The sequence below is a fragment of the Mesorhizobium sp. B4-1-3 genome, from assembly GCF_006439355.1.
GTDB lineage: Bacteria > Pseudomonadota > Alphaproteobacteria > Rhizobiales > Rhizobiaceae > Mesorhizobium.
The window spans coordinates 57503-170612 of sequence record NZ_VFTG01000005.1; the positions used below are offsets into that span (position 1 = coordinate 57503).

The 113110-nt window shown below is 64.7% G+C and carries 104 protein-coding genes, 1 tRNA gene and 2 pseudogenes (1 of these 107 only partly in view); 40 read left to right on the plus strand and 67 right to left on the minus strand.

The window, feature by feature from the left end; all coding sequences use genetic code 11:
• Nucleotides 1-61: 61 nt before the first annotated feature.
• The 3 genes from FJW06_RS09095 to FJW06_RS09105 all read right to left on the minus strand — a co-directional run bounded on the left by FJW06_RS09095 (nt 62) and on the right by FJW06_RS09105 (nt 3475).
• Nucleotides 62-1180 (minus strand): porin, encoded by a 1119-nt coding sequence (locus FJW06_RS09095; protein ID WP_140750757.1) that lies wholly within the window; start codon nt 1178-1180, stop codon nt 62-64.
• A gap of 373 nt (nt 1181-1553) precedes the next feature.
• Nucleotides 1554-2252, minus strand: coding sequence for an antitoxin Xre/MbcA/ParS toxin-binding domain-containing protein (locus tag FJW06_RS09100; protein WP_140750759.1), 699 nt, complete (start codon nt 2250-2252; stop codon nt 1554-1556).
• Nucleotides 2253-2482: 230 nt separating this feature from the next.
• Nucleotides 2483-3475 (minus strand): adenosine kinase, encoded by a 993-nt coding sequence (locus FJW06_RS09105; RefSeq protein WP_140750761.1) that lies wholly within the window; start codon nt 3473-3475, stop codon nt 2483-2485.
• Between the two features lie 264 nt (nt 3476-3739).
• On the opposite strand from FJW06_RS09105, the gene FJW06_RS09110 reads away from it, so the two are divergent.
• The gene (locus FJW06_RS09110; protein WP_140750763.1) at nt 3740-4642 is read left to right on the plus strand and encodes an EamA family transporter; all 903 of its coding nucleotides are present in this window, start codon (nt 3740-3742) and stop codon (nt 4640-4642) included.
• A 153-nt stretch (nt 4643-4795) separates the two neighbouring features.
• Nucleotides 4796-5491 carry a sulfate transporter family protein gene (locus FJW06_RS09115; protein ID WP_140750765.1) on the plus strand — a complete coding sequence of 232 codons (696 nt, stop codon included), beginning with the start codon at nt 4796-4798 and terminating at the stop codon, nt 5489-5491.
• On the opposite strand, the gene FJW06_RS09120 is transcribed toward FJW06_RS09115, so the two are convergent.
• The 5 genes from FJW06_RS09120 to FJW06_RS09140 form a co-directional block, all read right to left on the minus strand.
• Nucleotides 5488-6297 (minus strand): oxaloacetate decarboxylase, encoded by an 810-nt coding sequence (locus FJW06_RS09120; protein ID WP_140750767.1) that lies wholly within the window; start codon nt 6295-6297, stop codon nt 5488-5490. The genes FJW06_RS09115 and FJW06_RS09120 overlap by 4 nt on opposite strands.
• Before the next feature lie 80 nt (nt 6298-6377).
• Nucleotides 6378-7232 (minus strand): hypothetical protein, encoded by an 855-nt coding sequence (locus tag FJW06_RS09125; protein ID WP_140750769.1) that lies wholly within the window; start codon nt 7230-7232, stop codon nt 6378-6380.
• Between the two features lie 62 nt (nt 7233-7294).
• On the minus strand, nt 7295-7954 hold the full coding sequence (locus tag FJW06_RS09130; RefSeq protein WP_140750771.1) for an HAD family phosphatase: 660 nt from the start codon (nt 7952-7954) through the stop codon (nt 7295-7297).
• On the minus strand, nt 7954-8439 hold the full coding sequence (gene dut / locus FJW06_RS09135; protein WP_140750773.1) for a dUTP diphosphatase: 486 nt from the start codon (nt 8437-8439) through the stop codon (nt 7954-7956). The genes FJW06_RS09130 and dut overlap by 1 nt, the downstream gene beginning before the upstream one ends.
• A gap of 137 nt (nt 8440-8576) precedes the next feature.
• Nucleotides 8577-9047 carry an Lrp/AsnC family transcriptional regulator gene (locus tag FJW06_RS09140; protein ID WP_140750775.1) on the minus strand — a complete coding sequence of 157 codons (471 nt, stop codon included), beginning with the start codon at nt 9045-9047 and terminating at the stop codon, nt 8577-8579.
• A gap of 114 nt (nt 9048-9161) precedes the next feature.
• Here FJW06_RS09140 and FJW06_RS09145 point away from each other — a divergent pair, with 114 nt between their 5' ends.
• Both FJW06_RS09145 and FJW06_RS09150 read left to right on the plus strand, forming a co-directional pair.
• A complete protein-coding gene (locus tag FJW06_RS09145) occupies nt 9162-9416 on the plus strand; it encodes a DUF6356 family protein (RefSeq protein ID WP_140750777.1) in 255 nt (84 codons plus the stop codon).
• A 16-nt stretch (nt 9417-9432) separates the two neighbouring features.
• A pseudogene (locus FJW06_RS09150) lies at nt 9433-10230 on the plus strand (class II glutamine amidotransferase).
• A gap of 121 nt (nt 10231-10351) precedes the next feature.
• On the opposite strand, the gene FJW06_RS09155 reads toward FJW06_RS09150, so the two are convergent.
• The gene (locus FJW06_RS09155; RefSeq protein ID WP_140750779.1) at nt 10352-11419 is read right to left on the minus strand and encodes an FAD-binding oxidoreductase; all 1068 of its coding nucleotides are present in this window, start codon (nt 11417-11419) and stop codon (nt 10352-10354) included.
• 113 nt (nt 11420-11532) lie between these two features.
• On the opposite strand from FJW06_RS09155, the gene FJW06_RS09160 reads away from it, so the two are divergent.
• The 3 genes from FJW06_RS09160 (at nt 11533) to FJW06_RS09170 (ending at nt 14736) form a co-directional block, all read left to right on the plus strand.
• A complete protein-coding gene (locus FJW06_RS09160) occupies nt 11533-12126 on the plus strand; it encodes a TetR/AcrR family transcriptional regulator (protein ID WP_140750781.1) in 594 nt (197 codons plus the stop codon).
• Nucleotides 12126-13046 (plus strand): haloalkane dehalogenase, encoded by a 921-nt coding sequence (locus FJW06_RS09165; protein ID WP_140750783.1) that lies wholly within the window; start codon nt 12126-12128, stop codon nt 13044-13046. Before FJW06_RS09160 ends, FJW06_RS09165 begins: the two co-directional genes overlap by 1 nt.
• 97 nt (nt 13047-13143) lie before the next feature.
• On the plus strand, nt 13144-14736 hold the full coding sequence (locus FJW06_RS09170) for a peptide chain release factor 3 (protein WP_140750785.1): 1593 nt from the start codon (nt 13144-13146) through the stop codon (nt 14734-14736).
• Between the two features lie 69 nt (nt 14737-14805).
• On the opposite strand, the gene FJW06_RS09175 is transcribed toward FJW06_RS09170, so the two are convergent.
• Complete coding sequence (locus tag FJW06_RS09175) at nt 14806-15273, minus strand: VOC family protein (RefSeq protein WP_140750787.1); 468 nt, start codon at nt 15271-15273, stop codon at nt 14806-14808.
• A gap of 272 nt (nt 15274-15545) precedes the next feature.
• Between FJW06_RS09175 and ilvD the strand changes: the two genes are divergently transcribed.
• The gene (gene ilvD, locus FJW06_RS09180) at nt 15546-17390 is read left to right on the plus strand and encodes a dihydroxy-acid dehydratase (RefSeq protein ID WP_140750789.1); all 1845 of its coding nucleotides are present in this window, start codon (nt 15546-15548) and stop codon (nt 17388-17390) included.
• 42 nt (nt 17391-17432) lie between these two features.
• Here ilvD and FJW06_RS09185 read toward each other — a convergent pair whose 3' ends face one another.
• Nucleotides 17433-19187 carry an ABC transporter ATP-binding protein gene (locus FJW06_RS09185; protein ID WP_140750791.1) on the minus strand — a complete coding sequence of 585 codons (1755 nt, stop codon included), beginning with the start codon at nt 19185-19187 and terminating at the stop codon, nt 17433-17435.
• Nucleotides 19188-19368: 181 nt separating this feature from the next.
• Between FJW06_RS09185 and FJW06_RS09190 the strand changes: the two genes are divergently transcribed.
• Complete coding sequence (locus tag FJW06_RS09190; protein ID WP_140750793.1) at nt 19369-20649, plus strand: amidohydrolase family protein; 1281 nt, start codon at nt 19369-19371, stop codon at nt 20647-20649.
• A gap of 81 nt (nt 20650-20730) precedes the next feature.
• On the plus strand, nt 20731-21651 hold the full coding sequence (locus FJW06_RS09195; RefSeq protein WP_140750795.1) for a DMT family transporter: 921 nt from the start codon (nt 20731-20733) through the stop codon (nt 21649-21651).
• 15 nt (nt 21652-21666) lie between these two features.
• Here the strand turns inward: FJW06_RS09195 and FJW06_RS09200 are convergent, their stop codons facing one another.
• On the minus strand, nt 21667-22569 hold the full coding sequence (locus FJW06_RS09200; RefSeq protein ID WP_140750797.1) for a phosphotransferase family protein: 903 nt from the start codon (nt 22567-22569) through the stop codon (nt 21667-21669).
• Nucleotides 22570-22665: 96 nt separating this feature from the next.
• On the opposite strand from FJW06_RS09200, the gene FJW06_RS09205 reads away from it, so the two are divergent.
• Complete coding sequence (locus FJW06_RS09205; protein WP_140750799.1) at nt 22666-23298, plus strand: class I SAM-dependent methyltransferase; 633 nt, start codon at nt 22666-22668, stop codon at nt 23296-23298.
• A 15-nt stretch (nt 23299-23313) separates the two neighbouring features.
• Here FJW06_RS09205 and FJW06_RS09210 read toward each other — a convergent pair whose 3' ends face one another.
• Nucleotides 23314-25767: an FAD-dependent oxidoreductase gene (locus tag FJW06_RS09210; RefSeq protein ID WP_140750801.1), complete on the minus strand. Its 2454-nt coding sequence runs from the start codon at nt 25765-25767 to the stop codon at nt 23314-23316.
• Nucleotides 25764-26648 carry a phosphotransferase family protein gene (locus FJW06_RS09215; RefSeq protein WP_140750803.1) on the minus strand — a complete coding sequence of 295 codons (885 nt, stop codon included), beginning with the start codon at nt 26646-26648 and terminating at the stop codon, nt 25764-25766. Before FJW06_RS09215 ends, FJW06_RS09210 begins: the two co-directional genes overlap by 4 nt.
• Before the next feature lie 386 nt (nt 26649-27034).
• Here FJW06_RS09215 and FJW06_RS09220 point away from each other — a divergent pair, with 386 nt between their 5' ends.
• Nucleotides 27035-27799, plus strand: coding sequence for a DeoR/GlpR family DNA-binding transcription regulator (locus tag FJW06_RS09220; protein ID WP_140750805.1), 765 nt, complete (start codon nt 27035-27037; stop codon nt 27797-27799).
• A 96-nt stretch (nt 27800-27895) separates the two neighbouring features.
• On the opposite strand, the gene FJW06_RS09225 is transcribed toward FJW06_RS09220, so the two are convergent.
• Nucleotides 27896-29248, minus strand: a complete 1353-nt coding sequence (locus tag FJW06_RS09225; RefSeq protein WP_140750807.1) for a HAMP domain-containing sensor histidine kinase — start codon at nt 29246-29248, stop codon at nt 27896-27898.
• Nucleotides 29245-29919 (minus strand): response regulator transcription factor, encoded by a 675-nt coding sequence (locus tag FJW06_RS09230; protein ID WP_140750809.1) that lies wholly within the window; start codon nt 29917-29919, stop codon nt 29245-29247. The genes FJW06_RS09225 and FJW06_RS09230 overlap by 4 nt, the downstream gene beginning before the upstream one ends.
• A 213-nt stretch (nt 29920-30132) precedes the next feature.
• Here FJW06_RS09230 and FJW06_RS09235 point away from each other — a divergent pair, with 213 nt between their 5' ends.
• From FJW06_RS09235 to FJW06_RS09275, 8 genes are all read left to right on the plus strand, one after another.
• Nucleotides 30133-30732, plus strand: coding sequence for a methyltransferase domain-containing protein (locus FJW06_RS09235; RefSeq protein WP_140750811.1), 600 nt, complete (start codon nt 30133-30135; stop codon nt 30730-30732).
• Entirely contained in the window at nt 30729-31352 is a 624-nt protein-coding gene (locus tag FJW06_RS09240; RefSeq protein ID WP_140750813.1) for a DedA family protein, read from the plus strand. Before FJW06_RS09235 ends, FJW06_RS09240 begins: the two co-directional genes overlap by 4 nt.
• Nucleotides 31353-31406: 54 nt before the next feature.
• Complete coding sequence (locus FJW06_RS09245; RefSeq protein WP_140750815.1) at nt 31407-32318, plus strand: LysR substrate-binding domain-containing protein; 912 nt, start codon at nt 31407-31409, stop codon at nt 32316-32318.
• A 261-nt stretch (nt 32319-32579) separates the two neighbouring features.
• Nucleotides 32580-33734, plus strand: a complete 1155-nt coding sequence (locus FJW06_RS09250; protein ID WP_140750817.1) for an ABC transporter substrate-binding protein — start codon at nt 32580-32582, stop codon at nt 33732-33734.
• A 178-nt stretch (nt 33735-33912) separates the two neighbouring features.
• Nucleotides 33913-34911, plus strand: a complete 999-nt coding sequence (locus FJW06_RS09255; protein ID WP_140750819.1) for an ABC transporter ATP-binding protein — start codon at nt 33913-33915, stop codon at nt 34909-34911.
• Nucleotides 34912-35224: 313 nt separating this feature from the next.
• Entirely contained in the window at nt 35225-36130 is a 906-nt protein-coding gene (locus FJW06_RS09265; RefSeq protein WP_181178201.1) for an ABC transporter permease, read from the plus strand.
• Nucleotides 36120-36935 carry an ABC transporter permease gene (locus FJW06_RS09270; RefSeq protein WP_140750823.1) on the plus strand — a complete coding sequence of 272 codons (816 nt, stop codon included), beginning with the start codon at nt 36120-36122 and terminating at the stop codon, nt 36933-36935. Before FJW06_RS09265 ends, FJW06_RS09270 begins: the two co-directional genes overlap by 11 nt.
• Before the next feature lie 145 nt (nt 36936-37080).
• Entirely contained in the window at nt 37081-38508 is a 1428-nt protein-coding gene (locus FJW06_RS09275) for a gamma-aminobutyraldehyde dehydrogenase (RefSeq protein WP_140750825.1), read from the plus strand.
• 198 nt (nt 38509-38706) lie between these two features.
• Here FJW06_RS09275 and FJW06_RS09280 read toward each other — a convergent pair whose 3' ends face one another.
• The 11 genes from FJW06_RS09280 to FJW06_RS09330 all read right to left on the minus strand — a co-directional run bounded on the left by FJW06_RS09280 (nt 38707) and on the right by FJW06_RS09330 (nt 50678).
• Nucleotides 38707-40116: an FAD-binding oxidoreductase gene (locus FJW06_RS09280; protein WP_140750827.1), complete on the minus strand. Its 1410-nt coding sequence runs from the start codon at nt 40114-40116 to the stop codon at nt 38707-38709.
• A 330-nt stretch (nt 40117-40446) separates the two neighbouring features.
• Entirely contained in the window at nt 40447-40761 is a 315-nt protein-coding gene (locus FJW06_RS09285; protein WP_140750828.1) for a hypothetical protein, read from the minus strand.
• Between the two features lie 29 nt (nt 40762-40790).
• Nucleotides 40791-41153 (minus strand): nuclear transport factor 2 family protein, encoded by a 363-nt coding sequence (locus FJW06_RS09290; protein WP_140750830.1) that lies wholly within the window; start codon nt 41151-41153, stop codon nt 40791-40793.
• 80 nt (nt 41154-41233) lie between these two features.
• Nucleotides 41234-41707, minus strand: a complete 474-nt coding sequence (locus FJW06_RS09295; RefSeq protein WP_140750832.1) for a carboxymuconolactone decarboxylase family protein — start codon at nt 41705-41707, stop codon at nt 41234-41236.
• Between the two features lie 108 nt (nt 41708-41815).
• Nucleotides 41816-43369 carry an alpha/beta fold hydrolase gene (locus tag FJW06_RS09300; protein WP_140750834.1) on the minus strand — a complete coding sequence of 518 codons (1554 nt, stop codon included), beginning with the start codon at nt 43367-43369 and terminating at the stop codon, nt 41816-41818.
• A 151-nt stretch (nt 43370-43520) separates the two neighbouring features.
• Nucleotides 43521-43808, minus strand: a complete 288-nt coding sequence (locus FJW06_RS09305; protein WP_140750836.1) for a formate dehydrogenase subunit delta — start codon at nt 43806-43808, stop codon at nt 43521-43523.
• Entirely contained in the window at nt 43798-44628 is an 831-nt protein-coding gene (fdhD, locus tag FJW06_RS09310; RefSeq protein ID WP_140750838.1) for a formate dehydrogenase accessory sulfurtransferase FdhD, read from the minus strand. Before fdhD ends, FJW06_RS09305 begins: the two co-directional genes overlap by 11 nt.
• A gap of 3 nt (nt 44629-44631) precedes the next feature.
• Complete coding sequence (gene fdhF, locus FJW06_RS09315) at nt 44632-47544, minus strand: formate dehydrogenase subunit alpha (protein WP_140750840.1); 2913 nt, start codon at nt 47542-47544, stop codon at nt 44632-44634.
• 10 nt (nt 47545-47554) lie between these two features.
• The gene (locus tag FJW06_RS09320; protein ID WP_140750841.1) at nt 47555-49111 is read right to left on the minus strand and encodes an NADH-quinone oxidoreductase subunit NuoF; all 1557 of its coding nucleotides are present in this window, start codon (nt 49109-49111) and stop codon (nt 47555-47557) included.
• Nucleotides 49108-49587, minus strand: coding sequence for a formate dehydrogenase subunit gamma (locus FJW06_RS09325; protein WP_140543094.1), 480 nt, complete (start codon nt 49585-49587; stop codon nt 49108-49110). Before FJW06_RS09325 ends, FJW06_RS09320 begins: the two co-directional genes overlap by 4 nt.
• Before the next feature lie 191 nt (nt 49588-49778).
• Nucleotides 49779-50678 (minus strand): LysR family transcriptional regulator, encoded by a 900-nt coding sequence (locus FJW06_RS09330; protein ID WP_140750843.1) that lies wholly within the window; start codon nt 50676-50678, stop codon nt 49779-49781.
• Nucleotides 50679-50838: 160 nt separating this feature from the next.
• Here FJW06_RS09330 and FJW06_RS09335 point away from each other — a divergent pair, with 160 nt between their 5' ends.
• Nucleotides 50839-51480: a DUF47 domain-containing protein gene (locus tag FJW06_RS09335; protein ID WP_140750845.1), complete on the plus strand. Its 642-nt coding sequence runs from the start codon at nt 50839-50841 to the stop codon at nt 51478-51480.
• Between the two features lie 3 nt (nt 51481-51483).
• Nucleotides 51484-52488 (plus strand): inorganic phosphate transporter, encoded by a 1005-nt coding sequence (locus FJW06_RS09340; protein WP_140750847.1) that lies wholly within the window; start codon nt 51484-51486, stop codon nt 52486-52488.
• A gap of 25 nt (nt 52489-52513) precedes the next feature.
• On the opposite strand, the gene FJW06_RS09345 is transcribed toward FJW06_RS09340, so the two are convergent.
• A complete protein-coding gene (locus FJW06_RS09345; protein ID WP_140750849.1) occupies nt 52514-52891 on the minus strand; it encodes a VOC family protein in 378 nt (125 codons plus the stop codon).
• A 253-nt stretch (nt 52892-53144) separates the two neighbouring features.
• On the opposite strand from FJW06_RS09345, the gene FJW06_RS09350 reads away from it, so the two are divergent.
• On the plus strand, nt 53145-54317 hold the full coding sequence (locus FJW06_RS09350) for an Mrp/NBP35 family ATP-binding protein (protein WP_140750851.1): 1173 nt from the start codon (nt 53145-53147) through the stop codon (nt 54315-54317).
• 18 nt (nt 54318-54335) lie between these two features.
• Here the strand turns inward: FJW06_RS09350 and FJW06_RS09355 are convergent, their stop codons facing one another.
• A complete protein-coding gene (locus tag FJW06_RS09355; RefSeq protein ID WP_140750853.1) occupies nt 54336-54785 on the minus strand; it encodes a carbon monoxide dehydrogenase subunit G in 450 nt (149 codons plus the stop codon).
• Nucleotides 54786-54936: 151 nt separating this feature from the next.
• Between FJW06_RS09355 and FJW06_RS09360 the strand changes: the two genes are divergently transcribed.
• Both FJW06_RS09360 and FJW06_RS09365 read left to right on the plus strand, forming a co-directional pair.
• Nucleotides 54937-56742: an IlvD/Edd family dehydratase gene (locus FJW06_RS09360; protein ID WP_140750855.1), complete on the plus strand. Its 1806-nt coding sequence runs from the start codon at nt 54937-54939 to the stop codon at nt 56740-56742.
• A 128-nt stretch (nt 56743-56870) separates the two neighbouring features.
• Nucleotides 56871-57269, plus strand: coding sequence for a hypothetical protein (locus tag FJW06_RS09365; protein WP_140750857.1), 399 nt, complete (start codon nt 56871-56873; stop codon nt 57267-57269).
• Between the two features lie 78 nt (nt 57270-57347).
• Here FJW06_RS09365 and FJW06_RS09370 read toward each other — a convergent pair whose 3' ends face one another.
• Together FJW06_RS09370 and FJW06_RS09375 are read right to left on the minus strand one after the other, a co-directional pair.
• Nucleotides 57348-58937, minus strand: coding sequence for a trimethylamine methyltransferase family protein (locus tag FJW06_RS09370; RefSeq protein ID WP_140750859.1), 1590 nt, complete (start codon nt 58935-58937; stop codon nt 57348-57350).
• 221 nt (nt 58938-59158) lie between these two features.
• Nucleotides 59159-60652, minus strand: a complete 1494-nt coding sequence (locus tag FJW06_RS09375; RefSeq protein ID WP_140750862.1) for a PLP-dependent aminotransferase family protein — start codon at nt 60650-60652, stop codon at nt 59159-59161.
• Between the two features lie 413 nt (nt 60653-61065).
• Here FJW06_RS09375 and pgi point away from each other — a divergent pair, with 413 nt between their 5' ends.
• Entirely contained in the window at nt 61066-62709 is a 1644-nt protein-coding gene (gene pgi, locus FJW06_RS09380) for a glucose-6-phosphate isomerase (protein ID WP_140750864.1), read from the plus strand.
• A 5-nt stretch (nt 62710-62714) separates the two neighbouring features.
• Nucleotides 62715-63440, plus strand: a complete 726-nt coding sequence (locus tag FJW06_RS09385) for an HAD family hydrolase (RefSeq protein ID WP_140750866.1) — start codon at nt 62715-62717, stop codon at nt 63438-63440.
• Nucleotides 63441-63466: 26 nt separating this feature from the next.
• Here FJW06_RS09385 and FJW06_RS09390 read toward each other — a convergent pair whose 3' ends face one another.
• The 6 genes and pseudogenes from FJW06_RS09390 to FJW06_RS09415 all read right to left on the minus strand — a co-directional run bounded on the left by FJW06_RS09390 (nt 63467) and on the right by FJW06_RS09415 (nt 69001).
• Nucleotides 63467-64021: an ABATE domain-containing protein gene (locus FJW06_RS09390; RefSeq protein WP_140750868.1), complete on the minus strand. Its 555-nt coding sequence runs from the start codon at nt 64019-64021 to the stop codon at nt 63467-63469.
• 12 nt (nt 64022-64033) lie between these two features.
• Nucleotides 64034-64930: an EamA family transporter gene (locus tag FJW06_RS09395; RefSeq protein ID WP_140750870.1), complete on the minus strand. Its 897-nt coding sequence runs from the start codon at nt 64928-64930 to the stop codon at nt 64034-64036.
• 10 nt (nt 64931-64940) lie between these two features.
• Nucleotides 64941-65267, minus strand: coding sequence for a hypothetical protein (locus FJW06_RS09400; protein WP_040993861.1), 327 nt, complete (start codon nt 65265-65267; stop codon nt 64941-64943).
• Between the two features lie 39 nt (nt 65268-65306).
• Nucleotides 65307-66184: pseudogene (locus FJW06_RS09405) on the minus strand (alpha/beta hydrolase).
• 148 nt (nt 66185-66332) lie between these two features.
• On the minus strand, nt 66333-66971 hold the full coding sequence (locus FJW06_RS09410) for a 50S ribosomal protein L11 methyltransferase (protein WP_140751150.1): 639 nt from the start codon (nt 66969-66971) through the stop codon (nt 66333-66335).
• Nucleotides 66972-67042: 71 nt separating this feature from the next.
• Nucleotides 67043-69001 carry a long-chain fatty acid--CoA ligase gene (locus tag FJW06_RS09415; protein WP_140750871.1) on the minus strand — a complete coding sequence of 653 codons (1959 nt, stop codon included), beginning with the start codon at nt 68999-69001 and terminating at the stop codon, nt 67043-67045.
• 457 nt (nt 69002-69458) lie between these two features.
• Here FJW06_RS09415 and FJW06_RS09420 point away from each other — a divergent pair, with 457 nt between their 5' ends.
• Genes FJW06_RS09420 through FJW06_RS09440 form a run of 5 tightly spaced genes read left to right on the plus strand, consistent with a single transcriptional unit; the run spans nt 69459 to nt 74697 of the window.
• Nucleotides 69459-71057: an ABC transporter substrate-binding protein gene (locus tag FJW06_RS09420; protein WP_140750873.1), complete on the plus strand. Its 1599-nt coding sequence runs from the start codon at nt 69459-69461 to the stop codon at nt 71055-71057.
• Between the two features lie 51 nt (nt 71058-71108).
• Nucleotides 71109-72116 carry an ABC transporter permease subunit gene (locus FJW06_RS09425; protein WP_040986058.1) on the plus strand — a complete coding sequence of 336 codons (1008 nt, stop codon included), beginning with the start codon at nt 71109-71111 and terminating at the stop codon, nt 72114-72116.
• 24 nt (nt 72117-72140) lie between these two features.
• Nucleotides 72141-73025 carry an ABC transporter permease subunit gene (locus tag FJW06_RS09430; RefSeq protein WP_246674572.1) on the plus strand — a complete coding sequence of 295 codons (885 nt, stop codon included), beginning with the start codon at nt 72141-72143 and terminating at the stop codon, nt 73023-73025.
• The gene (locus FJW06_RS09435; RefSeq protein ID WP_140750876.1) at nt 73025-73876 is read left to right on the plus strand and encodes an ABC transporter ATP-binding protein; all 852 of its coding nucleotides are present in this window, start codon (nt 73025-73027) and stop codon (nt 73874-73876) included. Before FJW06_RS09430 ends, FJW06_RS09435 begins: the two co-directional genes overlap by 1 nt.
• Nucleotides 73873-74697: a dipeptide ABC transporter ATP-binding protein gene (locus tag FJW06_RS09440; protein WP_140750878.1), complete on the plus strand. Its 825-nt coding sequence runs from the start codon at nt 73873-73875 to the stop codon at nt 74695-74697. Before FJW06_RS09435 ends, FJW06_RS09440 begins: the two co-directional genes overlap by 4 nt.
• A gap of 208 nt (nt 74698-74905) precedes the next feature.
• Here the strand turns inward: FJW06_RS09440 and FJW06_RS09445 are convergent, their stop codons facing one another.
• The 18 genes from FJW06_RS09445 to FJW06_RS09535 form a co-directional block, all read right to left on the minus strand.
• Nucleotides 74906-76201, minus strand: a complete 1296-nt coding sequence (locus tag FJW06_RS09445) for a cysteine desulfurase-like protein (RefSeq protein WP_140750880.1) — start codon at nt 76199-76201, stop codon at nt 74906-74908.
• 38 nt (nt 76202-76239) lie between these two features.
• Nucleotides 76240-76914, minus strand: coding sequence for an amino acid ABC transporter permease (locus tag FJW06_RS09450; protein WP_140750882.1), 675 nt, complete (start codon nt 76912-76914; stop codon nt 76240-76242).
• Between the two features lie 105 nt (nt 76915-77019).
• A complete protein-coding gene (locus FJW06_RS09455; protein WP_140750884.1) occupies nt 77020-77805 on the minus strand; it encodes an ABC transporter substrate-binding protein in 786 nt (261 codons plus the stop codon).
• A gap of 81 nt (nt 77806-77886) precedes the next feature.
• Nucleotides 77887-79026: an aminotransferase class V-fold PLP-dependent enzyme gene (locus FJW06_RS09460; protein WP_140750886.1), complete on the minus strand. Its 1140-nt coding sequence runs from the start codon at nt 79024-79026 to the stop codon at nt 77887-77889.
• Nucleotides 79027-79177: 151 nt separating this feature from the next.
• Nucleotides 79178-79906, minus strand: a complete 729-nt coding sequence (locus tag FJW06_RS09465; protein ID WP_140750888.1) for a GntR family transcriptional regulator — start codon at nt 79904-79906, stop codon at nt 79178-79180.
• A 212-nt stretch (nt 79907-80118) separates the two neighbouring features.
• Nucleotides 80119-80514, minus strand: a complete 396-nt coding sequence (locus FJW06_RS09470) for a RidA family protein (RefSeq protein ID WP_140750890.1) — start codon at nt 80512-80514, stop codon at nt 80119-80121.
• Between the two features lie 35 nt (nt 80515-80549).
• Nucleotides 80550-81698: an acyl-CoA dehydrogenase family protein gene (locus FJW06_RS09475; RefSeq protein ID WP_140750892.1), complete on the minus strand. Its 1149-nt coding sequence runs from the start codon at nt 81696-81698 to the stop codon at nt 80550-80552.
• 231 nt (nt 81699-81929) lie between these two features.
• Nucleotides 81930-82742 (minus strand): enoyl-CoA hydratase family protein, encoded by an 813-nt coding sequence (locus FJW06_RS09485; protein WP_140750894.1) that lies wholly within the window; start codon nt 82740-82742, stop codon nt 81930-81932.
• Nucleotides 82739-83203: a MarR family transcriptional regulator gene (locus tag FJW06_RS09490; protein WP_140750896.1), complete on the minus strand. Its 465-nt coding sequence runs from the start codon at nt 83201-83203 to the stop codon at nt 82739-82741. The genes FJW06_RS09485 and FJW06_RS09490 overlap by 4 nt, the downstream gene beginning before the upstream one ends.
• The gene (locus FJW06_RS09495; protein ID WP_140750898.1) at nt 83197-83970 is read right to left on the minus strand and encodes an SDR family NAD(P)-dependent oxidoreductase; all 774 of its coding nucleotides are present in this window, start codon (nt 83968-83970) and stop codon (nt 83197-83199) included. Before FJW06_RS09495 ends, FJW06_RS09490 begins: the two co-directional genes overlap by 7 nt.
• Complete coding sequence (locus tag FJW06_RS09500) at nt 83967-86261, minus strand: bifunctional salicylyl-CoA 5-hydroxylase/oxidoreductase (RefSeq protein WP_140750900.1); 2295 nt, start codon at nt 86259-86261, stop codon at nt 83967-83969. The genes FJW06_RS09495 and FJW06_RS09500 overlap by 4 nt, the downstream gene beginning before the upstream one ends.
• 134 nt (nt 86262-86395) lie before the next feature.
• A complete protein-coding gene (locus FJW06_RS09505; RefSeq protein ID WP_140750902.1) occupies nt 86396-86995 on the minus strand; it encodes a VOC family protein in 600 nt (199 codons plus the stop codon).
• A gap of 80 nt (nt 86996-87075) precedes the next feature.
• Complete coding sequence (locus FJW06_RS09510) at nt 87076-87900, minus strand: ATP-binding cassette domain-containing protein (protein ID WP_140750904.1); 825 nt, start codon at nt 87898-87900, stop codon at nt 87076-87078.
• Nucleotides 87893-88783, minus strand: coding sequence for an ABC transporter ATP-binding protein (locus FJW06_RS09515; RefSeq protein WP_140750906.1), 891 nt, complete (start codon nt 88781-88783; stop codon nt 87893-87895). Before FJW06_RS09515 ends, FJW06_RS09510 begins: the two co-directional genes overlap by 8 nt.
• Nucleotides 88780-89628: an ABC transporter permease gene (locus FJW06_RS09520; protein ID WP_140750908.1), complete on the minus strand. Its 849-nt coding sequence runs from the start codon at nt 89626-89628 to the stop codon at nt 88780-88782. Before FJW06_RS09520 ends, FJW06_RS09515 begins: the two co-directional genes overlap by 4 nt.
• Nucleotides 89621-90628 (minus strand): ABC transporter permease, encoded by a 1008-nt coding sequence (locus FJW06_RS09525; protein ID WP_140750910.1) that lies wholly within the window; start codon nt 90626-90628, stop codon nt 89621-89623. The genes FJW06_RS09520 and FJW06_RS09525 overlap by 8 nt, the downstream gene beginning before the upstream one ends.
• A gap of 190 nt (nt 90629-90818) precedes the next feature.
• Nucleotides 90819-92348: an ABC transporter substrate-binding protein gene (locus FJW06_RS09530; protein ID WP_140750912.1), complete on the minus strand. Its 1530-nt coding sequence runs from the start codon at nt 92346-92348 to the stop codon at nt 90819-90821.
• A 92-nt stretch (nt 92349-92440) separates the two neighbouring features.
• Nucleotides 92441-94015, minus strand: coding sequence for an NAD(P)/FAD-dependent oxidoreductase (locus tag FJW06_RS09535; RefSeq protein ID WP_140750914.1), 1575 nt, complete (start codon nt 94013-94015; stop codon nt 92441-92443).
• Nucleotides 94016-94134: 119 nt separating this feature from the next.
• Here FJW06_RS09535 and FJW06_RS09540 point away from each other — a divergent pair, with 119 nt between their 5' ends.
• The 6 genes from FJW06_RS09540 (at nt 94135) to FJW06_RS09570 (ending at nt 101434) form a co-directional block, all read left to right on the plus strand.
• Nucleotides 94135-94926, plus strand: coding sequence for a cyclase family protein (locus tag FJW06_RS09540; RefSeq protein WP_140750916.1), 792 nt, complete (start codon nt 94135-94137; stop codon nt 94924-94926).
• Nucleotides 94927-95235: 309 nt separating this feature from the next.
• A complete protein-coding gene (locus FJW06_RS09550; protein ID WP_140750918.1) occupies nt 95236-96807 on the plus strand; it encodes an NAD(P)/FAD-dependent oxidoreductase in 1572 nt (523 codons plus the stop codon).
• Complete coding sequence (locus FJW06_RS09555; protein WP_140750920.1) at nt 96807-97289, plus strand: MarR family transcriptional regulator; 483 nt, start codon at nt 96807-96809, stop codon at nt 97287-97289. Before FJW06_RS09550 ends, FJW06_RS09555 begins: the two co-directional genes overlap by 1 nt.
• Nucleotides 97290-97350: 61 nt before the next feature.
• A complete protein-coding gene (locus tag FJW06_RS09560; protein ID WP_140750922.1) occupies nt 97351-99504 on the plus strand; it encodes an indolepyruvate ferredoxin oxidoreductase subunit alpha in 2154 nt (717 codons plus the stop codon).
• A complete protein-coding gene (locus FJW06_RS09565) occupies nt 99497-101077 on the plus strand; it encodes an indolepyruvate oxidoreductase subunit beta family protein (protein ID WP_140750924.1) in 1581 nt (526 codons plus the stop codon). Before FJW06_RS09560 ends, FJW06_RS09565 begins: the two co-directional genes overlap by 8 nt.
• A gap of 87 nt (nt 101078-101164) precedes the next feature.
• Nucleotides 101165-101434, plus strand: a complete 270-nt coding sequence (locus FJW06_RS09570; protein ID WP_140750926.1) for a hypothetical protein — start codon at nt 101165-101167, stop codon at nt 101432-101434.
• A 509-nt stretch (nt 101435-101943) separates the two neighbouring features.
• Here FJW06_RS09570 and FJW06_RS09575 read toward each other — a convergent pair.
• The 10 genes from FJW06_RS09575 to FJW06_RS09615 form a co-directional block, all read right to left on the minus strand.
• Nucleotides 101944-103182, minus strand: coding sequence for a DUF1501 domain-containing protein (locus tag FJW06_RS09575; protein WP_140750928.1), 1239 nt, complete (start codon nt 103180-103182; stop codon nt 101944-101946).
• Between the two features lie 16 nt (nt 103183-103198).
• Nucleotides 103199-104656, minus strand: coding sequence for a DUF1800 family protein (locus tag FJW06_RS09580; RefSeq protein ID WP_140750930.1), 1458 nt, complete (start codon nt 104654-104656; stop codon nt 103199-103201).
• A gap of 106 nt (nt 104657-104762) precedes the next feature.
• Nucleotides 104763-105050 (minus strand): hypothetical protein, encoded by a 288-nt coding sequence (locus FJW06_RS09585; protein WP_140750932.1) that lies wholly within the window; start codon nt 105048-105050, stop codon nt 104763-104765.
• A gap of 111 nt (nt 105051-105161) precedes the next feature.
• Nucleotides 105162-105605 (minus strand): periplasmic heavy metal sensor, encoded by a 444-nt coding sequence (locus FJW06_RS09590; RefSeq protein WP_140750935.1) that lies wholly within the window; start codon nt 105603-105605, stop codon nt 105162-105164.
• The gene (locus FJW06_RS09595; RefSeq protein WP_140750937.1) at nt 105602-106051 is read right to left on the minus strand and encodes a hypothetical protein; all 450 of its coding nucleotides are present in this window, start codon (nt 106049-106051) and stop codon (nt 105602-105604) included. The genes FJW06_RS09590 and FJW06_RS09595 overlap by 4 nt, the downstream gene beginning before the upstream one ends.
• A gap of 68 nt (nt 106052-106119) precedes the next feature.
• On the minus strand, nt 106120-106665 hold the full coding sequence (locus FJW06_RS09600) for an RNA polymerase sigma factor (RefSeq protein ID WP_140750939.1): 546 nt from the start codon (nt 106663-106665) through the stop codon (nt 106120-106122).
• Nucleotides 106666-106707: 42 nt separating this feature from the next.
• Complete coding sequence (locus FJW06_RS09605) at nt 106708-107142, minus strand: acid-shock protein (protein WP_140750941.1); 435 nt, start codon at nt 107140-107142, stop codon at nt 106708-106710.
• Nucleotides 107143-107297: 155 nt separating this feature from the next.
• Nucleotides 107298-107486: a DUF2158 domain-containing protein gene (locus FJW06_RS09610; protein WP_040986255.1), complete on the minus strand. Its 189-nt coding sequence runs from the start codon at nt 107484-107486 to the stop codon at nt 107298-107300.
• Nucleotides 107487-107604: 118 nt separating this feature from the next.
• A complete protein-coding gene (locus tag FJW06_RS30055) occupies nt 107605-107763 on the minus strand; it encodes a hypothetical protein (RefSeq protein ID WP_181178194.1) in 159 nt (52 codons plus the stop codon).
• Nucleotides 107764-108175: 412 nt separating this feature from the next.
• Nucleotides 108176-108251, minus strand: a tRNA-Thr gene (locus FJW06_RS09615).
• A gap of 337 nt (nt 108252-108588) precedes the next feature.
• Here FJW06_RS09615 and FJW06_RS09620 point away from each other — a divergent pair.
• Entirely contained in the window at nt 108589-109785 is a 1197-nt protein-coding gene (locus FJW06_RS09620) for a hypothetical protein (RefSeq protein WP_181178195.1), read from the plus strand.
• Nucleotides 109786-109854: 69 nt separating this feature from the next.
• Here FJW06_RS09620 and FJW06_RS09625 read toward each other — a convergent pair whose 3' ends face one another.
• Both FJW06_RS09625 and FJW06_RS09635 read right to left on the minus strand, forming a co-directional pair.
• Nucleotides 109855-111453 (minus strand): cisplatin damage response ATP-dependent DNA ligase, encoded by a 1599-nt coding sequence (locus FJW06_RS09625; RefSeq protein WP_140750945.1) that lies wholly within the window; start codon nt 111451-111453, stop codon nt 109855-109857.
• Nucleotides 111454-111694: 241 nt separating this feature from the next.
• Nucleotides 111695-112705 (minus strand): ligase-associated DNA damage response exonuclease, encoded by a 1011-nt coding sequence (locus tag FJW06_RS09635; protein WP_140750949.1) that lies wholly within the window; start codon nt 112703-112705, stop codon nt 111695-111697.
• 105 nt (nt 112706-112810) lie between these two features.
• Between FJW06_RS09635 and FJW06_RS09640 the strand changes: the two genes are divergently transcribed.
• Nucleotides 112811-113110, plus strand: partial view of a methyltransferase domain-containing protein gene (locus FJW06_RS09640; protein WP_140750951.1) — the beginning only. Its footprint extends 645 nt past the window's final position; 300 of the gene's 945 nt are visible here — the first part of the coding sequence; it begins with the start codon at nt 112811-112813; its stop codon lies off the right edge, out of view.

Genomic DNA, 113110 nt, shown 5'->3' on the forward strand with positions numbered 1-113110 from the left:
GAATTGCCAAACAAAAGGCCCGCGGCATCGCCGCGGGCCTCCCGTCGAGATCGTTAGGCGATCAGAAGTTACGCTGGAAGCGGACGATGCCACCCCAGCTGTTCTTCTTGTCGGCCTTGGTGAAGTTGAAGTCGTCGGCCTGGCCGAATTTGCCGTCATGATAGTAGTCGACTTCGGTCGTGACCGTGAAGCCGGGAACGGGCGTGTAGGCCACGTTAGCCGCGACGGCGAAGTTCTTGGCGTCGTCGGCCGAAACCTGGAGGTTGAAGGCGGTCTTCGGATCGAACTTGTACGTGCCGCCGCCCCAGACGGCCCAATTGCCGCCCCACGGCTTGTAGAAGCCGCGACCCCTGGCGTGGTCGACGAAATTGTCGTCGGTGCCATAGCCGCCCATGAGGAACAGCGACAGGTCCTTGGTGATGTTGACGTCCAGGCGAACCTTGCCGGCCACTTCCTCGTAGTTGCTGTCATAGGCGACGACGCCTGTGATCGCGCCCCAGTCGCCCTTATACTTCAGGCCGCCGACGACATGCGGAACGTAGCTGTCGATCGTGCCGGCGATGAGGACGGTGCTGCCGCTGGTGACGTCCGCGCCCTGCTCAAGCGAAACCACGCCCGAAAAGCCGCTGCCGGCGTCGAAATAGTAGCTGACAACGTTGGTGACCTTGATGCCGTACGGGATGATCGTATCCTGCACGACGTTGCCGGCATAGCCGATGAACTGGTCGTAAGGCGTCTCGTCCACACCGACGCGCAGGCCGCCGAGCTGGACCCAGCCGAATTCCAGGTTCACCGCCGACGCGCCGTTCTTGAAGTTGAAGCGGGTCTCGGTATAGGTCTTCAACGTGCCGAGCTCGGTCTCCTGGCCAGTCCAGGTCCTCAGCGCGAAACGGGCGTTCTTGTTCCAGCTGTTCTGCGAATCGCCGTCCATGACGTCGGTCGTCTTGCGGCCGTCCAAAGTGCCGGGATCGCCGAAGCCGGCGTCATAGCGGATGTAGCCGCCGACGCGTAGGCAAGTCTCGGTGCCGGGGATGTAGAAGTAGCCGGCGCCATAGACGTCGCAGATCTTGACGTATTCGGCCGGTTCCGGCTCGGCGACGGTCACCGCGTCGGCGGCGCGCGCGCCCGAAACTGCGATCAGAGCCGCAGCGGAGCCGAGAAGAAGGCTCTTGATGTTCATTTTCTTGAATCTCCAGTCAAAGGTTCAAGACAGGCCTGACATGCCGTTCGGCTTTTGCCACCCCCGTCCCCATCGTTGAAAAAGTCGCGCACCGGCGCCGCTTCTTCGCCTTGGACATGGCTTAATCGGCCGTCACGTACAACAGAGATTGTGTCTGAAAGGCGGCTTTTTGACTCTTAGGAAGGTCTTGTTGCCCAAATATCACGTCATATATTTGTAAAAATGGCACATACTGCACAATATATACAATCGGAACGCGAAGAAATGCATAAGAGTGTGCCAAATGTGCCAAATATTACAGATTCATGACAATAAATTATTCGGCTAAGATTTTGGGCCCGGGTTACGCGAAAAGACGACTCCGGCAGAAAGGTCAAGAGAGGGCGCGGGCGGCGTGGGTCACGTCCTCGACCATGTCTTCCCTCAGCATCTCGATGGGGATACGGCCGCCGAGCTCGGGCGAGGGTCGGCTCAGCCAGAACCAGGCAAGCCTCGGGTTGGCGATCGCCGAAAGCACGTCGCCGATCCCCGCAACCGGCCTGCCATCGACGAACTGAGCCAAGGGGAAGACATGCTTGCGGCCGCCCTTGCGCAGGGCGACGACCTCGCCCCGCCTTTGCCAGCGATGCAGCGTGGAACGCGGGATGCGCAGCTTCTCCTCCAGATGGGTCGAACCTGCGACCTCGCCGGCCCAATCCTCGATCAGCATCGATTGGAGCTCCGCGGCCCGCTCGGCGATAGGCCTTCCCGATTCCGGCTTGGAAAACATGCCCGCAAAGGCAGGGACGGACATGGCCGAACCGTCGCTCGCAAGTCTCTCTGCGATTATTCGGAAAAAATCGGATGCAAGGCCGCCCCAGTCGCCCTTGAAGGAACCGACCGCGAGGCGCTGTCCTTGTGGTAGGAAGGGAAGGGCCGCAGCTACGTGGCCGGCAACGTTGCTGGCCGACGCCAGCGCCTCGGTGTCGAGCAGGACACCGTGCTTGGTCAGGGCCTGTTGCACTGCTTCGGCCACCAGGCCTGCCAAGGCCTCTCGTGAAATCCCTTCAGACGGGCTCTGGAATCTGGTCATGCATTTATCTTGTGGCCGCGCTCCTCCCCAAGCGCTGGCGGTTGCTGAAATCTATAGCGGAAAGCAAAAATCGCGACGACGACAGGCATCGCGGCCTGGCAGCTTGCTGGCTTGCATCTTCACACCCCTGGTTTGGCGTGCCGAAATGTCAGTCGCGGAACGCCCACAATGCCTCTATGAGCGCTCTGTGACAGGCGTGCGACAAGCAAGCCGCGGGGTCGAAGCCGTCGCTAAAGCAGCCCTGCCTGCTCGGCCTCGCGGCGCAGATTCTGGCGTGGACGCGGGCCGATCTGCTGGATCACCAGCCCGGCGGCCAGCGAGCCGAGGTCGCCGCAATCCTTGAGGCTGCGGCCGGTCGTGTAGCCGTAAAGGAAGCCGGCGGCGTAGAGGTCGCCGGCGCCGGTCGTGTCGACCAGTTCCTTTATCTTCGTCGCCTGGATAGTGACGGTCTCGTCGCCGCGCACGATCACCGAGCCTTTTTCAGAACGGGTAACGGCGGCAATTCTGCAATCCTTGCGGATGGCGGCGAGCGCCTCCTCGAAGGAAGCGGTCTGGTAGAGCGATTTGATCTCATGGCTGTTGGCAAAGACGATGTCAACGGTGCCCGACCGCATCAGCTCGAGGAATTCGTCGCGGTAGCGGTCGACGCAGAAGGAATCCGACAGCGTCATCGACACTTCGCGCCCCGCCGCATGCGCCAGCTTTGCGGTCTGGCGGATAGCCTCCTTGGCGCGCGGCGGATCCCAAAGATAACCCTCGAAATAGGTCACCTTGGCGCCGGCGGCCTTATCGGCCTCGACATCTTCCGGGCCAAGCTCGACGCAGGCGCCGAGGTAGGTGTTCATCGAACGCTCGCCGTCGGGGGTGACGAAGATCATCGAGCGCGCCGTCGGGGGGGCGCCCTCGAGCGGCCTAGTGTCGAAGGCAACGCCTTGGGCGTGGATGTCATGGGTGTAGATGTCGCCAAGCGCGTCGTTCGACACCTTGCCGAAGAAGGCGGCGCGCCCGCCGAGACTGGCGACCCCGGCGGCCGTGTTGCCGGCGCTGCCGCCGGAAGCTTCGATCGCCGGTCCCATGCGGCTGTAAAGCAATTCGGCGCGCCGGGCGTCGATGAGGTTCATCGCCCCCTTTATGATGCCGTTGGTCTCGAGAAAGGCTTCGTCGCACTGCGCGATGATGTCGACAATGGCATTGCCGATGCAAAGCACGTCATATTCCGGCATCAAAATCTCCGCCAAGGACTGCCGGCGATCTGGCATGCCGGCCGGGCGCGGGTCTAGCGAGTTGGCGCTGCTTTGCCTACCCCGAAAATCGCCTTCGTCTTCCGTGACGCCGACCTCGGCGTCGATTGTTCGCCGGCTGCGGCAGCGTTCGCGTCGAACTGGCTCATATCAGCGGCGGCGCCAGCGACTATGGTTCCGCCGCGATCGAAACGTCTTTGCGGCGTGGTGAGCTACAACCGGATCGTTCCGCAACGGAAGGCAGAAATGTCCGAAAAGACCGAAACGTCCACCGACCTCGCGCTGCTCGGCGTGCTGGCGGTGCTGTGGGGCGCTTCCTACACCTTCATCAAGATCGGCGTCGAGACGATCCCGCCCGTCACCTTCATCGCCGCCCGGACGCTGATCGCCGGGGCTATTCTCCTCACCGTCATCCGCTGGCGCGGCCTTGCCATGCCCGCCGACGCGGCGACATGGCGCCGCTTCGCCTTCCAGGCCTGTCTCAACAGCGTCGTTCCGTTCACGCTGATCGCCGCCGCCGAGCGCTCGGTCGATGCCGGCCTTGCCACCATCCTCAACTCGACATCGCCGATCTTCACCTTCCTGCTGACGGCGTTGATCACGCGCCATGAGCCGGTCACGGCGCGCAAGCTCGTCGGTGTCGGCGCCGGCATCGTCGGCATCTGTCTCATCATCGGCACGCAGGCGCTCGGCGGGCTTGGCCATCAATTGTGGGCGCAGCTTGCGATCGTCATCGCGACGGTCTCCTATGCCGGGGCGGCGATCTTCGGCCGCGGCTTCAAGGGCCTCGATCCGATGATACCCGCCGCGGGTTCGATGCTTTGCGGCGCCGTCATCCTTGTGCCGCTGAGTCTTGTCGTGGATCAGCCATGGACGCTTGCGCCGTCGGCTGCATCGATCCTGGCCCTGGTCGGCCTGTCGGTCTTCTCGACGGCGCTGGCCTTCGTCATCTATTTCCGCCTGATCCACACGCTGGGCTCGGTCGGCACCACCTCGCAGGCCTATCTGCGCGTGCCGATCGGAGTCGGTATCGGCGCCGTTTTCCTCGGCGAGAGCCTCGGGGCCACGGCCTGGCTCGGCATGGCCTTCGTCGTCGCCGGCGTCGCCGCGATGACCATTCCGGCACGGCAGGTCAAGCTTGCGCGATAATGCATGTCGCCCAAAAGTGCGAATCGGTTTTGGGATGACCGACATCCCGCGAGACAAAAGCCAAGGCGCTCGACGCGACGCGCTTTGGTTGCGTCCGGCAAAGAGCCCGCCTATCTCGGGGGCGTCATTTCTCGATGAGGGCCTGGACCTGCCGTGATCCTAGACGCCGCCCGCGCCGCCGCCAACCGGCTGTTCTCGCCTGAATTCCGCTCCGTCTTCCTGAAGACGCTGGGGCTGACGCTGCTCGCTCTGCTGGCGCTTTGGCTCGGCCTCGAGAGCCTGCTCGAATGGCTGGCCTGGCCATGGCTGCAAACGCTGCTCCCCGGTCTGCCATCCTGGGCCGGGTGGCTGGGCGGCATCATCGCCGGCATCGTTCTGGCTGTGGGACTGGCCTTGCTCGTCGCGCCGGTGACGGCGATCGTCGCCGGTCTCTTCCTCGACGATATTGCCGAAGTGGTCGAGCGCACCGACCATCCCAACGATCCGCCCGGCCGGCCCGTGCCCGCGCTGCATTCGCTGGTGCTGGCGATCAAATTCTTCGGCGTGGTGGTTCTCGGCAACATAGTCGCGCTGCTCTTGCTTCTGGTCCCGGGCATCAACATTGCCGCTTTTTTCATCGTCAACGGCTATCTGCTCGGCCGCGAATTCTTCGAGTTCGCCGCCATGCGTTTCCGCCCCGAGGCCGAGGCCAAGGCGCTGCGCCGCAAATATGCGGGTATGGTGTTCCTGGCCGGGCTGGTCATCGCCATGTTCCTGGCCGTGCCGCTGCTCAACCTTCTGACGCCGCTTTTCGCCGCCGCCATGATGGTGCATCTGCACAAGGCGGTCTCGGCGCGGGAGTCGGTCTAGTCCTGCGGCTTGCCCTCCCGGAACAGCGCCTGCAGCTTGCCGAACGGCATCGCCGCCCGGGTAAAGCCGAAAGTGCCGTCCTGCTGGATTTCGCGCGCCGCCGTCTCCAGCATGCCATAGGCGAAATTGGTCAGCCACGGTCCGAGTGAAATGCGCTTGACGCCGGCCATGGCAAGGTCGGCGATGGTGAAACCGGGTCGGGCCATCACGTTGACCGGCCGGCTCACCGACGAGCAGATCGTGCGCACCATTTCGACATCGCCGATGCCAGGCGCATAAAGCACGTCGGCGCCGGCCTTCTCGAAGGCCTGCAGCCGCTTGATCGTGTCGTCGAGGTCGGTTTTGCCCCACAGGAAATTCTCGGCCCGCGCGGTGAAGACGAAATCGTGCTTGAGCGCCCGGGCCGCCTCGACGGCGGCTGCGACGCGTTCCACGGCGTGCGAGAAGTCGTAGATCGGGTTGGCGGGGTCCCCGGTGTGGTCCTCGATCGAGCAGCCGGCGAGACCGGCGGCTTCCGCCGCGAAGATGGTCTCGGCGGCCTGTTCGGGGCTGTCGCCTTTGCCGCGCTCCAGATCGGCCGAAACCGGCAGGTCGGTCGCCGCAGTCACTTCGCGGCAATGGTGGATCATGGCCTCGAAGGTCACGGCGCCGTCCGGCAGGCCGCGCGAGAAAGCGAAGCCGGCGCTGGTCGTAGCCAGCGCCTTGAAGCCGAAGGAAGCGAGAAGTTTGGTCGTGCCCACGTCCCAGGGGTTGGGCATGACGAAGGTGGAGGCATGCAGGTCGCGAAAAATCTTGCCCTTGTCCATGGCGGATCCTCAATCATGATCGCGGTTGTGCGCAGAAATCTATCGCGGTCGCTCGACTCGGGCAAACGAATGCGTCCGGCTCAGAAGCGTTTCTCGTTCTCTGCTGACAAACGCTTGATGGCGTCCGAATCCGCCACGTAGCGCGACGTTTGTCTGTTCCAACGGTAGGTGACGGATATGTCTTTTGACGATGCCTCGGGTGGCGCGTCGTCGCAGCTTTCCTCGCTCGGCACCGTTGCGTCGGTAACCGTCATCTTGATGGCCGCATGGGCCTGGCCATCCCCGATGACATGGAACGCGATATCCTGTTTGCGGCTGTAAGCGCATAGCCTTTCATCGAACGTGTAGATCATGTCCATCAGCTCGAACTTGTCGTTGCGCACCATGATCAGCGGCGTGATCACATAACCCTGGCTCGAATTGAAATGCGTGCTCATCGTGATGAGCACGTCGTCACCAGGACCGACGGAGAGTTTGTTCGGCTCGCGGAAGTAGGTGCTGCGATCGACGGCGACGTTGACGGCATCGAGCAGCGCCGGCTTGCCGGTCAGATCGTAGAGCGCAAGCACAGCATAGCCCTCGGCGCTGTCGGGAGAATCGCCGAGATCGAACAGCATGGCGACTCGGTCCTTGCCGCCGGCCTTGATGGCAAGCACGGCGGCGCTGGGCAGGCTCGATGCCTCCGGCGGTGAGCCGCCGCTGTCCGGGCCCGCAATATGCCGCATTTCGATAGGCAAGGTGCCGTGATAGAAGCCGTCGGCGTTCGACGCCATGTCGGGGATGACCATCCTGCCGAGATCGAGATAGGTGACGTCGCTGTGGCCTGGGACAGCGCTGCCAAGGTCCGGAAACGTGACCTCTTCCGCCCCCGCCGGCATCCAATGCCAGGACAGAAGCACAAGAGCGAGGGCGAGGCGAAGCAGAACGGGTTTCATGCGGCACGCTTCCGGTTGTCTGACGAACGAAGGCTGGCACGGAAGATTGGCCGTACAGCCGATCAGCGGATGGGCACCAGGCCGGCAAGTTCGCGCATGTCGTCGAACAAGATGCCCCCGGCCGCCGTCAGGCCTTCGCGGTCCGAGAACGGATCGGCGAAATAGGAAAACACCCGCATGCCGGCGGCAATGCCGGCTTGCGTTCCCGCGACGCTGTCCTCGATGACGATGCAGTCGGCCGGCGCGAAGCCCATCGTTACTGCCGCATGCAGGAAGAGGTCCGGGAAGGGCTTACCCCGCGAAACCATGGTGGACGAGAACATCGCGTGCTCGAACAGCGGCAGAAGCCCGGTCTGGCCGAGCGTGATATGCATCTTCGACACCCGCGCCGAGGTAGCGACGCAATAGGGGATGCCGGCGGTGCGGACCGTCTCGATGAAGTCGCGCACATACGGAACCGCCTCGACGCCATGCGAAAAGAGGTCTGGCAGGCCGGCATTCCAGCGCTCGACGAAGTCGGCGCCGAGCCTGACCTCGGTCGTCTCTTCGATCTCCTTCTGCACCGAGACCATGCTGCGGCCGGAAAAATGCTTGCGGCAATATTCGAAACTGGTCGCAAAACCGGCGGCGGTCAGCCATTCGGCGAGGCGCCGATTGGCAAGGTTCTCGGTATCGACCAGAACCCCGTCGCAGTCGAAGATGACCAGCTTTGGAACTTGCATTAGGCCGTGCCGGTCGACCCGAACCCACCGGCTCCGCGCGCCGTGCCGCCGGCAAGAGCGCGTTCCTCAACCGTGATCTGCGTCACCGCGGCGAAGACGATCTGGGCGATGCGCATGCCGCGCGTCACCGCGAAATCCTCGTCGCCGAGATTGACAAGCAGGATTTTCACCTCGCCGCGATAGTCGCTGTCGACGGTGCCGGGCGAGTTGAGGATGGTGAGCCCATGCTTGAAAGCAAGGCCCGAGCGCGGCCGCACCTGGCCTTCCATGCCTTCCGGGATTTCCAGGACGAGCCCGGTCGGCACCAGCGCGCGTTTCCCCGGCAGGATAAGTAGCGGCCGGTCTTCCGGCACCGCGGCGCGCAAATCGATGCCGGCGGCGCCTGCGCTCTCATAGGCCGGCAGAGGCAGGCCTTCGCCATGCGGAAGCCTGACGAAACCGACGGTGGGGCCGATGACGGAGGAAGAATGGACAGCCGTGCGCATGAGCCCACTCCTATCGGAGCGAATGCCGATTCGGTCAACGCGACCGTGACGCTATCCAAGGCTTTCTTTGAGGCGTTATGATGACCTGAGGTGTGTTGAGATTCAGGGCAAGCCGGCATCACCTGAACATCAGCACCTCAGCGCAGTTCCACCGGCACCACGGTCGTCTCCTTGATCTCCTCCATGACGAAGGAGGCCGAGACGTCCGACAGCGCCACCTTGGCGATCAGCCGCTGGTAGAGCCGGTCATAGGCCTTCACGTCGGCGACGCGGGCTCTCAGCACATAATCGAGGTCGCCCGACATGCGGTAGACGCCGGTGATCTCGGCAAAGCCGGTCACCGCCGCGCGGAACTTCCGCAGCCAGTCCGGGTCATGGTTGGAAGTGCGGATCAGGATGAAGACGGAGAGGCCGAGGCCGAGCTTGTCGGCATCGACCAGCGCCACGCGGCCGGTGATGACGCCATCCTCTTCCAGCCGCTTGACGCGTCGCCAGCAGGCATTGCGCGACAGCGCCACCCGTTCCGACAGCTGGTCGACCGAAAGCGTGCCGTCGCGCTGCAGCTCGGCCAGCAATCTTCGATCGATCTCATCAATATCGGCAGCCATATTGGGACAGATGTTCCACCAAGGAGCCAAAAGCAAGGACAAATTGGGACCGATGAACCAAAGCCGTATGGCACGATACTCACTATCGGGCTTATCCCGGCAGGAGGGATCACCATGACGACCAGGCTTACGGCACTCTTCACCGCGCACCCGGAGAAGGTCGGCGAGACTTATTTCGGCCACATGGCCTTCGCCGCCTGGTTCTGCTCGCGCCTGTCGATGGCGGCGGGCGCCGCGCTCGTTCACGCTTTTTTGCCGTTTCTGTTCGAAACTACGGCCAGCCGAATCGTTCGCGAGCTCTATGAGCGCACGCAAAACAGAGGCTCACATGCGGTCAAGCAGCCTCAGGCTGTGATGGACCGCGCCTGACAAATGGTGGAAAGCGATGTGCCGGTGGGCGGCCTATCTTGGTGAAGCGGTCTTCCTTGAAGACATCATCACCGCGCCCTGCCACTCGCTGATCGCCCAAAGCCACTGCGCCCAGGAAGCCAAGTCGCCGACCAATGGCGACGGTTTTGGCCTCGCCTGGTATGGCGACCGGCCCGAGCCCGGTCTTTATCGCGATATCCTGCCGGCATGGTCCGACCCTAACTGAAGAGCCTGTGCCGGCAGATCAAATCGGGCCTGTTCCTCGCCCATGTGCGCGCTTCGACCGGCGGCGCCACCAGCCGCATGAACTGCCATCCTTTCGTTTCCGGCCGCTGGTCGTTCATGCATAATGGCCAGATCGGCGGCTTCGAGAAGATCCGCCGCGCGCTGGAAAATTCGCTCTCCGACGCGGTCTTCGACCAACGCGAGGGCACAACCGATTCCGAGCTCTTTTTTCTGGTGATGCTCGACGAAGGATTGTCCGGCGACCCGCAGGGCGCGGTCTCGCGGGCGACCAGCCGCGTGCTCGAGACGTCGCGCCGGGCCGGTGTCGAGCCCTCTTTGAAACTGACCGCCGCTTTCTCTTGATGGCGAGGCGTTATACGCCGTGCGCTACGCCACCGACGATCATGCGCCGACGCTCTACACATCCGTTTTCCGCAACGGCGGCCGCTGCATCGTGTCCGAGCCGTTCGATCGCGACGGCGGCGAGTGGCAGGCGATACCGCCATCGAGTTTCGTCACCATGACCAGGGACGGCACCGGCATCCGGCCATTCGCACCGGCGGCAGCGAAATTGGCGCTGGCCGTATAGCGGTTTTGCGAGGTTGCAAACTGTCGCTGCATTGCAAGACCGAGTAGAGGCGCCGTAGAGCGCCAGCTTCTACGCCCTGTCGCAATTTCCATCACGACGGTGGGATTCGTCGCCCCTCGGGTTACTGAGCAAAACGCGCCAATCCATAGGGCGTCAGCAGCGCATCGCGCTCGCCCTCAAGAATTTCGCGGGTGGCGAACAGGCCGACCGCGGGCGCCAGAGTGATGCCGGAATGGGTGACGGCGATGTAGAGGCCGCTGACGCCGTCCGCGCGGCTGACGATCGGGAAACCATCGGCCGGCGTCGGACGGTAGCCGACGGTGTGGAAGTCGAATTCCAGCCTGTCGGCGTCGCGCAGCATTACCTTCATCGCGGCGAACAGCTCGCGTGCATCGGCTTCCGGGTTCTCGCTCGGCTCGCCGCCGCCGAAATCCGAGCCGGCGATAATGCGTCCCTCGGCCGTTTGGCGCATATGCAGCCTGTCGGCCAGCACCAGCCCGTTGAGCAGCTTCTTGTAAGGGCGCGAATGCACGATCAGGCCCGGCGGTGTTTCGATCGGCAGTTTGATGTCGCCTGTTGCGACAATGGCCGGGGCGCCCGTGCCGGCCGCGACGACTATTTCGTCGGCTCTGATGGTTTGGCCCGAAACGACTGCGCCTGTGACCTTGCCGCCGGCATGCGCCAGGCTTTCCACGTTTCCAACCATCACCCGCGCACCAAGCCGTTCGGCGTCCGCCAGAAGCACCTTGGCGGTTGCCACCGGCTCAGCGACGCCTTCCTCTGCGACGTAGGCGGCGAAATCAGGAGGTGCGACAAGATTGGGTTCGATCTCTCCGGCTCGCTTGGCGTCGACCCGCTCGATGCCATAACCCCATGACGAGTGTTCGGCGGCATAAGCCTCGAGCCTGTCCGGCGGCAAGTCGAAGCACAGCCCGCCGCACCACGATAGCGGCAGTCCGGGCACGTCCTTTGCCAGTCTTTTCCATTCGGCCATGGCGCGGATGCGCAGCCGGAAATAGATTTCCGAATTGCCCCAGCTGGCATTGATCCAGGCAAAGGAATTGGGTGTGGCGATACCGCCGGCGCCGCTGTCGGAAATGACCGTCACCCGCGCGCCGGCTTTCGTCAGGTGCCAGGCGATCGAAGCGCCGATGATGCCGGCGCCGATGACGATAACCTCTTTCGTCACGCTGTTCTCCTTCCCTATTCCCTGTGAGGCCTTCCACCTGCCATTTGCGGGAGCTTTTGCCAACGCAAACTTCGTGCACTTGACATAAATACGTACGTACGTATTATACCCCCATGGCTAGACAATCACTCCGCGAAAACCTCCTCGACGCCGGCTTCCGGACCATCTGGGATTCCGGCTACACCGCAGCCGGCGTCCGTGACATCGTTGCCGCGGCGGGCGCGCGGCCAGGCTCCTTCACCAATCATTTCGCCTCCAAGGAGGAGTTCGCCGGCGAGGTGCTGGAACGCTACTTCGCCTATGTCAGTGGCCTTGTGGGAAATGCGCTGGCGCATGACGGCACGCCGCCTGTCGGCAGGCTCCGCCGCTATCTCGACGTCATCACCTCCAAGCTCGAAGTGCATGAGTGGGCGCGCGGCTGCATGATCGGCAATCTCAGTCTGGAGACCGCAGTGCACAGCGAACCGCTACGGCTCAGGCTGGTCGACATTTTCGCGCGTTGGCGCCGGCCTTTCGCGGCCTGCATCGCCGAGGGTCAGGCGGCGGGCGAGATCGGCAAGACCTTCGATGCCGAGGACCTCGCAGATTTCCTGCTGTCGTCCTGGCAGGGCGCCATGCTGCGCATGAAGGTCGAGCGCAGCCCGGAGCCGCTCGAACGGTTCAAGAAGATCATTTTCGGGACTGTATTTGGGAAGGAGACAGCGTGATGGGTTCGAAGACCGGTGGGCAAGAGGCCGCTCTGCGGCGTTTGCAAGTGGATGTGCTGGACTCCAGCATGTCCTATCTGGAGGCGGGATCGGCCGGCCCGACCGTGCTGTTCCTGCACGGCAATCCGACTTCCTCCTACATATGGCGAAACATAATCCCGCATGTCGCGCCCTTCGGTCGCTGCATCGCGCCCGACCTGATCGGTTATGGCCAGTCGGGCAAGCCGGATATCGATTATCGCTTCTTCGATCAGGTCCGCTATCTCGACGCCTTCATCGAGGCGCTCGATCTCAAGGACCTGGTGATCGTCGCGCAGGATTGGGGCACCGCGCTGGCCTTCCATTTCGCCGCACGGCGGCCGCGGCGCGTTCTTGGCCTCGCCTTCATGGAGTTCATCCGGCCCTTCGAGCGCTGGGAGGATTTCCATCAGCGTCCGCAGGCGCGCGAACTCTTCAAGGCGCTGCGCATGCCGGGCGCCGGTGAAAAGCTCGTGCTGGAGGATAACGTCTTCGTCGAAAAGATCCTGCCTGCCTCGGTCCTGCGCAAGATGAGCGATGAGGAGATGGCCGCTTACCGGGCGCCGTTCCCGACCCCGCAGTCGCGCAAGCCGGCACTGCGCCTGCCGCGGGAACTGCCGATCGAAAACCAGCCGGCGGATGTTGCCGCTATAAGCGCGCACGATCACCGTGCGCTCGGACTATCCACCTATCCAAAGCTGCTTTTCGCGGGCGATCCCGGCGCTCTGATTTCACCGCAGGCGGCAAAGGAATTCGCGGCCGGGCTGAAGAACTGCCGCTTCATCGATCTGGGGCCGGGCGCCCATTATCTGCAGGAAGATCATCCGGACACGATCGGCAGGGCCATTGCCGGTTGGCTGCCGCAGATCGCCCGGCCGGAAAGCGCGGCCGAGCTGGCTTGAGCCGGCGCGTCAGGCACGAGGCGTGCCCGCCCCATGTCGACAGGCCGGCGCCGCGCTGGTAGAAGCGCCGCCTGTCACACGGAACGCCTTAAAAGATATGCCCGAAACGATACCTGAAGAGGTCGCGCGCCGCCGCACCTTCGCGATCATCGCCCACCCCGACGCCGGCAAGACCACGCTCACCGAAAAGCTGCTTCTGTTCGGCGGTGCCATTCAGCTTGCGGGCGAGGTCAAGGCCAAGAAGGACCGCATCCAGACCCGGTCCGACTGGATGAAGATCGAGCGCGAGCGCGGCATCTCGGTCGTCACTTCGGTGATGACCTTCGAATATGACGACAACGTCTTCAACCTGCTCGACACGCCCGGCCACGAGGATTTCGCCGACGACACCTATCGCACGCTCTCGGCGGTGGACTCGGCCGTCATGGTCATCGACGCCGCCAAGGGCATCGAGCCGCGCACCTTGAAGCTGTTCGAGGTCTGCCGCCTGCGCGACATCCCGATCATCACCTTCGTCAACAAGATGGACCGCGAGAGCCGCGATCCGTTCGAGATACTCGACGAGATCGAGCAGAAGCTGGCGCTGGACACCGCGCCCGTCACCTGGCCGATCGGCCGCGGCAAGACGTTTTCTGGCACCTACCACCTGGCGCAGAACGCGGTGCGCCGCAACGACGACGAGAAGGAACGCACGCCGGTCAACGGCCCCGATTCCAACCGCGTCGCCGGGCTTTTGCCGGAAAACGAGCGCAACGACTTCATCGAGGAACTGGAGCTCGCGCGCGAGGCCTGCCGCCCGCTCGACATTGATGCCTTCCGCGAAGGCCATCTGACCCCGGTCTATTTCGGCTCGGCGCTGCGCAATTACGGCGTGCGCGACCTGATCGAGGCGCTCGGCGCCTATGGCCCGCCGCCGCGCGCCCAGGAGGCCGACGAACGTCTGGTCGAAGCGACGGAGGAGAAGATGACCTCCTTCGTCTTCAAGATCCAGGCCAACATGGATCCCAACCACCGCGACCGCATCGCTTTCGTGCGCGTCTGCTCGGGCAAGCTGGAGCGCGGCATGAAGGCCAAGCTGGTGCGCACCGGCAAGCCGATGAGCCTGTCGGCGCCGCAATTCTTCTTCGCCCGCACCCGCGTCACCGCCGACGAGGCGTTCGCCGGCGACGTCGTCGGCATCCCCAACCACGGCACGCTGCGTATCGGCGACACGCTGACTGAAGGCGAGGAGATACTGTTCCGCGGCGTGCCGAACTTCGCCCCGGAAATCCTGCGCCGCGTGCGCCTCGGCGACGCCATGAAGGCCAAGAAGCTAAAGGAAGCGCTGCACCAGATGGCCGAAGAAGGCGTGGTGCAGCTGTTCTCGCCGGAAGACGGCTCGCCGGCCATCGTCGGCGTCGTCGGCGCGCTGCAGCTCGACGTGCTGAAGGAGCGGCTGAACGTCGAATACACACTGCCGGTTGATTTCGAGATGTCGCGTTTCTCGATCTGCCGCTGGATCTCGGCTGACGACAAGGCGGAGGTGCAGCGTTTCATCGAATCGCATCGCGGCGACATTGCCCGAGATCTCGACAACGATCCGGTGTTCCTGGCCCAGCACGCCTTCTCGCTGAACTACGAAGCCGAGCGCTGGAAAGCGATCCGCTTCGCCGCGGTCAAGGATTACCAGGTGCGCGACAAAGCGGCATAACCTTTCCTTCTCCCCGTTCTACGGGGAGAAGGTGCCCAAAGGGCGGATGAGGGGCAGCGCCGGCCTCGGTTATCCTCGGGCCGCGGCCTCCAGTTTGTCGATTTCGATCTTGCCCATCTGCATCATCGCCGACATCACACGACCAGCTTTGGCCCGGTCCGGATCCTGAAGCAGGCGCGGCAGTTGCTCCGGCACGACCTGCCAGGAAACGCCGAACTTGTCCTTCAGCCAGCTGCAACGCCCTGGTTCGCCGCCTTCGGTGAGTCTGGTCCAGAAATGATCCACCTCTTCCTGCGTCTTGCAGTCGATCGACAGCGAGATCGCTTCGGTGAACTTGTATTGCGGCCCGCCGTTGAGGGCTTGGAACTGTACGCCGTCGAGCTCGAACGAGGCGACCAGCACCTGGCCCTCCTGGGGATGGCCCTTGGGCCAGCGCGTCACGCTCAGCACCTTCGAATTCTTGAAGATGGAGATGTAGTGGTTCATGGCTTCCTCGGCCTGGTTATCGAACCACAGGAAGGTGGTGATCTTCTGCATGCCTAGCTCCTCGGGCTTCATGTTGGCTTTCGTTATCAAACGGATCGCCGGCGATTTCGTGCCGTTTCGATGCCGTCTGCCTCAAGGACGCTTCGCCGAGGTATCATCCGACAGCGGCCGCAAAATTTCCTGAAAAGCTCAGATTGGCCGAAGCTCCCTGGCGCAGCGCAAAATGGTGGTCATGCCGGACCATGGCCGCTATAACCGCTGCCGACTAAAATTCGAGCGCCGCCCGCCGCGCATCGGGACGGCCAGCCAGCAAGGACAATCCAATGCCCGCCTATCGTTCCCGCACCACCACCCACGGCCGCAACATGGCCGGCGCCCGCGGCCTGTGGCGCGCCACGGGTATGAAGGACAGTGATTTCGGCAAGCCGATCATCGCGGTGGTCAATTCCTTCACCCAGTTCGTGCCGGGCCACGTGCATCTGAAGGACCTCGGCCAGCTTGTAGCGCGCGAGATCGAGAAGGCCGGCGGCGTCGCCAAGGAATTCAACACCATCGCCGTCGACGACGGCATCGCCATGGGTCATGACGGCATGCTCTATTCGCTGCCGTCGCGCGAGCTGATCGCCGATTCCGTCGAGTACATGGTCAACGCGCATTGCGCCGACGCCATGGTCTGCATCTCCAACTGCGACAAGATCACCCCCGGCATGCTGATGGCCTCGCTCCGCCTCAACATCCCGACCGTCTTCGTCTCAGGCGGCCCGATGGAGGCCGGCAAGGTGGTGCTGGCCGGCAAGGCGCAGGCGCTCGACTTGGTCGACGCCATGGTCGCCGCCGCCGACGACAGGATTTCCGACGAGGACGTCAAGGTCATCGAGCGCTCGGCTTGCCCCACCTGCGGTTCGTGCTCCGGCATGTTCACCGCCAATTCGATGAACTGCCTGACCGAGGCGCTCGGCCTGTCGCTGCCCGGCAACGGCTCGACGCTTGCAACACACGCCGACCGCAAGCGCCTGTTCGTCGAGGCCGGCCATCTCGTCGTCGATCTCGCCCAGCGCTATTACGAGCAGGACGACGAAAGCGCCCTGCCGCGCAGCATCGCCTCCAAGGGCGCGTTCGAGAATGCCATGACGCTCGATATCGCCATGGGCGGATCGACCAACACGGTGCTGCACATCCTGGCCGCCGCCCATGAAGGCGAGGTCGACTTCACCATGGAAGACATCGACCGTCTGTCGCGCAAGGTGCCGGTGCTCTGCAAGGTCGCGCCGGCCAAGTCCGACGTTCACATGGAGGACGTCCATCGCGCTGGGGGGATCATGGCGATCCTCGGCCAGCTCGACCAGGCCGGCCTGATCAATCGCGACCTGCCGACCGTGCATACCGCAACGCTCGGCGAAGCGCTCGACCATTGGGACATCGCCCGCAGCTCGGCCGAGAATGTCCGCGAGTTCTTCCGCGCCGCCCCCGGTGGCGTGCCGACGCAGGTCGCCTTCAGCCAGGACCGCCGCTGGGACGAGCTTGATCTTGATCGTGAGAAGGGCGTCATCCGCTCGGCCAGGACGCCCTTCTCGAAGGATGGCGGCCTTGCGGTGCTGAAAGGCAATCTGGCGCTCGACGGCTGCATCGTGAAGACCGCCGGCGTTGACGAGTCGATCCTGAAATTCACCGGCCCGGCCCGCGTCTTCGAAAGCCAGGATGCGTCCGTCAAGGCGATCCTCGGCAACGAGATCAAGGCCGGCGACATCGTCGTCATCCGCTACGAGGGACCGCGCGGCGGCCCCGGCATGCAGGAGATGCTCTATCCGACCAGCTACCTGAAGTCGAAGGGCCTCGGCAAAGCCTGCGCGCTGATCACCGACGGCCGCTTCTCCGGCGGCACGTCCGGCCTGTCGATCGGCCATGTATCGCCCGAGGCCGCCGAAGGCGGCGCGATCGGCCTGGTCCAGGAAGGCGATACGATCGAGATCGACATCCCCAACCGCAGCATCCGCCTCGCCGTCAGCGAGGCCGAGCTCGCCGCCCGCCGCGCCGCGATGGAAGCCAAGGGCGCCGACGCCTGGAAGCCGCACGAAAAGCGCAAGCGCAAGGTGACGACCGCGCTACGCGCCTACGCCGCCTTCGCCACCAGCGCCGACAAGGGTGCCGTGCGGAAAGTGCCGGAGTGAGGAGCGGTTTCCCTTCTCCCGCAAGGGGAGAAGGGAACCCGCCTACGGCATCAGCTGATATTCATAAAGCTTCTGGTAAAGCCCGCCCTGCTTGAGCAGCGTCTTGTGCGGGCCACTTTCCAGCACTTTGCCCTTTTCCAGCACCACGATCGTGTCGGCCTGGTGCACGGTCGACAACCGGTGCGCGATGACGATCGTCGTGCGCCCGACGGTCAGCTGCTGCAGCGCGTCGCGGAACAGTGCCTCCGACTCGGCATCCAGCGCGCTGGTCGCCTCGTCGAGCAGCAGGATCTCGGCGTTGCGCAGCATGGCGCGCGCGATCGAGATGCGCTGGCGCTGGCCGCCGGAGAGCAGCGAGCCGTTCTCGCCGACCTCCGTGTCGTAGCCCTTGGCCATCGCGCTGATGAACTCATGCGCGTTGGCGGCCTTGGCGGCGGCGACCACCTCCTCGTCGGTCGCGCCTTCGCGGCCGAGGCGGATATTGTGCATGATGGTGCCGGCAAACAGGAAAGTGTCCTGGCTGACATAGGCGATCTTCTGCCTGAGCGAATCCAGTGTCGCGAACGAGATGTCCTGGCCGTCGAACATCACCCTGCCGGTCTGTGGGTCGTACATGCGCATGATTAGGTTGAGAATCGTCGACTTGCCGCTGCCCGAGGGGCCGACCAGCGCCGTCATCTTGCCGGCGGCCAGTGTCAGGTTCAGACCTTCGAACACCGGCGGGCTTTCCGGATAGGCGAAGCTGACATCGTCGAAGCGGATTTCGCCCGGACCGGGTCGCAGCGGCGTGGCGCCGGGTTTTTCGGCGAGCGTCAGCGGCCGGTCGGCAAGCTGGAACATCATGCGCACGCCGACGATGCCGGTCTCCAGCGAGATGCGCACGCGGGCCAGGCGCTTCGCCGGCTCATAGGCCAGCAGCAGCGCCGCGATGAAAGCCATGATGTTGCCCGGCATCTGGCCGCCCTGCAGCACCAGCAGACCGCTGACCAGCACGGCGCCGGCGATCGCCAGCCCCGCCAGCGTTTCCATCACCGGGCTTGTGGCGGCTTCCAGCGTCGCGATGTTGTTGGCGCGGGTTTCGACGTCCGAAACCGCCTTGTGCATGCGCTTGCGCATCGCGGCTTCGAGATTGAAGGATTTGACGACGCGCACGCCGATCGCCGTCTCCTGCATCACATGCACAATCTGGCCGAGCGAAATGAATTCCATCGCCGCGATCTTGCGGACACGCTTCAGGATGCGGTTGACGCTGTAGATGGCAATCGGCCCGGCGACGAAGCAGATCAGCGACAGCGCCGGCTGTTGCCAGACCATGACTCCGACCAGGACGATCAATGTCACCAGGTCGCGCACATAGGAGGTGACGACGAGGTCGAGCACGCTGCGCGCGGCCTGCGCGTTGTTGGTCATGCGGGCGATCAGCTCGGATGACGAGGTCGAATGGTAGAATTCGATGCCTTGCGCCAGGATCCGGTCGTAAATCTTGCGCTGCCGGTCGGCGATGATGGCGTTGCCGACGCGGCTCATGAAATAAGCCTGGACGAAGCTGGCAAAGCCCTTGAGCAGGAAGATCGCCGCGACCCCCGCCGCGATCAGGTTGACGCGGTCCAGCCGCTTGAAGACAACGAATTCATTGGTGATCTCGCGCAGGATCCAGGCGCTGGCGCCGGTCATGGCGGCCACCACCAGCATCGACAGGATGGCCGCGCCATAGCCGAATTTATGCTCGTGGAAGGATTCCTTCACCAGCCTGGCAATGAGGCGTTGGTTTTCCGTCGAGCGGAAGAAGCGAAACAACGGCCGGTCCTGTGTCTGGCTTGCAAAGAATTTCGGATTCGCCACGAGGGCGAGAGGCGGCTTATAGAGCGAGTTGCGGCGCGATGGAACCTTTCGGCCGCCGGAGAAAGAAAAGGCTGCGCCAGGCTGTCTTTTCGGCCACGATGAATACAGATTCTTGGAAAAAAGGGGGTGACTACGGATGGATTTCGACCTCATCGTGCGCGGCGGTACGCTGCCGGATGGCAGGATTGCCGATATCGGCATTGCCGGCGAGACTATCCGCGCGATCGAGCAGAAACTGCCGGGCTCCGCGCCGACCGAGATCGACGCACGCGGCAATCTGGTCTCGCCGCCGTTCGTCGACCCGCATTTTCACATGGACGCCACTCTGTCCTACGGCATCCCCCGCATCAACGCTTCCGGAACGCTGCTCGAAGGCATCGCGCTCTGGGGCGAGCTGAAGCCGCTGCTGACGCATGAGGCCGTGCGCGACCGCGCACTCGCCTATTGCGACTGGGCCGTGTCGATGGGCCTGCTCGCCATCCGCACGCATGTCGATGTCTGCGACGACCGGCTGCTCGCGGTGGAAGCCCTGCTCGGCGTCAAGAAAAGCGTCGCGCCCTATATCGACCTGCAACTGGTCGCGTTTCCGCAGGACGGCCTCTATCGCTCGCCGACAGCGTTGAAGAACACTGTCCGGGCGCTCGACATGGGCGTCGACATCGTCGGCGGCATCCCGCATTTCGAGCGCACCATGGCCGACGGCACGCGCTCGGTCACCGAGCTTTGCGAGATCGCCGCCAAACGCGGCCTGATGGTCGACATGCATTGCGACGAGACCGACGATCCGCTGTCGCGCCATATCGAGCAGCTGGCGTATGAAACCCAGCGCCTCGGCCTGCAGGGCAGGGTGGCCGGCTCTCACCTCACCTCCATGCATTCGATGGATAATTACTACGTCTCGAAGCTCCTGCCGCTGATCGCCGAGGCCGGCGTCTCGGCAATCCCCAACCCGCTGATCAACATTATGCTGCAAGGGCGCCACGACACCTTCCCGAAGCGGCGCGGCCTGACCCGGGTGAAGGAGATGCTGGCGCTCGGCATCCGCGTCGGCTGGGGCCAGGATTGCGTGCTCGACCCCTGGTATTCGCTGGGCACCGCCGACATGCTCGACGTCGCCTTCATGGGCCTGCATGTGGCGCAGATGTCGAGCCCGGCCGACATGGCGCGCTGCTTCGACATGGTCACCAACGTCAACGCCGCCATCATGGGTCTCGATCATCTCGGCCTCGCCGTCGGCAGGCGGGCGAGCCTCGTCGTGCTCGACGCCGGCAATGCGATCGAGGCCGTTCGCCTGCGCCCCGAACGCCTCTGCGTCATCGCCAGGGGCAAGGTGGTAGCCGAACGCACCAGGCAGGAAACGCGGCTTTCGATCGCGGGACGGCCGGCGCAGGTGAACCGGCGGCATAAGGCCGGCTAGAACCATCCGATTTCCGCCGCTGGTCTTACCGATCGTCCCATTTTCCCTCGTCAAACCGGCCGCTTGCGGCTAGGGAGCGGGATGGCTTCGCTCGCCCGCAATTTCACGATCAGGAACATGTTGCTCGCCGGCATCCTGTTGATGCTGGCCGGCGACTTCATGTTCGCGCTGAACGACGCGATGGGCAAATGGCTGGTCGCTTCCTTCTCGGTCGGACAGGTGGTTTTGATCCGCTCGATCGGCGCCTTCATCGTGCTCGGCCCGATGATCGCCAACCAGGGCACGGCCAGGCTGTTTCACATGGACCGGCCGCTTTTGCAGTTCCTGCGCGTCGTGGCCACCGCCACCGATACCGGGCTTTTCTATGCCGCGGTCGTCTACCTGCCGCTGGCCGATGTGATGAGCTTTTACATGGCTGGGCCAATCTACGTCGCGGCGCTGTCGCACCTTCTGCTCGGCGAAAAGATCGGCTGGCGCCGTTGGCTGGCTATCCTGGTCGGCTTCTGCGGCGTGCTGATCATTTTGAAGCCGTCTTCGGCCGCCTTCTCGATGTCTTCCGGCTTCGCGCTGGTGGGCAGTATCGCCTTCGGCTTCGCCATCATCCTCGGCCGCCTCTTGCGCGGTACCAGCGACACGACTTTGGTCACCTGGCAGACGATTGGCACGCTGATTGTCGGCGGCCTGTTCACAATCGGCGCCTGGAACACGCCCTCGGCGCTCGATTTCGGCGCCATGCTTCTGCTCGGCGTCGTCTCCTGCGCCGCGCATCTGATGATCACGAGGGCGCTGAAGCTGGCGCCGGCCTCGACGCTGGCGCCGCTGCATTACAGCCTGCTTCTGTGGGCGGTGGTCTTCGGGCTGGTCTTCTTCGGCGACGTGCCCAGCCCGCGCATCCTGGTCGGTGCGGCCATCGTCGTGCTTGCCGGCCTGTTCATCTTCCACCGCCAGAAGGTGGTGGAGACCGAGGTGCCGCCCGAGAACGTGCCAAAGGGCGTGAATTAGAATCCGGGCCTGTGTTCAGCCCTCTCGCACGGCGGCCAGATGCCGTGAAAACTCCGCCGTTTCCATCAGCGCCTTGCAGCGGGCGAAGCGGCCGTCGGCATAGGCGCGGAAATCGTCGGCCGGATTGTCGTTGGCGAGCTGGATCAATCCCCACAGCGTCCACAAAAGGTCGCACATCGCCTTGTAGATGACGACGCGGCCGCGCTCTGCCGGCCGCGCTTCGCCGCCGAAATAGGTGCGCATCAGCTCCTCGTCCTGGGTCTCATCGAACCTGCCCTCGACCGAGAGGTCGCCGAGGTCCCACAGCGGATCGTTCATGCCAGAATATTCCCAGTCGACGATCCACATGCGATCGCCCGTATCGAGGAAGTTCTCGCACAGCGGATCGCAATGGCAGGCGGCGAGCGGGATGGGATGGGCGGCGAGCGCATCCCGCACGCTGTCCGCCTCGCGGACCACGTCGTGATAGCCCGAAGGCAGTGCGACATCCTTGGTCGACAGCACCCTTAGATAGTCGTGGATCATCGCGAACAGCTCAAAGCGGAAGGGAAAGACGGCGCCCGATGAATGCAGCTTGCGGAAAGCTTGGCCTGCCCGCGCCGGGCTGCCCGGCCGCGCCTTGAATCTCTCCGGCGACATCGTCTCGGCGCCGGCGATGAAGCGCGTCGCCATCAGGCCGGATGCGGGATCGAAATAGAGCACTTCGGGGCTGACGCCGGCCTTGGCCGCCTCGCGCGCCGCCACTGCCTCGTTGGCGCGGTTGATATATTCTTCGGTACCCTTGCCGGGAATGCGCAGACACGCTTCGCCGGCCCTGTAAACCTGGTTGGTCAGGCCGGCCAAACGCTCCAGCGGCCCGTCATAGCCTGCCAGCGCCGGAATGGTGGCCAATGCGGCGCGCGCCTCGTCCATCGTCATCCCCTTTACCATCACACGATGTTTTATAGCGGAACGGTTCCACAGTTTTTGCCGCTTGGCTACCATCGCGGGTACGAATCGGCGGCGGGAGCAGAAATGGCGGACGGCAAGCAAAACAACGCGCTAAGCGCGGCCTACGCCGCCAGGCGGCCGGAGGAAGTGGCCGCGGTCTATGACGGTTGGGCCGAGACCTATGACGCCGACATGTCGGCCGCCAGCTATCGCCATCCGACGATCTGCCTGGCGGTGCTGGCCCGCCACCTGTCGCGCGGCGCCGAACCCTTGCTCGATGCCGGCGCCGGCACCGGCCTGATCGGCGAATGGCTGGCCATCACCGGCTATCCGAGGGTCGAGGCGCTCGACATCTCCCAAGGCATGCTGGACAAGGCCGGCGCCAAGGGCGTCTACACGGCGCTGCATCGCTTGGCGATGGGCGACGCTCTGCCCTTCGCCGACGGCACCTATGCCGGCATCGTCTCGGCCGGCGTCTTCACATCCGGCCATGTCGGGGTCGAGGGCCTGGACGAGCTGATCCGTATCTGCCGCCCTGGCGGCGTCATCGTGCTGACGGTGAAGAACACGCTGTGGGAGGCCGGTTTCGCGGAGCGGATCGCCGCGCTGGAAGCACGCGGCGCGATAAGCCGCCTCGAAGAGACACGGCCTTATGCCTCGATGCCCGGCGAGGGCGACACCGTGCCGAGCCGTTGTCTGGCGCTGCGCGTCAACTGACCCGCGCTGTTCGGATCAGGCCTTTATCTTCATCCCGGCCGGATCGTACAGCGGCTCGAGATGGATTTTTGCCGGTGTGCGCTCCATCGCCACGACAAGCTCATAATCGCCCGAGGTGAGGAATTCATCGCTGACGCCGTCGGCATTGCGCACATAGCCGTAGCCGATGTTCTTCTCCACCGTGTAGCCGTAGCCGCCGCTGGTCAGATAGCCTACGGGCTCGCCATTGCGCAGGATCGTCTCGCGCCCGACCAGCACGATCTCCGGCTCGTCCACCGTGAAGCCGGCAAAGCGTTTTGTCGGCGCCTTGCTGACCGCTTTCTCCAGCGCGCTCCGCCCGACAAAGTCGGTGTTCTTGCGAAGCTTTACCGCCCAGCCAAGCCCCGCTTCCAAGGGCGTGTCGTTCGGCGTGATGTCGGAGCCCCAGGCGCGATAGCCCTTTTCCAGCCTGAGCGACTCCAGCGCCCGGTAGCCGACCGGGCGAATGCCATGCGCCTTGCCGGCCGCCATCAGCGCATCGAAAACCACGCCGGTGGCCGCGATCGGTACATGCAACTCCCAGCCGAGCTCGCCGACATAGGTGACGCGAAGCGCCTTCACGTTGTGGCCGGCAATCTGGATTTCGCGGGCATGGCCGAAGGGGAAGGCGGCATTCGAGACATCGGCCTCCGTCACCGCCGACAGCACGTCGCGGGCGCGGGGGCCCATCAGCGACAGCGTGCCGTACTCCTCCGTGACGTCCTTCAGCCTGGCATCTAGGCCGGAGCCGATATGATCGCTTATCCAGGACAGGTCATGCGTGCGGAAACCCGTGCCGGTGACGATGTAGAACCGGTCCTCGCCGAGCCGCGACACGGTAAGGTCGGCCTCGATGCCGCCGCGCGTGTTGAGAAGCTGCGTGTAGGTCAGCCGGCCGACTGGCCTGCTGACGTCGTTGGCGCAGATCCAGTCGAGCGCCTTCAGCGCGTCCGCGCCAGTCAGCTCGTATTTGGCGAAGGAGGACTGGTCGAAGATGCCGACCTTATAGCGCACGTGCCGGTGCTCGTCGCCGACCGGGCCGAACCAGTTCTGGCGGCCCATCGAATAGACGTCTTCGGGCTCCATCCCTTTGGGTGCGAACCAGTTTGGCCGCTCCCAGCCGAGCTTGGAACCGAACACGGCGCGATGGGCCTTCAGCCGCTCATAGAGCGGCGAGACGATGCGCGGCCGCCCGGACAGATATTCCTCATGCGGGAAGGCGATCGTGTAATGCTTGCCATAGGCTTCCAGCGTGCGGTCGCGGACCCAGTCGCGGTCGCGATGCAGGCTGGAGAAGCGCCTGATGTCGACCACCCACAGGTCGAGCGGCGCTTCGCCGTCGACCACCCATTGCGCGAGCACCCAGCCTGCGCCGCCGCCCGACGCGATGCCGAATGCGTTGAAGCCGGCGCCGACGAACATGTTGGAGCATTCCGGCGCCACGCCGAGGATGAAATTGCCGTCCGGCGTGAAGCTTTCCGGTCCGTTGATCATCTGCTTGACGCCGGCGGTTTGCAGAGCCGGAACACGCGCGATCGCCTGCGTCATATGCTGCTCGAAATGATCGTAGTCGTCGTCGAACAGGCGGAATTCCCAGTCGTTGGGAACGTCGCCGCCGGGAAGCCCGGTTGCCCAGGCCTGCGGGTTGGGCTCATAGCCACCCATGACCAGCCCGCCGACCTCCTCCTTGAAATAGGTGCGGCGGTCGGGGTCGCGGATCGTCGGCGCGTCGGGGGCCAACCCTTCGATCTTCTCGGTAATGATATACTGGTGCTGGACCGGCTGCAGCGGCACGTTGATGCCGGCCATCGCGCCGACCTGCCGCGCCCATTGCCCGGCGCAGTTCACCACCTTGTCGCAGGCGATGTCGCCTTTTGAAGTCTTCACCGCCGCGATGCGGCCATCCTTCATCGCAAAACCGGTGACGCGCACGTCCTCGAACAGTTTCGCGCCATGCATGCGCGCGCCCTTGGCCAGCGACTGAGCGATGTCGGAGGGGCTTGCCTGCCCGTCGGTCGGCAGCCAGGAAGCGCCGATCAGGTTGCTGGTCTCCATCAGCGGCCACATGCGCTTCACGTCCGCCGGCGACAGGAGCTGCATGTCCATGCCGAAGCTCTTGGCCGTGGTCGCCAGCCGCTTGAACTCGGTCCAGCGGTCGGCATTGGTCGCCAGCCGCAGGCAGCCGGTCATCTTCCAGCCGGTCGCCAGGCCGGTTTCGGCTTCGAGGCCCTTGTAGAGCTCGACCGAATATTTGAGCACGCGCGTGATCGAGGCCGACGAGCGCAGTTGCCCGACCAAGCCGGCGGCGTGCCAGGTCGAGCCCGAGGTCAGCTTGCCCTGCTCGAGCAGCACCACGTCGGCCTTGTGGTCGCGTGCCAGGTGATAGGCCGTGGAACAGCCGATGATGCCGCCGCCGATGACGACGATTTCGGCATGGCTGGGCAAGGTCATGACTTGGTCCCGTATTTCGTCCGATAGTTCTCCAGCGCCGCGTGGAGCCGGACGAGGTTTTCCTCGGTATAGGCGACATAGTCGATGCCGGGCGCGTCGAGATAAAGCTCGGAGACCATGCTCCACATCGCCTCGCGCAGCAGCGAGGCACATTGCATGGCGGCGTGCGAACGGCGGATTTCGCTGTCCGGCTCCTTCATGAAATAGGCGGTCAGGAACGCAAAGGACTCGTCATCGCTCAGCCCGGCATTGGAGGCGGCGCCGGCGAGATCGAACATCGCCGTGTTGAAGCCGGCATACTCGAAATCGATCAGCCACAGCCGCTTGCCGTCGTCGAGGATATTGGCCGGCAAAAGATCGTTGTGGCCGAAGACGATCGGCAGCAGTTTCTGCGCCCGCTCGAGCTCGTCTGCCAAGGCCAGGTAGCGCGGCAGCTCGTCCTTCTTGCGGCTGCCGCCTTCGTCCAGCGTGCGCGCATAGTCGCGGATGACGTGGAACACCCAGAACATGAAGCCGGCGCCGGAGACGTGGTTCGGCATCTCGCGATGGAAGCCGCGAAGCAGCCCTGCGACACGGTCGAGATTGGCCCGCACGTCTTCAGCGAGGAAGGTCTTGGCGCCGAGGAATTCCGTCACCAGTATGCCGGGCTCGGCATAATGCACGGCCGGCGCGAAGGCCGCCGCATGCGCCGCCCGCGCCGTCATCACCTCGCGCTCGCGGAAGACATGGTGGAACGGGAAGTCCTGGCCGAAGCGCACGACATGCCGCCCGGCCGCATCTGTGACGACATAGTTGGCGTTGCTGAGACCGCCCGGCAGCGGCTCGATCTGGATACTGCCGTTCCAGCACGGCAGGGCGCGGATGCGGTCTTCGGCACTCACGGCTTCGCTCCGGCCTCAGCCGGTCCCGCGGAAAACGACGATGGGACAAAATAAAAAAGCCTCGTCGGTGCGAGACGCCAGGATCGGTATCCCGCACCGCACCGACGAGCCCCTTGGCCAGGTATGATATCCCGGCATCCGCCCCCGCGGATTCGATAAAAGCTCGCGCCTGGCTGGTTCCAGACGATCTGGTCACTAGGTTGCGGCTCTGCCATCACCCTCCCGTGGCAGCTCCGAGCCTGTCACGATGCCAGTCTCATGCCGCGGTGGCAGAGCTGTCAATCAAAAGCTGTGACCTTTTTTGGGGGTTTTGCCCGAAAATATAAGCGGCTCCTTTCAAAGTGCTGCCAAAACCTTAAATTCGGTCAAAATTCCCGGACATCCACATGATCCATTCGAAGCGGCATGCCGAAATCCTGCGGCTCCTCAGCGAAGAGGGCACGGTCAGCATCGCCAGCCTCGCCGAACGTCTCGGCGTCTCGCTGGAAACGGTGCGGCGCGACGTCAAGCCGCTCGCCGACGACGGGTCGGTGCTGAAGATGCATGGCGCCGTTGGCCTCGCCTCGATGGTGGGCGAGGCGCCGTTCGAGCGGCGCATGCGCGAGAATGCGGAAGCCAAGCGCCTGATCGCCAGGATGGTCGCGGCCACCATTCGCGATGGCGAGGCGATCATGCTCGATACAGGCACGACCACATCCTTCCTCGCGCGAGAGCTGCTCGGCCATCGCCGGCTGACGGTGGTCACCAATTCCTCCGACATCGCCCGCACGCTGGCGACGGTGAACGGCAACAAGGTCTATATGGCGGGCGGCGAGCTGCGCAGCGATTCGGGTGCTGCTTTCGGCATCTCGGCAATCGAGTTCGTCAGCCGCTTTTCGGTCGATCATGCGGTGATCTCGATCGGCGCGGTCGATGCCGCCGCCGGCCTGACCGACTATGAGCTGGAGGAGGCGGAGTTCGCCCGCATGGTGCTGTCGCGCGGCCAGCGTTCGCTGGTCGTCACCGACCATACCAAGTTTGGCCGCCAGGGTCTGGTCAGGGTCTGCGGCTTCGACGGCTTTTCCGAGCTTGCCACTGACCGGCCGCCGCCGCCCGACATCACCGCCGCGCTGAGCCATGCCGGCGCGCGCCTGGCCATCGCGACGCCTTGACCGCGACCGGGGACAGGAAAGCTAGCCGAACACCAGCGACTACCACGCCGCCATCCCAGCCATGGTGCTGGACCGCCGCAATGACCGACCCAAACATTAGGCCGGAAAGATCATGCGAAAGCAGGCGCCACTCTGCCTGCCATCGAGCACCTCGACCTTGCCGCCATGCAACTGCATCAGGTCGCGGACAAGGTTGAGGCCGAGGCCGGCGCCATGATCCCGCGGATGCAGGCGGTAGAAAGGTTCGAATATCCGCTCGCGCTCGGATGCCGGCACGCCGTCGCCTTCGTCCAGCACCTCGACAACCGCGGGCAGGCATACGCTGATGGTGATGCGACCGGCCTTGCCGCCATGGTCGATCGCGTTCTGGACAAGATTGGTCACGGCGCGCTCAATGGCAGTGCGGTCGCCGCGCACGATAAGCTCTTCCCTGGCCGGCTCGAACGCCATCTCGTAGCCGACGGCGAAGGCCAGCGGCGCCAGGTCGACCACGACGTTTCGGGCAAGAAGGACCAGGTCGACCGGCCCGAAATGCTCGGCCTGACGATCGAGCCGCTGCAGGTCGAGCAATTGGTCGGCCAGCGTCGACAGCCGCGCGGCATCCTGCAGGAGCCTGGCGCGCTCGGGCGTCGCCGGCAGCGCGGCGAGCCGCGTGTTGAGGATGGCGACCGGCGTTCTGAGCTCATGCGCGGCGTCGGTCAGGAATCGCTTGTGCCGCTCGTAACCGGCATCGAGGCGCGACAGGGCGGCGTTGACCGCATCGACCAGCGGCGTGACTTCCTTCGGCACGCCGTCCAGCGGCAGTTGCACGCCGCGCTCGTCGATCTCGATCTGCTCCGCCGCACGCGCCGCGTTGCCGAGGCCGGAAAGCGCGCCGCGCACCACCCACGGCGTCGCGAACAGCGTCGCCAGCGCCATCAGCCCGGCCAGCGGCAAAATCCCTTGCAGGAACAGTTCCGGCGCCTGCCCGAGAACGCGCAGCAGCGAAAGCTCGCCCTTCGTGCCGCTCATGATCTGGACGTTGCCGGCCGCCGTGTCGGTCCAGCGGATCTTGCCGCCCGGCGGCGCGGCTTCGCCGATGGCGAGGTCGATGCGGGCATCGCTGATGTTGTCCAGCAATCCGACGAAAGGTTGGTAGGCAACCGGCACGGTGCCTTCTTGAAGCCGGTGCCCGTCCTTGTCGCGGATGATGAACCAGAGGTCCGGGACATCCGACCGCAGCTTGGTCAGATCGGAATTTTCCTTCAGCACCAGCGCCCCTTTGGCGTCGCGCGCCACCGCATCCGCCAGCACGTCCATCGTGCCGTCCTCGTAATCGTGAGGAATGAGGCCGGTGGCGAGCATTGCGCCGACGATGCCGGCGATGATGAGCGTCAGCATCACGCATTGCAGGATGGCGATGCGCAGCACCAGGCTCCATTTCAGCGAGCGCGGCCGGCGAAGGTTCATGTGGTCTCGCGCAGCAGGTAGCCGACGCCACGTATGCCGTTGATGACGACCCCGCTTTCGGCTTCGCTGAGCTTGCGGCGCAGCCGCGAGACATGGGTATCGAGCGCGTTCGACTGGATTTCGTCGTCCAGTCCGAACACGGCCTCCATCAGGGCCTCGCGCTGCACCATGCGCCCCGTTCGCCGCATCAATGCTTCCAGCACCAGCAGTTCGCGGCGCGGCAAGGCGAGCGGCTCGCCACGGATCGAGGCCTCGCGGTGGCCGACATCGAGCGAAAGATGGCCGGCGCGGATCGTCTGCGCCTCGATCGCCGCCGGGCGCCTCAGCAATGCCCTCAGCCGGGCCAGCAGTTCCTCGAAGGCGAAAGGCTTGGCCAGATAGTCGTCGGCGCCCATGTCGAGCCCGTCGACCTTGTCGGCGGTGTCGCCCCGGGCCGTCAGCATCAGCACCGGCGTCGTGTTCCTGGCGGCGCGAAGCTTCGGCACCAGCGTCAGCCCGTCGCCGTCCGGCAATTGCCGGTCGAGCAGGATCGCGTCATAGCCGTCGACGGCGACGAACCCTTCCGCTTCCAGCAGCGAGCCGGCATGGTCGACCACCATGTCGTGCCGCCTCAACGCCGCCCGCAGCGCCGAAACCATTTCCGGCTCGTCCTCGACCATCAGGATACGCATTGAAGACCTCTTGCAGTCCCATCTCTTAATAATCCTGCCTGGCTGACTATCGCGCCAAGATTGCATAGACATGGCGCCAGTTCTTGCCTCCGGCGGCGAACTTTTTCTTTCGCGAAGCCACCCGTTCGCAATGTCTATGCAATCCGCGACCTCCAAACAGCGCCTCGTCCATGCCGGGCATCTCGAATCGCCCGCGTAAGCAATGAGGTCAACATGCCTGCAAATGACGCTTTGTCCTTCCTGAAGGCCTGGACGCTGGCGCCCTTCCGGATGGGCTCGGTCACGCCCTCCAGTCCGAGCCTGGCGGCGCTGATGACGCGCGAGATCGGCCCCGACACCGGTCCGGTGCTGGAGCTCGGGCCGGGCACGGGGCCTTTCACCCGCGCCCTGCTGCAGCGCGGCGTGCGCGAAAACGACCTTACGCTGGTTGAGTCCGATCCGGATTTTGCCGCGCTGCTCGCGCGTCGCTTCCCGTCGGCGCGCATTGTCGAGACGGACGCGGTCGGCCTGCGCCATCTGCCGCTGTTCGATGGCCCTGTCGTCGGCGCGGTGGTCAGCGGACTGCCGTTTCGGCTGATATCGCCGCGCAAATCATCTGCGATCCTGGAAGGCGTCTTCGCCAGTCTTCGGCCGGGCGCGGCCCTCTATCAGTTCACCTTTGGCCGCCGCTGCCCTTTCGACCAGGCCGTCCTCGACAGGCTCGACCTCGAGGCGGTCCGCATTGGCGGCACCTTGCGTAATATCCCGCCGGCGACGGTCTATCGCGTCTCCAGGATCAAGGGTCTCGACACCTATGACTGGCGTTTCGCATGAGCGATCTCCTGTCCGCGGCACTGGGGCTTGGCCTGTTCGGCGCCGCCTGCCTCGCCTTCACCGAAAAGATCCTGCCGGCGCCGCCGTCGCATGTGCTGTTGCTCTTTCTCGGCATGACCGGGGCTCCTGATCTGGCGGCGCTCGGCACCCTGCTGGTGGTGACGACCCTGGCTTCGACGGCCGGCTGCCTGTTTTGGTATGCTCTGGGCGGCCGGCTCGGGCCGGTGCGAGCCGGCGCCCTGGTCGGGCGTTTCGGTCGCTACATCTTCCTGCGTCGCGAAACTTATCTGCGGTTCTCCGCCGCCTACCGCCGCAACCACATGCGGGCCTCGCTGCTGGCGCAGTTCGTGCCGACGGTGCGCAATTATCTGCCGATCGCCGCCGGCGCGCTGCGTCTGCCGGCTTTGCCTTTCGTTTTGGCCACCATGCTTGGCGCTATGCTGTGGAACGCCGGCTTTCTTGTTGCCGGCTATACGATGCGCGACAGCGTCCACGATCTGCCTACGGTGGCGTTCCGCATCATGGCCGTCGTGCTCGCGCTGGAAGTCGCGTTTCTCATCGGACTGCGCTCCCACTGGCGCCGCGTCAGACCTGCAAAAGACTGGAATTCACCGGCGTAGAACAAGGGGTTGTGCTGGCTTCCCTTCGCGCGCGCGCCGGTGTTTAGTCCGGCCATGGCTTTCACCATCCGCCAATTGCAGTTCTTCGTTGCCGTCGCCGAGCAGGGCACTGTCTCTGGGGCCGCGCAGAACCTGTCGATTTCCCAATCTTCGGTCACCGAGGCGATCAAGGAATTGGAGAGCGATCTCGGCGTCGAGCTGTTCGAGCGTCATCCGCGCGGCTTGAACATTACCCACAAGGGCCACCAGTTCCTGCGCCACGCGACCAAGATCCTTGCCGATGTCTCGGACGCGCGCCGTTCCTTCTCCAGCGAGCAGGCCACCGCAAGCGGACGCCTGCAACTCGGCGTCACCTCGCTGGTGGCCGGCTATGTCCTGTCCGATCTGCTTGCCCGCTACCGCCGCGCCTATCCCGGCGTCGAGGTCTCGGCGATAGAGGACAATGGCGACTATCTCGAGCACCTTCTGGTCGGCGGCAAGCTCGATATCGCCGTCATGGTCACGTCCAACCTGCGCGACCGCACGGCGCTGCAGTCGGAAATCCTGGAAGTCTCGGCCTACCGGCTGTGGATTCCGCTCAGCCACAGGCTCGCCAGCGCCGATATCATCTCGATCGGCGATATCGCGTCCGAGCCGCTGATCATGCTCACCGTCGACGAGATCGAGGAAAACACCGGCAAGTTGCTGTCGGCGATCGGCGCCCGTCCGCATGTCGCCTTCCGCACCCGCTCGGTCGAGGCGGTGCGCAGTCTGGTCGCCACCGGCGCCGGCGTGGCGCTGCTGCCCGACCTCGTCTACCGGCCCTGGTCGCTGGAAGGCGATCGCATCGAATCGCGCGACATTTCCGGCTCGTTGCCAGTCGTCCAGGTCGGCACTGTCTGGCGCCGCGGCTCCGGTCTGCCGCAGGCCGCGCGAGACTTCATCGGCCTTGCGCAGTCGCAGCGGATGGCGCGGCAGCGGCTCTGATCAGAGCAATTCCAGACAAAGTGTGAAGCGGGTTTCCGCCCGGGATTGCTTCGAGCAAAAGTATCGGAAAAACCGATATCGGCTTTCTGATAAATGAATTTGCGAAACCGGATTTTTCACAGCACCTTCCGTTCAGGGAACAAAGCTGCGCCGTGAGCGCTGCCGTCGGAGCATGAAGCTCCGACCCTTTGTAGTTTGCGCGTGATCCTTTCCGAAAACCGAGCTGGTTTTCGGGTCACGCGCCAAAATGGGAGGTCGACGATGAATGCATTCCTGAAGTCGTGCACGGCGCTGACTGTCGCGCTGACTTTTTCCGGTCAGGCCATGGCCCAGGTCAAGGAACTCGGCAAGGGCGAGGGGCAGGTCAATATCGTTGCCTGGCCGGGCTATATCGAGCGCGGCGAGACCGACAAGAATTACGACTGGGTCACGGCTTTCGAGAAGGAAAGCGGCTGCAAGGTCAACGTCAAGACTGCCAATACCTCCGACGAGATGGTCTCCTTGATGAACGAGGGCGGCTTCGACCTGGTCACCGCTTCGGGCGATGCCTCGCTGCGTCTCGTAGCCGGAAAGCGCGTGCAGCCGATCAACACCGATCTCATCCCGAGCTGGAAGACCGTCGACGACCGCCTGAAGGATGCGCCCTGGTTCACCGTCGACAAGGTGCATTACGGCGTTCCCTACCAGTGGGGCCCGAACATCCTGATGTACAACACCGAAGTGTTCAAGGAAGCGCCCAAGAGCTGGAATGTCGTCTTCGAGGAAATGAAGCTGCCCGACGGCAAGTCGAACAAGGGCCGCGTCCAGGCCTATGACGGCCCGATCCACATCGCCGATGCCGCCAATTATCTGATGTTCCACAAGCCGGAACTCGGCATCAAGGATCCCTACGAGTTGAACGAAGACCAGTACAAAGCGGCGCTCGATCTGTTGCGCACGCAACGCACGCTGGTCGGCCGCTACTGGCACGATGCCGCAATCCAGGTCGACGACTTCCAGAATGAAGGCGTGGTCGCCTCCGGCTCATGGCCCTACCAGGTCAACACGCTGGTCGCCGCCAAGAAGCCGGTCGCCTCGACCGTGCCGGAGGAGGGCGTCACGGGCTGGGCCGACACCACCATGATGGAAGCCGACGCCGCCCATCCGAACTGCGCCTATATGTGGCTCGAGCATTCCCTGTCGCCGAAGGTCCAGGGCGACGTCTCGGCCTGGTTCGGCTCGCTGCCGGTGGTGCCCGCCGCCTGCAAAGGCAACGAGCTGCTCGGCGACGAGGGCTGCAAGACCAACGGCTACGAGAATTTCGACAAGATCAAGTTCTGGAAGACGCCGGTGTCGAAATGCGCCAGCCAGAACGACCAGTGCGTGCCTTATTACCGCTGGGTGTCGGATTATATCGGCGTCATCGGCGGACGGTGAGCTCCCTTACCCTCCTCCTTGTGGGGAGGGCCGGCGCTTGAGCGTCGGGTGGGGCTGTCTGACAGGTTCGCGCTAGCCGCCCCCACCCGCGGCTTCGCCGCGACCTCCGCCGTCGAGGGGGAGGTAGGACGCCGCGCGAACTCGCCTTCGTTCAACCGGAACTGAACTGACGGGCCCCATGACCTCTGCCGTTTCCTTCAAAAAAGTCTCGCGCCATTTCGGCAGCGTGCGCGCCGTCGACGCGGTCGATCTGGAGATCGCGCCGGGTGAGTTCTTCGCCATGCTCGGGCCGTCCGGTTCCGGCAAGACGACCTGCCTGCGCCTGATCGCTGGCTTTGAGCAGCCGACGGCGGGCTCGATTTCCATCTTCGGCGAGCGCGCCGAAGGCGTTCCGCCCTATCGCCGCAACGTCAACACCGTCTTCCAGGACTATGCGCTGTTCCCGCACTTCAACGTGCTCGACAACGTCGCCTACGGCCTGATGGTCAAGGGCGTCGGCAAGGCCGAGCGCTTGAAGGCGGCGGAAGAGGCGCTGTCGCTGGTGCGCCTGCCGGACTATGGCGCGCGCCGCCCCGGCCAGCTCTCCGGTGGCCAGCGCCAGCGCGTCGCGCTCGCCCGAGCGCTGGTCAACCAGCCCAAGGTGCTTTTGCTCGACGAGCCGCTCGGCGCGCTCGACCTCAAGCTGCGCGAGAACATGCAGGAGGAATTGAAATCGCTGCAGAAGGCGCTCGGCATCACCTTCATCTTCGTCACCCACGACCAGGGCGAGGCGCTGTCCATGGCCGACCGCGTCGCCGTCTTTAACGACGGCAGGATCATGCAGGTCGGCACGCCGGAGGATATCTACCAGCGCCCGAACACGCGCTTCGTCGCCGATTTCGTCGGCTCGTCCAACGTGCTGCCGCCGGATTTCGTCCAGCGGTATTCCGGCCAGCGCCGCTGGGGAAGCTTGCGGCCGGAGTCCATCCGCATCGCCAGCGCGTCCAGCGGCGACGGCGTTGCCGCGCGCCTTGTTGGCACCAATTATCTCGGCGCCACGACAAGGCTGGCGCTCGATGCCGAGGGGTTGAGGCTGCATGCGGTCGTGCCGGCGGGAACGGCGCTGCCGGCGGAAGGCGAAGCGGTGGTGCTCACCTTCAACCGCGACAGCCTGCATCTGATGGATGAGCCGGCATGACCGTGCTCGGGATAGTGGCCAGTCAGGCAGGCGAGGCGCTCTACGGCGCCCCCCTCTGGCCTGCCGGCCATCTCCCCCACAAGGGGGGAGATTGGCTGTTTCGGCGCCCCACGCATCCTTCCGACGTTGGTGATTGGCGAAATCGCAGGCGACGGGTGATCTCCCCCCAAGTGGGGGAGATTGCCGGCAGGCCAGAGGAGGGCGCGAAGGATCTCGGCTTCCCCCACAATGCCCTTCAACACGTGGTGGCGCCATGACCATCGCCGCTGTTCAATCCAGCCCCACCCCCGCCATCCTGCCCGGCAGCGGCGGCATGCGCGGCGCGCTCTCCGATCTCTTCTGGCGACGGCCGAAATTCCTGCTCACCCTGATGCTCGCGCCGCCACTGCTTTGGTTGGGCATCGTCTATATCGGCTCGCTCTTTGCCCTGCTGGCACAGAGCTTCTTCTCGATCGATGAATTCTCCGGCCTGATCAATCGCCAGTTCACGCTGAAGACCTATGGCGACCTGTTCCAGGCCGCCAATCTCGACATCATCCTGCGTACGGTGACGATGGCGGCGCTGGTCACGCTCGCCTCGGCGATCATCGCATTCCCCATCGCCTATTACGCTGCGCGCTATGCGCGCGGCCGCTGGAAAGCGCTGTTCTATCTCGGCGTCATGCTGCCGCTGTGGTCGAGCTATCTGGTCAAGATCTACGCCTGGAAGCTGATCCTCGCCAAGGAAGGCATTCTCACCTGGCTGCTCGCCAAGCTGAACCTTCTGTGGCTGCTCGACGGTTGGCTGTCGCTGCCGATCGTCGGCGGCAACTCGCTGTCGGTCTCTTTCACCGGCACCTTCATCGTCTTCGTCTATGTCTGGCTGCCCTTCATGATCCTGCCGGTTCAGGCGGCGCTGGAGCGCGTGCCCGGCAATCTGGTCGAGGCCTCGTCCGATCTCGGCGCCTCGCCGGGACAGACCTTCCGCAACGTGCTGTTCCCGCTGGCGCTGCCGGGCATCGTCGCCGGTTCGATCTTCACCTTCTCGCTGACGCTCGGCGACTACATCATCCCGCAGATCATCGGTACCTCGCGGCTCTTCATCGGCCAGGCCGTCTATTCGCAGCAGGGCACCGCCGGCAACATTCCCTTGGCAGCCGCCTTCACCGTGGTGCCCATCGTCATCATGGGCTTCTACCTCTGGGGCGCCAAGCGCATGGGGGCCTTCGATGCGCTCTGACCGTGGCCAATCCGCTCCGCTCGGCCTGAAGATCGCCGCCGCCTGCGGCCTGCTCTTCCTGCATCTGCCGATCTTGCTGATCTTCGTCTACGCCTTCACGACGGAGGAGAAGAGCTTCGTTTGGCCACCTCCAGGCCTCACCATGCAGTGGTTCGCCGTCACCTGGAACCGGCCGGACGTCTGGGACGCGCTGTCGCTGTCGGTCCGCGTCGCGGCGATCTCCACGGCGATCGCGCTGGTGCTGGGCACGCTCTGTGCGGCCGCCGTCTCGCAAACGCGCTTCTTCGGCCGCGAGGCCATCTCCCTCTTGGTTATCCTGCCCATCGCGCTGCCCGGCATCATTACCGGCATCGCGCTGCGCTCCGCCTTCGCGCTGGCCGACATCCCGTTCTCGTTCTGGACGATCGTGCTCGGCCACGCCACCTTCTGCGTGGTCGTCGTTTACAACAACGCCGTCGCCCGCTTCCGCCGGACCTCGGGCTCGATGATCGAGGCTTCCATGGACCTCGGCGCCGACGGTTTTCAGACCTTCCGGCATGTGGTGCTGCCGAACATCGCGACCGCATTGCTTGCCGGTGGCATGCTTGCCTTCGCGCTGTCCTTCGACGAGGTCATCGTCACCACCTTCACCGCCGGCCAGCAGCAGACCGTGCCGATCTGGATGCTTGAGGAACTGATCCGCCCGCGCCAGCGCCCGGTCACCAATGTCGTGGCCATGGTCGTCGTCTTGGTGACGCTGCTGCCGATCCTCTTTGCCTATTACCTGACCCGTGACGGCGATCAGATCGCGGGAAGTGGAAAATGAAAAAAGTGAGTAGTGATTAGTGAGTGGTGAATGGAAGGACAATGGGTGGGCTCTGATCAACTACTCACTACTCACTACTCACTACTCATTACTCACTAATTACTACTGACCATTAATCATTCACTTCCTTTCAAGGAGGAACCCAATGGACACCCAGATGCTGATCGGCTCGAAATTCGAGAAGGGCACCGAAACCGAGGAGCCGATCCTCAATCCGAAGACCGGCGCGACGATCCTCAATCTGCCCGAAGCGAGCCCGGCGCAGATCGAAGCCGCGGTGGCGGCGGCCGAGAAGGCGTTCGTCGGTTGGTCGCGCACCACGCCGGCGCAGCGCTCGGGATACCTGCTCAAGATTGCCGATCGCATCGAGGCCGAGGCGAAGGAGTTCGCCGCGCTCGAAGCGCTGAACTGCGGCAAGCCGATCAACGCCGTGCTCAATGACGAGATCCCGGCGATCGTCGACTGCTACCGTTTCTTTGCCGGGGCGGTGCGCTCGATGCCCGGCCAGGTCGCCGGCGAATATATTCCGGGGCACACCTCCATGGTCAGGCGCGATCCGGTCGGCATCGTCGCTTCCATCGCGCCCTGGAACTATCCGCTGATGATGATGGCCTGGAAGCTGGCGCCGGCGATCGGCGGCGGCAACACGGTCGTGTTCAAGCCGTCGGAGCAGACGCCCTTGACCGCACTGAAGCTGGCAAAGGTCCTTGCCGAGATACTGCCCGAGGGCGTCGTCAACGTCGTGCTCGGCCGTGGCGACAGCGTCGGCAACACGCTGATCAATCATGCCAAGGTCAACATGATCTCGATCACAGGCGACGTCGCCACCGGCAAGAAGGTGCTGCAGGCGGCCGCCAAGTCGGTCAAGCGTACGCATCTGGAGCTCGGCGGCAAGGCGCCGGTGATTGTGTTCGACGATGCAGACCTCGGCGCCGTGGTCAACGGCCTGCGCGCCTTCGGCTACTACAATGCCGGCCAGGACTGCACCGCCGCCTGCCGCATCTATGCCGGCAACAAGATCTACGACAAGCTGGTCGCCGACCTCTCCTCCGCTGTCTCGACCATCAAATACAACCAGCCCGAGGACACCGAGAACGAGATCGGCCCGCTGATCTCGCGCCGTCAGCGCGACCGCGTATCGAGCTTCGTCGAGCGCGCTTCGGAATTGAAGCACATCGAGATCACCACCGGCGGCAAGCCGGGCGAGGGCTCGGGCTTCTACTACCAGCCGACGGTTGTCGCCGGCGCGCTGCAGGAAGACGAGATCGTACGCCGCGAGGTGTTTGGTCCGGTCGTCTCGGTCACCCGTTTCTCGGATGTCGACGAGGCGGTGAACTGGGCGAATGACAGCGACTATGGCCTTGCTTCGTCGGTGTGGACGAAAGACGTCTCGCGCGCCATGGCGACCGCCGCCCGCCTGCAATATGGCTGCACCTGGATCAACACCCACTTCATGCTGACCAACGAGATGCCGCATGGCGGATTGAAGCAGTCCGGCTATGGCAAGGACATGTCGCTCTACGCGCTGGAAGACTACACCGCCGTCCGCCACGTAATGGTGGCGCACGGTTAGGCGCCTTTAGCTCTCCCCTTGCGGGAATGTCGGATTTGCCCCGATTGCCCTTCGCAAATCGGTTGGAACACCGGGTGAGAGGTGAAGCTTGGCGCTCATTCATCCTTCACCTGGATTGCCGCCAAATGCAGACAGCGATTCGGCGGCAATCCAACCTGGGCGCGACGATCCCTGCGCCGGCGGGGATCAGCGTAAGAACTAAGCAGCGGTCCTGCCCTGCACCTCCGATGTCGCGGGCTTGATGTTCTGGTTGACCCGGAAGACGTTGAAGGGGTCATAGGTGCGCTTCACCTGGCTCAGCCGCTCGTAGTTCGCGCCGTAGCTCGCCCGCACGCGTGCTTCTCCTTCGTCGTCCATCATGAAATTCACATAGCCGCCTTCGCCGTTATGGGGATGGATGCTCGCCCAGTAGTTCTTGGCCCATTTGGTGAGGTCGGCGGCCTTGGCCGGATCGGGATCGATGGCCGCGATGACCATCGACCAGGTCGCGTCGCGCGCATTCCATGCCGTCTCGTCCTTGCCGACGCGTCGAACGGCGCCGTCGATTGGGTAGAGATGCATGAGCGACAATTCGCTCGGCGCCGCGGCGGCCTGCGCGATATGGGTCGCGATGGCTTCGTCGGGAAGCGACTTGACGAAATCGCCCTTCCAGTACCACTGCAGGCCCTTCGGAAGCAGCGGGTCGAACATTGCCTGCAAGGCCGGGAACGGCATCACGCCCATCCAGTTGAAGATCGGCGGGGGCAGAGTGTCGAGCAGCGGCGCCATGGCCTTGCGGCCATCCTCCTCGGTGCCGTTGTAGCAGGAAATGATGGCGCAGGCGCGCTTGCCCCAATATTCGCGCGGGAAGGGATCGGTCGAGGGAACGGTTTTCAGGCCGACAAAGGCGCCAAGGTCTTCCGGCGCCTCCGGCAGGTAGTCGCGATAGGTCTGCATGACCGCCAGGGCGTCCTTGGCCTCCCAGAACACCGGGCCGCCGAAGATCATGCTCACGGGATGGGCCTGGAACAGGAAGCTCGTCACGACGCCGAAATTGCCGCCGCCGCCCCGAAGCGCCCAGAACAGGTCGGGGTTCTCGGCTTTGCAGGCCGTCACCACGCTGCCATCGGCCAGCACCAGATCGGCTTCGACCAGATTGTCGATGGTGAGGCCGTGTCTGCGGGTGAGATAGCCCGTTCCGCCGCCAAGCGTCAGGCCGGCAACGCCGGTGGTCGAGACGATCCCGGCCGGAACAGCGAGCCCGAAAGGATGGGTGGCGTGGTCCACGTCACCCGAATTGCAGCCGGGTTCGACCCTCACGGTGCGCGTTTTCGGATCGACATGGACCCCCTTCATCATCGACAGGTCGATGACGAGCCCGTTGTCGCAAATCCCCAGCCCGGCGCCGTTGTGCCCACCGCCGCGCACGGCGATCAGCAGGTCGTTGTCACGCGCGTATTTAACGGAGGCGATCACGTCGGCGGCATCGGCGCAGCGCGCAATCAGCAGCGGCCGCTTTTCGATCATGCCATTATAGACCTTGCGGGCCTCGTCATAGCCGGCATCCTCACGCAGGATCACCTCTCCGCGCAGTCTTTCACGCAGTTTTGCATGGGTTTCGTCGGTCATCGATTTGCTCCCTTGATTGCGCCCAACGCCATGCGGCGTCGGCGCGACGCATTTGTTGCTTCGTTATGGCGCCTCGACGGGCGGGTGCGTTGGATGGTGCAGGAACAGCACAGTGCACCAATCCGGCGCGCGCCGCTTCGCCGGAAAGGACCAGCGGGGCATGGCCCGCGCGAGCCATGAACAAGACAACCAAGCCGCCGCTGGGCTGCCTGTGCTGGGATGCTCGGTCCTTGGCCTTGTCAATCTGATGACGAGCGCCCCGCTCGCGTCACGGCCACTCGCGCCTTCGTGCTCGCCGGCGGGCCTTCCGGCCCCGGCTCTTCGGTGCAGCTACTCCACGATCCGGAAGATCGTCCATTTGCTGGTGCCCGACACCACATAGGGCTCCAGCTCCTTGCCCCATTTGGCGTGCGCATCGATCTTGGCGATCTTGGCGAAGAATTCCTCCAACTGGGCCAGGCTTTCGACCTGGTGGTGCGCCTCGATCGTCGCTTCGCGCGCGCCCACGGAACCGGTCATGAGCTGGAACTTCAGGTCGGCGAGTCCGACCTGCGAGCCGATCTCACGCTCCCATTTGCGCATCAGCTCGAGCGCGGTCTGCTTGTGACCGAACTTGGCGTCGATCTGCCATCTGGCGCTGAACATGTTCTTTCTCCTCCCTGACCTGCGGTTGACTATTCGTCCCAGGCCTGCACGACGGTCTGCCGCGCGATCCGCCCGTTCTTCAGCTCCACCATTGCCGCGCAGTACACTTTCGTGCCGTCCGGATAGGCGCAGGCTTGCATGAAGGCGAGGTTGTCGCCCTCGGCCACGGTGGTATCCACCTTGTGGGTCATCGCCCGGCTGCAGATGTCGTCCCAGAAGGTGCTGATCGCCGCCCGGCCGCGGATCTCGCGCGGCTTGCTCGGCGGATTGTTGCGGTCGATCACTCGCACCAGCGCATCGTCGTGGTAGAAGCTCGACAAGAGCTTGCCGTCGCGGCCCTCGATCGCCTTCTTGATCGCGGCGCCGTCCACGTTTCCCGTCTTGGTCAGCATGTCATCCTCCATAGCCCATCGTCTTGGGCGGTTGATGTGCGAAAGTGCCGCCCTGCGCTTATTGCCGGGCAGGGATTTCTTCATTGCGACTTGGCTTTGACTGCCGCGAACAGGTCGTCGGTCTGCTTCTTGAAGGTCGCCAGATCGACCTGGCTGCCGTTGAGCATCGTTGACCAGTGGCGCACGATCGCGGCCATCGCGATGGCCTCCTTGATCTCCTCGTCGCTCGCGCCGTTGGCCTTGGCCGCCAGCGTGTGGAAGTAGATGCAGTACTGGCAGGGAATCTGCGAGGCGACCGCGAGACCCATCAACTCCTTGGTCTTGCCGTTGAGGGCCGTGTTCGGATTGAGCTGAACGCCCTTGATTTCGGCCCAGGCGCCGGCCACCGCCACATCCGGCAAGGTCTTGAACATGTCCGGCACCGTGCCGAGCGTCGCCTGGATGTCCTTGTAGGCGGCGGTGGCGGAAGCGTCTTCGGCCATCGCCGGGGAGACGGCCAGCAATGCGCCCGCGGCAAATGCCAGCAATCCGATCTTGCGACTGAGTTTCAGCATTTCATCCTCCATTCGCAGTGCCTTCGTGGCTGCATCGCCTGGCCTGCATGGGAAGGACAGATACCTCCTAGGGCGCCTCGACCGCTTCGCCCGAAAGCGCCATGCCCCTCATGGCCCGTCCGGGCCAGCATGCCTGACCGAGAACGCCGCCGCCGCCGCGCGCGACGGCAGGTCGAGCTTGAGCAAGATGTTGGCGACATGGCGCTTGACCGTATGCTCGCTGAGGCTGAGCTCGGCGGCGATCGCGGCATTGCTCTTGCCGTCGGCGATCAGGCTCACCACCTCGCTTTCGCGGGCCGTCAGCGTCGTCGGCTCGGCCGGCTTGGGCTTGGGACGGCAGGCCGGCTCCAGATGCTGTTCGGCCGTCACCTGCACCAGCGCGAGCGGCTCGTCCAACTCATCGAGGCTGATGCGCCCGGCATCGGTGAAATGCAGCCCGGAACCCGCAGCCAGGTCTGCGACCAGCCGTGAGCAGAGGATGTGGCCGCGTTCAGCGTGAGCGGCAAGCTGCATCGTCACACGCGCCGTCAAACCCGTTGGTGGTCCCCGCACCTCGATCTCGCCGACATGCGCCCCTTGCGCGCTCGCCACGCCGATTTCCTGGGCCGCCTCGCGCAGCAGCGCCGCGCAGCGCACGGCGCGGGCCGGGCCGTCGAAGCGCGCGATCATCAGCTCGCCATGCGTGCCGGCGACGCGCCCGCCATGGCGGCCGATCAGCATGCGCCAGTTCTCCTGGAAGCGCAGGCTGCGTTCGCTCCACAAGCGATCGCCAAGCCGCGCGGTGTCGTAGATGCGTGTCACCAGAAGTGCCGCGAGCACGCGTTCCACATCGGCCACCGCCGGCTCTCCGGTCAGGAATTCCTCGATCAGGTCGGCCACGCGGTCGACGTCGCCGGTCCAGATCGGGTGGTCGCGACCGGAGATCTCGACCAGGCGGGCGCCGGGGATCTTCCTGGCCAGGAAGCGGCTGGCCTCGGGGTCGACTCGGGCGTCGTTGCGACGATGGATCAGGAGCGTCGGCACCCTGATCGTTTCGAGCATGTCGCGCACGTCGACAGCCGCGTTCATGCGGGCAAGCGCCGCCGCGGCCGTCGGGCTGGCCGAAAGCCGCTCGAACCGGGCCCACCACTGGGTGAAGTGGGTATCGTCGACCCGGCCCGGCGCGAAATTGGGCAAGGTCGCGCCGGTGCCCCACGACGTCTCCGCCGTCTCTATGAAGGCCTCCAGCCGTTCCGGCGGCATTACCCATTTGTGGAAATGCGCGTAGCCGCCGTAAAGCACCAGCGCCCGCGTCCGCTTCGGATAGGTTGCGGCGAACAGCATCGTCATCGGTGCGCCCTCCGAGGCGCCGAGAATCGCCGCCCGGCCGCTGCCGGCGGCGTCCATTACCGCCCGCACGTCGTCCATGCGTGTTTCGAGACTGGGCAGGTGGCGGCTGTCGACGCGGTCGGAAAGCCCAGTGCCGCGTTTGTCGAACAGGATCAGCCGCGAGAAGGCCGAGAGCCGCTTCAACAGGCGGCTGTAGCCTTCGTCTTCCCAATGCAGGTCGAGATTGGAGATGAAGCCCGGCACGAAGACCAGATCGAACGATCCCTGGCCGACCACCTGATAGGCGATCCGCACCTCTCCGCTACGGGCGTATCTGGTCTCGATCGGCCTCACGCAAACTACCCCGCCGGCCAGACGACTTCCTGGCGTCAAGCATAGCAGAGGCAGGCCGCTTGCGGCAGACAAACTTTAGAGAGTTGGAATGTAAGTATCTTTGGCGCCGCCGGGACCGCGTTCGCGCCACCAGCGCGAAACGGCCTCCAGCCTATGCCGGCCCGGCGTAGCCAAGGCTCTTGTCGGCCTGCTCCGGCGTCAGTGGCCGCTTGATCTTGGCCGAGGCGGCGATCACCAGTTCATCGAAATCCTCCGCGTCGCCGTCGAGCAGCTCGAAGAACTGCCGCCGCATCCTGGGCTCCCAGAACTTGTTGATGTGCTCGGCAACGCCGGCGATGCCTTCCTCGCGCGGCTTCGAATGGAAGAAGGTGGCGATCTGGTTGGCCATGCGCACCAGCTTTTCCTTGGTGCTGGCGATGTGGTCTTCGTCATGCGACATGCTTGGCAACTCCGGAAGCCACCCGTTCGGGGTGGGTGAAAATATCGAAATCGTTGCCGCGAACCAGCGCCACCAGCGTCATGCCGGCGGCCTCCGCTGTGCGGATGGCAAGCGCGGTCGGCGCGGAGACGGCCATGATGATCGGCGCGCCGATGGCCGCCGTCTTCTGTACCATCTCGACCGAGACGCGCGAGGTCACCACGACGGCGCCGCTGGCGCCGTCGATGCCGGCCTTGGCGAGCGCGCCGGCGAGCTTGTCCAGCGCATTGTGGCGGCCGACATCCTCGCGCGCCATCACGATGCCCTTGCCGGGAACATAGAAGCCTGCGGCATGCACCGCGCCGGTTTCGGTGTGCAGCGGCTGGACCGTCGACAAAAGCCTGACCGAACGGGTGATGTCTTCGGCATCGAGCGTAAGCTTTGACGCAGCGACAGAGTCGACCGAGCGCATCGCTTCCTCGATGGATTCGATGCCGCACAAGCCGCAGCCGACCGGCCCGGCGAGCCTGCGCCGCCGTGCCTGGAAGCGCGTGTTGGCCTGGTCCTTCAGCCGGATCTGGATATCGATGCCGGCGCCGAGATCCTCGACTTCGATCGCCTCGATCTCCTTTGGGTCGGCGATGATGCCTTCCGTCAGCGAGAAGCCGAGCGCGAAATCCTCGAAGTCGGCCGGGCTCGCCATCATCACCGCGTGCGTGGTGCCGGCAAAGGATAACGCCACCGGCGTCTCTTCCGGCACCATGCGGTTCGCGGCCGCGGTGCCGCCGGCGCGATGCGCCAGCCGCGAGATTTGCGTCGTGGCTTTGCGGCGCGCGGCCAAGAACTACTCCGCCGCTTCCAGCGGTGCGATGCGCCGGCTCTGCTTAGCCTGTTCGTTATAGTCCTTCTGCCAGTCGGTCGGGCCGTTGGACGGCGCCACTTGCACGGCGGTGACCTTGTATTCCGGACAGTTGGTCGCCCAGTCCGAGAAGTCGGTGGTGATCACATTGGCCTGCGTATCCGGGTGGTGGAAGGTCGTGTAGACGACGCCGGGCGAGACGCGGTCGGTGATCAGCGCGCGCAGCGTCGTTTCACCCGAGCGGCTTGCCAGCCGCACCCAGTCGCCGTCGCGGACGCCGCGGACTTCGGCGTCATGTGGATGGATCTCCAGTCGGTCCTCGGCATGCCAGACGATGTTTCCGGTGCGCCTCGTCTGCGCGCCGACATTGTACTGGGACAGGATACGTCCGGTGGTGAGCAGCAGCGGATAGCGCGGGCCGGTCCGTTCGTCCGTCGCTACATATTCGGTGCGGATGAACTTGCCCTTGCCGCGCACGAAGCCGTCGACATGCATGACCGGGGTGCCGAGCGGCGCCTTCTCGTTGCAAGGCCACTGCACCGAGCCGACACGGTCGAGCAGCTCGAAGGAGACGCCGGCGAAGCTCGGCGTCGTCTTGGCGATCTCGTCCATGATCTGTGACGGATGGGTGTAATTCCAGTCCAGTCCAATGGCGCGGGCAAGCTCCTGCGTCGCTTCCCAGTCGGCGTAGCGCGCCTTCGGCTCCAGCACCTTGCGCACCATGTTGATGCGGCGCTCGGCGTTGGTGAAGGTGCCGTCCTTCTCCAGGAAGGTCGAGCCCGGCAGGAAGACATGCGCGTAATTCGCCGTCTCGTTGAGGAAGAGGTCGTGCACCACCACGCATTCCATCGCGGCGAGACCGCCGGCCACATGCTTGGTGTCGGGATCGGACTGCAGGATGTCCTCGCCCTGGATGTAAATGCCCTTGAAGGAGCCGTCGACAGCGGCGTCCAGCATATTGGGGATGCGCAGGCCCGGCTCGTCGTCCAGCTTCACCCCCCACAGGCTCTCATAGATGTCGCGCACCGCGTCGCCGGAGATGTGGCGATAGCCCGGCAGTTCATGCGGGAAAGAGCCCATGTCGCAGGAGCCCTGGACATTGTTCTGGCCGCGCAGCGGGTTCACGCCGACGCCCGGACGGCCGATATTGCCGGTAGCCATCGCGAGGTTGGCGATGGCGATCACCGTGGTCGAGCCCTGGCTATGTTCGGTGACGCCGAGGCCGTAATAGATCGCGCCATTGCCGCCCTTGGCATAGAGGCGCGCGGCACCCCGGATGGCTTCCGGATCGACGCCGGACAGCTTGCCGACGGTTTCGGGACTGTTTTCCGGCAGGGCGACGAAGGAGGCCCAGTCCTGGAACTCGGCCCAGTCGCAGCGCTCGCGCACGAACGCTTCGTTATAAAGGCCCTCGGTGACAATGACATGCGCCAGCGCCGTCAGCACCGCCACGTTGGTGCCGGGCTTCAAGGGCAGGTGGTAGTCCGCCTCGACATGCGCCGACTTGACCATCTCGGTGCGGCGCGGATCGATCACGATCAGCTTGGCGCCCTGGCGCAGCCGCTTCTTCAGCCGCGAGGCGAACACCGGATGGGCGGAAGCCGGATTGGCGCCGATGATGACGGCGACGTCGGTGAACTCGACCGAATCGAAATCCTGCGTGCCGGCCGAGGTGCCGTAGGTCTGGCCGAGACCGTAGCCGGTCGGCGAGTGGCAGACGCGGGCGCAGGTGTCGACATTGTTGTTGCGGAAGCCTTGGCGAACCAGCTTCTGGACGAGGTAGGTCTCCTCATTCGTGCAGCGCGAGGAGGTGATGCCACCGATCGCCGTGCGTCCATACTGATACTGGATGCGGCGGAATTCCTTCGCCGTGTGGGCGATCGCCTCTTCCCAACTCACCTCGCGCCAGGGATCGGAAATCTTCTCGCGGATCATCGGCGACAGGATGCGGTCCTTGTGCGTGGCATAGCCATAAGCGAAGCGGCCCTTGACGCAGCTATGGCCGTGATTGGCCTTGCCCTCCTTATAGGGCATCATGCGGATGACCTCGTCGTCCTTCACCTCGGCCTTGAACGAGCAGCCGACGCCGCAATAGGCGCAGGTGGTGATGACCGAGCGCTCCGGCATACCCTTTTCCAGCACCGTCTTCTCACGCAGCGCGTCCGTCGGGCAGGCCTGCACGCAGGCACCGCAGGAGACGCATTCGGAAGCGATGAAGTCCTCATGCATGCCGGCGACCATGCGCGATTCGAAGCCTCGGCCCTCGATGGTCAGCGCGAAGGTGCCCTGCACCTCCTCGCAAGCGCGCACGCAGCGCGAGCACACGATGCACTGCGCCGGGTCGTAGGTGAAATAGGGGTTGGATTCGTCGCGGGCGATGTAGTCGACGGCCAAGGAGCCATGGCCGGGCGCGACGCCGCCTTCCTGCTTGACGTGGTTGCGGCCTTCGACGCCGTAACGGTTCTCGGTGAGACCCACGGACTTCGCCACCGCGTCGAACTCGCTGGCGCCGGTTCCGGCTTTCTCGTTCCAGCCGGTCGGATGGTCGGAGACATAGAGCTCCATGACGCCGCGGCGGATCGCATCGAGCCGGTCCGACTGCGTGCGCACCACGATGCCCTCGGCCACGGGCGTCGTGCAGGAGGCCGGCGTGCCGCCGCGCCCTTCGATCTCGACCAGGCAGACGCGGCAGGAGCCGAAAGAGTCCAGCATGTCGGTGGCGCAGAGCTTCGGGATCTCGATCCCGCCTTCCATCGCCGCGCGCATGATCGAGGTGCCTTCCGGCACGGTGACGCTTTGTCCGTCGACGGTCAGCGTGACCTGCTTGGTCGCTTTCGACTCCGGCGTTCCGTAGTCGATCTCTTCGATGAGTGTCGGGAAGTCGGCCTTGATGTTCATCTGCCAGCTCCTATTCAGCCGCCACGCGCGCCGGCGCGGGCTTGAAATCCTCGGGGAAATGCGTGATCGAGCTCATCACCGGGTAGGGCGTGAAGCCGCCCAGCGCGCAGAGCGATCCGAACTTCATGGTGTTGCAGAGGTCGGTGACCAGAGCGAGGTTCTTCTCCGCCTCGATGCCGGCGGCGACCTTGTCCAGAACCTCCACGCCACGTGTCGAGCCGATGCGGCAAGGGGTGCACTTGCCGCAGCTTTCGATGGCGCAGAACTCCATGGCGAAGCGCGCCTGCTTCATCATGTCGGCCGTATCGTCGAACACGGTGATACCGGCATGGCCGATCAGCCCGTCGCGCTTGGCGAATTCCTCGTAGTCGAAGGGCGTGTCGAACAAGGCGCGCGGGAAATAGGCGCCGAGCGGACCACCGACCTGGACCGCTTTCACCGGCCGCCCCGAAGCCGTGCCGCCGCCGATCTCGTCGACAATTTCGCCGAGCGTCAGGCCGAAGGCCGTCTCGAACAGGCCGCCATTCCGGACGTTGCCGGCGATCTGGATCGGAATCGTGCCGCGCGAGCGGCCCATGCCGAAATCCTTGTAGTAGGCGGCGCCCTTGTCCATGATGACAGGCACCGAGGCCAGGCTGATCACGTTGTTGATCACCGTCGGCTTGCCGAACAACCCTTGAATTGCCGGCAGCGGCGGCTTGGCGCGCACCACGCCGCGCTTTCCCTCGAGGCTGTTCAGGAGCGAGGTTTCCTCGCCGCAGACATAGGCGCCGGCGCCGACGCGGATTTCCATGTCGAAGGCGTTAGGGGAGCCCAGCACATTGAGGCCCAGCACACCCGCCTTGCGCGCGATCGCCACGGCCTTGTTCATCGTCGCCACCGCATGCGGATATTCCGAGCGGATATAGACGAAGCCCTTGGTCGCGCCGGTGGCGATGCCGGCAATCGCCATGCCTTCGATCAGCACGAACGGATCGCCTTCCATGATCATGCGGTCGGCGAAAGTGGCGCTGTCGCCCTCGTCGGCGTTGCAGACGATGTATTTCTGCGCGCCTGCCGTATCCAGCACCGTCTTCCACTTGATGCCGGTCGGAAAGCCTGCGCCGCCGCGGCCGCGCAGGCCGGATTCGGTAACCTGCTTCACGATGTCCGCAGGCGCTATCGCCACTGCATTCTGCAGGCCGCGCAGGCCGCCCAGCGACTTATAGGCATCGAGCGAAAGCGGATCGTTGATGCCGCAGCGCGCGAAGGTCAACCGCGTCTGCTTGGCGAAGAAGGGGATCTTATCGGGCGCGCCCAGCCAGCGCTTGTGGTGGCCGCCCTTGAGGAAGCCGCTGTCGAACAGGCTCTTGACGTCGGACGGCTTGACCGGCCCGTAGGCGACGCGGCCCTCGGCCGTGGCCACCTCGACCATCGGCTCCAGGAAATAGGCGCCGCGCGAGCCGTTGCGCACGATCTTGGCTTCGACGCCGCGCTCCTTCAGTTCCTTCTCGATCGCCCTGGCGACCTTTTCGGCACCGAGCGCCAGCGCGCCGGAGTCTGCCGGGATATAGATGCGCGGGATCATGAACGCACCTCCGCGACGATCTCTTCGATCTTCTCGTCGTCGAGCCGGCCGATGACTTCGCCGTCGAGCATCGCCGACGGCGAGCAGGCGCAAAGCCCGAGGCAGTAGACCGGCTCCAATGTAACCGATCCATCGCGCGCGGTCTCATGGAAATCGATGCCGAGCAGCTGCTTGACCTTGGCCGCGACCGCTTCCGAGCCCATCGACTGGCAGGCTTCCGCCTGGCAAAGCTTCAGCACGTGCCGTCCGGCCGGCTTGGCGCGGAAATCATGATAGAAGCTGACCACGCCGTGCACCTCGGCCCGCGACAGGTTCAGCCCATCGGCGATCACCGGCAGAGCGTCCTTCGGAACGTGCCCGAACTCTTCCTGTATGCTGTGCAGGATCGGCAGCAGCGGGCCTTCGAGGCCCTTCATCTCGTCAATGATCGCCGCCGTGCGCGACGCGATCTCGGTACTTGCGGCCTGCATGGTCACGCAGCGCCCTCCCTGGTCGTGGCGGCCAATGTATGTCACCTCAGCATATAGAGCGGTTTCGAGGCAACGACATGCATAGGCGCAATATCGCTAAGTCCTTACGAAATCAGAGGAAACCTCCGAAATCAATAAAGCGCTTCCGTTGCTTGATAGAAATTTTCTATCAAGATCCCGCGGCTCGCATGTCTAGCCTAGCGGTGGGCGCGGAAATCGTCCGCCAGCGCCATCGCCTCGTCCAGAAGCGCCTGCACCAGCGGCGTGTGCGGCTCGCGCGGCGCCGCCACCAGCCCGACGGTGTGGCTGGCATCCGGCTCGACGATCGGGATCGCCCGGATGGGCTCGGAAAAGCCGAATGTTTCCGCAAGGTTGAGCGGCATGATCGACGACCATTTGCCGGTCCTTATGTGCGAGAACAGGACTATCATCGAATTCGATTCCAGCGTCGGCCGCACCTGCACGCCGGCTTCCGCCAGATGCTGATCGATGATGCGGCGGTTCTGCATGTCCGGCGTCAAAAGGCAGAGCGGCAGATGGCTGATCTCGGCCCACGTCACTTTGTCGCGGTCGGAATAGGGGTTCCCGACTGCCGTGATCAGCTGGTAGCGCTCGTCATAGAGCGGCACGCTGGTGACGCGCCCCAGCGGCTCGTTGTCGAGATAGGTGATGCCGGCATCGACGTCGAAATTGCCGAGCAGCGACAGCACTTCGATGGATGTGCGCGACAGCACCGAAAAGGTGACGCCTGGATGCTTTTCGCGGAACGGCGTCGTCAGACGCGCCAGCATGGCGAGCGCCGTCGGGATTGCGGCGATGCGGATGCGCCCGGACAGGCCGTGGCGCGCCGCCCGCATCTCCTCGCGCATCGTGCGGGAGTCGCCGACGATGCGGCGCGCCCAGCCCAGCACCTGCTTGCCTTCCGGCGTCAGGCCCTGGAAACGCGAGCCGCGCAGCACCAGCATGACGCCCAGCTGCTCCTCGAGTTGCTTGATGCCGGCCGACAGCGTCGGCTGGGTGACGCCGCAGACTTCCGCGGCCCGGCCGAAATGCTCCTCCTTGGCCAGAGCGATGAAGAATTCCAGCTTGTCGATCATGCTATCCGATCCGCGGCGTTCAGCCCAAGGTCGGGGAAATCGCCTTGCTTCGCAAGACACATCCCCAATCGGGTCTCGTCCACATTTTTGAGCCGGCTATCTGTTTTCCCGCGCGGCGCGGGGCGCTATGTGGGGTAGGGCGGAGGCAAGGAGGGACAAGATGCTGGGCTGGTTTCACAAGCTGTTGCCGCGCGAGGATCGCTTCTTCGATCTGTTCGAGCGGCATTCGCGCACCGTGGTCGGCGGCGCCGAGGCCCTCGAGCAGCTTCTCCAGGGCAAGGACATCGACCGCTGGTGCCAGAAGATCGTCGATCTCGAAAACGAGGCCGACGGCATCACAGCCGAGGTCCTGCTTGCCGTCAGGCGCTCCTTCATCACCCCCTTCGACCGCGGCGACATCAAGGACCTGATCCAGTCGATGGATGACGCCATCGACATGATGCACAAGACCGTCAAGACAGTGAAACTGTTCGAAGTGAGGGAGTTCGACCCGCTGATGCAGGAAATGGGCGGGGTCATCGTCCAGGCTGCCCGGTTGGTCGCGGAGGCGATCCCTCTGCTCGGCAAGGTTGGCGCCAACGCGGCGCGCCTTAACGCCATCGCCGAGGAGGTGATGCGTGTCGAGGGCCGCGCCGACGATCTGCACGAGCAGGGCCTGAAGGACCTGTTCAAGCGGCACGGCCGCGGCGACGCCATGGCCTATCTGATCGGCTCGGAGATTTATGGCCAGCTGGAGAAAGTGGTCGACCGCTTCGAGGATGTCGCCAACGAGATCAGCGGCATCGTCATCGAGAACGTTTAGGCGATGGAAGCAACGATCGCTTTTCCCCTGCTGGTCGGCCTCGTCGCCGTGGCGCTGTTCTTCGATTTTCTCAACGGCCTGCACGATGCCGCCAATTCGATCGCGACCATCGTCTCCACCCGTGTGCTGAGGCCGCATTGCGCGGTGTTCTGGGCCGCGTTCTTCAATTTCATCGCTTTCCTGTTCTTCGGCTTGCATGTCGCCGAGACGGTGGGAAAAGGCATCGTCGACGCCAGCATCGTCACGCCGGCGGTGATCTTCGCGGCGCTCGTCGGGGCCATCGTCTGGAACATCGTCACCTGGGTCGCCGGCATTCCGTCGAGCAGCTCGCACGCGCTGATCGGTGGACTGGTCGGCGCCGGCGTCGCCAAGGCCGGAACCGGCGCCATCGTCTGGTCGGGACTCGGCAAGACGGTCGCGGCCATCGTGCTCTCGCCGGCGACCGGATTCGTGCTGGCGCTCGTCCTGGTTCTCATCGTCTCCTGGCTGTTCGTGCGCCAGACGCCGTTCGCCGTGGACAATACGTTTCGCGTGCTGCAGTTCTTTTCCGCCTCGCTCTATTCGCTTGGGCACGGCGGCAACGACGCGCAGAAGACCATGGGCATCATCGCCGTGCTGCTCTATTCGCAAGGCGCGCTCGGCCCGACTTTCCACGTGCCGCTTTGGGTGGTGCTGACCTGCCAGTCGGCGCTGGCGCTGGGCACGCTTCTCGGCGGCTGGCGCATCGTCCACACCATGGGATCGAAGATCACGCGGTTGAACCCCATGCAGGGTTTCTGCGCCGAGACCGGCGGCGCCATAACGCTTTTCGCCGCCACATGGCTCGGTGTCCCGGTCTCGACGACGCACACCATCACCGGCGCCATCATCGGCGTGGGTGCCGCCCGCCGCGTCTCGGCCGTGCGCTGGGGCATCGCCGGCAACATCGTCGTCGCCTGGGTGGTCACCTTGCCGGCGACGGCGGCGATCTCGGCGCTGACCTATCTCGCGACGCGATTGGCCGCATGAGGCGGCCTGGATCCGGGCCGCGTCACTATTCGCCCGCAAGGTTCAGGATATTGCCGTCGGGATCCTTGAACCAGGCGACCTTCATGCCGTAGCCGACATGGATGTCGCCCTCGAGCGTCAGGCCGGGCATGTCGTAATGCTCGAAAGTGACGCCCTTCGCTTTCAACGATTTGACGATCGGCTCGATCCGGTCGCCGACGGCCCACGTCACCGCCGTCGCCTTGTTGGTGCCGGCGAATTGCGAATGGTAGACGTTGATGAGCGTGTCGCCGCTCTTATAGACGACCAGTTCGCCGCCCATGTCGTCCACCTGGCTGAGACCTAGCGTTCCAGCATAGAAAGCCTTGGCCTTCTCCAAGTCCTTGACCGCGAGATTGGCAGTGGCGTTGCTGTTTGCGAGCATGGGTTTCTCCTTTCTCTGTCGGCTGCTCCGTTTTGGCCGCCGCGCCGGAAACCGGGAAAATAGGGTTGCGCCGTCTTCCGGCGACCGCAGCCTGCGCAATTGGCATCCGTCTGTCTGGAAGACGAAACGCGCCTGTGAAACCCGACAGGCGCGTGCAAGTTTTTGAAGGCATGTCGCTGCATATGTCGTTCCCAAGCTTGGTTCTCCCCGGGAACTGCATTATCTGACCCGGCAAACGCCTGGGAAAAAGCTCATGTCCATTACCAAGGAATCCGTTGTCGAGCGCCTGAAGACGGTGAACGGGCCGGACTTCACCGGCAACATCGTCGACCTCGGCATGGTCTCGGAGATCTTCATCGCCGATTCCAAGGTCTTCTTCTCGATCACCGTTCCCGCCGCGCGCGCCCAGGAACTGGAGCCGCTGCGCGCCGCCGCCGAGCGCGCAGTAAAGGCCATCCCCGGTGTCGTCAGCGCCGTCGTCGCGCTGACGGCGGAGAAGAAGGGCGGCGGCATGGAAGCGCCTGTACAGCCGCGTCCGGCGCCTCCGCGGCCCGCAACTCCGCCGCCGGCACAACGTCCCGCGCCGCACGCGCCCGCCTCGCAAAGCCACGGCAAGCGCGGCGTGCCCGGCATCGACGCCATCATTGCGGTCGCCTCCGGCAAGGGCGGCGTCGGCAAGTCGACCACGGCGGTCAACCTGGCGCTCGGCCTTGCCGCCAACGGGCTGAAGGTCGGCGTGCTCGATGCCGACATCTACGGCCCATCGATGCCCAGGCTGCTCAACATCCATGGCCGGCCGCAGACCGTCGACGGCAAGGTGCTGAAGCCGATGCAGAATTACGGCCTCAAGGTGATGTCGATGGGCTTCCTCGTCGACGAGGAGACGCCGATGATCTGGCGCGGCCCGATGGTGATGTCGGCGCTGACACAGATGCTGCGCGAGGTCGAGTGGGGCCCGCTCGACGTGCTGGTGGTCGACATGCCGCCCGGCACCGGCGACGCCCAGCTCACCATGGCCCAGCAGGTGCCGCTTGCCGGCGCCGTCATCGTCTCGACGCCGCAGGACCTGGCGCTGATCGATGCGCGCAAGGGCCTTAACATGTTCAAGAAGGTCGATGTGCCGCTGCTCGGCATCGTCGAGAATATGAGCTATTTCCTCGCCCCCGACACCGGCAAGCGCTATGACATTTTCGGCCATGGCGGCGCGCGTCGCGAGGCCGAGCGCCTCGGCGTCACCTTCCTCGGCGAGGTGCCGCTGGAAATGGGCATTCGCGAAAGCTCGGACGCCGGTGCGCCGGTCGTGGCCTCCCAGCCGGCGGGCGCAGAGGCGAAAATCTACCGCGACATCGCCTCGAAGGTCTGGGATCGGGTCCAGGAAGAGCGAGGCGCGGCCGAAGCCGCGGTGCCGAGCATCGTGTTCGAGTAATCCCTTTCTCCTGAAGGGTCAGGCGCCGACTTTCTCGCCGAAGGTCGAGAAGAACTGCCCGGCGAGCTTCTTCGATGTCGACTGGATCAGCCGGCTGCCGAGTTGCGCGATCTTGCCCCCGACCTCGGCCTTGGCTGCATATTTGAGCACTGTCGAGTCCGCCCCGTCGGCGGTCAGCGTCACGTCGGCGCCGCCCTTGGCGAAGCCGGCAATGCCGCCCTTGCCTTCGCCCTGGATGGTATAGGAATGCGGCGGCTTCAGGTTCTTCAGCGTCACTTCGCCGTTGAAGGTCGCCTTGATCGGGCCGATCTTCAGCACCACGGTCGCCGCCATCTCGGTGTCCGAGTTCTTTTCCAGGCTCTGGCAGCCGGGAATGGCCTCCCTCAGGATTTCCGGGTCGTTGAGGGCTTTCCACACTTTCTCGACCGGTGCGGCGATCCGCTCCTCGCCTTCGATCACCAAAGCCATCAAGACCTCCTCGATTTGCTGATGCCGATTGGTCGTAGCGCGCGGGCCGAAACAAGTCTATCGCACCAAAGTCCGGGTTCGGGCAGCGCCTGCCTCTTGCTTGAGCCCGCGCGTTGTCATATCGATTTGTCATACAAATACGGAGACCACCATGGCAGGCGCCCCCACCAAGAAGAAGAAATTTCGCTCCCAGGAGTGGTTCGACAATCCCGACAATCCGGGCATGACGGCGCTCTATCTCGAGCGCTATCTGAATTACGGCCTGACCCGCGCCGAGCTGATGTCGGGCAAGCCGCTGATCGGCATCGCGCAGACCGGTTCCGATCTTTCGCCCTGCAACCGGCATCACCTCGATCTCGCCAAGCGCGTGCGCGAAGGCATCGTCTCGATGGGCGGTATCCCCTTCGAGTTCCCATGCCACCCGATCCAGGAGACCGGCAAGCGCCCGACCGCCGCGCTCGACCGCAACCTTGCCTATCTCAGCCTCGTCGAGGTGCTCTACGGCTATCCGCTCGACGGCGTCGTGCTCACCATCGGCTGCGACAAGACCACGCCGGCGCTGCTGATGGCGGCTGCCACCGTCAACATTCCGGCGATCGCCCTGTCGGTCGGCCCCATGCTCAACGGCTGGCACAAGGGCAAGCGCACCGGCTCGGGCACCATCGTCTGGGAATCCCGGCAAAGGCTCTCGGCCGGCGAGATCAATTATGACGAGTTCATGGACATCGTCGCCTCTTCGGCGCCCTCGACGGGTTATTGCAACACCATGGGCACCGCCACCACGATGAACTCGCTGGCGGAAGCGCTCGGCATGCAACTGCCGGGCTCGGCCGCTATCCCAGCGCCCTATCGCGAGCGCGGCCAGATCGCCTACGAGACGGGCAAGCGCATCGTCGACATGGTGCATGAGGACCTGAAGCCGTCAGACATCATGACGCGCCAGGCCTTCGAGAACGCCATCGTCGTCAATTCGGCGATCGGCGGCTCCACCAATGCTCCGATCCACTTGAATGCCATTGCCCGCCATCTCGGCGTGCCGCTCGACAACGACGACTGGCAGAAGATCGGCCTCAACGTGCCGCTCCTCGTCAACCTGCAGCCGACGGGCGAGTATCTCGGCGAGGACTACCACCATGCCGGCGGCGTGCCGGCGGTCATTGCCGAATTGATGAAGGCCGGGCTCCTGCCGCATGCGGACGCGATCACGGCAAACGGCAAGACGATCGGCGACAATTGCAAGGATGCCGTCAACGAGAACCATGACGTGATCCGCAGCGCCGACAAGCCGCTGAAGGCCAATGCCGGCTTCATCAATCTCAAGGGCAACCTGTTCGATTCCGCCATCATGAAGACCAGCGGCATCTCGCCGGAATTCCGTGAGCGTTACCTCTCCAACCCGAACGATCCAGAGGCTTTCGAGGGCAACGCCATGGTCTTCGATGGGCCCGAGGACTACCACGCCCGCATCGACGATCCGGCGCAGGGCATCGACGAGCACACGATCCTGTTCATGCGCGGCGCCGGCCCCGTCGGCTATCCGGGCGGCGCCGAGGTGGTAAACATGCAGCCGCCGGCCTACCTGATCAAGAAGGGCATCCATTCTCTGGCCTGCATCGGCGACGGCCGCCAGTCCGGCACGTCCGGCTCGCCGTCGATCCTCAACGCCTCGCCGGAGGCGGCGGTCGGCGGCGGCCTGGCGCTGCTTAAGACCGGCGACCGCGTCCGCATCGACCTGAAAAAGGCCACGGCCAACATTCTGATCAGCGACGAGGAACTCGCCAGGCGACGGGCCGAGCTCGAAAGCAATGGCGGCTATCACTACCCCAAGCACCAGACGCCTTGGCAGGAGATCCAGCGCGGCATAGTCGACCAGTTCTCGGCCGGCATGGTACTGAAGCCTGCGGTGAAATACCAGGACGTCGCCCATACCAGCGGCGTGCCGCGCGACAATCACTGATCGTGTAGCTGGCTAAATAATGAGGACGGCTCGCCACCGGCGGGCCGTCCTTTTTATGCCCTTGTTTCGGCCACGCTCAGCCCACAGATAAGGTCGATCCCGGCAGGCTGCGAAGGGCAGAGACTATTTTGGCGAAACGGCGTTCTTCCCTTGGCTTCCTCGGCATGTTCGGCCGTTCCAGCGATCTGCGCCAGCTCGACGAGGCGTTACGCGTGGCCGATCTGCATCCGGCCCTGGTGCCGGAAGGCGTCAAGCTCACCATCCTCAATCTGATGAACGACCGCTGGCCCGACGAGCCGCCGGCGGACGCCTATCGATCCGTGGCGCAGCTCTGCGGCTATTGCGTCGCCGGGCCGCAGGTATTCGAGCAGGCCAATGGCCGTGAGTCGACTTTGGCGGTCGAGCGCCGCATCGAGGCGGCACTCGAGGCCGGCGACAGTTTTGATGCGCGGATCGTGCTGATGACGCTGCACGCCAAGCTGATCAACCCAGAAGTGGTTGAACGCTACGAGTTGAGGGCCGATTGACCGGCAGGTAGGAGACGAGCACCGGAAGCGCAGGAGACCGCCATTTGCAGGCCGGCCTCACCCGAATATCGATGTCTCCTAGCCGCCCATCTTGCTGCGCGGCAACTTAATCATCTCGCCGAAGCGGGCGCGCAATTTGTCGTCGAGCAGGCGCGAGACATGGCGCGGGAAACGCTCGGCAAGCACGCGCTTCTTCTCCGCGATCGCCCGCGACAGGATATCGGGCCGGCCCTTTTCGTTCCATTCCTTGGGCGAGAACCGGTCGCCGACGGCGGGATAGAAATATTCGGTCTGCATCAGCTTCAGCGTCTGGTCGTTGCCGAGATAATGCCCGGGACCCTTGAGGCAGACATCGGCGATCGTGTCGATCGACAGCGCGTCGTCGGTCACTTCGATGCCGCGCACGCAGCGCAGGCAATGTCCGAGCATGTCGTTGTCGATGATCAGGCTTTCCAGGCAGAAGCCGAGCAGCGAGGCATGCATGCCCGCCGATTCATAGACCAGGTTCAGGCCGGACAAGCCCGCCATGACATTGGTGATGCCCTTCTCGTAGCCGGCCTGGATGTCGGGCAGCTTGGAGTCCGACATGCCGGCGGCCGAGCCGCCGGGCAGATCGTAATATTGCGCCATCTGCGCGCAGGCCGCGGTCAGCACCGCTTGCTCGGCCGAGCCGCCGGACATGGCGCCGGTGCGCAGGTCGGAGACGAACGGCCAGGTGCCGAAGATCGCCGGATGCCCAGGCTTGATCGCATTGACATAGACCAGGCCCATCAGCACTTCCGCCACCGCCTGCACGACGGCGCCGGCAATCGCCGCCGGTGCGGTGGCGCCGGCCTGGCCGGCGGAAAGCAGCAGGATCGGAATGCCGCCTTCGACGCAGGCTTCGAGCACGCCGCAGGCGTCCTCGGCGAACTTCATCGGCGGCACGACGAAGCAATTCGAATTCGACACGAATGGCCGCGCCCGGAAATTCTCCTCGCCGCCGGCGATCGCATAGAGCATTTCCAGCGCCGACTTAACGTTCTCGCGTACCGTAAACGAGGTGCCGACATGCTTGGAGGTCCCCATCACGCAGGCATAGAGCGTGTTGAAATCCATATCGAGCGGGTCGGGAATGTCGCGCGGCACCATGGTGCGCTGGAAGAAATGGATGTTGTCCAGCCCGTCGACGAGACGGGCGGCGTCGTAGAGATCCTGCAGCAGCGATTCGCGATATTCGCGCTTCTCGACATCGACCAGATGCACCGCCGCGCCCGCCGTGCCGTAGTGCACGCGTTTGCCTTGGATCAACATGTCGTGCTTCGGATCCTGGCCGTAGAGGGTGAAGTTGCGCGCCGCCTTCTTGATCGTGTCCAGCACGAGCGCGCGAGGCAACCGGATGCGGCCGTCGTCGCCATAGATGCCGCCGACCCGGGTCAGCGCCTCGATGCAGGAGGGGATGGCGTTGGCGAAGCCGACCGTCTCCAGGAGGGTCAGCACCGCTTCGTGGATGCGTTCCCGGTCGTTCTGGCTCAATGGGCCATAGCTGCCGCCTTCAAGCCCCGATCGCACCGGACGGATATCGTCGGCCAAGGGCGCCGCCCGCATTGCGCGGCGCGCTTCGCGCCCGCCGGACCGCCGCGAACGCTGGTCCGACGACGATTCCTGCTTCTCGAGAGCCACTGACATGGAAGCACTCCACCTTTGTCTTGTCTGCGAGGCGGCACGCGGCGGTTGGTCCACCATCGGCTTGCCTCATCCCCTTCTGGCCCCGACTATGCCGCCGGCATTGGTACAGCCTATGGGCCAAGCAATCCCGTCGAATATGCCAGAGTGCTAAAGCGGCAAGCATACGCCCAAATGAAAAAGAGCCGGCACTGCGCCGGCTCTTTTCAGGACGTCTGTGGCGATCAGGCGGCCGCGGGCCTGCGGCCGGCGGCGGTGGCGAGTTCGCGGATGCCCGGCTCGATATGCTGCAGCGAGATCGAGGAGATGCCCAAGCGCATGAAACGAGAGGGCTTTTCGCTGCGATCGAAGAACCGGTCGCCGGGTTCGATGATGACGCTGCGCGAAGCGGCCGCTTCCGCCAGGCCGCGTGAATCAGTGCCCCGCGGCCCTTCCAGCCAGAGCGATGTGCCGCCCGCCGAGTCGGTCGAACGCCACTCTGGCAAGAAGGCGGAAATCGCATGGACCAGACGCTTGCGCCGTTCGTCGAAGGCGGCGGAAAGCCTGCGCACCAGGGCCTCGTGGTGGCCGAGCGACAGGAACAGCGCGACGGCGCGCTGGTTGTTCGCCGGCGGGTGCCTCAGCATGAAGCGGCGCAGCGCGCGAAGCTCGGCGATCAGCCCCGCCGAAGCCACGATGTAGCCAAGCCTCAGGCCCGGAGCCAGCGTCTTCGACATCGAACCGACATAGATGACGCGGCCGGAGCGGTCGAGGCTCTTCAGCGCCTGCTGCGGCGCCTCATCGAGCAGCTGGCTGTCATAGCCGTCCTCGATGATGATCTGGTTGTTGCGGTTGGCGCGCGCCAGAAGGTCCTGCCGACGTTCCGCCGACAGCGGCACCATGGTCGGGCAGTGGTGGCTCGGCGTTACGAAGACGAAGCCGGAATCGCTGGGGATCGACGAAGTCACGATGCCCGACTGGTCGACCGGAACCGGCTGGATGTCGGCGCCGGCCAGCCGGAAGATCGAACGCGCATCCGGGTAGCCCGGATCCTCCATCGCCACTTTCGAGCCCTTGGTCATCAACAGCGAGGCGAGCATGTAGAGCGCGTTCTGCGCGCCCAGCGTCACGATGATCTCGTCCGGGTTGGCGAAGATGCCGCGGCGCGGCAGGAGCCTGGCCTGGATCTGCTCGATCAGCAGCGGATCGTCGCGGTCCACCATGTCGGATGCCCAGTTGCGGATCTCCAGCACAGCCAGCGCCATGCGGTTGCATTCGCGCCATTCGGCGGTAGGGAACAGCGCCGGATCGAACTGGCCGTAGACGAACGGATAGGAGGACTTGATCCAGTTGTCGTGCTTGGCCGGCGGCGGCATGTCGCTTGCGGCGATCTGCCGGCGCGCCTTCCAGTCGATCTCGTTCTGCTGGTCGGGCGCCTTCTGATGCGGCTTGGAGGGGGTGGCCAGCACGTCAGGGTTGACGAAATGGCCGCGCCGCTCGCGCGCCACCAGGAAGCCCTGGTCGACCAGCTGCTGGAAGGCGAGCACCACCGTGCCGCGGGCAACCCCAAGTTTTTCCGCGAGAATTCGGCACGACGGCAGCGGCATCGAGGCGGCGATCTGTCGGTCGAGAATGGCCGCGACGATCGCTTGGCGGATCTGCGCCTGGAGGGTTTGGCCGGATTCAGCCGAAATCCGGAACAGGCCGGACCATATGGCCGTGTCATTGCGCTGTGGCATGGGAAATCTTCCTCGGAGGGCCAGCTGTTTTCACTTGGCTGGACCAGTGGAGTGTATGGGTGGCATAAGGGGTTGCGCCAATCAATTTTTCTGATCGCTGGGATTTATGCCAGTGATCTATCAGGCGCGACGCGAAGCGTCGTCGCCGCGCGTTTAAGGCGCGACGTGCAGCGTCGTCGCCACTGGGGCCCCGCCCAGCGCTGTGCGCCAGCATCGTCGCCCGCAACGCGCAGCGTCGTCGCGCCGAAATTCCCGCACCTTCACCGCCCGATACCGCCCTCATCAAAGCGTGATGCAGTGCGGCAAAGCCGCGCTTGAACGAAATGGAATTCGGCTCGATAGAATGACGCGCCGACACGCGCCGGAAACATCCGGCCTGTTAAAATGGTCTAAAACCCGCCAGGAGCCCGCCAGTGGACCAGTCATCCTTCGACAAGCAACTTGCCGCCTTGCGCGACCAGCGCGCGGCGGCCAAGGGCTCGATGCGCGAGGCCTTCGCCGCCGATCCCAAGCGCTTCGAGACATTTTCCGCCACCGATGGCGACCTTCTGCTCGACTGGTCGAAATGCGCCGTCGACACAGATACGATGACGATGTTGGAAAAGCTGGGGGGGGCGGCCGATCTCGCGGGGCGCCGCGCCGCGATGTTCGAAGGCAAGAAGATCAACATCACCGAGAACCGCGCCGTGCTGCACACTGCGCTGCGCAACCTGACCGGCAAGAGCGTGATCGTCGACGGCCAGGACACCAAGGCCGATGTGATCGCCGTGCTCGACGCCATGGGCGCTTTCGCCGACGCCATCCGATCCGGCGAGGCGCTGGGTGCCACCGGCAAGAAGATCACCGACATCGTCAATATCGGCATCGGCGGCTCCGATCTCGGCCCGGCAATGGTGACGCTGGCGCTCGCCCCCTACCATGACGGGCCGCGCGCGCACTACGTCTCCAATGTCGACGGTGCGCATATCCATGACACGCTGAAGGGCCTGTCCGCGGAAACGACCCTGTTCATCGTCGCCTCCAAGACCTTCACCACGGTCGAGACGATGACGAATGCGCAGACCGCGCGCGACTGGGTGCAGAAGGCGCTGGGCAAGGAAGCGGTCGGCAAGCATTTCGCCGCCGTCTCGACCGCGCTCGACCTCGTGGCGAAGTTCGGCATCGAGCAGGACCGCGTCTTCGGCTTCTGGGACTGGGTCGGCGGGCGCTATTCGGTCTGGAGCGCCATCGGCCTGCCGGTGATGATTTCCGTGGGCCCGCGCAACTTCCGTGCCTTCCTCGACGGCGCGCATGAGATGGACGAGCATTTCCGCTCGGCACCCATGCAGAAGAACCTTCCGGTGCTTCTGGGGCTGATCGGCTGGTGGCATCGCGTCGTCTGCAAATACCCGGCCCGCGCCGTCATCCCATACGACCAGCGCCTGTCGCGCCTGCCGGCCTACCTGCAGCAGCTCGACATGGAATCGAACGGCAAGAGCGTCACGCTGGACGGCTTCGCCGCCGCCACGCCGACCGGCCCGCTGGTCTGGGGTGAGCCCGGCACCAATGGCCAGCATGCCTTCTTCCAGCTCCTGCACCAGGGCACCGACTTCATCCCAGTCGAGTTCCTCGCCGCCGCGGTCGGTCACGAGCCCGAATTGAAGCATCAGCATGATCTCCTGCTCGCCAACTGCCTGGCGCAGTCGGAGGCCTTCATGAAGGGGCGTACGCTGGAAGAGGCGCGCGCGCAGATGCTGGCCAAGGGCATGAAGCCGGCCGATGTCGACAGGATCGCGCCGCACCGGGTCTTCTCCGGCAACCGCCCGTCGCTCACCATCCTCTACCGCAAGCTCGATCCGCGCACATTGGGCCGCATAATCGCGCTCTATGAGCATCGCGTCTTCGTCGAGGGCACGCTGTTCAACATCAATTCCTTCGACCAATGGGGCGTCGAACTCGGCAAGGAACTGGCGACGGGCCTGCTGCCTGTCGTTGAAGGCAAGGAGACTGCCGCAAACCGCGACGCCTCGACTGCCGGACTGGTGGCTCATATCCACCAATTGCGTGGTGCGGAGTAAACGGATTGGCGGATATCAGGGGAATATTGTTCGACAAGGACGGCACGCTTGTCGACTTCAACGCAACCTGGCTCGGCATAGCCGACTTCATGGCGATGGACGCCGCCGAGGGCGACCGCTGGAAGGCCGACCGGCTGCTTGCCGCGGCCGGCTTCGACTTCGTCACCAAGCGCTTCAAGCCCGATTCGATCTTCGCCTCCGGTTCGAACATGGACGTCGTCGAACTCTGGTTCCCGCGTCTGTCCGATGAGGACCAGATGCGTGCGGTTTCCCGATTCAACGAGATCACCTCGGCGCAAGGGTCGGCCATGGCGGTGGCGCTGCCCGGAATTGTTGACTCGCTGCGGACCTTGCATAATCGATCCTATCGGATGGGCGTTGCCACAAACGATTCCACGAGCGGCGCCGAGAAGACGCTGGCCACGCTCGGCATCGCGCAGCTCTTCGATGCGGCGTTCGGCTACGACGCCGTTGCCAATTCCAAGCCCGCGCCCGACACGGTCGTCGCTTTCTGCGACCTGACCGGGTTGAAGCCCGGCGAGGTCGCCATGGTCGGTGACAATCGCCACGATCTCGAAATGGCGCGCGCCGGCGGCTGTGGTCTGGCGGTGGGCGTGCTCTCCGGCACCGGCACGCGCGACTCGCTGGCGCCGATGGCAGACATCGTTCTGGAGTCCGTCGCCGACCTGCCGGATTTCCTTGCCACGCGGGTGAACGTGCCGGCCGGTTAGACCTGCCGCCGTCTCAGAAAAACGCCTCAACCCGGCATTCTCCGATGCGACTGCTTCTTGGCCCGATTGCCGCAGCTGTTCATCTCACACCATCGTCGCGAACCGTTTTTCGTGCGATCTATGAAAAGCCAACGGCAGTCGTGCGGCGGGCATTGTTTGAGACGCGACAGTTCGTCGCCGCGAAGCAAATCGAGGGCCGACCACGCGATTGCCCCGGTGATGCGGTTGAGATCTCGAAAATGCAACGACACCGGCAATCCGGCTAGCGCGGCGGTTCTGAGTGCCTCGGCTGCGTATTTTCGGATGGTGTCGAGCGCGGCAGCGGGAGGTTCGCCGCCGTGAGCGATTGCGGAGCCGGCGTCGCTTACAGCGCGGCGAAGCGCGAGAACGTCTTTGACCACAGCCTTGTGGTCGGCCGAAGGCAGGGCGAAGTCATTGTCGATCAGGCCGGTTTGCCTCGACCATGCCAGGATGTCCGCCGCCGTCGCGAGGTGGTCAATTTCCCGGTCCGTGCCTCGCCGACTGATCGTGTTCGCTAGGTCAAGGGCCAGGTTGCCCGCGATGCGATGGGGAAACGACATTGGCGACGGCCTTCATTTCCTCGCTGGGTCGGTGCTGTCGTGTCCAAACAACGCCAATCCTGCCGCTACCAACAACAGCGCGGCGCCGCCAATCTCGGCCGCTCCGACCTTTTCGCCGAAGAGCCAAACGCCTACGGCCAGGGCGACGATGGGCGATATGAAGGCGTAGAGCCCGGCGCGGGCAGTGCCCCATTGTTCAAGCAGGCGCAGATAGATCGTGTAGGCTACGATGGTTCCGAGGAGGGAAAGAAACAACAGGCTGGCCGTAGCCGGAGCGACGTCGATTTTTTCTGGCAGCGTCGCCGAAACCTCGCCCAAAAAGAACGAGATAACGATCAGCGCCGCGCCGCCGAGAATGGCGTGGATCGCGGTGAGCGTCAGGGGCCTGATCGGGCCGATCAGCGGCCGCGCAATAACGCTCCCCGCGCAGTAGCATGCCGTGCCGCCTACGATAGCGGCAAGCCCCAATCCGTTTCCGGATTCCTGCTCGACAAGACGCGTCCAGAAGAGGCCAAGGAGGCCTGTGCAGCCGAGCGCCAGCGCCAGGCCGTGGCGCCAGGTGGGTTGCTCTTCTCCGAGGAGGACCGCCAAGCCAAACAGAAGCACCGGAACCAGCGCGAGATTGACCAAGCCGGATAGGCCGGACGGGACCGTTTGCATGCCCCAGAACAGCAGTCCGTAGGTTCCGGCATTCGTCAGCAGGGCCGATATGATGATTCGCATCGGCCGGCCTTCCGCGAAGGCCGTAAAGGCTCCCTGTGTCCAAAATGCGAGGATTCCCGCAGTCAGCAGATAGCGCAGCCCCGCCAAAAGGATCGGGGGAACACCCGCATCCAGGCCGATCTTGACGGCCGCCCAGGTCAGCCCCCAGATCAGCGCCATGAGGCCGAACAGGGTGAGATTGCTCATGACGGCAACCTCAGCGCAGATCCTGATCGTCGACGAGGATGCGGTGGATCTCGATGCGCTCGGGCAGTTCGATGAGAAATTCGGCGTCGCGGTCGAGATGATGGACCTTGATCGGGTCGCCCTTTGTGAAGGCGGTCATCGCCTCGATGTCGGGCCAGTAGGAGATGGTCGTGAACCAGGTCTCCTCTTCCCGGTCCTCCCGAAAAAGCTGGACGCCGAGCGCAACCTGCTGAAGCGGAGGAATGCCTTCTGCCTTCAGATAAGGCTCGTAGCTGTTCGCGACGTCGCGACGGGTGCGACCGCGCCAGATGCGTGCGATGGTTGGTTTCGTCGCCATGTTTGTCTCCTTGGGTCTTTGATTCGCAGAGAGCCGTGTTTACGGCAGCGTTCGCGAGAGGAAGTCGCGCACCAGCTGCAGGGCTTCCTCGAAATGTGTTTCCAACGGCCAATGCCCGGCATCGTCGAGGATGTGGAGTTCCGCATCCGGGAGGTCTCGCCGATAGGCGAGCGCCGACTGCTCGGGCATGTAGCCGTCCTGCGGTCCCCACACGATCAGCGTCGGCGGTCGGTGCTCGCGCAGATAAAATTGGTATCGCGGGAACCATTCGATGTTCTGTTCGAGCTTTTCCATCAGCCGTACCGACACCGCCTTCCGGATACCTGTGTTCATCAGCGGCCAATGCAGCTTCCACAGATCGGGAGGGACGCGGCTGGCGACTTCCTCAGAGACCTCGCCGATGAACTCCTTGCGGAATCCCTGCTCGCTCACCGCCTCCTCGAGCGGACGATGCCTGTCAACCGATTTGTCCGCCCACCAGGCTTTGATCGTGTCGTATTTCGGCCCGAGCACGTCCTCATAGATGTCGCCGTTCTGGATGATCAGCGCCGCGATCCTGTCGGGATGCGCTATCGCGTGACGGAGGCCGATCTGAGAACCATAATCATGGAGCCATAGCGCATAACGCTCCAGATGCAGCGCATCGGCAACGTCAGCCAGAACGCCGGCATAAGCCTTGAAATCATAGTCGAACTCGGCGGGGTCCGGTGTGTCGCTGTAGCCGAATCCAGGCCAGTCGAATGCTACCGTTCGCCAGCGATCGGCCAGCCCCGGCATCAGGCGTCTGAACTGTAAGACGAGCACGGGTAGCCATGCGGCAAAAGAAGGACGGGAGCATCGAGCGGTCCTGCTTCCCGCAGGAATATCGTGTGGTCGCCGATCTTTGATCGACGGTGATGTGTGTCGTGGATATCCATGACTGCTCCGTCTCTTCGTTCTATTCGCTAGAACTGGTAAAACGGGTTTAGATGGTTCCTGTTCCGAGCTTTGCTCGCGGAACCAAGAATGGAAGCGCTGGATGATGCGTGGCGCCGGATGTCAGGCGAGCGGCGATTGCCGGACTTCTTAGCAACCCTTTATCGGAACGAGGGCAAACACCGCGCTGGGCTTAGGCTCGCTGCCGCCGTTTCCGCCGACGTCCGGCACATGATATTCGCCGAGCGGGCAAAGCCGCGGCCTCGGCAGCCAGGCGCGACCCGGATCGCCGACCAGCACGTCGATGCCGGCGGCGAGGCAGCGGTCAAGGAACGGCATCATCCGCTGTCCGACATCCTGCGCGTAAAAGACGTCGCCCGCGAGCACCAGGTCGACCGCCGGCGGCGCACCGGCGGTGAGGTCCTCGTCACGGATTTGGATGGCGACGCCGTTGGCTTGCGCGTTGAGACGGAGCGCCACCACGCCGTTGCGGTCGATCTCCGCCGCGATCACCGCGCGCGCCCCGGCTTTGGCCGCCGCGATCCCGACCAGTCCCGAGCCGGCGCCGAGGTCGAGCACCCGCTTGCCGGCGACGATCGACGCCCTCTCCAGGACATAGCGCGCCAGCACGGCGCCGCCAGCCCAGGCATAAGCCCAGTAGGGCGGCTGCGGCTCAGGCCGGCTTCCGTCGCTATCGTTGTCCGGTTCGAGCAGCCGCCGCAGGCCGCTGCCGGGATGCGCCTGATAAAGCCGGACCTCCGGCACTGATGGCACCGGCGCCAGCCGCATGTTCGCCTTGATGAAGTCCGCCGGATCGAGCGCCTTCGTCCGCTCTCGCCCCAAGCCGGCGGAATGATCGCTCAAGCCTGGTCCCGCAGTGCGCGCCGCAGGATCTTGCCGACCGGGGTCTTCGGCAGCTCGGTGCGGAACTCGATATATCGCGGCCGCTTGTAGCCGGTCAGGTTCTCGCGACAGTAAGCCATCAGGGCTTCGATAGTGAGCGCCGGATCCTTCTTGACGACGAACAGCTTCGGCACCTCGCCCGAATGCTCGTCCGGCACGCCGATCGCCGCCACTTCGAGCACGCCGGGATGATGCGCGACGACCTCCTCCAGTTCGTTCGGATAGACGTTGAAGCCGGAAACCAGGATCATGTCCTTCTTGCGGTCGACGATCTTGGTGTAGCCGCGCTCGTCCATGAAGCCCATGTCGCCGGACTTGAAGAAGCCGTCCTCGGTCATCGCCTTGGCGGTCTCGTCGGGCCGGTTCCAATAGCCGACCATCACCTGCGGTCCCTTGATGCAGATCTCGCCGACTTCACCGAGCGGCACGTTGTTGCCGTCATCGTCGCGGATGGCGATTTCCGTCGAAGGCAGCGGCAGGCCGATCGTGCCGGTGAAGTCGGCCGAGCTGAACTTGTTGGCGGTCGCCACCGGCGAGGTTTCGGACAGCCCGTAGCCTTCGCTCACCGGGCAGCCGGTCAGCGCCTTCCAGCGTTCGGCGACGCCCTTCTGCACAGCCATGCCGCCGCCCAGCGTCAGGATCAGCGGCTTGAAGTCCAGCTTGCGGAATTCCTCATTGTTGAGCAGCGCGTTGAACAACGTGTTGAGGCCCGGAAAGATGTGCATCGGGTATTTCGCCAGTTCCTTGACGAAGCCCGGGATATCGCGCGGGTTGGGGATCAGCACGTTCTGCGCGCCCTGCTGCATGCCCATCAGCGCGTTCACCGTCAGCGCGAAGATGTGATAGAGTGGCAGCGCGCAGATGAAGTTGAGATGCGCGGGCTTCGGCTTCACCGTATAGGCGTCCTCCACCCACAGCGAGTTCTGCGCGACGTTCGAAAGGACGTTGCGATGCAGCAGCACAGCGCCCTTCGAGACGCCGGTGGTGCCGCCCGTATATTGCAGGAAGGCGATGTCGTCACCGGAGACCGTGGGCGGCTTGAAGGCGATGGTCGCGCCGGTCTTGAGCACGGCGTTGAACTTGACATGGCCGGGCAGCGACCATGCCGGAACCATCTTCTTCACCCGCCGCACGACGAGGTTGACGATGGCGCCCTTGAGGCCGCCCAGCATGTCGCCCATGGCGGCGACGATGACATGCTTGACGGGCGTCCTGGCGATCACCGCCTGCAGCGTGCCGGCGAAGTTCTCCAGAATGACGATGGCCTGCGCGCCGGAATCCTTCAACTGGTGTTCCAGTTCGCGCGGCGTGTAGAGCGGGTTGACGTTCACCACCGTGTAGCCGGCGCGCAGTATGCCCATCATCGCCACCGGATATTGCAGCACGTTCGGCATCATCAGCGCCACGCGCGCGCCTTTCTCCAGGCCTCTCGCCTGCAGATAGGCGCCGAACGCGGCCGACAGCCGCTCGAGCTCAGCATAGCTGATCGACTTGCCCATGCACACGAAGGCTGGCTGCCCGGCGAATTGCTTGCAGGCGCCGATGAGAAACTCGCCGATGGACTTGTAGGGCAGGGCGCCGATCTCGGCCGGCATGTTCTTGGGATAGCTTTTCAGCCACGGCTTTTCCGGCAGGCCGGCGGTGAGCTCGGTGATCGCCTTCGGCAGACCCTTAGGGGCAGGCGGAGCGGTCGGCTTGGCGGCCTCCGCTTTTGCGGTTGCCGGCTTGTCCTTTTTGGCGGCCGCGGCCTTGGTCTTTGCCGCTGCCGGTTTTGCGGCTGTCTTGGCAGGCGCTTCCTTGGCGGCCGTCTTCGCCTTCGGCGCGGCGGCCGCCTTCACAGCCTTGGGCGCATCGCTTTCGGCGGCGGCCTTGGCCTTTGCTTTCGCCGGAGCTGTCGTCTTGGCTGCTTTTGCCACCTGTCTCTCCCTGTCGCCTCTTGTCCGGCGCCGCCTCCGAAAGAAGCGTCCTCCACGCCGGTTCGGATTTTCCGGGAAATCCCGCCCATCGTCTATGTATTGCCTCTATCCGCGACCGTGCAAGCCTTGCCCCAGCGGCAATGCGGGGAAAGATTTGCCGTCGAAATCCCGTGCTTCGATCGCCTCCCGCATCGTGGCTGGGCGCGGGCGATCCTGGGCAAGCATGCCTCGCATCGCCATTTCGAAAGGCGGCTGATCAATAAAAAAATGCCATCGTTAACAATGTCGTGAGCAGAATAAATTGCTCGTTTTTGCTGCAATTTGAGCAAAGGCTAGATTCTTTTCCTGCTTCCCATGGGGGATGCACACGAGGTGTTCCAAAGGCGTAGAAACGGTGCTTATATGCGCCCTTCGCGAGCCTGATAGAGGGGCTTGAGAGAACATCAGGGAGTGCTCAATGAAAAAGACAATGGCTTTTGCAGCCGCGTTGCTGGCTGCAAGCGTCCTCAGCGGCATGGCCAGTGCCAAGACGCTCGTTTATTGCTCGGAAGCGTCGCCGGCCAATTTCGATCCCGGTACGACGACCGGCGGTAACGACTTCGACGCGTCTTCGCGCACCGTCTATTCGCGACTGGTCGAATTCAAGCACGGTGGCACCGAGCTCGAGCCTGGTCTTGCCGACAAATGGGAAATTTCCGACGATGGCCTGGTCTATACTTTCCATCTGCATCCGGGCGTGAAGTTCCAGACCACCGACTATTTCAAGCCGACGCGCGACCTCAACGCCGATGACGTCGTCTTCTCCTTCGATCGCCAGTTCAACAAGCAGAACCCGTGGAACGGCGACAAGTATCTGCCGAACCTCACCTGGGACTATTACACCGGCATGGACATGCCGAAATATGTCGCCAAGTGGGAGAAGGTCGACGACCTCACTGTCAAGCTGACGCTGACCGAGCCGAACGCGCCGATGCTGGCCAATCTCGGCATGGATTTCGCTTCGATCGTGTCGAAGGAATATGCCGACCAACTCCAGAAGGAAGGCAAGATGGCCGACTTCTCGACCAAGCCGGTCGGCACCGGTCCGTTCCAGTTCGTCGACTACCAGCTGGATTCGGTCATCCGCTATGCGGCCAACCCCGACTACTTCAAGGGCAAGGAAAAGATCGACGATCTGGTCTTCGCCATCACGCCTGACGCGACCGCCCGCATCCAGAAGGTGCTGGCCGGCGAGTGCGACGTGACGGTCTATCCCAACCCGGCCGACATCGCGACCATCAAGGCCAACAAGGACGTGACCCTGATGGATCAGGCCGGCCTGAACATCGGCTATATGAGCTACAACACCACGATCCCGCCGCTCGACAAGCCGGAAGTGCGCCATGCGCTCAACCAGGCTATCGACCGGGAGGCGCTGATCAAGTCGCTGTTCCAGGATGCCGGCGCCACGCCGGCCGAAAACCTGATCCCGCCGACCATGTGGTCGTGGAACAAGGATGTGAAGACCGACGCGTACAATCCGGAAGCGGCCAAGAAGGTGCTCGAGGCTGCCGGGCTGAAGGAGATCCAGCTCTGGGCCTCGGACCGCGCCCGTCCCTACAATCCCAACTTCCAGCGCGCCGCCGAGCTGATCCAGGCCGACTGGGCCAAGGTCGGCGTCAAGGCGAACATCGTCAACTACGAGTGGACGAAGTACCGCGAGGAAGGCAAGAAGAAGGACCGCCCCGGCGCCTTCCAGGTCGGCTGGACCGGCGACAATGGCGATCCGGACAATTTCTTCGCCACCCTCTTCGCCTGCTCCGCCATCGGCGTCTCGAACTATTCGAGCTGGTGCGACAAGGATTTCGAGGACCTGATCCAGAAGGCCAAGAAGACCAGCGACCAGGCCGAGCGCACCAAGCTCTATGAGCAGGCGCAGGTGATCTTCGCGAAGGAAGCGCCCGCTTTCCTGCTGGCCCACAGCCAAGTCTACGCGGTCGTTCGCAACAACGTCACCGGCTTCAAGATGGACCCGCTCGGCATTCACCGTTTCGACGGTGTTGACAAGGCCGAGTAATATTTGCGAACGGGGCGGCGCGAATTCGCGCCGCCCCGTTTCGACTTGACGATGCTCCGATATCTTCTCAACAAAATTGCCCTTCTGATCCCGACCCTGGTCGGTATCACGATCTGCGCCTTTGCCTTTGTCCGACTGCTGCCCGGCGATCCGATCCTCGCCATGGCAGGCGAGCATGGCGTCGCTCCCGCCCGCTACGAAGAGCTCAAGGAACAGTTCGGCTACAATCTGCCGATCTGGCAGCAATATGCCCGCTATGTCGGTGAGGTCGCCACCGGCGATTTCGGCGTTTCCATCTCGTCCAAGCGCCCGGTTCTCGAGGAGTTCAAGACGCTCTTCCCGGCGACGCTGGAACTGTCCTTCTTCGCCATGGTCTTCGCCATGGTCATCGGCATTCCGGCCGGCATCTTCGCCGCCGTCAAGCGCGGCTCATGGTTCGACCAGTCGCTGATGGGCACCGCCCTTGTCGGCTATTCGATGCCGATCTTCTGGTGGGGCCTGCTGCTCATCATCTTCTTTTCCGGCTATCTCGGCTGGACGCCGGTGTCGGGCCGCATCGGCCTGCAGTTCTTCTTCAAGCCGATCACCGGCTTCATGACCATCGACAGCCTGCTCTATGGCAAATGGGATGCCTTCCGCTCCGCGCTCAGCCACCTTGTGCTGCCGTCGATCGTGCTCGGCACCATTCCGCTGGCGGTGATCGCGCGCCAGACGCGCTCGGCCATGCTCGAGGTGCTGGGCGAGGACTATGTCCGCACCGCGCGCGCCAAGGGCCTTTCCGCGGCGCGCGTTATCGGCGTGCATGCGCTGCGCAACGCGCTGATCCCGGTCGTCACCACCATCGGCCTGCAGGTCGGCACGCTGCTTGCCGGCGCCATCCTCACCGAGACCATCTTCGCCTGGCCGGGCATCGGCAAATGGATGGTCGATTCCATCTTCAAGCGCGACTATGTCGTCGTGCAGTCGGGTCTGCTTTTGATCGCGCTCATCGTCATGGCGGTCAACCTCATCGTCGATGTGCTCTATGCCGTCATCAACCCGCGCATCAGGGCGGCATAAATGACCCAGACCGAAATCGCCCCGATGGCCGCCGGCAGCCCGGATCGTCTCACCGGCCTCAAGACCTTCTGGCACTATTTCTCGGTGAACCGCGGCGCCGTCATCGGCCTGGTCGTCTTCATCCTTTTGGTGCTCGCGGCACTTTTCGCGCCGCTGCTTGCGCCCTATGCACCTGACATCCAGGACAAGGCCGCGTTCCTCAGACCGCCGGCCTGGCAGGAGGGCGGCTCGACGCAATATCTGCTGGGCACCGACCCGGTCGGCCGCGACATCCTCTCGCGCCTGCTCTACGGCGCGCGCTTCTCGCTGCTGATCGGCGCGGTCGTCGTCACGCTGGCGCTCACCGGCGGCATCACGCTCGGCCTTTTGGCAGGCTATTTCCGCGGCTGGGTCGACGTCGCGATCATGCGCATCATGGACCTGATCTTAGCCTTCCCGTCGCTGCTCTTGGCGCTGGTTCTGGTCACCATCCTCGGCCCCGGCCTGTTCAACGCGATGCTCGCTATCGCGCTTGTGTTGCAGCCGCATTTCGCCCGCCTGGTGCGCGCCGCCGTGATGGCCGAGAAGAGCCGCGAATATGTCGTGGCGGCGAAAGTCGCCGGCGCCGGACATCTCAGGCTAATGCTCGCCACCATCCTCCCCAACTGCCTGGCGCCGCTCATCGTCCAGGGCACGCTGTCCTTCTCCAACGCCATTCTGGAAGCCGCCGCACTCGGCTTCCTCGGCCTCGGCGCCCAGCCGCCGACGCCGGAATGGGGAACGATGCTTGCCTCGGCGCGTGAATTCATCCTGCGCGCCTGGTGGGTGGTGACCTTCCCGGGTCTCGCTATCCTCATCACCGTGCTTGCCATCAACCTGATCGGTGACGGCCTGCGCGACGCCCTCGATCCCAAGCTCAGGAGGTCGTGATGGCGTTGCTCGACATCCAGAACCTCGTCGTCGAGTTCCAGACCGCGTCGGGTCCGTTCCGCGCCGTCGACGGCGTATCGCTCCATGTCGACGAGCGCGAGGTGCTCGCCATCGTCGGCGAATCCGGCTCCGGCAAGTCGGTGTCGATGCTGGCCGTGATGGGCTTGCTGCCGTGGACGGCCGCCGTCACCGCCGACCGCATGACCTTCAACGGCCGCGACCTTTTGAAGATCAGCCCGGCCGACCGCCGCAAGATCATCGGCAAGGACATGGCCATGATCTTCCAGGAGCCCATCGCCAGCCTCAATCCCTGCTTTACCGTGGGGTTCCAGATCGAGGAAGTGCTGCGTTTCCATATGGGCATGGACAAGGCCCAGCGCCGAGCGCGCGCCATCGAGCTTTTCAACCAGGTCGGTATTCCCGATCCGGCGGACAGGCTCAATTCCTTCCCGCACCAGATGTCGGGCGGCCAGTGCCAGCGCGTCATGATCGCGATGGCGATCGCCTGCAATCCGAAGCTTCTGATCGCCGACGAGCCGACCACCGCACTGGACGTCACCATCCAGAAGCAGATCCTCGATCTCTTGGTCTCGCTGCAGGCCAAATACGGCATGGGCCTGATCATGATCACCCACAATATGGGCGTGGTGGCCGAAACCGCCGACCGCGTCATCGTCCAGTACAAGGGCCGCAAGATGGAAGAGGCCGACGTGCTGTCGCTGTTTGAAAGCCCGAAGAGCAATTACACGCGCGCGCTGCTTTCCGCGCTGCCGGAAAATGCCGTGGGCGACCGGCTGCCGACCGTCACGGACATGCTGTTCGAGGCCGCACCTTCAGGAGCCGGCGCATGACCAAGGTCGTCGAAGGCAAGGACATCAAGCGCGACTATCATGTCGGCGGCGGCCTGTTCCGCGGCGCGCGCACCGTGCATGCGGTGAAGGGCGTGTCCTTCAGCGTCGAGAAGGGCAAGACGCTGGCGATCGTCGGCGAATCGGGCTGCGGCAAGTCCACGCTCGCCCGCATCATCACGCTCATCGATCCGGCCACCTCGGGCGAGCTCTTCATCGACGGCAACAAGGTCGATATTGCCAGGGACGGCCTCACCAAGGAAATGCGCCGCAAGGTGCAGATCGTCTTCCAGAACCCTTATGGCTCGCTCAATCCGCGCCAGAAGATCGGCGATGTGCTGGGCGAGCCGCTGCTCATCAACACCGACAGGCCGGCCGAAGAGCGCCGCGACCTGGCAATGAAGATGCTGAAGAAGGTCGGCCTCGGGCCCGAGCACTACAACCGCTATCCGCATATGTTCTCGGGCGGCCAGCGCCAGCGCATCGCCATTGCCCGCGCGCTGATGCTGAACCCGAGCCTCCTGGTGCTGGACGAGCCGGTCTCGGCGCTCGACCTTTCCGTACAGGCGCAGGTGCTGAACCTGCTCGCCGACCTGCAGGACGAATTCCAGCTCACCTATGTCTTCATCAGCCACGACCTCTCGGTGGTGCGCTACATCGCCGACGACGTGATGGTGATGTATTTCGGCGAAGCGGTCGAATACGGCTCGCGCGACGAGGTCTTCTCCGATCCCAAGCACGCCTACACCAAGACGCTGTTCGCCGCGACGCCGCGCGCCGACATCGCCAGCATCAAGGCGAGGCTGGCGAAGAAGGCGGCTTAGGGCTCCAGCTTCGTCATTTTAGGGCGGAGCGCAGCGAAGCGGCGCGAAGACCCTAGAATCCATGCCTGTACCTCAGCCGAAGAATGCAGCGGAGTAGAATTCTGCACCGTGAGCGGCGCTCTCATGTCACGGAATGGATCCTCGGGTCTGCGCCGACTCGCTTTGCTCCTTGCTTCCCCCGTGGATGACGACGCAGAGGTGGTCGGGATCACGACAGCTTGGCGATGATCGCCCGCAGCGCGTCGCCGAATTTGTGCACTTCCTCCACCGTATTGTAGTGCACCAGCGAGGCGCGGATCGCGCCGCTGTCCATCGAAAGGTCGAGTCGCTTCATCAGCCGCGGCGCGTACATATGGCCGTCGCGGATGCCGATCTGCATCGCCGCCATCTCCTCGACGATCCTTTGCGGCGAGAGCTTGCCGTTGTTGAAGCAGAAGGTCGGCACGCGCTCGTTTATGCGAGCCTCGTCGGCGACGCCGTAGATGGTGGCTCCGCAATCTTTCAGCACCTTCATCATCTCGCGCGCCAGCACCAGCTCGTAGTCGCGGATGGCATTCATGCCGGCGACGATGTTGTCGCGGCGCGAGCAGTTGTTTTCGGGCAAGAAGTTCCGGCCGACGGATTCCAGGTAGCGCACTGCCGCGTCCATGCCGGAGACGTTCTCGTAGATGAAGGTGCCGGCCTCGACCTTGTAGGGCGGCTCGTCGGGGATGAAGTCCTCGCGGAAGGTCGGCAACCGCTTCAGCGTTTCGAAGCGGCCCCACAGAAAGCCCATATGCGGCGAGAAGTTCTTGTAGCCGGAGCAGACGAGATAATCGCAGTCCCAGGCCTGCACGTCGATCAGTCCATGCGGCCCGTAATGCACGCAATCGAGGAACACTTCGGCGCCGGATTCGTGCGCGATCCTGGCCACCGAGGCGACGTCGACGATCGAGCCGATCGAATGCGCCGTCACCGTGCAGGCGACGAGCCGGGTGCGCTCCGAGACAAGCGGCTTGAGGTCGTCGACATGCAGATTGCCGTCCTCGCGCATGCGCCACCATTTGAATTGGGCGCCGGCCTGCTCCAGCGCCAGCCAGGTGGCGATGTTGGCGTCGTGGTCCATGTCGGTGACGATGATCTCATCGCGCCCCCCATCTCCATCTTTGGCAAGCATCTGGCCGATGCCGAGACTGACAAGGCGGATGAACGAGGTGGCGTTCATGCCGAAGCAGATTTCGGAGGGGTTGTAGGCGTTGATCAAGAGCGCGACGCTTGTCCGGGCTTCTGCGACCGACTGGTCGACCGTCACGCTGCGGCCATAGCGGCCGCCGCGCTGCACATTGTGTCCCACCAGATGGTTGGTCACCGCGTCGAGGACGCTTTGCGGGATCTGCGCGCCGGCCGCATTGTCCATGAAGATGAAGTCGCCGGCTTGGTTGAGCGCCGGGAACATGGCGCGGATCTTTTCGACCGGGAACGAGGCGGCGCCCGCCTGCGCTTTTGAAACATGGTGCTGGTTCACGATGCGTCTCCTTCAGGTCATCGATTTCAAGTGAGGGATCAGTGCGCGGACTGGGCTTTGCCGCGCTCTTCGAGGTAGCCGACCAGCCGCACCAGCGGCCACAGGAAGGCAAGGTAGATGATCGCGGCGCCGATCAGCGGCGTCGGGTTGGCCATCAGCGCCTGCGCATCGGTCGCCTGCTTCAAGAGGTCCGGCATCGCCACCACCGAAGCGAGCGCGGTGTCCTTGAACACCGAAACGCAATTGCTGGTCAGCGGCGGGATGACGACGCGGATCGCCTGCGGCAGCACCACCTTGCGCATGGCGACCCAGAAGGGGAGGCCGAGTGCCGCCGCGGCCTCGAACTGGCCCTTCGGAATGTTCTGGATGCCGGCGCGGCACACTTCCGCGGTGAAGGCGGCAAGCACCAGCGATAGTGCAAGCGCCGCCGACACGAAGGACGACAGGCGGATGCCGACGAAGGGCAGGGCGTAATAAATCAAGATCAGCACCACCAGGATCGGCAGCGCGCGGAAGATGTCGATATAGAGCGTCGCCAGGCGCCTCAACGGCTTCGGCGCGTAGAGCCGCACCAGGCAGATTGCCAGGCCGGCAATGGTGCCGAACACGATGGCCGCCAGGCCAAGCAGGATGGTGTTTCCCAGTCCGCGGATCAGGATCGGAAAGGATCGGACAAGGATACCCCAGTTGAAGAAGGTGTCGATCAGTTCCATCGGCTCACCATGAAGGCAATGCCAAGCCCACCGCCTTCGCGGGCCTGAAGGGTGGAAGCGGGAGCGCTGGTCTGGCCGGCGCTCCCGCGGCGGTATTTCGCCGGCCTATTGCGGGATAGGACCCGGCGTCACGGTGCTGGTGCCGGCTTCCGGATCGACGCCGAACCACTTCTTGTGGATCGCGACCATGGTGCCGTCCTTCTTCATGGCGGTGATCGCGTCGTTCACCTTCTCGAGCAGCGGATGGCCCTTTTTGGTCATCATCGCGAAGCGCTCGCCGGTGGGAATCCGCACCAGGATCTTCAGCGCCGGCATCTGCTTAATGGCGAACAGGAAACCGGCGAGCTCGCCGGCGCCGCCGTCGATGCGCCCGTTCTGCACGTCGAGCAGTAGATCCTGCTGGGCGTTGTAGCTCTTGGTCTCGGCGACACCGAGCTTGGCGGCGTTTTCCTTCATATAGGCCTCGCCGGTCGAGCCGGCGATGACGCCGATGGTCTTGCCCTTGAGGTCGTCGAGCGACTTGATGGTGGAATCTGCCTTGCCGACGATCGTGCCGTCGCTGTCGTAATAGGGCTGCGTGAAGCCCTGGTTCTGCAGCCGCTCCTTGGTGACCGAGATCGAGGACACGGCGAAGTCGATGCGGCCGGAAGCGGTCGCCGCGAACAGCGCCTGGAAGCCGAGGTCCTGGAACTCGACATCGGCGCCGATACGCTTGGCGATGTCGTTGGCGACGTCGATCTCAAAACCCTCGAAGCCGCCGGAATCGGTCTTGTACTCCCATGGCGGATTGGCCGGATAGGCGCCCACCATGATCTTGTCGGCAAAGGCGGGCGCCGCGAAGGCGACGCCCGCGGCAATCACCACCCCAATCAGTCCTAGACGTTTCAACATTGTGCTTCCCTCTGGTTCGGTTCCACGTCCGCCCCTTCCGGCGCCAACTCCCAGGCGCCGCAGGCGAGGCGGTGCCTGCAATCAGGATGCGCGGCGATGCCGCGAACCGATATGGTCCTGGAGTCTGGCGATCAGCGCATCGATCGCCGCTTCGGTAGTGACCATGCCGGGCGACAGCCTGAGCGTCGTGCCGCGCGCGTCGCAGTAGAGCCGCTCGTTGCGCAGCGAAGCGATGATCTTCCCCGCCTCGACGCCTTGCGGCAGGCCGAGCATCACGCTGCCGCCGCGTTCGCCGGCGTCGAGCGGCGAACGAAGCGTCCAGCCATTGTCGAGCGCCGCGCCGATGATGCGCTCGACGAGCACCGCATTCTGTGCGCGGATGACATCGATGCCGGTTTTTTCCACCCATTCCAGCCCAGGCAGCGAGGCGACGCTGGCCAGGATAGCCGGCGTGCCATGGTCGAAGCGGCGCGCATCGTCGGCATAGGTAAAGGCATCGAGATCCCAGGAGAACGGATTCGGCTGGCTGAACCAGCCGCGCAGTTCCGGCCGGCACCTCGCCAGCAGCTCCGGCGCGACTTGCAATATCCCGGCGCCGGAGGAACCGCACAGCCATTTCAGCGAGGTCGAGACGACGAAATCGACCGGTGTCGCGGCAACGGAAAATGGCGCCACGCCGATGCCTTGCGTGACATCGACGCCGACAATGCTGCCCATCGCGCGGCCATGCGCGGCGAGCCGCTCGACATCGCAGCGATGCGAGGCCGTCGAGGTCACGAAGGTGATGAGCGCGAGTCCGACATCGTCTTGCCAGCGGGCGATGAAATCCTCGTCGCGCACCCAGCTTTCGCCCGGCCGCAGCGGCACGGTGTCGAGCGTGAAGCCGAAACGCTCGGCCAGCCCCGCAAGCAGGAAATGCAGGCTCGGAAAACAGTCGCCGGCAACCAGCAGGCGTTTTCCCGCCAGGCGCTCCGCCGGCAGGCCGCCGATCAGGCTGTAGAGCGCGGCAGTGACATTCTCGGCCGTGGTCAGTGTACCCTTCGGCGCTTCGATCAGCCGTGCCCAGACGTCAATGAAGCGCTGTCGTGCGGCCAGCGCGGCCGGCCACTGCCCGTCGTCCTCCGCCGACCAGATACCGGAAAACTCCGCCAGCGCGGCAGCCATCGCCTCGGCCTTGCCGGGGAAAGTGCCGATCGAATGATAGAGAAAATAGCCGGACATTTTGCTGTCTCGCTCCCTGTGATCATGTGATCACAAAACCGAGCGGGGATCAATCCTTTAAGGCTAAAGAAAGCCCGCAGGAGTGGTCAAAAAGGGTGATGGCTTGGCGAGCGAGGCTGCGATCGGACTTCAGTCCCCGACGTCGAGAAAATCAGGGCGCTTTGCCGAAACCAGCGAAATCGACTGCCTTCGGCTCGGGCACGTCGGGACAGATCGTGCGCAGCGTCTCCTGCGTCGCCGTAATGTCGGCCACGACCTCGTCGCGGGCGCGGGGGAAATCCTTGTCCTTGAGCGCCGCGATGATCGCGGCGTGACGCCCTGAGGGTTCCATGGTGCCGGCGCGCATCAGCGGCGCGACATGGTTGGACAACAGCCGCATATAGGGGCCGAAGCGCAGCCACAGCGTCTCGATCAACTGGAACAGCACGTCGGAGCCGGAAGCGCGATAGATGGTGAAGTGGAACTGCTGGTTCTTGGCGATCAGTTCGTAGATGCTGCCGTCGCGGCCTATCGCCTGCTGCTCGTCGGTGACCCTCTGCAGGGACGCGAGGTCGGCCGCGGTCAGGCGCGGCGCGCCGAGCTCGGCGGCCAGCCCTTCGACGGCGAACCGGGCGCGGCAGAGATCGTCGAGCCGCGCCCGCGTCACCACCGGCACGCAGGCCGAGCCGTTCTGCGAGATCTCCAGCGCGTTCTCCGCCGCCAGCCGCCGCAGGGCCTCGCGCACCGGCATGTTCGAGGTGCCGAAAGCCTCGGCCAGCGAGGCGATGGTCAGCACCTGGCCAGGATCGAAACTGCCGACCATCAAGGCATGCCGAAGCTGCTGATAGACGCTATCCTGGACAGTGATGCGTCCCGATACGGGTTCGAAGCCCAGAGTCACGCTTTTGCTTTCCTTGGATGCCGGCAAAGTCTATGTGCGAAGACGTACCCGCCGAAGTGGGCGTGATCATCTGATCACAGATTGTGGCGGTAGCCAAGCGGCGTTGCAAGGATTCAGTCAGACGAGCGTCGGCGCTTCCTCGACGTTGAAATCTTGGCGCCTTCGCTAAGCCTCGGGCCGCCTTGCGAGATGAAAACCCGTAGCGCCTCAGCTCACTCCGGAATGACCGCCATAGCCTGGATTTCCACCTTGGCGCGGTCTTCGACCAGCGCCACGACCTGCATGGCGGCCATAGCCGGAAAATGCCGGCCGATGATGGCGCGGTAGGCTTCGCCGATCCCTTTGAGGTTGGCGAGGTACTCGGTCTTGTCGGTGAAGTACCAGGTCATCGAGGTAATGTGCTGCGGTTCGCCACCCGCTGCGGCAAGCACCGCGACGACGTTGGCCAACGTCTGGCGCACCTGGCCGACGAAATCATCGGTCTCGAATTCGCATTCGGCGTTCCAGCCCACCTGGCCGCCGACAAAGACAAGCCGGCCACGCGCGGCCACGCCATTGGCATAGCCGACTGGTTTGGCCCAGCCCTCGGGCTGCAGGATGGTGTGCATGTCTCCCCCTATTTCAGATGCGATCGGCAACGGTTTCACGCTCCGCCCATCACCTGTCTCGCGATGACCACCTTCTGTACGTCCGAAGCGCCTTCATAGATGCGCAGCGCCCGGATCTCGCGATAGAGGCTCTCGACGATGTGGCCCTTGCGCACGCCGTCGCCGCCATGCAGCTGCACGGCCTTGTCGATCACCTCTTGCGCCTTGTCGGTGGCGAAGAGCTTCGCCATCGCCGCCTCGCGCGTCACTCGCGCGGCGCCCATGTCCTTGGTCCAGGCGGCGCGATAGACGAGGAGCGCGGCGGCGTCGACATCCAGCGCCATGTCGGCGATATGGCCCTGCACCATCTGCAGCTCGGCCATCGGCGCACCGAAGAGTTTGCGCTCCGCAGCTCTGCTGACGCTCTCGTCCAGCGCACGCCGCGCAAAGCCGAGTGCCGCTGCGCCCACCGTGGAGCGGAACACGTCGAGTACCGACATGGCAATGCGGAAACCATCGCCGGACTTGCCGATCAGCGCGGAAGCCGGAACCCGCACATTATCGAAGGAGAGCCGTGCCAGCGGATGCGGCGCGATCACCTGGAGCCGTTCGGCGATGCCAAGGCCCTTGGCGTCCCCGGGCACGATGAAAGCGGAGATCCCCTTGGCGCCCGGCACCTCGCCGGTGCGGGCAAAGACGACATAGAGGTCGGCGATGCCGCCATTGGAGATCCAGGTCTTTTCGCCCGACAGCACATAGTCGCCGCCGTCGCGGACTGCCGACATCTCCATATTGGCGGCATCCGATCCCGAGCGCGGCTCCGACAGCGCAAAGGCGGCAATCGCCTCGCCCGCCCGCGTCTTTTCCAGCCAGCGCTGTTGATCCGGCGTGCCGAACAGCGAGATCGCGCCGGTGCCAAGCCCCTGCATGGCGAAGGCGAAATCGGCGAGCCCGTCCTGGCGGGCAAGCGTCTCGCGCGTCATGCAGAGCGTGCGCACATCGAGCGGCGCGGGGTTGGCGGGGTCGAGCGCCGTCGGCTTCAGCCAGCCGTCGCGGCCGAGTTTCGCCACGAGCTCGCGGCAGGCGGCGTCGACATCGTGGTGGTCGACGGGCAGGTTTTTCGCGCACCAGGCGTCGAGGGTGTCGGCGAGTTGGCGGTGGCGGTCTTCGAAGAAGGGCCAGTTGAGGAAGGTCCGGTCAGGCATTCTCGCCTCCGCAGTGCTTTGAGCGTAGCGCTCCACGGCGCCCCCCTTTGTTCTGCCGGACATCTCCCCCTCTTGGGGGGAGATCGGATGTCGCCACTGCTTTCGCCAATCGCCAGCGTTGCACGAGAGGTGCTGCCAGCGAAGCTGCCAATCTCCCCCCTAGAGGGGGAGATGGCCGGCAGGCCAGAGGGGGGCGCTGTCCCGCCAGCGTTGGCAATAACGCACCCATCCTCAATTCCCCTCGAACACCGGCTTTTCCTTCGCCACGAACGCCTTGTACGCCCGTTCGAAATCACCGGTCTGCATGCAGATCGCCTGCGCCTGCGCTTCCGCCTCGATCGCCTGGTCGAGACCCATCGACCATTCCTGGTTGAGCTGCGTCTTGGTGATGCCATGCGCGAAGGTCGGGCCGGAAACGATGCGCGCGGCCATGTCGAGCGCATCGGCCTCCAGCGCCGCCGGTTCGACCAGCCGGTTGTAGAAACCCCAGCGCTCACCCTCAGCGGCGCTCATGGTGCGGCCGGTGTAGAGCAGCTCGGCGGCGCGGCCCTGGCCGATGATGCGCGGCAGGATCGCGCAGGCGCCCATGTCGCAGCCGGCAAGCCCGACGCGGGTGAACAGGAAGGCGGTTTTTGCTTCCGGCGTGGCGATGCGGATATCGGAGGCCATGGCGATGATCGCGCCGGCGCCAACCGCCACGCCGTCGACCGCCGAGATGATCGGCTTGCCGCAGTTCAGCATCGCCTTGACGAGATCGCCGGTCATGCGCGTGAAGGCGAGCAGTTGCTTCATGTCCATCTTGACCAGCGGCCCGATGATGTCATGGACATCGCCGCCGGAGCAGAAATTGCCGCCATTGGGCAGGAACACCACGGCGTCGACATCCTCGGCATAGACGAGCTCGCGAAACGTGTCGCGCAGCTCGGCATAGCTGTCGAAGGTCAGCGGGTTCTTGCGCTCGGGGCGGTCGAGCCGGATCTTCGCGACCTTGCCTTCGACCTCCCAGAGGAAGTGCTTCGGCTTGAGCCTGGCCATGGCGCTCACTCGCGTCCCTCCCAATTGCTGCGGAACGATTTCAGCATGCCGGTCAGCCGGCGCGCCTCATCCTCGCTGACGGTGCCGAGAAGCTCGCCGACCCAATTCTCATGCGCGGCGGCGATCGCGGCGAAAGATTTCGAACCTTCCTCGGTCAGGCGCACCATCGAGGTGCGGCGGTCGCCATTGCGCCGCGCCCGCGTCACCAGCCCTTCGGAAACCAGCCGGTCGACGATGCCGGTGACGTTGCCGTTCGACACCAGAAGGAAGCGCGACAGGTCGCTCATCAGCATGCCTTCCGGCGAGCGGTAGAGCGCCGCCATCACGTCGAAGCGCGGCAGCGTGGTGTCGAACTCCTTCTTCAGCCGCTCGCGCAGTTCGGCCTCGATGGTGCGCGAGGCGCGCAGCAGGCGGATCCACAGCCGCAGCCTCTCCTTGCCCGGCCCGATTGAGGTCGGTCCCGCTACCATGTCTCGCCTCCCGAAACCGAGATCGCCTGTCCGGTGATTGATCGCGCGGCATCGCTGCACAGCCAAAGCACCGCGGCCGCGACCTCTCCGGGTTGGATGAACCGGCCCTGCGGGTTCGTCGTTGCAAGACTTGCACGGGCATCCTTCGCCGAGCGGCCGGTTTTCTCGACGATGCGCGCGACGGACTCTTCGAGCATGTCGGTTTCGACGAAGCCGGGGCAGACGGCGTTGACCGTCACGCCTGACTTGGCAGTCTCGGAGGCCAGCGCCCGCATCAACCCGACGACGCCGTGCTTGGCGGCCACATAGGACGCGACATAGGCATAACCCTTCAAGCCGGCGGTCGAAGCGACAAAGACGATGCGACCGGTCTTCCGCGCCAGCATGCCGGCCAGCGCCGGCTTCATCGTCAGGAAGGCGCCGGTCAAATTGACGTCGAGCGTGCGCTGCCAGTCGGCCAGCGCAGTCTTGTGCGCCGGCGCGCTTGCCGCCATGCCGGCATTGGCGATGACGATGTCGAACGGTCCGCGCGCCGCTTCGGCCTTCTCGTGAAGGGCCGCCATCTCGGCTTCATTCGTGACATCGGCGGCGACAGCAAAGATCCGGTCACTTTCCTTCGCGACCTCGACCAGCGCCGCTTCACGCCGCCCGCAGATCGTAACGGCGACGCCGGCTTCCGCCAGCGACAGCGCGATAGCCTTGCCGACACCGGAGCCGCCGCCGGTGACCAGCGCATGCTTGCCGGCAATTTCGCGGGCGGCACTCATACTTTGAGCCCCGCGGCCGCTTCGCGCTCGGCCAGGCGGTAGATCTGGTCGCGTCCCCGCAGATAGGGGTCGGGCCATTTGACGCCGCGGTCGCCAAGTGTGACCGCCGCATGCAGCGTCCAGTAGGGATCGGTGAGATGCGGCCTGGCCAGCGCCACCAGGTCGGCGCGGCCGGCCATCAGGATCGAGTTGGCATGGTCGGGCTCATAGATGTTGCCGACCGCCATCGTCGCCATGCCGACCTCGTTGCGGATGCGGTCGGAGAACGGCGTCTGGAACATGCGGCCATAGACCGGTTTGGCGGCGATGGTGGTCTGCCCGGCCGAGACGTCGCAAAGATCGACACCGGCCTGGTGCAGCAGCCTGGCGATCTCGACCGCGTCGGCCGGGGTGACGCCTTCGATACCCACCCAGTCATTGGCAGAGATGCGCATCGAGATCGGCTTTTCGGCCGGCCACACGGCACGCACCGCATGGAAGATCTCCAGCGGATAGCGCATGCGGTTTTCCAGCGAGCCGCCATATTCGTCGGTGCGACGGTTCGTCAGAGGCGTGATGAAGGCGGAGAGCAGGTACCCATGCGCGGCATGGATCTCCAGCATGTCGAAACCGCATCGCTCGGCCATCTGAGCCGAAGCGACGAATTGGTCGCGCACCATGTCCATGTCGGCGCGGTCCATCGCTTTCGGCACCTGGTTCTGCGGCGACCAGGCGACAGCCGACGGCGCCATCACCGGCCAGTTGCCGGAAGGCAGCGGCTCGTCCGTCCCCTCCCAGCCGACGCGAGTCGAGCCCTTGGCGCCGGAGTGGCCGATCTGCGCGCAGATCTTGGCTTCCGTTTCGCCATGAACGAAATCGACCAGCCGCTTCCAGGCGACTTCATGTTCGGGTTTGTAGAAGCCGGGGCATCCGGGCGTAATGCGCCCCTCGGGGCTGACGCAGGTCATCTCGATATAGACGAGCCCCGCGCCGCCCTTGGCGCGCTCGGCATAATGGGCAAAATGCCAGTCGGTCGGGCAGCCGTCGACCGCCTTATATTGCGCCATCGGCGAAACGACGATGCGGTTGGTAAGTGCCATATCGCGCAGCTTGAACGGCGCAAACATCGGCGCGCGGCGCAGCATGTTGCCGCCGGCGCCGGCCTTGCGCTGGAACCACTCCTCGGCGCCCGCCAGCCATGCGGCGTCGCGCAGGCGCAGGTTCTCGTGGCTGATGCGCTGCGAGCGGGTGAGCAGCGAATAGTTGAACTGAACTGGATCAAGTCCGAGATACCGTTCGACTTCCTCGAACCATTCGAGAGAGTTGCGCGCCGCCGATTGCAGCTTCAGCACCTCGGTGCGCCGCGCATCCTCATATTTGCGGAACGCGGCCTCCAGATCGGGCTCGGTTTCGACATAATCGGCGAGCGCCACCGCGCTTTCGAGCGCCAGCTTGGTGCCGGAGCCGATCGAGAAATGGGCTGAAGCCGCGGCGTCGCCCATCAGCGCCAGGTTCTTGTACGACCAGCGCTCGCATAGCACGCGCGGGAAATTGATCCAGGCCGAACCCCTGATGTGGTTGGCGTTGGTCATCAGCGGATGACCGCCGAGATGCTTTGCGAAGATGCGCTCGCAGACCGCAATCGATTCCTGCTGCGTCATCTGGCCGAAGCCGAACGCAGCCCAGGTCTGCTCGCTGCATTCGACGATGAAGGTCGCGGTCTCGCTGTCGAACTGGTAGGCATGCGCCCACACCCAGCCATGCTCCGTCTTCTCGAAGATGAAGGTGAAGGCGTCGTCGAATTTCTGCGTGGTGCCGAGCCACACGAACTTGCATTTGCGGGTGTCGATATCCGGCTTGAAGACATCGGCGAAGGCCGCGCGCGACTTCGAGTTCAGCCCGTCCGCGGCGACCACCAGGTCGTGCGTTTCCATGAAGGGTTTCGGATCGGAAATCTCGGTCTCGAACATCATCTTGATGCCGAGCTCGCGGGCGCGCCGCTGCAATAGGACCAGGAGCCGCTTGCGCCCGATGCCGCAGAAGCCGTGGCCGGAAGACACTGTGCGCACGCCGTCATGGATGACGGCGATGTCATCCCAATAGGCAAAATGCTTCTTGATCCAGACGGCGCTGACCGGGTCGTTCCTGGTCAGGTTCTCCAGCGTCTCCGCGGACAGCACCACGCCCCAGCCGAACGTGTCGTCCGGGCGGTTGCGCTCATAGACCGTTACCTCATGCACGGCCTCGCGCAGCTTCAGCGAAATGGCAAAGTAGAGTCCGGCCGGACCGCCGCCGAGAACCGCAACCTTCATGTCTTGCGATCTCCTCTTCGCATCGGAGGTCGCCGGCAAGGCCGGCGATCCCGATTGTCAGTATCGCGCCGCACGGCGATTATTTCAAGCTTGAAGTTTCGTAATTGAATGATCGCCGCCGCCGCGTTGGTTCGTCACTTGGTGGGATCCTTCGGGCTCCAAAGCACCGTCTCGGCGCCCTTCTCATATGCCATGCCTTGGGGATAGCTGATCGCCTCCAGCTGCAGCCCCCACGGCGCCTGGAAATAGAGGATGGTCTGGCCCGCGGCCGGGCCTTCCTTGACCGGCAGCGGCCCCATCCTGGTCTTGACACCCTTGGCCTCCAGATAGGCCTTCGCGGCGGCGACATCGTCGACATAGAAGGCGATGTGGAAGCCGCCGATGTCGCTGTTCTTCGGCGTCAAATCCTTCTGGTCGGGTGCCGTGTATTTGAACAGCTCGATGTTCGAGCCATAACCGCAGCGGACCATGGTGATCTCCTCGATCACCGCCTTCGGATCGACCCCGAGCAGGTCCTGTATGAAGGTGCCCTTGTCGTCGGCGAACGGCCCGAAGGACATTGCCTTCTTGCAGCCGACGACATTGGTGAAGAAATCGACGGCCTGCTTCATGTCGGGCACGGTAATGCCGGTGTGGTCGTGGCCTCGCATGCCCGGAATCGCATCCGCGGAAGCCGCTCCCGCTGCGCCGGACAAGGAGGCCGCGAGGATCGCCGCCTGGACTGCGTATTTCATGTCACCCTCCGTTGGCGGGCTGACTTATCCTTGCGCACATCCGAGGCCCGCTGGTCGGCGTGCGGATATCGAAGCTCAGTTCATGCCGGCGCCTTCGGCCGCAGCCAGTCCGGATCGATCTCCGGCAGCGGAATGGCGGCGAGCAGGTCGCGCGTGTAGGCCTCCTTCGGATTGTCGAACAGGGCGTCGGTGGCGCCGGCCTCGACGATCCTGCCTTCCCGCATGACGATGACCTGCTGGCAGAGCCGCCGGATCACCGACAGGTCGTGGCTGATGAAGGCGACCGTCAGCCCCATCTCTGCCGCCAGCTTCTCCAGCAGCGTAAGGATCTGCGCCTGCGTCGAAACATCGAGGCCGGAGACGATCTCGTCGGCCAGCACGAATTTCGGCGACAGCGCCAGCGCGCGTGCGATGCCGACGCGCTGGCGTTGCCCGCCCGACAGCTCGTGGCGGTAGCGAGCGGCGAAACTCTGCGGCAGGCCGACGCGCTGCAGCGCTTCCGCCACGCGTTCTTTCAGCCGGTCGCCGAGGCCGTTCTGCCTCAAGGGAGCTGCGATGATGTTGAAGATCGTGTGGCGCGGATTAAGCGACGACATCGGGTCTTGGAAGATCATCTGCAGGTCGCGGCGCAGCGGCCTGAGCTCGGCTTCCGAAAGATGGGCGATATCGCGCCCTTCGAAGGTGATCGCGCCTGCGCTCGGCTCGAGCAACCTGACCAGCGCACGGCCGAGCGTCGACTTGCCGGAGCCGGATTCGCCGACGATGCCGGTGATCAATCCCTTGGGCAGGTCGAAGTCGAGCCCTTTGAGGATTTCGGCCAGCGGCGCTCGACCGATCAGCGGCTTGCGCGTCATGTCGGGCAGCGCCACCTTGAGCCCGCGCACCGAGAACAGCGGCTCAGTCATGGCGGGGCCTCCATGCCTGGTCTGCCGCCGCGATCTCCGCCGCAAGTCCGGCGAGCACGGTTTCGTCCACCGGCTTCAGCGATGCGTATGGATCGGTGTAGCGCGGCGTCGCCGCCATCAGCGCCCGCGTGTAGGGATGCTGCGGTGCTTCGAAGAGGGCAGCGGTCTCGGCTTCCTCGACCACTTTGCCGGCATAGAGCACCGACACTTTCTGGCTGATCTTGGCGACGACGCCGAGATCGTGGGTGACGAACAGGATCGCGGTGCCATGGTCGCGCTGCAGTTGCGCGATGAGCCGCAGGATCTGTTTCTGCACCGTCACGTCGAGCGCCGTCGTCGGCTCGTCGGCGACGATCAGCCTGGGCTCCGCCGCGAAGGCCGCGGCGATCAGCACGCGCTGCCGCATGCCGCCGGACAATTCATGCGGATAGCTCTTCAGCACACGCTCGGAATCGCGGATCTGCACCTCGTCGAGCAGCTGCCGGATACGCTTGTCGGCTTTCTCGCCGTTCCAGCCGAGGATTCGCACCAGCCGATCGATCATCTGCGCGCCGATGCGGCGCGACGGGTTGAGCGCAGTCAGCGGATCCTGTGGGATCAGCGCCGTGCGCGCGCCGATCAGGGTCCGCCGCGCCTTCGGATCGAGGCGTCCGAGGTCCTCGCCCTCGATCAGCATCTCGCCTTCGACGATGCGCACGCTTTTCGGCAGCACGCCGAGCACCGCCTTGCCGATCATCGTCTTCCCGGCGCCGCTTTCGCCGACCAGCGCGCGGACCTCGCCGGGGTGGACGCTGAGCGAAACGGAGCGCAGCACGCGCTGGCCGTTGGGCAGCACGGCGCTCAAGCCGCGGATATCTAGACATGGTTCCACATTGACGCTCATCGCAGCACCGGATCGAAGCGCGCCTTCAGCGCTTCGCCGAACTGACTGAAGGAGAGCACCGTGAGGATCAGCGTGATGAGCGGGAACACCAGCACCCACCAGGCCTGATGGATCGACAGCCGGCCCTCGGCGATGATGCTGCCCCAGGTCGGGTCGTCGGTCGAGATCGACAGGTTGACGAAGGACAGGATCGCCTCGACGATCACGGCGATGCCCATCTCGAGCGACAGGAGCGCCACCACCGACGGCAGCACATTGGGCAGCACTTCGCGCAGCATTATGCCGATGCGGCCATAGCCGGCGATGCGTGCGCTCTCGACATAATCCATGCGCGCCTGGCTCATTGCCTCGGCGCGGATCACCCGGCAGAAGCGTGTCCAGTCGATGATAGCGATGGCAAGGATGACGGAGCTCAAGCCGGTGCCCAGCACCGCGACCAGCAGGATCGCGAACAGCACCGGCGGGAACGCCATCCACACATCGACGATGCGCGAGATGATGCGGTCGGCCCAGCCGCCGACATAGCCGGCGATCAGGCCGAGCGCGGAGCCGAGAAGGCAGGCGGACGTCGCCGCGGCGAAGGCGACAATAAAGGCGATGCGGCCGCCGAAGATCAGGCGCGACAGCAGATCGCGTCCGAGGCTGTCGGTGCCCAGCCAATAGCCGGGCTCGGCGCCGTCCAGCCAGAAGGGCGGCAGGCGCTCAAGCATCAGGTCCTGCGCCAAGGGATCCTGCGGCGCCACCAGCGGCGCAAAGATGGCGGCAAGCAGCGCAAGGAGCAGCCAGCCGCCGGCCAGCCACAGCCGCGGGCTCAAGCCACGTCGGGCGATGCTCGCCTCATCCATGGCGAAGCCTCGGATTGAGCAGCGCATACATCATGTCGACGGCGAGGTTGATCAGCACGAAGAGCAGCGCGAACACCAGCACGATGCCCTGGATCAGCGGCAGGTCGCGATTGACGACGGCGTCGATCGCCATGTTGCCGAGCCCCTCATAGGAGAACAGCCGCTCGACGATGACGGTGCCGCCGATGAGGAAGGTGAACTGCACGCCGACCAGCGTCAGCGTCGGCAGCGCCGCGTTCTTCAGCGCCTCGCGCAGGACCACCTGCGTCTCGGAAAAACCCTTCACGCGCGCCAGCACGACATAGTCGAGATCGAGCACCTCCTTCAGCGATTGTTTCAAGAGCTGCGCGATGATCGCCGCCAGCGGCAGCGCCAAGGCAACGGCCGGCATCAGCATATGTTTGAGCAGGTCCCAGGTGAGGTCGAAACGAAGCCTGAGGATGCTCTCGACCAGATAGAACTGGGTGACGAAAGGCAGGTCGAGCTGCGGCGACACCCGGCCGGAAATGTCGAAGACGGGCACGAGCACACCGAATAGCAGGATCAGCACCAGGCCCCACAGGAAATCGGGGATTGAGAGCGTCGCGCCGCTCACGATGTCGATGCCGGTTTCAACCGCCGTGCCGCGCGAGCGCGCGCCGAGGATCGCGGCGCTCGTGCCGAGCGCGATCGCCATCAGCAATGCCACGGTCGCCAGCTCCAGCGTCGCGGGCAGCCGGTTGAAGACCAGGCCGAGCACGTCCTGGCGCAATGAAATCGAGGCCCCGAAATTCCCATGCAGCACGCCGCCGAGCCAAATGAAGAATTGCTGCACGATGCCCTTGTCGAGCCCGTAAAGCGCCCGCAGCCGCGCAATGTCGTCGTCACTCGCGCCGGGCGGTAGCATCATGGCGATCGGGTCGCCGGGCGCGACGCGGATGACGACGAAGACGACGATGGCGACGCCGAAAAGCGTCACCAGCATCGTCAACAGACGTACGAGGAATCTCTGCAGCAGCATGCGGCCCTAATCACTCTGAACGGACTCCCCCTCATCCGGCCCCTTCGCGGCCACTTTCTCCCAGGTGGGGAGAAGAGACTGGCTCAGCCGTCGGCGACCTCTTCTCCCTTGGGGGAGAAGGTGGCCCGGAGGGCCGGATGAGGGGGCTGCGTCGTTGAAGGAGACACGCTACCGCGCCTCCTCATTTCGATCAGGCGGCCGGGGTCATCAGCGCCGGCAGCAGCGCGCCTGACACATGCTGTACGACATTGACCTTCTTCGAATGCACGATCGGTTGCGCATACTGGATCAGGGAAAGCACATAGGCCTGCTCGGCGATGTATTTGTCGACCGCCTTCCAGCCGGCGATGCGCTTGGCCTCGTCCTTCTCGCCCCACAACGGCCCGATCTTGGCGTCGAGATCGTCCGTCTTCCACGACGAATGCGGCGACGGTCCGAACATGGCGAAGCCGGTCGAGGTGGTCGGGTCGCCGATCGAGTTGCCCCAGTTGTAGAAGGCGGCCGGCGCCAGCTTGTGCGCGGCACGTAGCTCGTAATGCTTGGCGATCTCGTAGACCTCGATCTCGGCCTCGATGCCGACCTTGCGCCACATGCCGACGATCGCCTGCACCATCTCGTAATCCTTGGGCTTGAAGCCCTTGGTGGTCTGGATGGTGAACTTGGCCGGCTTCTTGGTCGAATAGCCGGAGGCGGCGAGCAACTCCTTGGCCTTCTCCGGATTGTGCTCGACCTTGATCGACGGATCGAAGGCCGCGTATTCCGGCGTTTCCAGCGTGTCGATCGGCTGGCCGTAGCCGCGCAGCAGCCGCTTGACCAGGAGCTCCTTGTCCACCGCCATCACGGCCGCCTGCCGCACGTTCTTGTCGAGCATGGCGTCCTTGTTGTTGAAGAAGATCATGCCGATGTCGGAGACGTTCTTGATCGAGCCGGCGAGCCCTTCCTTGGCGATCAGCCGGTCATATTCCTCATAGGGAATTTCGAGCGTCACCTGCGAGGAGCCGGACTCGATCTCGGCGACGCGGCTCGCCGCGTCGGTCACGAATTTGATCGTCACATTCTCGAAGGCGGGCTTCGTGCCCCAGTAATGCGGATTGGCCTTGAGCCGCAGGAACGCGTTGCGCTCGAACTTGTCGACCATATAGGGGCCGGTGCCGATTGGCGCCTTCTCGAAGCCTTCCGCGCCGACCTTCTCGTAATAGGCCTTGGGCAGGATGTAGCCGGTCAGGAACGACATCCACTTGAAATAGACGGGGTCGAACTGCACGACGTCGCCGGTGATCTTGTTGCCGTCGATCTTGAAGTTGTTGACGTTCTTCCAGACGAACTGGATCGGATTGCCGGTCTTCTCGTCGCCGGCGCGGGTCAGCGACCACACCACGTCTTCAGCCGTGAACGGCGAGCCATCATGCCATTTCACGCCGTCGCGCACCGTCATCGTCACCTTGGTGCGGTCGTCGTTCCAGCCCCATTCGGTGAGCAGTCCGGGCGTGAACGAAAGGTCCGGCTTCTGGCCGATGATCTGGTCGAACACCGACTGGTAGAGCCCTTGGATCGTCGGGTTGACGGCCGAAGGTCCAGTGGTCGGGTCCCAGGAGGGCAGGTTGACGTTGTAGGCGATGGTGAGCTCGCCCGCCGCCTTTGCAGCCTTCGGCAAGCCAAGCGTCGCGGCCCCGATCGCTGCGGCGCCATAGCCAAGCAAGTCACGTCTGTTGATGGTCATGGTCGTTCCCCTTGTTGGTTGTCATTTGTACGCGCGGCGTTCTCATTCGGTGGTGGGCAACCGCGCCTTGTCCATCCCGGAATCTCTTTGGCTCAACCTCCTCCGAGCTGTTGGGCGAGCATGTAGCCGGAGCCCGCGCCCGTTCCGGCGCCCGGCCATGTGGCGGCGCCGGTGAGGTAGAGGTTCGGGACCGGCGTGTTCCAGCGCGCGAAGGACCGCGCCGGGCGGAAGAGGAAATTCTGCGCCAGATGGTGGCTGCCGCAGATCTGGTCGCCACCGACGAGGTTCGGGTTCTCGCGCTCGAGGTCGAGCGGCGAGAAGATCGCGCGGCCAAGGATTTTCTGCCGCAGGCCCGGCGCATAGCTCTCGATGATGTCGAGCACGCGCTCGGCATAGGCGTCCTTGACTGCATCCCAATGGGCAGGGGCGATCTTGCCGGCCATGTCTCCGGCAATCTCGGCCGGCAGCATGCGCACTTGCACCCACAGCACATGCTTGCGTTGCGGCGCGCGCGACGGATCGACGGCCGTCGGCTGGCCCACCACGAGAACGGGCTGGTCGGGCAGCAGGCCGGCGATCGCCTGCTGGTAGACGCGCGACATAGCGTCGAGCGACGGTGCCAGATGCACATAGGCGAACTGCCGAAGCTCTGAACCGGCGCTCCAGTCCGGCAGGTCGTCCAGCGCCAGATGGATCATCATCGTGCCCGGCGCATAGCGGAATGTCTTCATCGCCGCGTCGAAGCCGGCGTCGCCCGAGCCGTTGGGCAGCAGCTTGCCCGGCAGGGCCTTCGGCGCGACACCGGCGACGACGGCCTTGGTCGCGACATGCGTTTCGCCGGATGCCAACCGCACCCCGGTCGCCTTGCCGCCGGAAACGGTGATCTCGGCGACATCCGCGCCGGTCGTGATCTGGCCGCCGGCCGCCTTCACCATGCCGGCCAGCGCGCGGATGATCGTATCGGCGCCGCCTTTGCCCAGCACCATGCCGAAACTCTGGTTGGCCATCGATTCCAGGTAGGGGAACACGGCACCCCCGGCGATGTCGGGCGCGAAGTCGAGATGCATGCCCCAGGCGGCGAGCGTCGTGCGCACATGCGGCGTCTCGAAATTTTCCTCGAGCCACGCGCGCGGTGACGACAACAGCAATCGGGCCGTATCGAGCGCGCCGGAAAAACCCTTCTTGCGCCAGAGATTCCAGCCTGTGCCGGCCAGCGCCCTTGCACTCATCGGCGAACCCAGCAGGCGGAACAGATGCTTGGCCTCACCCGGGAAGGTAGCGACCAGTTTCCGCCATGTGGCCGCGTCCGCCGCGGAGAAGGCGGCCAACCGCGATGCGGTCTTTTCGAGGTCATTGCTGACGCCGAACCATTTGCCGTCCGGAAAGGCGCTGGCGAAACAATCGGCCACCGGCGCGAACTCCAGCCCATGGGTTTTCAATTCATTTGCATATTTCCGGTGGAAGCCGGAGCCGGCGAAAAGGCTTAAATTCATCGCGCCGAAATCGTGCCGGAAACCGGGAAGCGTGTATTCGGCGGTCCGCACCGCGCCGCCGATCGTTTCGCTGCGCTCGAAAACCGCTATTTTCCAGCCTTTGAGCGCCAAATGCGCGGCGCATGCCAGACTGTTGTGGCCCGCCCCGACAAAGATGGCGTCGAACTCGCTCACGCCCCGCCCCAAAATGCTTTATGCTTAAAGATAATTGCAGATGCATATGTTTTCGTCTAGTAGGTATATTAAGGGCCGCAACGAGCCTTGATGATCACGGACAAGAGGGAACAAAGACCATGGACACGCAAAAACTCCTCGGCGAGGTCGCCAGCCAGCTGCTTTCGGGAGAAATCAAGGTGGTCGACCTGACGGCGCCGCTTGGACCGAACACCCCGCTGATCAAGCTGCCGCCGGAACTCGCCGTCGACACGCCGAAGGTCGAGATCCATGAGATCTCCAAATACGACAAGAACGGTCCGTGGTGGGCCTGGAACTGGCTGAAGCTCGGCGAGCATTCGGGCACGCATTTCGACGCGCCGCAGCACTGGATCACCGGCAAAGATTATCCGGACGGCGCCACCGACACCATTCCGGCGCAGAATTTCATCGGCCCGGTCAACGTCATCGACTGCTCGGCGGAAGCGGCGGCAGACCATGACTTCCTGCTCACCGTCGACCACATCAAGGCCTGGGAAGCCAAGCATGGCGCCATCAATCCCGGCGAATGGGTGGTGATGCGCACCGACTGGTACAAGCGCAACGGCTCGGAAGCCGAATTCCTCAACGCCAACGAGACCGGGCCGCACACGCCCGGCCCGACGGCGGAGGCCATCCAGTTCCTGATCGCCAAGGACATCAAGGGCTGGGGCTCGGAGACGATCGGCACCGACGCCGGCAAGGCCGGCGGCATGGAGCCGCCATTCCCGGCCCACACGCTGATGCACAAGGCCAACCGTTACGGCCTTGCCAGCCTCTGCAATCTCGACCAGCTGCCGCCGAAGGGCGCGATCCTGATCGCCGCCCCGCTCAAGATCGAGCGCGGCACCGGCAGCCCGATCCGCGCTTTGGCGCTGGTGCCGGGCAAGTAGGCGAGGCGGCGGTCTTCGGGAGAAGATCATGCTCGAGGGCAATGGAGCGATGGTGAGGCGGGGAGGGTGGCCGTGCAGCGCTGGCGCTCTACGGCGTCCCCCTCTGTCCTGCCGGACATCTCCCCCACAAGGGGGGAGACTGACGGCTTTGGCGCCCCACTCGATCCCGCAACGTGGACAATTAGCGAAAGCCGCGATGACAGCTGATCTCCCCCCTAGAGGGGGAGATGTCCGGCAGGACAGAGGGGGGCGCGAAGGAACTGGGCTTTGCGCGACTGACCTTCGCCTCTCATCGCTTGCGAGCGCCCAATGACCGTCGTCGATCACATCATCGTCGGCAGCGGCATCAACGCCCTGGTTTGTGCGGCAGTACTCGGCGCCAAAGGCGCCAAGGTGCTCGTGCTCGAGCGCAATGATCGTATCGGTGGCTGCATGCGCACCGAGGAGATCACGGCGCCGGGCTTCGTCCACGACGTGATGGCGACTACCTTCGTGCTGTTCATCACGTCGCCGGCCTTCGCCGCGCTCGGCAAGGACCTCGCGCGGCATGGGCTGGAATTCTGCAACACCGCCACGCCGACAGGCGTGCTCACGCCCGACGGCAGCCATGCCGTGCTCACCACCGACCGTGGCGCCAACATCGCGACGCTGAACCGGATCGCCGCCGGCGACGGCGACCGGCACGGCACTGATGTCGGCGGCATCGAGCGCAATGCCGGCCTGCTGTTCGGCCTGCTCGGCGGCGCGCTCTGGTCCTATCCGACGACGAAGCTGTTGGCTGGCGAAGCCTGGCGGCGCGGTCCGCGCGACCTCGCCGCCTTCATGGGCGAGGCGCTGGTGCCAGCGCGCGGCTGGCTGGAAACGACTTACGGTTCCGACCTCGTCCGCGCGCTCTGGGCGCCCTGGGTGCTGCATGCCGGGCTCGGCCCGGAAGACGCCTTCTCCGGCCAGATCGCCAAGGTCATCGCCTTCGCGCTGGAGGCGGCCGGCGCGCCGATCGTCAAGGGCGGCGCGAAAAACCTACTCGCCGCCTTCGAGGCGCTGATCAAGGAGCGTGGCGGCGAGATTCGCCTCAACGCCGATGTCGCCTCGGTCGTCCAGAGCGGTGGCCGCGTCTCCGGCGTGCGGCTTGCGTCCGGCGAGACGTTGAACGCCGAGAAGAGTGTCATCTGCTCCGTCACGCCGACGCAGCTTTACGGCCGCCTGCTCGGCAGGGATGCGCCGGAAGCGGCAACCAAGGCCACGCAGTCCTATCGCTACGGCAAAGGCAATTTCCAGATCCATTACGCGCTGGAAAAGTCGCCCGCATGGCGTGGCGAGGGCCTCGACAAGGTGGCGCTGCTGCATCTGACGCCGGGTTTGGACGGTGTCTCGAAAGCCTGCAACGAAGCGGTGCGCGGCCTGCTGCCGGAAGTGCCGACCATCTGCGTCGGGCAGCCGCATGTGCTCGATCCCTCGCGCTGCCCGGAAGGCAAGGCGATCCTGTGGCTGCAGCTGCCCGAGGCGCCGCGGCACGTCAAGGGCGATGCCGCCGGCAAGCTCGAAGCCCCCGCCGACGGCCGCTGGACCGAAGCGCTGCGCGAGGCCTATGCCGATCGCGTCGAGGCGATCCTCGCCAGCCACATCGACGGTTTCCGCGACACGGTGATTGCCCGCCGCGCCTATTCGCCGGCCGATCTCGAGGCGATGAACATCAACCTGGTCGGCGGCGATCCTTATGGCGGCTCGTCCACCATCGACCAGTCCTTCCTGTGGCGGCCGTTCAAGGCGAGCCGCAACCATGAGACCGGCATCAAGGGCCTCTATCACATCGGCGCCTCGACCCATCCGGGCGCCGGCCTCGGTGGCGGCTCCGGCTTCCTTCTGGCGGGGAGGCTCTGATGGAACAGAAGCTTCCGGAAAAGCGCCAGCGCATCTCGACCCTCGGCCAGATCGGCCTGCAGCAATTCGCGCCCTATCTGATGAACCGCATCATGGGCCGCTACAACGCCACCCTGCGCGACAACTTCCGCAAGCAGGGCCTGACCATTCCGCAGGTGCGGACACTCGCCGTGCTCTCGGTCACCGACGGCGTCACCGTCAACGACCTCTCGGTCTATACGGTGATCGAGCAGTCGACCTTGAGCCGCACGCTCGACACGCTCGAAGGTCAGGGCCTGGTGCGGCGCGAGCAGGGCGTCACCGACAGCCGCATCCGCCATGTGTTCCTGACCGATGACGGCCGCGCGCTGTTCACCCGCGCCTGGCCGGCCATGCACGACGCCTTCGAGGCGATGTTCGACGGTGTCGACGATGCCGAATATGCCGCGCTGATCGCGATTCTGCAGAAGATGCTGAAGAACATCCGCAAGCACGACATCTGAGTTTGACGCACGCGCCGCCCGCCCAAAGGCAACGGGAAGGCGGCAACGGAAGGAGGCAGAGATGGCCGAACGGTCTTTTGCCAAGGAAGTCGAAAAGCTGAGGCTTGGCGCCGGCGAGGAATTCGCCGGCGAGGGCATCCTCGCCATCACCAAGGCGCTCTTGCAATGCGGCGTCGGCTATGTCGGCGGCTATCAGGGCGCGCCGATCAGCCATCTGATGGATGTGCTGGCCGACGCGCAGGACATCCTGGGCGAGCTCGGCGTGCATTTCGAGGCGAGCGCCTCGGAAGCGACCGCCACCGCCATGCTCGCCGCCTCCGTGCACTACCCGATCCGGGGTGCGGCCACCTTCAAGTCGACGGTCGGCACCAATGTCGCCTCCGACGCGCTGGCGAACCTGGCGTCCGGTGGGGTCACCGGCGGCGCGCTGATCATCGTCGGCGAAGACTATGGCGAGGGCTCCTCCATCATGCAGGAGCGAAGCCACGCCTTCGCCATGAAGAGCCAGGTCTGGCTGCTCGACCCGCGCCCGAACCTGCCCTCGATCGTCAAGGCGGTCGAGGACGGCTTCGAATTGTCGGAGGTCTCGAACACGCCGGTCATGCTGCAGGTGCGCATCCGCTGCTGCCACGTCCACGGCCACTTCATCGCCAAGGACAACAAGCGCCCGCCAATGTCGGTCGCCGATGCGCTTTCGGCGCCGCGCCGCGACACCGGCCGCATCGTGCTGCCGCCCGCCTCCTTCCTGCATGAGAAGGAGAAGGTCGCCAAGCGCTGGCCGGCCGCGGTGGATTTCATCAAGAGCCGCAAGATCAACGAACTGTTCGGACCGGATCATGGCTCGGTCGGCATCGCCATGCAGGGCGGCATGTACAATTCCGTCATCCGCGCGCTGCAGCGGCTCGGCCTTGCCGACACCTATGGCGACACCGACGTGCCGCTCTATGTGCTGAACGCCGTCTATCCGCTGGTCGACGACGAGTTCCTCGCCTTCTGCGAGGGCAAGCAGGCAGTGCTGGTCGTCGAGGAAGGCCAGCCCAATTACATCGAGCAGGCCTTTGCCGCGATGCTGCACAAGGCCGGGCGCGGCACCAAGCTGGTCGGCAAGGAGCATCTGCCGATGGCCGGCGAATACACCGGACAGGTGATGCTCGACGGTATCGGCTCCTTCTTGCGCGCCAACGCCCCGCATCTTTTGCCGGACGAGGTCCGCGCGCCGAACAAGTTGGGCGAAGGCGTCGACACCGCCGATCTCATCAATGTCGTTCCCGGCCGGCCGCCGGGCTTCTGCGTCGGCTGCCCGGAGCGGCCGATCTTCGCCGCGACCAAGCTGGTCGAACAAGAGCTCGGCAAGCATCACATCGCCTCCGACATCGGCTGCCATCTGTTCTCGATCATGCCGCCCTTCGAGCTCGGCGCCACCACCATGGGCTACGGACTCGGGCCGGCCTCGGCTTCGGCGTTCAATTCACCCGAAGCAAAACGCCGCTCGATCTCCTTCGTTGGCGATGGCGGCTTCTGGCACAACGGCCTGACCTCCTCGATCGGCAATGCCGTCTTCAACCGGAATGACGGCGTCATCGTCGTCGTCGACAATTTCTATTCGGCCGCCACTGGCGGCCAGGACATCCTGTCGTCGCGCGCCAACAACCGCACCAAGTCCACAAAGCATCCGATCGACGAGGCGGTGAAGGGCATGGGCGTAAAATGGCTGCGCCACATCGACCGCACCTATGACGTCGGCAAGATGCAGGCAACCTTGCGCGAGGCTCTGACGACGGAAGAAAAGGGACCGAAGGTCATCGTCGCCTCGTCGGAATGCATGCTCAACCGGCAGCGCCGCGAGAAGCCGCTGGTCGACAAGGCGATCAAGGGCGGCGAGCGCATCGTCAAGCCGAAATTCGGCGTCGACGAGGACATCTGCACCGGCGACCACGCCTGCATGCGGCTCTCCGGCTGTCCGTCGCTGTCGGTCAAGTCGCTCGACGATCCGTTGCGCGACGATCCGGTCGCCTCGATTGACCAGAACTGCGTCGGCTGCGGCAATTGCGGCGAGGTGGCGGATGCGGCGGTGCTGTGCCCGTCCTTCTACCGCGCCGATGTCGTGCACAATCCTGGCCGCTGGGACCGTTTCCTCGAAAGCGCGCGCCGCGCCGTGATCGGCCTGTTGCAGCGGCGCCGCGAGAGCCGCCGTTTGACGTTCGCCGATGCTTGACCACAACGCAGCGCTGCGCCCGAAGACGGGCGCTTCTGATGACGAGCGGGTGATAAAACTCGCCGTGCTCGCGGTCGGCGGCCAGGGCGGCGGCGTGCTTGCCGACTGGATCACCGACGTCGCAGAGCGCAACGGCTATATCGCGCAATCGACCTCCGTCGCCGGCGTCGCCCAGCGCACCGGCGCCACGATCTATTACATCGAGATGGCCCGCGACACCGGCCGGCTGCCGGTCTTTGCGCTGTCGCCGTCACAGGGCGACGTCGACATCCTGATCGCGGCCGAACTGATGGAGGCCGGCCGCGCCATCATCCGCGGTTTCGTCACGCCCGAGCGCACAACGCTGATTACGTCCTCGCACCGCATCGCCGCCGTCTCGGAAAAGATCGAGCCGGGTGACGGCCGCGCCTCGTCGGAGAAGGTCCACGCGACGGCGCAAGCCGCGGCCAAGCGCTTCATCGCCTTCGACATGGAAAAGATCGCTGCCGACAATGGCACGATGATTTCGGCCAGCCTGCTCGGTGCGCTGGCCGGTTCCGACGCGCTGCCCCTCACACGTGAAAGCTACGAGCAGGCGATCGGCGCCGGCGGCCGCGGCGTGAAAGCCAGCCTCGCCGCCTTCGGCGCCGCCTGTGACCGCGCGCGCGGCATCGCGGCCGCGCCGACGGGCGAGCAGGCAGCGAAGCCTGCTGTGGCCGAACCCAGATCGGGGGCGAAGGTCAGCGGACCCGAAACCTTGCTGAAAGGCTGGCAGGAGCTTGCCGCCCGCGTCGCGGCGTTGCCGAAACCGTCGCGCGACATGGCCGAGCGCGGGCTGAAGAAGGTGGTCGATTATCAGGACATCGCCTATGGCGGCGAATATCTCGAGCGGCTGGACAAGGCCGTCGCGCTCGACAACGCGGAGCGCGGCTACGCGCTGTCGATCGCCGCGGCAAAGCATCTCGCCAATGCCATGTGCTACGACGACATGATCCGCGTCGCCGATCTGAAGACTCGTTCGACGCGCGACAAGCGCGTGCGCAAGGAGGTCGGCGTCAAGGAAGGCTCGGTCCTGCAGGTCACCGAATATTTTCACCCGCGCATCGAGGAGTTCTGCGGCACGCTGCCGGCGGGGCTCGGCAGCTACATCGAGAATCGCCCGAAGCTCGCCGCCTTCCTCGACCGCCGCATCAATCGCGGCCGCCACATCCGCACCGACAGTTTCACCGGCTTCACCATGCTGTGGTTCATCGGCGGCCTGCGCCGCTGGCGCCGCCGCCTGCTGCGCCATAAGGCGGAGCTCGAGCATCTTGAGCGCTGGTATAGCCTGGCGCTTAGCCATGCGCGCCAGGACTACGCTTTGGCCACCGAGATCCTGAACTGCCGCCGGCTGATCAAGGGCTACAGCGACACCCATGCCCGCGCCCAGTCGAAATTCGACCGCGTGCTCTCGGCGCTGCCGACGCTCAAGGGCCGCGAAGACGCCGCCGACTGGATCCGCCGCCTGCGCGAGGCGGCGCTGAAGGACGAGAAGGGCGACATGCTGGACGGCGCATTGAAGACCGTGGCGACGCTCAACGAAGGCGCCGCCTGATAACGAGGATGTGATCCATCTCGCCCCGACGGAATCCGGCCCCATCCTCCGTTTCACGGAGGTAGGGACGAATTACGGAGACAATGCATGTTCGCAAAATACTTTCTGCCCATCGCCTTGGCCGCCGGCACCTTGATGCTGTCCGGCGCCGGCTCCGAGGCTATGCCGCTTATCAAGCCAAGTGCCACGCCGCTGCCGCTCGAGAGCGTCGGCTGGCGCTGCGGCCCCGGCTGGCACATGAACCGCTGGGGCAGATGCGTGCCGAATGGCCGGGTGATCATCCGCCCGATGCATGTGCGCCACTGGCACCCCGGCTTCTGGTTTCACGGCCGTTGGCACCCCGGTTTCTGGAGCTGATGACCCGTCGAAGGGATCGACGCCCACGCTGGAAACGACGCGGGCGTTTTTTGTTGAGTTTCCCGCGCGAGGGTTCAGACAGGCCAAAGAGAGAGAAGCCGGCAGGACAGCGCCCTGCCGGACATCTCCCTCGCAACGGGTCTACGGCATGCATACATTTCCAGATGGCTGGTTTGGCTATAGCGTGCATGCCAACTTGGCATTGTCCAATATAGCGCTTATCGACCCCCACTCCGTCTCGGCTTCGCCGAGCCACCTCTCCCCCGATCGACGGGGTAGAGGAAGGCGCCAAGCTTCTTGCCGTCACGCTCGTCCGGCAACGCTCCTTCCTTTCCCTCCGGAGGGGGGAAAGGTGGCGCTGCGGAGCAGCGACGGATTGGGGGAACCACGTGGCAATCAAGCTTCGGCCTGATAAGTCACGCCAGGCGCGAAGGATCGCGGCTGATCTCATCTTGCGCTGCTGCGTTCCTTGCCAACGGGCGCCTGTCGCCGGCAGGCAAACCCAGCGCTCACACCACCAGATCCCGCATCGGCTTCACCGCAGCCGACTCAGGAAACACCTTGTCGCCAAGCACTGCCGCCGACAGGCCGAACTGGTCCGCCAGCAGCCCCTTCAGCACCGCGCGCACATCGCTTGTCGGCGCAAGGTCGCGCTGCTCGTAGAGCTGTGCCGGCTTCAGTCCCGGCCAGTCGGCGATGACGCGGCCGCCCCTGATCGCGCCACCGGCTAGAAGCACCACCGTGCCCGTTCCGTGGTCGGTGCCGACAGTGCCGTTGATGCGGGCTGTGCGGCCAAACTCGGTAATCGCGACGACCGCCGTGTCCTGCCAGCGCCCGCCGAGCCCCTTCTCGAATTCCTCGAAGGCACCGTCGAGGCCGCCGAGCAGGTTGGCGAGCCGGCCGGAGGCGCCGCCTTCGTTGACATGCGTGTCCCAGCCGTCGAAGGCGAGCGCTGCGATGCGCGGCCCGTCGTCTGCAGCCATCAGCTTCGCCGCGCCTTGCGCCGACTGGCGCATGCCGGCGGCATTGTCGAGGCCGCCTTTCGGCTTCATCGTCTTGCCCCCGAGTTGGTCGCCCATCGCCATGCGGTCGGCGTCGAGTCCTTTCTGAAGTGCTGCGGCCAATACCGGGTCGCGATGATTGTAGAGATCGAGCACGCGCTCGGCCAAAGCATCGCCGGGCGCCGGCAGCGCCTGCGGCGCCCAGCCGAGCACGGGCGCGCCGCCGCGGATCACCAGCGGCGTCGAAGGCCCGACCGCCAGCCCGCCGAGCTTAGCCACGCGCTCGCCCGCCGGCAGGCTGGCCAGCGCCCGGTTGAGCCAGCCGGTCGTGGCGTTGCCGGGGCCCGGCAGACCGCTTTCCAGCACGTCCTGGCCGTCGAAATGCGAGCGATCGCGATAGCCAGTCGCAGCGGCGTGCACCACCGCCGCCTGGCTCGCCTTGAACAGGCGCGCAAACACCGGCATTGCCGGGTTGACGGCGAAGAAACCGTCGAGCGGCAATGCCGGGTTGGCGCCTGAGAGCGAAAGCGCGATATCGCCATGCAGGCCGGCATAATCCGGATCGCCGACCGGCCCGACGGTAGATAGTCCGTCCAGTGCGCCGCGCAGCAGGATGACGATCAGGCGCGGGTCGCGCTTGTCGGCCGCGCGCGCGAAACGCGGCAGGTAGGCCCAGGCAAACAGCGCGCCGCCGCTCATCAGCACCGCGCGGCGGGACAGGCTGGGGGTTTCGCAAAGAAGGCTCATGGCCGCATCTCCATTGCTACCGGCGCTGGAATTCCGGCGCCATCAACAGCAGCGCCAGGCCCTGCTGCTTGGACTCAGCGCGCGAAATCGCCTGCCGTGTTTCGGCCGAGGCGGACGTGCCGATCAGCGACGCCAGTGTCTCGTCGGGATCGCCGATGTCGTCCGTCTGCTTCGCGGCCTGCCAGGCGATGTCGAGCCGCGTCTTGAGACCCTCGGCGGAGGCCCATGCATCGGTCCGGTCGGAAAAGCCGTTCGGCCCTGGCGGCCGCCACAGCGGCTCGCCGAGCACGCTCAGCCAGCGAAGCGACCGTTGCGGTTCGTTGCCGGCGGTGGCGCCGACCGCCCGCCGCAGCGCCACGACAAAGTCCAAGGGCGAGCGCAGCTTGGTCAGCGGCGTCGACCAGGCTTCGGGCATGTCGATCAGCGTCAAGGCGATCGAGCGCAGGTCGCCGTCGGTCTTGGTGAAGACCGTAGCGAGGCGAGCGATCGCCGCCGGCGGTGGATCGTCCGCGATGAAATGGCGGGCAAGCTTGCTGGCGATATGCTGTGCCGTGGCCGGGTGGCGGGCAATGCCGTTGAGCGCCGCCTCCGCCTGGCCCATGCCGCCGTCGGGATAGGTCTTGCCGAGCAGCATCGCCTTGCCTGGCTGGTGCGCGTTGGCGTTGAAGACGAAGGTCCCCGGTTCTCCCAGCCGTCCCTCGCGGCCGGCCATCGTCCAGCCGGTCAGCATGGCGGCGAAACTGGTCACGTCGGCCTGGGTATAGCCGCTGCCGACGCCCAGCGTGTGCAACTCCAGGATCTCGCGGGCGAGGTTCTCGTTGAGGCCGCGTCCGCGCCGCTTGCCGGCGCGGGAATCGGGGCCGATGGACTGCTGGTTGTCGAGATAGAACAGCATGGCCGGGTGGTGCTCGACGGCCAAAAGCATATCGGCGAAGCGGCCGAGCACGAAGGGGCGGATCGCCTCGCGTTCGAAGGCGCCCGCGCAGGCACGCACGACCGGGGCCTTGGCGACGGAAACGCAGAAATGGTTCGACCAGAAGCCGACCAGCCGCTCCACGAAGCCGGGCGTCGCGGCGAGCGCCTTGTCGAACCGGGCCTGCGCCTCGTCGCGATAGATATCGGCCTCGACACGTGGCACCGACGGCTTGGCTTTTGTCACGCCCGGGCCGGCTGGATCATCCGCTGCCATCGGCTGCACGGCCGCCGCCGCCTTCTCATCCCGCGCCGCCTTGCGCTCCATGGCCGCCGTCATGCTGGCCTGGATCGCCGCAGTGCTGTCCAGCAGTCCGGCATTCCGCGGGTCGGCGGGGGAAATCAGCGCGATGTCCTGCTGCTTGAGCTCGGCCACTAGGTAGCCGCGCGGATCGGCGGCGATCTTGCCGAAATCGTCGCCGGGCCTTGCGCCGAGGCCGAAGCGGTGGAGCGCCACCAGCGTCGGATCAGGCCAGGCGGATTGTGAAACCGGTGCGGCCAACGAAGCCTCCGTCCGAAGCCGACGCAGACCGCGCCGGTCGACATGTTCCAATGATCGCAAGAGCGCTCACGGCGCCGGCCGCAGCACCGGCGCCACGAGCGGGCCGTCACCAGCGGCGCCAGTGGTGCCAGCGGTGGTAAGGATGCCAGACCGGGCCGATATAGACGCGGGGTCCGCCCCAGTAATAATAACCGGGATAGATCGCGCGGCGATTGGGCACGCAGCGGCCCCAGTAGTTGGGATGCCAGCCCGGACCGCAGCCCCAGGCGACATGCTCTATCGTTGCCGGCGCAGGTGCGACCGGTGCGATCGGCATCGCCGAGGCGGCGCTTGCGGCGGCCGTGCCGCCGATGGCGAGCGCTGCTGCGAGTGAATATTTCGTCAGACTGTTCATGGCGTACTCCCGAAGGTTTCGAGCTTGAAGAGAACCTGCCCGCCGCTGAAGGCGGTCACAGGTCTGTCCCTCTTTCCCTTGAACGGAGCGCGCCCGCCTTTCCGTCGCTGCCTATGGCGATTTTTTTGCAGGCGGCGGCTGCCGGCCGGCGCGCCGAAGCAGTGCGTCCGCCAGCAATTGGCGATCCTCCGCCGATCCCGATGCGGCGAATTCGATGATGCGCTGTTCCAGCCGCGTGCGAATCGTGACATCGGCGTTGCGCGCCCGCTCCAGGGCGGCGGCAAGCGCGTTGCTGTCGAGGGTGGGTTGCTGCAGCAGGTTCGCCGCCTCGCGCCGCGCGGCCTGCCCGTCGAGGATCACGTCGCGGGATTCGCGGCGCACCTCGCGCAGCGCCTGGCGGAAGACCTTGCGGTCGGCGGCCGGCAATCTGCCGCCGGCCGATTCCAGCGAAAAGCCCGGATTGGACTTGCCGATCAGCCAGCCGGCGCCGCCCGCGAGCGCGCCGATCAGAAAAACGTTGAGCACCAGGGATGCCGCGACGAGACGGGGGCTCATAGATCCTCCTCGGTTTGGTCGACATCGGGGCCGGCGTCGCCGAAGGACGTCGCATTGGCGTCCATCACATAGTGATCGGGCTGGATATCCGGGCTGACGACGGTCACCAGCGCCAGCCCGGCCACGGCGCCGGCAAGCCCGACGCCGGCAAGCCCGAAGCCCAGCCACCAGAACCGCCGCCGGCGCTCCTGCCTGACCTCGGCCGCGGCGCGGGCGAGGATCGTGCGATGCAGTGCCGGCCCGGGTGCTTCGACCCGATGGCGGTCGAGCATGGTGTCGAGCCTGCCGGCGCGCCGCAGGACGGCGCGGCCCTCGTCGGTCTCGGCAAACAGCATCGCAGCGGCCTGATCGGCCGGCGGCCAGCGGTGCAAGGCGCTGCCATAGGCATCCGCCAGCGCGGCGAAGCGCCCGGCATCCATTGGCCCGTCCGAAGGTCTCTCAGCCATGTCGTTCCCCCTTCCGCCGTTCCGGCGAAGCCGTCCTTGCCCGCGAAGCCGCCAATGCCTTTGCTGTCTCAGTCATTGCCATCGTCTCCAACGAGCATGGCCTGCAAAGCGCGCCGGCCCCGCGCGAGCAAACTTTCCAGCGCATCGACGCTGATCTGCATGACGCCGGCGGCCTCGATGTTGGACAGCTCCTGATAATAGACCAGCACGATCGCCTCGCGCTGGCGCGGCGCGAGGCGCTGCAGCGCCTGGTTGACCCTGCGCTCATCGTCCCCCGGCACGGCATCGGGAAGCGGTGCGTCATCGGCAACCTCCGGCAACTCGTCCGTCGTCCATTCGCGCCGGCGCCGCAGCCGGTCGTAGCAGAGGTTGAGCGCCACCCGGTGGATCCAGGTGTCGAATCTCGCGTGTCCCTGACGCCAGCCGGAGGCGTGGCGCCAGATGCGCACGAAAGTCTCCTGAGCGACGTCCTCGGCCTCCGCCGCGTCGCCGAGCATCCTTGCGGCCAGGGCAAGGATGCGTGGCAGCTTGCGCGCCACCATCGCCTGCACGGCGGCGGGATCGCCGGCACCGATGCGGCGTACCAGTTCCTCGTCCGGATCGGCGCCCGTCAACAGGGGCGCTCCCGTGTGTCATTGCTCGGCATAACCTCTTGGTCATTGCTCCTCATTGGGAGCGGTTTTGTGGCCCGGCCTCTCGTCGGCGCTGAGCACGCCGTCGCTATTCTTGTCGAGCCTGGCGAAGCGCTTGGCGAGGAAGGCGTCGAGCTCGCCCTTGTCGACGAAGCCGTCCTTGTTGGTGTCGATACGCGCAAAGGTTTTGGCCGGATCGCCCTTGGCCTTGCGCGCGGTCTGGAAAGCGGTCCATTCGGCGAGGCTGACCTTGCCGTCATTGTCGGTGTCGGCCCGCATGAACGCCTTTTCCCGGCGCGCCTCGAACTTTTCCAGCGTCAGGCCGGATTTGATTTGGCCCGACTTGGGGGCAGCCGAACTGTCCGGCGTCTGGGCGGGCGCGGGGGCAGGGGTCGTCTGGGCGACCGCGACAGCGGTCTGCAAGCCAAGGGCAAGGACAATTAGGATGGGGCGGATCATGCTCTCGTCTCCGGTTGGGCGCGGCCATTGGCGGCCACGCTTCAGCCGTTGAACGCGGCGACGAGCAAAATCCGTCGGTCCTTTTTCGACCGGACAGAAATCCCCGGGATCCGGCACTGCCAAACCGGAGGCTTTCCAGGGGCAGGAGGCGACGACTATCTTGGCTGGTCGACGACCACCAACTGGTCCGGCTTGAAGCCTGCATGCTGCGGCGTCCAGACGTCGCCCTCGCGGTTGAACCAGTGGCACAGATACGTGCCAGAAGCCGCACCGTCGCTGACAGTCATTTCCGGGCCTCCGGATTTCAGCCTGACGACGTCTCCGGTCTTGAAACTATTGGGCATTTCGACCTCCCATGCTGACAACGGGAGTTTCCCACCAACATCGATTCCCGACAATGGCCGAGATGCGCCGATGACGTGGTACAGGGCTGGAGGGCGAAGGCCAGCGGCCCGATCGTTCTCAATCGGTGTCGCGCTGGGGAGCCGTCGGCTGCGCCGATCGGCTGTCGTCTCCGGCCGGGCGGACGGTCATGGACATTTCATCGGGCCACAATGCCTGTGCCTTGATCACCGCCGCCAAAAGATTGTCGGCTTCGACGTTTCCGATCTCAGTCAGCATCGGGTTGTTGCCTCCTGCTTCGAAATCGACGTGATAGACCGTCCAACTCCTCATTGCATTTCAGACAATCTGCGTCTCGGCACAGGTACACGGATAGGAAGCCCGGCTCGCTTTGTGGTTAGGATTTTGAGGTCCGCAAGCCGGGCATGCGCCGACCGATGGGCGGGGGGCTTGGGGTTATCAGCCGGCGCGATCGCAAGACTGTCTGATTTGCCCGCTAGCCCACAATCGACCGAGGTCCATGCTGCCGGACGCATTGGTCCGAAAGAACCAAAGATATAGCCCCTTATTCCCTTGGGGCAGATTGTCTCCGCCGGCGATCTTTTGCCATCTGCTCCATTCCCCCGTGGCTCACGGGTGGACCGCTCGGCGCTCGGCCTCCGTTAACAGCTTGGTTCTCGTGGAGAAATTTTGGTGCCGCTTGCGTGACTCGAACACGCGACCCCATCATTACGAATGATGTGCTCTACCAACTGAGCTAAAGCGGCCCGGGAAGCGTCAGGCTTCCAGAATGGGCTGGGTGATAGACTCAACTGCTCGCTAATTCAAGATGGGCAGCGGTGAATTCCGGCCTCGCTGGCGGCAATTCCGATCTACGGCTACCGCGCGACGGGCGCTGGACGCGGCCACGGTGGCGCGCGGGCCGGCCGTCCTTTGTGCCCGGCTGGCTGGCGCGGCCGTGCGAGCGGTGACGAAAAATGTTGATTCTTCAACAAAAGATGCCGAAATGGCTTTGGCCGGCAAGGCAGCCGCTCGCCGTTGATTGATTGGCCGCCCGCGGCTAACGATCAGACAACCGGGAGCGAACGCGCAGAGGGAGCTCGCTTGGACCCCATCGAGAAAGCGATCCGCAATGCCTTCGAGAAAGGCAATGCCGAGGACCGGGCGTTCCGCGAGAAGGTCTATCGATCGGCTTTTGCCGCGCTCGACCGCGTCCTCCAGGCCAATCCGAACGTCACCGTCGAGGCCGCAATCAGCCGCCGCAAGGCGGTGCAGGCCAAGATCACCGAGATCGAGTCGGAGTTCCTGCCGGCCGTACCCGACGTGACACTGCCGCCGGAGAGCGTCGCGCCGGCCGGCAATCGCGCCTCCGATCCCCGCGTCGAAGCGCCGGCCGCTTCGGCCGCGCCCTCGGTCGACGCGCCTCGGCCGCCGTCGCAATCAGCGCCCTCGCCCTCGATCACCGTCGACGGCGCGGTGCAGCCCGATGCTTCGGACCAGCCGCGCTCGCGCGTGCTGCCGCGCGTGCCCGACATCATGCCGGACGAGACAGCACTTCCCGATGCGCCTTCGCTCGATGATTCGCCAGGCGCTCCCGTCGGCAACGGCGCGCAGGTCGCGCCCGACCGCGACGAGCGGCGAATCAGGGGCCGGCGCCTGCCGCTGACCGCGATCTTCGTCGTGGCGACGCTGCTCGCGGCCGCCGGCATCGGTCTCTATTTCGCCAAGCAGAACGGGGTCTTCAAGACAGCGGCCGAGCTCGACACCGGTCCGCCGGAACCGGCGCCGACGCTGGACGACGAGGATTCTTCGCCGCCGGCCGAGCCAGGCTCGCCGCAGAAGCCGGGCGAGGCGGATCAGTCGAAGAACTGGATCAACGTCTTCTCGCCCGCCGACCCGACCCGTGTCAGCACGCCGTCAGATGCCAATGCGGAAGTGATGAAGGACGACACAGGGCAGTTCCTGCGCATCCGCTCCGGCGCGTCGGGTTCGGCCATTGCCTTCGATGTCGGTCAGGGCGTGCTGGAGAAGCTTGCCGGCAAGCATGCCATGTTCGATATCGTCGCCCGCTCGGAAGAGGGCAAGGAGACCCAAATCTCGGTCGATTGCAATTTTGGCGATTTCGGCGATTGCGGCCGCAAGCGCTACGCCGTCGGCCATGAGCGCAACGAATATCTGTTCGACGTGCAGTTCCCTGACAAGCATCCGGGCGCAGCCGGCACCATCGCGGTCAATTCCGACTTCGACCAGAAGGGCAAGTCGGTCGATATTTACGAGATACGCGTCTCGATCGCCCAGTGATCACGTACCTGTCGACGCTGGCGAAGCGCCGGGCGGGGTGACAGCGCCGACCTTGAATATTGCCAGCTGTCAGTCCAACAAAGCCTGCAGCGTCTCGATGCGGTCGGCCTCGGCCGCCGGCTTGTCCCAGCGCAGCCGCGAGATGCGGGGAAAGCGCATCGCCACGCCCGATTTGTGGCGCGTCGAGCGGTTGAGGCCTTCGAACGCCACCTCCAGCACAAGGCCGTTCCTGCGGTCGGCGCGCACCGAACGCACAGGCCCGAAACGCTCGATCGTGTTGTCGCGCACATATTTGTCGATCTCTTTCAGCTCCTCGTCGGTGAAGCCGAAATAGGCCTTGCCGACCGGCACCAGCTCTTCCGAACCCTCCGGGCCTGACCAGACGCCGAACGTGTAGTCGGAATAGAAGCTCGAGCGCTTGCCGTGGCCGCGCTGCGCATACATCAACACCGCGTCGATAGTGTGCGGGTCGCGCTTCCACTTGAACCACGGGCCCTTCGGCCGGCCGGCGAGATAGGGCGAATCCCAGCGCTTCAGCATCACCCCTTCGATGATCGGATGCGGCGGTGCCTGGCGCAGCCGCTCCAGCGTCTCCCAGTCGGAGAACTCGACAAAGGGCGAAAGGTCGAAGCGGCCGGGATCGAGCGTCCTGACGAAAGCTTCGAGCCGCTTGCGGCGCTCTGTGAAGGGCAGCGCGCGCAGATCCTCGCCGTCGATCTGCAGCGCGTCGTAGCAGCGCATGAAGGCCGGGTATTGCTGCTGGATCTTTGGCGACACGCTCTTGCGGTTCAGCCGCTGCTGCAGGTCGGAAAAGGTTCCGGTCGCCTCGCGCGGGTCGCCGACCAAAAGCTCGCCGTCGAGCGCCGCTTCGAAATTCATTGCCGCGGCAAGGTCCGGGAAGGCGCCGGACACGTCGTCGCCGGTGCGCGAATAGAGGCGGCGGACGCCGCCTTCGCATACCGCCTGCACGCGGATACCGTCCCACTTCCATTCCGCCGCATAGTCGGTCGGCTCGAGCTTTTCCAGGTCGTTGTCATCGACGGCGTTGGAGAGCATCACCGGCCGGAACAGCGCAAGCGCAGCACTCCTCGGCTTTTCCGCCCGGCCCTCCAGCCAGGCGAACAGCGCGGTATAAGGCGGCGTCAGCCCATGCCAGAGTTCCTCGATCTCGGCGACATCGACCTGGCCGAGATCGGCCAGCGCCTGCTTGGCGAGCCGCGCCGACACGCCGATGCGCAAACCGCCGGTCACCAGCTTGATGATGGCGAAGCGCGCCGAGATGCTGGCGTCGTCGAGCAGCCGCGCCAGCACCCTCGGCCCGTCTGAGCGGCTTGCCGCCTGCAGCCTGCCGACCACCTCCGCAAGCGTCGGCACGTGATCGGGGATGTGCCCTTGCGGTTGCGGCCAGACCAGCGACACGGTCTCGGCGAGGTCGCCGACATAGTCATAGGAATAGCCGAACAGCACCGGGTCCATGCGCTCGACCACCAGCGCGCGCAGCATCGCCGGCTTCACCGCCGCGATGTTGAGATCGCCGGTGATCGCCGCCAGCGCCAACCCGCGGTCGGGATCCTCGACACTGCGGAAATAGTCGGTCAGCAGGGTCAGCTTGCCGTTGCGCGACGGCGTCAGCACGAGACGGTCGAGGAGCTCGGCGAAGCGGTTCATCGGCACGCACGCCACGCAAATCGGCGAGGTTTGCGTTCCTTCGCGCCCCCCTCTGTCCTGCCGGACATCTCACCCACAAGGGGGGAGATTGGCGGTTTCAGCCCTGGGGCTTCCCCTGCAGCACTGGAGACTGGCGAAAGCCGGCGCGACGTCTGATCTCCCCCCAAGTGGGGGAGATGGCCGGCAGGCCAGAGGGGGGCGCCGTAGAGCGCTGCGACGGCGCTTGGCGAACTATGATCCATCAATCGCCCTCGTCCTCATAGCCAACGAGATGCAGCGGCCTCGCCGCGATGCCCTCCAGTTCGCACCAGCGCACCAGCGCTTCCTCGCGGCCATGCGTGACCCAGATTTCCTCCGCGCCGGTTTCCTTGATGGTGATGATCAGCTCGTCCCAATCGGCGTGGTCGGAAATGATCAGCGGCAGCTCGACGCCGCCTTGCTTGGCGCGCTGGCGAATGCGCATCCATCCCGAGGCGAAGCAGGAGATCGGGTCGGGGAAACGCCGCGCCCAGCGATCGGCGAAGGCGGATGGTGGGCCGACGACGATGGCGCCGGCGAAATCGGCCTTGCTGCCGCTCTCGACCGTCGCCGGCTCCAACTGGCCGAGATCGATGCCCTGGTTTTGATAATATTCGCTGAGCTTCGCCAGCGCGCCATGGATGTAGATCGGCCTGTCGTAGCCGGCATCGCGCAGCAGCCGCATCACGCGCTGCGCCTTGCCGAGCGCGTAGGCGCCGATCAGGTGCGAGCGTTCGGGAAACTGCGCCGCCGATTTGAGCACGCGCGCGATCTCCTCATGGTCCGGCGGATGGCGGAACACCGGCAGGCCGAAGGTCGCTTCGGTGATGAAGACATCGCACGGGATGGGTTCGAACGGCAGGCAGGTGGCGTCCTTCTGCCGCTTGTAGTCGCCGGAGGCGACGATACGCATGCCTCCATGCTCGACGCAGATCTGCGCCGAGCCAAGCACATGTCCGGCCGGATGGAAGGTGACGGCGACGCCGTTGATATCGAGTGTTTCGCCGAGCGCGGCCGCCTGCGTCGTGCCGGCGAAATGCTCGCCACAACGCAGCCCCATGATGTCGAGCGTCTCTTGGGTGGCCAGCACCGAGCGGTGGCCGGAGCGCGCATGGTCGGAATGGCCGTGCGTGATCAGCGCGTGGCCGACCGGCCGCACCGGGTCGATGAAGAAATCGCCGGGCGGGCAGTAGAGGCCCTCCGGCCGCGGTTTGAGCAGGTCGCTGGCGCGCATGGCTTTGAACATAGTGGCTAAATTGGCCGCGGGAAGCCTGTTGCAAGAGACTGCTGACTCGTCCTAAACCCCGCCGGCCAGCCTCGCCGGTGGGATCCCTTACGCATGAAACCGCTCCAGGCCCCGTCGGGCGATTTGAATGCCGACCGTCGCGCCGATTTCGCCGAGATGCTGCTCGTCTCGGGCGAGCCCGCGCAGGCAGCCGAGCTTCTGCTCGGCGCGCTGGAGCTCGCGCCGCGCTGGGCCGCGGGCTGGTTTCGCCTCGGCGAGATGCAGGAGGCGGCCGGCCTGCTCGATCAGGCGGCGCAAGCCTGGGCCATGGCGCTGAAGCTGGAGCCCGCGGACCGCCTTGGCGCCACGCTGAAGCTTCAACTGATCGGCAAGGCGCCTGCCGCCGCTGCGCCG

What these genes read in the sequence shown, in the direction of transcription:
- FJW06_RS09585 (WP_140750932.1), bottom strand. Translation starts at nt 105,050, where the DNA reads ATGAACAGTCTGACGAAATATTCACTCGCAGCAGCGCTCGCCATCGGC.
- FJW06_RS09285 (WP_140750828.1), bottom strand. Translation starts at nt 40,761, where the DNA reads ATGTTCAGCGCCAGATGGCAGATCGACGCCAAGTTCGGTCACAAGCAG.
- FJW06_RS09530 (WP_140750912.1), bottom strand. Translation starts at nt 92,348, where the DNA reads ATGACCATCAACAGACGTGACTTGCTTGGCTATGGCGCCGCAGCGATC.
- FJW06_RS09360 (WP_140750855.1), top strand. Translation starts at nt 54,937, where the DNA reads ATGGCAGGCGCCCCCACCAAGAAGAAGAAATTTCGCTCCCAGGAGTGG.
- FJW06_RS09350 (WP_140750851.1), top strand. Translation starts at nt 53,145, where the DNA reads ATGTCCATTACCAAGGAATCCGTTGTCGAGCGCCTGAAGACGGTGAAC.
- FJW06_RS09110 (WP_140750763.1), top strand. Translation starts at nt 3,740, where the DNA reads ATGTCCGAAAAGACCGAAACGTCCACCGACCTCGCGCTGCTCGGCGTG.
- FJW06_RS09340 (WP_140750847.1), top strand. Translation starts at nt 51,484, where the DNA reads ATGGAAGCAACGATCGCTTTTCCCCTGCTGGTCGGCCTCGTCGCCGTG.
- FJW06_RS09575 (WP_140750928.1), bottom strand. Translation starts at nt 103,182, where the DNA reads ATGAGCCTTCTTTGCGAAACCCCCAGCCTGTCCCGCCGCGCGGTGCTG.
- fdhF (WP_140750840.1), bottom strand. Translation starts at nt 47,544, where the DNA reads ATGAACATCAAGGCCGACTTCCCGACACTCATCGAAGAGATCGACTAC.
- FJW06_RS09330 (WP_140750843.1), bottom strand. Translation starts at nt 50,678, where the DNA reads ATGATCGACAAGCTGGAATTCTTCATCGCTCTGGCCAAGGAGGAGCAT.
- ilvD (WP_140750789.1), top strand. Translation starts at nt 15,546, where the DNA reads ATGCCCGCCTATCGTTCCCGCACCACCACCCACGGCCGCAACATGGCC.
- FJW06_RS09565 (WP_140750924.1), top strand. Translation starts at nt 99,497, where the DNA reads ATGCTTGACCACAACGCAGCGCTGCGCCCGAAGACGGGCGCTTCTGAT.
- FJW06_RS09205 (WP_140750799.1), top strand. Translation starts at nt 22,666, where the DNA reads ATGGCGGACGGCAAGCAAAACAACGCGCTAAGCGCGGCCTACGCCGCC.
- FJW06_RS30055 (WP_181178194.1), bottom strand. Translation starts at nt 107,763, where the DNA reads ATGCTGACTGAGATCGGAAACGTCGAAGCCGACAATCTTTTGGCGGCG.
- FJW06_RS09145 (WP_140750777.1), top strand. Translation starts at nt 9,162, where the DNA reads ATGACGACCAGGCTTACGGCACTCTTCACCGCGCACCCGGAGAAGGTC.
- FJW06_RS09520 (WP_140750908.1), bottom strand. Translation starts at nt 89,628, where the DNA reads ATGGATGAGGCGAGCATCGCCCGACGTGGCTTGAGCCCGCGGCTGTGG.
- FJW06_RS09220 (WP_140750805.1), top strand. Translation starts at nt 27,035, where the DNA reads ATGATCCATTCGAAGCGGCATGCCGAAATCCTGCGGCTCCTCAGCGAA.
- FJW06_RS09595 (WP_140750937.1), bottom strand. Translation starts at nt 106,051, where the DNA reads ATGGCTGAGAGACCTTCGGACGGGCCAATGGATGCCGGGCGCTTCGCC.
- FJW06_RS09625 (WP_140750945.1), bottom strand. Translation starts at nt 111,453, where the DNA reads ATGAACCGCTTCGCCGAGCTCCTCGACCGTCTCGTGCTGACGCCGTCG.
- FJW06_RS09275 (WP_140750825.1), top strand. Translation starts at nt 37,081, where the DNA reads ATGGACACCCAGATGCTGATCGGCTCGAAATTCGAGAAGGGCACCGAA.
- FJW06_RS09265 (WP_181178201.1), top strand. Translation starts at nt 35,225, where the DNA reads ATGCGCGGCGCGCTCTCCGATCTCTTCTGGCGACGGCCGAAATTCCTG.
- FJW06_RS09255 (WP_140750819.1), top strand. Translation starts at nt 33,913, where the DNA reads ATGACCTCTGCCGTTTCCTTCAAAAAAGTCTCGCGCCATTTCGGCAGC.
- FJW06_RS09390 (WP_140750868.1), bottom strand. Translation starts at nt 64,021, where the DNA reads ATGTCGTTTCCCCATCGCATCGCGGGCAACCTGGCCCTTGACCTAGCG.
- FJW06_RS09320 (WP_140750841.1), bottom strand. Translation starts at nt 49,111, where the DNA reads ATGATCCCGCGCATCTATATCCCGGCAGACTCCGGCGCGCTGGCGCTC.
- FJW06_RS09305 (WP_140750836.1), bottom strand. Translation starts at nt 43,808, where the DNA reads ATGTCGCATGACGAAGACCACATCGCCAGCACCAAGGAAAAGCTGGTG.
- FJW06_RS09335 (WP_140750845.1), top strand. Translation starts at nt 50,839, where the DNA reads ATGCTGGGCTGGTTTCACAAGCTGTTGCCGCGCGAGGATCGCTTCTTC.
- FJW06_RS09250 (WP_140750817.1), top strand. Translation starts at nt 32,580, where the DNA reads ATGAATGCATTCCTGAAGTCGTGCACGGCGCTGACTGTCGCGCTGACT.
- FJW06_RS09490 (WP_140750896.1), bottom strand. Translation starts at nt 83,203, where the DNA reads ATGGTAGCGGGACCGACCTCAATCGGGCCGGGCAAGGAGAGGCTGCGG.
- FJW06_RS09470 (WP_140750890.1), bottom strand. Translation starts at nt 80,514, where the DNA reads ATGCACACCATCCTGCAGCCCGAGGGCTGGGCCAAACCAGTCGGCTAT.
- FJW06_RS09430 (WP_246674572.1), top strand. Translation starts at nt 72,141, where the DNA reads ATGGCCGCCGGCAGCCCGGATCGTCTCACCGGCCTCAAGACCTTCTGG.
- FJW06_RS09370 (WP_140750859.1), bottom strand. Translation starts at nt 58,937, where the DNA reads ATGTCAGTGGCTCTCGAGAAGCAGGAATCGTCGTCGGACCAGCGTTCG.
- FJW06_RS09505 (WP_140750902.1), bottom strand. Translation starts at nt 86,995, where the DNA reads ATGAAATACGCAGTCCAGGCGGCGATCCTCGCGGCCTCCTTGTCCGGC.
- FJW06_RS09095 (WP_140750757.1), bottom strand. Translation starts at nt 1,180, where the DNA reads ATGAACATCAAGAGCCTTCTTCTCGGCTCCGCTGCGGCTCTGATCGCA.
- FJW06_RS09495 (WP_140750898.1), bottom strand. Translation starts at nt 83,970, where the DNA reads ATGAGTGCCGCCCGCGAAATTGCCGGCAAGCATGCGCTGGTCACCGGC.
- FJW06_RS09200 (WP_140750797.1), bottom strand. Translation starts at nt 22,569, where the DNA reads ATGACGATGGACGAGGCGCGCGCCGCATTGGCCACCATTCCGGCGCTG.
- FJW06_RS09295 (WP_140750832.1), bottom strand. Translation starts at nt 41,707, where the DNA reads ATGCTGAAACTCAGTCGCAAGATCGGATTGCTGGCATTTGCCGCGGGC.
- FJW06_RS09440 (WP_140750878.1), top strand. Translation starts at nt 73,873, where the DNA reads ATGACCAAGGTCGTCGAAGGCAAGGACATCAAGCGCGACTATCATGTC.
- FJW06_RS09550 (WP_140750918.1), top strand. Translation starts at nt 95,236, where the DNA reads ATGACCGTCGTCGATCACATCATCGTCGGCAGCGGCATCAACGCCCTG.
- FJW06_RS09605 (WP_140750941.1), bottom strand. Translation starts at nt 107,142, where the DNA reads ATGATCCGCCCCATCCTAATTGTCCTTGCCCTTGGCTTGCAGACCGCT.
- FJW06_RS09160 (WP_140750781.1), top strand. Translation starts at nt 11,533, where the DNA reads ATGGCTAGACAATCACTCCGCGAAAACCTCCTCGACGCCGGCTTCCGG.
- FJW06_RS09170 (WP_140750785.1), top strand. Translation starts at nt 13,144, where the DNA reads ATGCCCGAAACGATACCTGAAGAGGTCGCGCGCCGCCGCACCTTCGCG.
- FJW06_RS09500 (WP_140750900.1), bottom strand. Translation starts at nt 86,261, where the DNA reads ATGAAGGTTGCGGTTCTCGGCGGCGGTCCGGCCGGACTCTACTTTGCC.
- FJW06_RS09400 (WP_040993861.1), bottom strand. Translation starts at nt 65,267, where the DNA reads ATGGCGACGAAACCAACCATCGCACGCATCTGGCGCGGTCGCACCCGT.
- FJW06_RS09210 (WP_140750801.1), bottom strand. Translation starts at nt 25,767, where the DNA reads ATGACCTTGCCCAGCCATGCCGAAATCGTCGTCATCGGCGGCGGCATC.
- FJW06_RS09420 (WP_140750873.1), top strand. Translation starts at nt 69,459, where the DNA reads ATGAAAAAGACAATGGCTTTTGCAGCCGCGTTGCTGGCTGCAAGCGTC.
- FJW06_RS09635 (WP_140750949.1), bottom strand. Translation starts at nt 112,705, where the DNA reads ATGCGCGCCAGCGACCTGCTCAAACCGCGGCCGGAGGGCCTCTACTGC.
- FJW06_RS09560 (WP_140750922.1), top strand. Translation starts at nt 97,351, where the DNA reads ATGGCCGAACGGTCTTTTGCCAAGGAAGTCGAAAAGCTGAGGCTTGGC.
- FJW06_RS09165 (WP_140750783.1), top strand. Translation starts at nt 12,126, where the DNA reads ATGGGTTCGAAGACCGGTGGGCAAGAGGCCGCTCTGCGGCGTTTGCAA.
- dut (WP_140750773.1), bottom strand. Translation starts at nt 8,439, where the DNA reads ATGCGCACGGCTGTCCATTCTTCCTCCGTCATCGGCCCCACCGTCGGT.
- FJW06_RS09435 (WP_140750876.1), top strand. Translation starts at nt 73,025, where the DNA reads ATGGCGTTGCTCGACATCCAGAACCTCGTCGTCGAGTTCCAGACCGCG.
- FJW06_RS09460 (WP_140750886.1), bottom strand. Translation starts at nt 79,026, where the DNA reads ATGTCCGGCTATTTTCTCTATCATTCGATCGGCACTTTCCCCGGCAAG.
- FJW06_RS09425 (WP_040986058.1), top strand. Translation starts at nt 71,109, where the DNA reads ATGCTCCGATATCTTCTCAACAAAATTGCCCTTCTGATCCCGACCCTG.
- FJW06_RS09410 (WP_140751150.1), bottom strand. Translation starts at nt 66,971, where the DNA reads ATGCGGCTGGCGCCGGTGCCATCAGTGCCGGAGGTCCGGCTTTATCAG.
- FJW06_RS09395 (WP_140750870.1), bottom strand. Translation starts at nt 64,930, where the DNA reads ATGAGCAATCTCACCCTGTTCGGCCTCATGGCGCTGATCTGGGGGCTG.
- FJW06_RS09175 (WP_140750787.1), bottom strand. Translation starts at nt 15,273, where the DNA reads ATGCAGAAGATCACCACCTTCCTGTGGTTCGATAACCAGGCCGAGGAA.
- FJW06_RS09610 (WP_040986255.1), bottom strand. Translation starts at nt 107,486, where the DNA reads ATGCCCAATAGTTTCAAGACCGGAGACGTCGTCAGGCTGAAATCCGGA.
- FJW06_RS09190 (WP_140750793.1), top strand. Translation starts at nt 19,369, where the DNA reads ATGGATTTCGACCTCATCGTGCGCGGCGGTACGCTGCCGGATGGCAGG.
- FJW06_RS09555 (WP_140750920.1), top strand. Translation starts at nt 96,807, where the DNA reads ATGGAACAGAAGCTTCCGGAAAAGCGCCAGCGCATCTCGACCCTCGGC.
- FJW06_RS09450 (WP_140750882.1), bottom strand. Translation starts at nt 76,914, where the DNA reads ATGGAACTGATCGACACCTTCTTCAACTGGGGTATCCTTGTCCGATCC.
- FJW06_RS09510 (WP_140750904.1), bottom strand. Translation starts at nt 87,900, where the DNA reads ATGACTGAGCCGCTGTTCTCGGTGCGCGGGCTCAAGGTGGCGCTGCCC.
- FJW06_RS09355 (WP_140750853.1), bottom strand. Translation starts at nt 54,785, where the DNA reads ATGGCTTTGGTGATCGAAGGCGAGGAGCGGATCGCCGCACCGGTCGAG.
- FJW06_RS09100 (WP_140750759.1), bottom strand. Translation starts at nt 2,252, where the DNA reads ATGACCAGATTCCAGAGCCCGTCTGAAGGGATTTCACGAGAGGCCTTG.
- FJW06_RS09345 (WP_140750849.1), bottom strand. Translation starts at nt 52,891, where the DNA reads ATGCTCGCAAACAGCAACGCCACTGCCAATCTCGCGGTCAAGGACTTG.
- FJW06_RS09230 (WP_140750809.1), bottom strand. Translation starts at nt 29,919, where the DNA reads ATGCGTATCCTGATGGTCGAGGACGAGCCGGAAATGGTTTCGGCGCTG.
- FJW06_RS09280 (WP_140750827.1), bottom strand. Translation starts at nt 40,116, where the DNA reads ATGACCGACGAAACCCATGCAAAACTGCGTGAAAGACTGCGCGGAGAG.
- FJW06_RS09105 (WP_140750761.1), bottom strand. Translation starts at nt 3,475, where the DNA reads ATGCCGGAATATGACGTGCTTTGCATCGGCAATGCCATTGTCGACATC.
- FJW06_RS09245 (WP_140750815.1), top strand. Translation starts at nt 31,407, where the DNA reads ATGGCTTTCACCATCCGCCAATTGCAGTTCTTCGTTGCCGTCGCCGAG.
- FJW06_RS09525 (WP_140750910.1), bottom strand. Translation starts at nt 90,628, where the DNA reads ATGCTGCTGCAGAGATTCCTCGTACGTCTGTTGACGATGCTGGTGACG.
- FJW06_RS09120 (WP_140750767.1), bottom strand. Translation starts at nt 6,297, where the DNA reads ATGGACAAGGGCAAGATTTTTCGCGACCTGCATGCCTCCACCTTCGTC.
- FJW06_RS09515 (WP_140750906.1), bottom strand. Translation starts at nt 88,783, where the DNA reads ATGAGCGTCAATGTGGAACCATGTCTAGATATCCGCGGCTTGAGCGCC.
- FJW06_RS09125 (WP_140750769.1), bottom strand. Translation starts at nt 7,232, where the DNA reads ATGAAACCCGTTCTGCTTCGCCTCGCCCTCGCTCTTGTGCTTCTGTCC.
- FJW06_RS09140 (WP_140750775.1), bottom strand. Translation starts at nt 9,047, where the DNA reads ATGGCTGCCGATATTGATGAGATCGATCGAAGATTGCTGGCCGAGCTG.
- FJW06_RS09225 (WP_140750807.1), bottom strand. Translation starts at nt 29,248, where the DNA reads ATGAACCTTCGCCGGCCGCGCTCGCTGAAATGGAGCCTGGTGCTGCGC.
- FJW06_RS09540 (WP_140750916.1), top strand. Translation starts at nt 94,135, where the DNA reads ATGGACACGCAAAAACTCCTCGGCGAGGTCGCCAGCCAGCTGCTTTCG.
- FJW06_RS09570 (WP_140750926.1), top strand. Translation starts at nt 101,165, where the DNA reads ATGTTCGCAAAATACTTTCTGCCCATCGCCTTGGCCGCCGGCACCTTG.
- FJW06_RS09130 (WP_140750771.1), bottom strand. Translation starts at nt 7,954, where the DNA reads ATGCAAGTTCCAAAGCTGGTCATCTTCGACTGCGACGGGGTTCTGGTC.
- FJW06_RS09375 (WP_140750862.1), bottom strand. Translation starts at nt 60,652, where the DNA reads ATGCCACAGCGCAATGACACGGCCATATGGTCCGGCCTGTTCCGGATT.
- FJW06_RS09590 (WP_140750935.1), bottom strand. Translation starts at nt 105,605, where the DNA reads ATGAGCCCCCGTCTCGTCGCGGCATCCCTGGTGCTCAACGTTTTTCTG.
- FJW06_RS09195 (WP_140750795.1), top strand. Translation starts at nt 20,731, where the DNA reads ATGGCTTCGCTCGCCCGCAATTTCACGATCAGGAACATGTTGCTCGCC.
- FJW06_RS09475 (WP_140750892.1), bottom strand. Translation starts at nt 81,698, where the DNA reads ATGCCTGACCGGACCTTCCTCAACTGGCCCTTCTTCGAAGACCGCCAC.
- FJW06_RS09290 (WP_140750830.1), bottom strand. Translation starts at nt 41,153, where the DNA reads ATGCTGACCAAGACGGGAAACGTGGACGGCGCCGCGATCAAGAAGGCG.
- FJW06_RS09455 (WP_140750884.1), bottom strand. Translation starts at nt 77,805, where the DNA reads ATGTTGAAACGTCTAGGACTGATTGGGGTGGTGATTGCCGCGGGCGTC.
- FJW06_RS09235 (WP_140750811.1), top strand. Translation starts at nt 30,133, where the DNA reads ATGCCTGCAAATGACGCTTTGTCCTTCCTGAAGGCCTGGACGCTGGCG.
- FJW06_RS09240 (WP_140750813.1), top strand. Translation starts at nt 30,729, where the DNA reads ATGAGCGATCTCCTGTCCGCGGCACTGGGGCTTGGCCTGTTCGGCGCC.
- FJW06_RS09270 (WP_140750823.1), top strand. Translation starts at nt 36,120, where the DNA reads ATGCGCTCTGACCGTGGCCAATCCGCTCCGCTCGGCCTGAAGATCGCC.